86 protein-coding genes and 2 pseudogenes (1 of these 88 cut by a window edge) are annotated in these 105747 nt (G+C 64.9%); 48 read left to right on the plus strand and 40 right to left on the minus strand.

Translation table 11 applies throughout. The annotated features are described in order from the left end of the window. Both XcyCFBP4188_RS02185 and XcyCFBP4188_RS02190 read left to right on the plus strand, forming a co-directional pair. Nucleotides 1-1978 carry the 3' portion of a TonB-dependent receptor gene (locus XcyCFBP4188_RS02185; RefSeq protein WP_104591552.1) on the plus strand. 221 nt of this gene lie to the left of the window's left edge, so the window shows 1978 of its 2199 coding nt (coding positions 222-2199); its start codon lies beyond the left edge, outside the window; it ends in the stop codon at nt 1976-1978. A 98-nt stretch (nt 1979-2076) separates the two neighbouring features. Beyond that, entirely contained in the window at nt 2077-5394 is a 3318-nt protein-coding gene (locus tag XcyCFBP4188_RS02190; protein ID WP_160113171.1) for an amidohydrolase family protein, read from the plus strand. Nucleotides 5395-5596: 202 nt separating this feature from the next. Here the strand turns inward: XcyCFBP4188_RS02190 and XcyCFBP4188_RS02195 are convergent, their stop codons facing one another. Beyond that, a complete protein-coding gene (locus XcyCFBP4188_RS02195) occupies nt 5597-7162 on the minus strand; it encodes a sensor domain-containing diguanylate cyclase (RefSeq protein ID WP_257608170.1) in 1566 nt (521 codons plus the stop codon). 358 nt (nt 7163-7520) lie between these two features. On the opposite strand from XcyCFBP4188_RS02195, the gene paoA reads away from it, so the two are divergent. From paoA to XcyCFBP4188_RS02230, 7 genes are all read left to right on the plus strand, one after another. Beyond that, entirely contained in the window at nt 7521-8180 is a 660-nt protein-coding gene (gene paoA, locus XcyCFBP4188_RS02200) for an aldehyde dehydrogenase iron-sulfur subunit PaoA (protein ID WP_257608171.1), read from the plus strand. Then, the gene (locus XcyCFBP4188_RS02205) at nt 8177-9127 is read left to right on the plus strand and encodes an FAD binding domain-containing protein (RefSeq protein ID WP_006448863.1); all 951 of its coding nucleotides are present in this window, start codon (nt 8177-8179) and stop codon (nt 9125-9127) included. Before paoA ends, XcyCFBP4188_RS02205 begins: the two co-directional genes overlap by 4 nt. A 1-nt stretch (nt 9128) precedes the next feature. Continuing rightward, the gene (gene paoC / locus XcyCFBP4188_RS02210) at nt 9129-11336 is read left to right on the plus strand and encodes an aldehyde oxidoreductase molybdenum-binding subunit PaoC (RefSeq protein WP_006448862.1); all 2208 of its coding nucleotides are present in this window, start codon (nt 9129-9131) and stop codon (nt 11334-11336) included. Continuing rightward, nucleotides 11333-12379 carry an XdhC family protein gene (locus XcyCFBP4188_RS02215; protein ID WP_006448861.1) on the plus strand — a complete coding sequence of 349 codons (1047 nt, stop codon included), beginning with the start codon at nt 11333-11335 and terminating at the stop codon, nt 12377-12379. Before paoC ends, XcyCFBP4188_RS02215 begins: the two co-directional genes overlap by 4 nt. Before the next feature lie 554 nt (nt 12380-12933). Beyond that, complete coding sequence (locus XcyCFBP4188_RS02220; RefSeq protein WP_043907371.1) at nt 12934-13542, plus strand: nucleotidyltransferase family protein; 609 nt, start codon at nt 12934-12936, stop codon at nt 13540-13542. 522 nt (nt 13543-14064) lie between these two features. Further along, the gene (locus XcyCFBP4188_RS02225) at nt 14065-14280 is read left to right on the plus strand and encodes a hypothetical protein (protein WP_006448858.1); all 216 of its coding nucleotides are present in this window, start codon (nt 14065-14067) and stop codon (nt 14278-14280) included. 232 nt (nt 14281-14512) lie between these two features. Continuing rightward, on the plus strand, nt 14513-15763 hold the full coding sequence (locus XcyCFBP4188_RS02230) for a DUF819 family protein (RefSeq protein WP_104591554.1): 1251 nt from the start codon (nt 14513-14515) through the stop codon (nt 15761-15763). A 45-nt stretch (nt 15764-15808) separates the two neighbouring features. Here XcyCFBP4188_RS02230 and XcyCFBP4188_RS02235 read toward each other — a convergent pair whose 3' ends face one another. Together XcyCFBP4188_RS02235 and XcyCFBP4188_RS02240 are read right to left on the minus strand one after the other, a co-directional pair. Further along, nucleotides 15809-17005 carry a Tle-like phospholipase domain-containing protein gene (locus tag XcyCFBP4188_RS02235; protein ID WP_043907349.1) on the minus strand — a complete coding sequence of 399 codons (1197 nt, stop codon included), beginning with the start codon at nt 17003-17005 and terminating at the stop codon, nt 15809-15811. A 36-nt stretch (nt 17006-17041) separates the two neighbouring features. Next, the gene (locus tag XcyCFBP4188_RS02240) at nt 17042-17806 is read right to left on the minus strand and encodes an ankyrin repeat domain-containing protein (RefSeq protein ID WP_043907369.1); all 765 of its coding nucleotides are present in this window, start codon (nt 17804-17806) and stop codon (nt 17042-17044) included. 234 nt (nt 17807-18040) lie between these two features. On the opposite strand from XcyCFBP4188_RS02240, the gene XcyCFBP4188_RS02245 reads away from it, so the two are divergent. Further along, entirely contained in the window at nt 18041-18745 is a 705-nt protein-coding gene (locus tag XcyCFBP4188_RS02245; RefSeq protein WP_046932816.1) for an HAD family hydrolase, read from the plus strand. 838 nt (nt 18746-19583) lie between these two features. Here XcyCFBP4188_RS02245 and XcyCFBP4188_RS02255 read toward each other — a convergent pair. Together XcyCFBP4188_RS02255 and XcyCFBP4188_RS02260 are read right to left on the minus strand one after the other, a co-directional pair. After that, nucleotides 19584-19808: a YbdD/YjiX family protein gene (locus XcyCFBP4188_RS02255; protein WP_005926176.1), complete on the minus strand. Its 225-nt coding sequence runs from the start codon at nt 19806-19808 to the stop codon at nt 19584-19586. Continuing rightward, entirely contained in the window at nt 19808-21880 is a 2073-nt protein-coding gene (locus tag XcyCFBP4188_RS02260) for a carbon starvation CstA family protein (RefSeq protein WP_006453355.1), read from the minus strand. Before XcyCFBP4188_RS02260 ends, XcyCFBP4188_RS02255 begins: the two co-directional genes overlap by 1 nt. A 254-nt stretch (nt 21881-22134) precedes the next feature. Between XcyCFBP4188_RS02260 and XcyCFBP4188_RS02265 the strand changes: the two genes are divergently transcribed. Then, complete coding sequence (locus XcyCFBP4188_RS02265; RefSeq protein ID WP_006453354.1) at nt 22135-22995, plus strand: pirin family protein; 861 nt, start codon at nt 22135-22137, stop codon at nt 22993-22995. Between the two features lie 33 nt (nt 22996-23028). Next, complete coding sequence (locus XcyCFBP4188_RS02270; protein WP_006453353.1) at nt 23029-23460, plus strand: OsmC family protein; 432 nt, start codon at nt 23029-23031, stop codon at nt 23458-23460. Nucleotides 23461-23651: 191 nt separating this feature from the next. On the opposite strand, the gene XcyCFBP4188_RS02275 is transcribed toward XcyCFBP4188_RS02270, so the two are convergent. From XcyCFBP4188_RS02275 to nfi, 3 genes are all read right to left on the minus strand, one after another. Then, the gene (locus XcyCFBP4188_RS02275) at nt 23652-24113 is read right to left on the minus strand and encodes a hypothetical protein (protein WP_006453352.1); all 462 of its coding nucleotides are present in this window, start codon (nt 24111-24113) and stop codon (nt 23652-23654) included. Nucleotides 24114-24369: 256 nt separating this feature from the next. Beyond that, complete coding sequence (locus XcyCFBP4188_RS02280) at nt 24370-25260, minus strand: pirin family protein (protein WP_104591555.1); 891 nt, start codon at nt 25258-25260, stop codon at nt 24370-24372. A 114-nt stretch (nt 25261-25374) separates the two neighbouring features. Further along, nucleotides 25375-26220, minus strand: a complete 846-nt coding sequence (gene nfi / locus XcyCFBP4188_RS02285; protein WP_006453350.1) for a deoxyribonuclease V — start codon at nt 26218-26220, stop codon at nt 25375-25377. Here nfi and gpmA point away from each other — a divergent pair. The 4 genes from gpmA to XcyCFBP4188_RS02305 all read left to right on the plus strand — a co-directional run bounded on the left by gpmA (nt 26191) and on the right by XcyCFBP4188_RS02305 (nt 31453). Next, a complete protein-coding gene (gene gpmA, locus XcyCFBP4188_RS02290; protein ID WP_006453349.1) occupies nt 26191-26940 on the plus strand; it encodes a 2,3-diphosphoglycerate-dependent phosphoglycerate mutase in 750 nt (249 codons plus the stop codon). The genes nfi and gpmA overlap by 30 nt on opposite strands. 152 nt (nt 26941-27092) lie before the next feature. Further along, on the plus strand, nt 27093-27410 hold the full coding sequence (locus XcyCFBP4188_RS02295; RefSeq protein WP_023904570.1) for a hypothetical protein: 318 nt from the start codon (nt 27093-27095) through the stop codon (nt 27408-27410). A gap of 223 nt (nt 27411-27633) precedes the next feature. Continuing rightward, nucleotides 27634-29736: a M13 family metallopeptidase gene (locus XcyCFBP4188_RS02300; RefSeq protein ID WP_104591556.1), complete on the plus strand. Its 2103-nt coding sequence runs from the start codon at nt 27634-27636 to the stop codon at nt 29734-29736. A gap of 154 nt (nt 29737-29890) precedes the next feature. Then, complete coding sequence (locus XcyCFBP4188_RS02305) at nt 29891-31453, plus strand: phospholipase D family protein (RefSeq protein ID WP_104591557.1); 1563 nt, start codon at nt 29891-29893, stop codon at nt 31451-31453. Between the two features lie 24 nt (nt 31454-31477). On the opposite strand, the gene XcyCFBP4188_RS02310 is transcribed toward XcyCFBP4188_RS02305, so the two are convergent. The 7 genes from XcyCFBP4188_RS02310 to XcyCFBP4188_RS02340 form a co-directional block, all read right to left on the minus strand. Next, nucleotides 31478-32617: a protein-glutamate methylesterase/protein-glutamine glutaminase gene (locus XcyCFBP4188_RS02310; RefSeq protein ID WP_043911542.1), complete on the minus strand. Its 1140-nt coding sequence runs from the start codon at nt 32615-32617 to the stop codon at nt 31478-31480. Beyond that, on the minus strand, nt 32614-33420 hold the full coding sequence (locus XcyCFBP4188_RS02315; RefSeq protein WP_006453344.1) for a CheR family methyltransferase: 807 nt from the start codon (nt 33418-33420) through the stop codon (nt 32614-32616). Before XcyCFBP4188_RS02315 ends, XcyCFBP4188_RS02310 begins: the two co-directional genes overlap by 4 nt. A gap of 3 nt (nt 33421-33423) precedes the next feature. Then, complete coding sequence (locus XcyCFBP4188_RS02320; protein ID WP_043911536.1) at nt 33424-34707, minus strand: EAL domain-containing response regulator; 1284 nt, start codon at nt 34705-34707, stop codon at nt 33424-33426. 28 nt (nt 34708-34735) lie between these two features. Next, nucleotides 34736-35254, minus strand: a complete 519-nt coding sequence (locus XcyCFBP4188_RS02325; protein WP_074057901.1) for a chemotaxis protein CheW — start codon at nt 35252-35254, stop codon at nt 34736-34738. A 10-nt stretch (nt 35255-35264) separates the two neighbouring features. Beyond that, the gene (locus XcyCFBP4188_RS02330) at nt 35265-37421 is read right to left on the minus strand and encodes a methyl-accepting chemotaxis protein (RefSeq protein ID WP_046932612.1); all 2157 of its coding nucleotides are present in this window, start codon (nt 37419-37421) and stop codon (nt 35265-35267) included. A gap of 68 nt (nt 37422-37489) precedes the next feature. After that, a complete protein-coding gene (locus XcyCFBP4188_RS02335) occupies nt 37490-39505 on the minus strand; it encodes a chemotaxis protein CheA (RefSeq protein WP_006451386.1) in 2016 nt (671 codons plus the stop codon). 18 nt (nt 39506-39523) lie between these two features. Further along, complete coding sequence (locus tag XcyCFBP4188_RS02340) at nt 39524-39853, minus strand: STAS domain-containing protein (RefSeq protein ID WP_006451387.1); 330 nt, start codon at nt 39851-39853, stop codon at nt 39524-39526. A 39-nt stretch (nt 39854-39892) separates the two neighbouring features. Between XcyCFBP4188_RS02340 and XcyCFBP4188_RS22465 the strand changes: the two genes are divergently transcribed. Then, on the plus strand, nt 39893-40189 hold the full coding sequence (locus XcyCFBP4188_RS22465; protein ID WP_139051593.1) for a hypothetical protein: 297 nt from the start codon (nt 39893-39895) through the stop codon (nt 40187-40189). Between the two features lie 172 nt (nt 40190-40361). Here the strand turns inward: XcyCFBP4188_RS22465 and mfd are convergent, their stop codons facing one another. The 3 genes from mfd to XcyCFBP4188_RS02360 all read right to left on the minus strand — a co-directional run bounded on the left by mfd (nt 40362) and on the right by XcyCFBP4188_RS02360 (nt 46088). Then, nucleotides 40362-43832 (minus strand): transcription-repair coupling factor, encoded by a 3471-nt coding sequence (mfd, locus tag XcyCFBP4188_RS02345; protein ID WP_006451388.1) that lies wholly within the window; start codon nt 43830-43832, stop codon nt 40362-40364. A gap of 612 nt (nt 43833-44444) precedes the next feature. Further along, entirely contained in the window at nt 44445-44987 is a 543-nt protein-coding gene (locus XcyCFBP4188_RS02355) for a GNAT family N-acetyltransferase (RefSeq protein WP_006450344.1), read from the minus strand. 192 nt (nt 44988-45179) lie between these two features. After that, entirely contained in the window at nt 45180-46088 is a 909-nt protein-coding gene (locus XcyCFBP4188_RS02360) for a 23S rRNA (adenine(2030)-N(6))-methyltransferase RlmJ (protein ID WP_104591578.1), read from the minus strand. A gap of 34 nt (nt 46089-46122) precedes the next feature. On the opposite strand from XcyCFBP4188_RS02360, the gene creB reads away from it, so the two are divergent. Continuing rightward, nucleotides 46123-46827, plus strand: coding sequence for a two-component system response regulator CreB (creB, locus tag XcyCFBP4188_RS02365; RefSeq protein WP_006450342.1), 705 nt, complete (start codon nt 46123-46125; stop codon nt 46825-46827). Between the two features lie 48 nt (nt 46828-46875). Next, nucleotides 46876-48324, plus strand: a complete 1449-nt coding sequence (gene creC / locus XcyCFBP4188_RS02370; RefSeq protein WP_074057896.1) for a two-component system sensor histidine kinase CreC — start codon at nt 46876-46878, stop codon at nt 48322-48324. Between the two features lie 231 nt (nt 48325-48555). On the opposite strand, the gene XcyCFBP4188_RS02375 is transcribed toward creC, so the two are convergent. Then, nucleotides 48556-49083: a C1 family peptidase gene (locus XcyCFBP4188_RS02375; protein WP_104591558.1), complete on the minus strand. Its 528-nt coding sequence runs from the start codon at nt 49081-49083 to the stop codon at nt 48556-48558. 235 nt (nt 49084-49318) lie between these two features. Here XcyCFBP4188_RS02375 and creD point away from each other — a divergent pair, with 235 nt between their 5' ends. The 7 genes from creD to XcyCFBP4188_RS02410 all read left to right on the plus strand — a co-directional run bounded on the left by creD (nt 49319) and on the right by XcyCFBP4188_RS02410 (nt 55751). Continuing rightward, a complete protein-coding gene (gene creD, locus XcyCFBP4188_RS02380; protein ID WP_006452527.1) occupies nt 49319-50638 on the plus strand; it encodes a cell envelope integrity protein CreD in 1320 nt (439 codons plus the stop codon). A gap of 7 nt (nt 50639-50645) precedes the next feature. Continuing rightward, complete coding sequence (locus tag XcyCFBP4188_RS02385) at nt 50646-51068, plus strand: hypothetical protein (protein WP_006452528.1); 423 nt, start codon at nt 50646-50648, stop codon at nt 51066-51068. A gap of 43 nt (nt 51069-51111) precedes the next feature. Next, on the plus strand, nt 51112-51714 hold the full coding sequence (locus XcyCFBP4188_RS02390) for a GNAT family N-acetyltransferase (RefSeq protein WP_006452529.1): 603 nt from the start codon (nt 51112-51114) through the stop codon (nt 51712-51714). 58 nt (nt 51715-51772) lie between these two features. Further along, nucleotides 51773-52657, plus strand: a complete 885-nt coding sequence (locus XcyCFBP4188_RS02395; protein ID WP_104591559.1) for a carbon-nitrogen hydrolase family protein — start codon at nt 51773-51775, stop codon at nt 52655-52657. A 21-nt stretch (nt 52658-52678) separates the two neighbouring features. Then, nucleotides 52679-53770: a DUF3616 domain-containing protein gene (locus XcyCFBP4188_RS02400; RefSeq protein WP_006452531.1), complete on the plus strand. Its 1092-nt coding sequence runs from the start codon at nt 52679-52681 to the stop codon at nt 53768-53770. A 67-nt stretch (nt 53771-53837) separates the two neighbouring features. Further along, nucleotides 53838-55241, plus strand: a complete 1404-nt coding sequence (gltX, locus tag XcyCFBP4188_RS02405) for a glutamate--tRNA ligase (protein ID WP_006452532.1) — start codon at nt 53838-53840, stop codon at nt 55239-55241. Nucleotides 55242-55256: 15 nt separating this feature from the next. Continuing rightward, nucleotides 55257-55751 carry a transcriptional repressor gene (locus XcyCFBP4188_RS02410; RefSeq protein ID WP_006452534.1) on the plus strand — a complete coding sequence of 165 codons (495 nt, stop codon included), beginning with the start codon at nt 55257-55259 and terminating at the stop codon, nt 55749-55751. A gap of 713 nt (nt 55752-56464) precedes the next feature. On the opposite strand, the gene XcyCFBP4188_RS02415 is transcribed toward XcyCFBP4188_RS02410, so the two are convergent. Then, nucleotides 56465-57085 carry a TetR/AcrR family transcriptional regulator gene (locus XcyCFBP4188_RS02415; RefSeq protein WP_006450883.1) on the minus strand — a complete coding sequence of 207 codons (621 nt, stop codon included), beginning with the start codon at nt 57083-57085 and terminating at the stop codon, nt 56465-56467. A 132-nt stretch (nt 57086-57217) separates the two neighbouring features. On the opposite strand from XcyCFBP4188_RS02415, the gene XcyCFBP4188_RS02420 reads away from it, so the two are divergent. The 5 genes and pseudogenes from XcyCFBP4188_RS02420 to XcyCFBP4188_RS02440 all read left to right on the plus strand — a co-directional run bounded on the left by XcyCFBP4188_RS02420 (nt 57218) and on the right by XcyCFBP4188_RS02440 (nt 65014). Beyond that, nucleotides 57218-58438 carry an efflux RND transporter periplasmic adaptor subunit gene (locus tag XcyCFBP4188_RS02420; RefSeq protein ID WP_043909100.1) on the plus strand — a complete coding sequence of 407 codons (1221 nt, stop codon included), beginning with the start codon at nt 57218-57220 and terminating at the stop codon, nt 58436-58438. A gap of 16 nt (nt 58439-58454) precedes the next feature. Next, nucleotides 58455-61598, plus strand: a pseudogene (locus XcyCFBP4188_RS02425) (efflux RND transporter permease subunit). 1 nt (nt 61599) lies between these two features. Next, a complete protein-coding gene (locus XcyCFBP4188_RS02430) occupies nt 61600-63105 on the plus strand; it encodes an efflux transporter outer membrane subunit (protein WP_006450886.1) in 1506 nt (501 codons plus the stop codon). Next, on the plus strand, nt 63098-63790 hold the full coding sequence (locus XcyCFBP4188_RS02435; RefSeq protein ID WP_006450887.1) for a TetR/AcrR family transcriptional regulator: 693 nt from the start codon (nt 63098-63100) through the stop codon (nt 63788-63790). The genes XcyCFBP4188_RS02430 and XcyCFBP4188_RS02435 overlap by 8 nt, the downstream gene beginning before the upstream one ends. A gap of 240 nt (nt 63791-64030) precedes the next feature. Then, nucleotides 64031-65014 carry an aldo/keto reductase gene (locus XcyCFBP4188_RS02440; protein WP_043909103.1) on the plus strand — a complete coding sequence of 328 codons (984 nt, stop codon included), beginning with the start codon at nt 64031-64033 and terminating at the stop codon, nt 65012-65014. 516 nt (nt 65015-65530) lie between these two features. Here the strand turns inward: XcyCFBP4188_RS02440 and XcyCFBP4188_RS02445 are convergent. Then, on the minus strand, nt 65531-66430 hold the full coding sequence (locus tag XcyCFBP4188_RS02445) for a LysR family transcriptional regulator (protein WP_006450232.1): 900 nt from the start codon (nt 66428-66430) through the stop codon (nt 65531-65533). A gap of 188 nt (nt 66431-66618) precedes the next feature. Here XcyCFBP4188_RS02445 and XcyCFBP4188_RS02450 point away from each other — a divergent pair, with 188 nt between their 5' ends. The 3 genes from XcyCFBP4188_RS02450 to XcyCFBP4188_RS02460 all read left to right on the plus strand — a co-directional run bounded on the left by XcyCFBP4188_RS02450 (nt 66619) and on the right by XcyCFBP4188_RS02460 (nt 67932). After that, nucleotides 66619-67092 carry a (R)-mandelonitrile lyase gene (locus XcyCFBP4188_RS02450; protein ID WP_167393491.1) on the plus strand — a complete coding sequence of 158 codons (474 nt, stop codon included), beginning with the start codon at nt 66619-66621 and terminating at the stop codon, nt 67090-67092. A gap of 1 nt (nt 67093) precedes the next feature. After that, nucleotides 67094-67468, plus strand: coding sequence for a hypothetical protein (locus XcyCFBP4188_RS02455; RefSeq protein ID WP_006450230.1), 375 nt, complete (start codon nt 67094-67096; stop codon nt 67466-67468). A 260-nt stretch (nt 67469-67728) separates the two neighbouring features. Beyond that, on the plus strand, nt 67729-67932 hold the full coding sequence (locus tag XcyCFBP4188_RS02460; RefSeq protein ID WP_006450229.1) for a hypothetical protein: 204 nt from the start codon (nt 67729-67731) through the stop codon (nt 67930-67932). 118 nt (nt 67933-68050) lie between these two features. Here the strand turns inward: XcyCFBP4188_RS02460 and XcyCFBP4188_RS23315 are convergent. Together XcyCFBP4188_RS23315 and XcyCFBP4188_RS02465 are read right to left on the minus strand one after the other, a co-directional pair. Beyond that, a pseudogene (locus tag XcyCFBP4188_RS23315) lies at nt 68051-68257 on the minus strand (hypothetical protein); the annotation flags it as partial. 335 nt (nt 68258-68592) lie between these two features. Next, on the minus strand, nt 68593-69507 hold the full coding sequence (locus XcyCFBP4188_RS02465; protein ID WP_043889317.1) for a LysR family transcriptional regulator: 915 nt from the start codon (nt 69505-69507) through the stop codon (nt 68593-68595). A gap of 100 nt (nt 69508-69607) precedes the next feature. On the opposite strand from XcyCFBP4188_RS02465, the gene XcyCFBP4188_RS02470 reads away from it, so the two are divergent. Then, nucleotides 69608-70819 carry an MFS transporter gene (locus XcyCFBP4188_RS02470; protein ID WP_043908415.1) on the plus strand — a complete coding sequence of 404 codons (1212 nt, stop codon included), beginning with the start codon at nt 69608-69610 and terminating at the stop codon, nt 70817-70819. Between the two features lie 57 nt (nt 70820-70876). After that, nucleotides 70877-71908 carry an aldo/keto reductase gene (locus XcyCFBP4188_RS02475; protein ID WP_006450162.1) on the plus strand — a complete coding sequence of 344 codons (1032 nt, stop codon included), beginning with the start codon at nt 70877-70879 and terminating at the stop codon, nt 71906-71908. Nucleotides 71909-72086: 178 nt separating this feature from the next. Here the strand turns inward: XcyCFBP4188_RS02475 and XcyCFBP4188_RS02480 are convergent, their stop codons facing one another. The 7 genes from XcyCFBP4188_RS02480 to XcyCFBP4188_RS02510 form a co-directional block, all read right to left on the minus strand. After that, nucleotides 72087-73865 (minus strand): S8 family peptidase, encoded by a 1779-nt coding sequence (locus XcyCFBP4188_RS02480; protein ID WP_104591560.1) that lies wholly within the window; start codon nt 73863-73865, stop codon nt 72087-72089. Nucleotides 73866-74049: 184 nt separating this feature from the next. Then, the gene (locus XcyCFBP4188_RS02485) at nt 74050-74670 is read right to left on the minus strand and encodes a hypothetical protein (RefSeq protein ID WP_006450159.1); all 621 of its coding nucleotides are present in this window, start codon (nt 74668-74670) and stop codon (nt 74050-74052) included. 1 nt (nt 74671) lies between these two features. Beyond that, complete coding sequence (locus XcyCFBP4188_RS02490) at nt 74672-76390, minus strand: S8 family serine peptidase (protein ID WP_043908413.1); 1719 nt, start codon at nt 76388-76390, stop codon at nt 74672-74674. Between the two features lie 841 nt (nt 76391-77231). Continuing rightward, on the minus strand, nt 77232-79607 hold the full coding sequence (locus tag XcyCFBP4188_RS02495; protein WP_043908411.1) for a TonB-dependent receptor: 2376 nt from the start codon (nt 79605-79607) through the stop codon (nt 77232-77234). A 198-nt stretch (nt 79608-79805) separates the two neighbouring features. Beyond that, on the minus strand, nt 79806-81029 hold the full coding sequence (locus tag XcyCFBP4188_RS02500; RefSeq protein WP_104591561.1) for an MFS transporter: 1224 nt from the start codon (nt 81027-81029) through the stop codon (nt 79806-79808). Beyond that, entirely contained in the window at nt 81026-81454 is a 429-nt protein-coding gene (locus XcyCFBP4188_RS02505) for a MarR family winged helix-turn-helix transcriptional regulator (RefSeq protein WP_006450153.1), read from the minus strand. The genes XcyCFBP4188_RS02500 and XcyCFBP4188_RS02505 overlap by 4 nt, the downstream gene beginning before the upstream one ends. 361 nt (nt 81455-81815) lie before the next feature. Next, nucleotides 81816-83882, minus strand: a complete 2067-nt coding sequence (locus XcyCFBP4188_RS02510) for a TonB-dependent receptor (RefSeq protein WP_074057874.1) — start codon at nt 83880-83882, stop codon at nt 81816-81818. A gap of 178 nt (nt 83883-84060) precedes the next feature. On the opposite strand from XcyCFBP4188_RS02510, the gene XcyCFBP4188_RS02515 reads away from it, so the two are divergent. Further along, complete coding sequence (locus XcyCFBP4188_RS02515) at nt 84061-84477, plus strand: MerC domain-containing protein (RefSeq protein WP_006450151.1); 417 nt, start codon at nt 84061-84063, stop codon at nt 84475-84477. 136 nt (nt 84478-84613) lie between these two features. Next, nucleotides 84614-84796 carry a 30S ribosomal protein THX gene (locus XcyCFBP4188_RS02520; RefSeq protein ID WP_006450150.1) on the plus strand — a complete coding sequence of 61 codons (183 nt, stop codon included), beginning with the start codon at nt 84614-84616 and terminating at the stop codon, nt 84794-84796. An 86-nt stretch (nt 84797-84882) separates the two neighbouring features. Here XcyCFBP4188_RS02520 and XcyCFBP4188_RS02525 read toward each other — a convergent pair whose 3' ends face one another. The 4 genes from XcyCFBP4188_RS02525 to XcyCFBP4188_RS02540 all read right to left on the minus strand — a co-directional run bounded on the left by XcyCFBP4188_RS02525 (nt 84883) and on the right by XcyCFBP4188_RS02540 (nt 89747). Beyond that, nucleotides 84883-86220, minus strand: coding sequence for a chloride channel protein (locus XcyCFBP4188_RS02525; protein ID WP_046932952.1), 1338 nt, complete (start codon nt 86218-86220; stop codon nt 84883-84885). A gap of 186 nt (nt 86221-86406) precedes the next feature. Next, on the minus strand, nt 86407-87705 hold the full coding sequence (locus XcyCFBP4188_RS02530) for an alkaline phosphatase family protein (protein WP_104591562.1): 1299 nt from the start codon (nt 87703-87705) through the stop codon (nt 86407-86409). A 36-nt stretch (nt 87706-87741) separates the two neighbouring features. After that, a complete protein-coding gene (locus tag XcyCFBP4188_RS02535) occupies nt 87742-88287 on the minus strand; it encodes a methylated-DNA--[protein]-cysteine S-methyltransferase (RefSeq protein ID WP_104591563.1) in 546 nt (181 codons plus the stop codon). Continuing rightward, nucleotides 88284-89747: a DNA-3-methyladenine glycosylase 2 family protein gene (locus XcyCFBP4188_RS02540; protein WP_074057870.1), complete on the minus strand. Its 1464-nt coding sequence runs from the start codon at nt 89745-89747 to the stop codon at nt 88284-88286. The genes XcyCFBP4188_RS02535 and XcyCFBP4188_RS02540 overlap by 4 nt, the downstream gene beginning before the upstream one ends. A 147-nt stretch (nt 89748-89894) precedes the next feature. On the opposite strand from XcyCFBP4188_RS02540, the gene XcyCFBP4188_RS02545 reads away from it, so the two are divergent. From XcyCFBP4188_RS02545 to ubiM, 5 genes are all read left to right on the plus strand, one after another. Beyond that, entirely contained in the window at nt 89895-91082 is a 1188-nt protein-coding gene (locus XcyCFBP4188_RS02545; protein WP_104591580.1) for a COG3904 family protein, read from the plus strand. Nucleotides 91083-91146: 64 nt separating this feature from the next. Beyond that, nucleotides 91147-91395 (plus strand): hypothetical protein, encoded by a 249-nt coding sequence (locus XcyCFBP4188_RS02550; RefSeq protein WP_023904514.1) that lies wholly within the window; start codon nt 91147-91149, stop codon nt 91393-91395. A gap of 167 nt (nt 91396-91562) precedes the next feature. Next, complete coding sequence (locus XcyCFBP4188_RS02555; RefSeq protein ID WP_104591564.1) at nt 91563-92105, plus strand: DUF4019 domain-containing protein; 543 nt, start codon at nt 91563-91565, stop codon at nt 92103-92105. Between the two features lie 25 nt (nt 92106-92130). Continuing rightward, on the plus strand, nt 92131-92532 hold the full coding sequence (locus tag XcyCFBP4188_RS02560) for an MAPEG family protein (protein ID WP_104591565.1): 402 nt from the start codon (nt 92131-92133) through the stop codon (nt 92530-92532). Nucleotides 92533-92708: 176 nt separating this feature from the next. Next, a complete protein-coding gene (gene ubiM / locus XcyCFBP4188_RS02565) occupies nt 92709-93887 on the plus strand; it encodes a 5-demethoxyubiquinol-8 5-hydroxylase UbiM (RefSeq protein WP_104591566.1) in 1179 nt (392 codons plus the stop codon). A 280-nt stretch (nt 93888-94167) separates the two neighbouring features. Here the strand turns inward: ubiM and XcyCFBP4188_RS02570 are convergent, their stop codons facing one another. The 4 genes from XcyCFBP4188_RS02570 to XcyCFBP4188_RS02585 all read right to left on the minus strand — a co-directional run bounded on the left by XcyCFBP4188_RS02570 (nt 94168) and on the right by XcyCFBP4188_RS02585 (nt 96059). After that, nucleotides 94168-94488, minus strand: a complete 321-nt coding sequence (locus tag XcyCFBP4188_RS02570; protein WP_104591567.1) for a hypothetical protein — start codon at nt 94486-94488, stop codon at nt 94168-94170. After that, nucleotides 94485-94727 carry an RNA-binding S4 domain-containing protein gene (locus tag XcyCFBP4188_RS02575; RefSeq protein WP_006449915.1) on the minus strand — a complete coding sequence of 81 codons (243 nt, stop codon included), beginning with the start codon at nt 94725-94727 and terminating at the stop codon, nt 94485-94487. The genes XcyCFBP4188_RS02570 and XcyCFBP4188_RS02575 overlap by 4 nt, the downstream gene beginning before the upstream one ends. A 155-nt stretch (nt 94728-94882) precedes the next feature. Beyond that, on the minus strand, nt 94883-95530 hold the full coding sequence (locus tag XcyCFBP4188_RS02580) for a hypothetical protein (protein WP_006449916.1): 648 nt from the start codon (nt 95528-95530) through the stop codon (nt 94883-94885). Nucleotides 95531-95558: 28 nt separating this feature from the next. Next, entirely contained in the window at nt 95559-96059 is a 501-nt protein-coding gene (locus XcyCFBP4188_RS02585; RefSeq protein ID WP_006449917.1) for an RNA polymerase sigma factor, read from the minus strand. Between the two features lie 171 nt (nt 96060-96230). On the opposite strand from XcyCFBP4188_RS02585, the gene XcyCFBP4188_RS02590 reads away from it, so the two are divergent. The 4 genes from XcyCFBP4188_RS02590 (at nt 96231) to XcyCFBP4188_RS02605 (ending at nt 102817) form a co-directional block, all read left to right on the plus strand. Then, entirely contained in the window at nt 96231-98168 is a 1938-nt protein-coding gene (locus XcyCFBP4188_RS02590) for a DEAD/DEAH box helicase (protein WP_104591568.1), read from the plus strand. Nucleotides 98169-98442: 274 nt separating this feature from the next. Next, on the plus strand, nt 98443-100851 hold the full coding sequence (locus XcyCFBP4188_RS02595; protein ID WP_043908173.1) for a putative bifunctional diguanylate cyclase/phosphodiesterase: 2409 nt from the start codon (nt 98443-98445) through the stop codon (nt 100849-100851). Between the two features lie 44 nt (nt 100852-100895). Beyond that, entirely contained in the window at nt 100896-101618 is a 723-nt protein-coding gene (locus tag XcyCFBP4188_RS02600) for a pseudouridine synthase (RefSeq protein WP_006449920.1), read from the plus strand. Nucleotides 101619-101746: 128 nt separating this feature from the next. After that, entirely contained in the window at nt 101747-102817 is a 1071-nt protein-coding gene (locus XcyCFBP4188_RS02605; protein ID WP_006449921.1) for a GGDEF domain-containing protein, read from the plus strand. 110 nt (nt 102818-102927) lie between these two features. On the opposite strand, the gene XcyCFBP4188_RS02610 is transcribed toward XcyCFBP4188_RS02605, so the two are convergent. Next, nucleotides 102928-103875: a DMT family transporter gene (locus XcyCFBP4188_RS02610; RefSeq protein ID WP_104591569.1), complete on the minus strand. Its 948-nt coding sequence runs from the start codon at nt 103873-103875 to the stop codon at nt 102928-102930. Nucleotides 103876-103984: 109 nt separating this feature from the next. Beyond that, nucleotides 103985-104818 (minus strand): DUF72 domain-containing protein, encoded by an 834-nt coding sequence (locus XcyCFBP4188_RS02615; protein ID WP_104591570.1) that lies wholly within the window; start codon nt 104816-104818, stop codon nt 103985-103987. A 325-nt stretch (nt 104819-105143) separates the two neighbouring features. On the opposite strand from XcyCFBP4188_RS02615, the gene rraA reads away from it, so the two are divergent. Further along, entirely contained in the window at nt 105144-105644 is a 501-nt protein-coding gene (gene rraA, locus XcyCFBP4188_RS02620) for a ribonuclease E activity regulator RraA (RefSeq protein ID WP_006449924.1), read from the plus strand. The last annotated feature ends 103 nt before the right edge of the window (nt 105645-105747 follow it).

Genomic DNA, 105747 nt, shown 5'->3' on the forward strand with positions numbered 1-105747 from the left:
CGGCCTGTTCGGCAACCTCGACGTAATGGACACGCCGTTCAACAGCATGAACTTCACCGCCGAGTTGATGCGCAACCAGCAGGCGCGCAGCGTGGCCGACGTGGTGCAGAACGACCCGGCGGTGCGGGTGGCGCGTGGGTTCGGCAACTTCCAGGAGTTGTATGTGGTGCGTGGCTTCCCCGTGTTCTCCGACGACATGAGCTACAACGGCCTGTACGGCCTGCTGCCGCGCCAATACGTGGCGGCCGAGTTCCTGGAGCGGGTGGAAGTGTTTCGCGGGGCCAACAGTTTCATCAACGGCGCCGCACCCGGCGGCAGCGGGGTCGGTGGCGCGTTCAACCTGGTGCCCAAGCGTGCGGGCGAGAACGACGTCACCCGGCTGACGCTGGGCACCGAAACCGGCGGCCAGGTGTATGCCGCGGCGGATGCGTCCTACCGCTTCGGCCCGGACCGTGCCTGGGGGCTGCGCGCCAACCTCGCCCGCCGCGATGGCGAGAATGCCACCGACGAGGATCGTGAGCTCGGCATGGGTTCGCTGGGCGTGGATTATCGTGGCGAGCGGCTGCGCCTGTCGGCTGACATCGGCTGGCAGGACCAGCGTACCGACCGTCCGCGTCCGAGCATCACTCCGGTGGGTGGAATTCCGATCGCACCCGATGCCGATACCAACTTCGCCCAGCCTTGGACCTTCGCCCAAGAGCGGGACACCTTCGGCGTGATCCGTGCCGAATACGACCTGACCGACAGCGTCATGGCCTGGGCGGCGATCGGCATGCGCGACAGCGACGAGCACAATGTGCTGGCGAATCCAAACGCCGATGCCGCCGGCAATTTGAACACCGGCCGCTTCGACAACTACCGGGAAGACAAGGTCACCACTGGCGATGTCGGCATCCGCGCGACGTTCGACACCGGCCGCGTCGGTCATCGCCTGAGTGCATCGGCGTCGGCCTTCAAGCTGGACTCGAAGAATGCCTTTGCGTTCGGCGGCTACGGCACGGCGGTCGGTACGCTGTACGACCCGGTGGCGGTGGCGCCGCTGGGTGGCCTGTTCCCCGGTGGCGTGCTGTTCGAGCCGCTGACCACCAGCAAGAACCAGATCCGCAGCGTCGCCATCGCCGACACGCTCACCTTCGCTGACGACCGCATTCTGCTGACACTGGGCGCACGCCACCAGAAGTTGGAGCAATACGGCTACGACTACAACACCGGCGCGCAACTCAGCAGCTACAGCGACAGCGTGGTGACGCCGGTCGGCGCGGTCGTCTTCAAGTTCGGCCGTGCGGTGTCGCTGTATGCCAATTACGCCGAAGCGCTGTTGCCCGGCCAGGAGGTGCCTGCCGTGTCCGGCAGCACGCCGCTGGAAAACGCCGGCGAACTGCTGGCGCCGTTCAAGTCCAAGCAGTTCGAAGTAGGCGCCAAGTACGACGCCGGCAGCTACGGCGCAACCGCGGCGCTGTTCCGCATCAACCAGCCCAATACCATCGTCAGCAACGCACGCCTGACCAGCGACGGCGAACAGCGCAACCAGGGCCTGGAGCTGAGCTTCTACGGCCAGCCGATCGACGGCCTGCGCGCACTGGGCGGCATCATGTTGCTGGATGCCGGCTACAACAAGACCCAGGACGGCGTGAACGAAGGCAACGACGTGCTCGGTGTGCCGGAAAAACAGGCCAATCTGGGCCTGGAATGGGATATCGCTGCGCTGCCGGGCCTGACGGTCGACGGGCGCGCGGTCTATACCGATCGTCAATACGCCGATGCGGTCAACGTGCTGGAAATTCCGTCCTGGACGCGTTTCGACCTGGGCGCGCGCTATGCGTTCCAGGCCGCCGGCAAGGCCTGGAGCGTGCGTGCGCGCGTGGACAACCTGTTCGACCGCAGCTTTTGGTCATCGGTCGGTGGCGCTTCGGGTGCGAATTATCTGGTCCTGGCCGCGCCGCGCACGTTCACCGTTTCGTTCTCGATCGATCTGTGAGCCGTGCTTGAAACCGGCCGGCGCAATGCAACCGCGCAGGCCTCTGGCATGATCCGACGCCGCCTGACGAGGGTGGCGCCTTGATGAAGGAGCGTGGCGTGCGTCAGTGGTTCGGTCTTGGCCTGATGGGCTGTCTGTCGATCGCGGCCGCTGCCGCGCTGGCCCACGATCCCGCCGAGCACCTGCCGCTACCGTGGCTGGCCGATGCTGCAGGTACAGCCGCGGCGCCCAGCGTGCCGCGCCCGCAGCAGGCGCCGGGACAGACGCTGCCGTTGCAGGCCACGCGCCGCATCGCCTTCGAGACCGATGAAGGCACCTGGATGGGGCTGGACGTGTCGCCGCGCGATGGCCGGCTGGTGTTCGACCTGCTCGGCGATCTGTACACGCTGGACGCCGACGGCGGCCGGGCCAAGGCGATCAGCCGCGGCTTGGGCTTCGACAGCCAGCCGACGTTTTCGCCGGACGGGCGGTGGATCGCCTTCGTCAGCGACCGCAGCGGTGCGGAAAATCTGTGGCGCATGCGGCCCGATGGGCGCGATGCGCAGCAGCTCACGTTCGGCGACGACGATACCGTGTTGGTGTCGCCGGCCTGGGCGCCCGACGGCAGCGCCCTGTACGCCAGCCGCTTCCGCTGGTCGGTCAACGATTACGAGCTGTGGCGTTACGGACTGGATTGCAGCGAACGTCTGGTCGCACCGGTCCGCGCGGAGGGCGCCGGCAGCGAGCAGAGCACGCTGGGCGCGGTGGTGTCGCCAGATGGCAGGCAGCTCTATGCTGCGCGGCGCAGCGGTGACAAGGACAGTGCCGAGCTGGAGCTGTGGTCGATCGTGCGACGCGATCTGGCGACCGGCAAGGAAGAGACGATCTTGCCGGTGCCCGGCGTTCCGGGGCGCCGGCCGTTTCCCGGTACCTATTTCAGCCCGCGGCTCTCGCCGGACGGCAAGCAGCTGGCCTATGCCACCCGCCAGCAGGGCCAGACCGGTCTGCGCCTGCGCACGCTCGCCACCGGCGAGGACCGCTGGATTGCCTTCCCGATCGCGCACGACCAGAGCCAGGCGCAGAGCTGGCAGGATCTGGTGCCGCGCTATGCCTTCAGTCGCGACGGGCGTGCGCTGCTGCTGAGCCGCAACGGCCGCTTCGAGCGCATCGCGCTGGATCGTGAGGCCCCGCGCGCGATTCCGTTTATCGCGTCGGTCGACCTGGAGCTGGGGCCACTGACTGGCGCCGACATCCGTCAGGACACCGGCCCGGTACAGGCGCGTCTGATCCAGGATCCTGCAGTGTCGCCGGACGGCACGCGGGTGGCGTTCTCCGCGTTGGGCGCGCTCTATCTGATGGACATGGAAGATGGCGCGCTGCCGAAGCGGCTGCCCACCGGCGATGTGCCGGCCTTCCATCCCAGCTGGGCGCCGGATGGCAAGGCGCTGACCTACGTCACCTGGGAAGGCGGCGAGGGTGGCCAGGTCTGGGCACTGGCGCCCGGCGCCGCCGCGCCGCGCCAGCTCAGCCACGGGCCCGGCGCGTACTACACCCATCCGGTGTTCACGCCTGATGGGCGCGACGTGCTGGTGGTGGCCTCCGACAACGTGGCACGCATGCAGGCCTCGATGGTGTTTGGCAGCGTGCGTGAGGCGCAGCTGCAACGGCTGTCGGCGCAGGGCGGCCAGGCCAGGATCCTCCATCGCGGGACGTTGGGCGGCACGCTGCACTTCGGTGCGGATGCCGATCGCGTCTACGCGATGGGCAGCGGCGGCCTGCTCGGCATCGATCTGCGCAGCGGCCTTGCCGATGCACCCATCGTGGTGAAGGGGCCGGGTTGGTACTTCCAGGACGGCAGCGTCCCGGTGGACGACCTGCGGATCAGTCCCGACGGCCAGTGGTTGCTGGCCCAGGTCGCCCAGCAGCTGCATCTGCTGCCGGTGCCGAAGAAAGGAACAACGGTCGATCTGCTGGCGCCGGGCATGCGCCATCGGCGCATCACCGACGTTGGCGCCGATTACTTTGCCTGGAGTGCGGACGGCCGCACGATGACCTGGTCGATCGGTTCCAGCGTCTACCGCCGTGCGCGCGCCGACATTGCGCTGCATGCTGCCGATGCGCCGGGCTGGGATGCAGACGTGCCAACGCCAGGGCGCAACACGCAAATGGTGCAAGTCAGGGTGGACGTCCCGCGCGATGTGGCCCACGGTACGCTGCTGCTGCGTGGCGCCACCGCGCTGACGCAGCGTGGCGATGAGGCCATTGCCGATGCCGACCTGTTGGTGCGCGATGGACGCATCCCCGCGATCGGCCCGCGCGGCAGCGTGGAAGTGCCGGCCGGCGCGCAACTGCGCGATGTCAGCGGGCGCTTCATCATTCCGGGTCTGATCGATGTGCACGACCACGTCGCCGATTTTCGCCGCGACCTGCTCGACATGCGGCCTTGGGGCCTGCGCGCGCGACTGGCTTACGGGATTACCACCGCCTTCGATCCATCGTCGCTGAGCATCGATATGCTGGCCTATCAGGATATGGTCGATGCCGGCATGGTGGTGGGTGCGCGCGCGCCGACTACCGGCATGGCGATGTTCTCGTTCAACCGCATCGCCTCGCTGGATGAGGCGCGCGCCTTGCTTCGCCGTTATCGCGACCACTACCGCACACGCACCGTCAAACAGTATCTGGTCGGCAATCGCCGCCAGCGTCAGTGGCTGGTGCAGGCGGCGCACGAGCTGGGCATGCGCCCCACCAGCGAGGGCTCGTTGGCGCTGAAACTCGATCTCAATCAGGTCATGGACGGCTATGCCGGGCACGAACACGCACTGCCAACACCGCTGTACCGCGACGTGATCGAGCTGATGGCACGCAGTGGCACAAGCTACGACGCAACGCTGATGATCGCCAACGGTGGCCCTGCGGCGCAGAACAACTACGTCATTCGCGATCGGCCGCTGGGCGATGCCACGTTCCGCGTAACGCGGCCGTACGAGGTGGCCATGCAGCAGGTGCAGTCGCAGCGCTGGATCGATCCGTCGCTGATGCTTTATCCGCGTATCGCCGGCGACGTGGCGCGTATCCAGCGTGCGGGCGGGCTGGTGGCGATGGGCTCGCATGGCGAGATCGCCGGACCCGGTCTGCACTGGGAAATGCAGGCGCATGTGGAGGGTGGCATGACCCCGGTCGAGGTATTGCAGGCGGCCACGCTAGGTGGTGCGCGCAGCATCGGCCGCGGTGCGGAACTGGGCAGCCTGGAGGCGGGCAAGCTGGCCGATCTGGTGATCCTGCAGGCCGACCCGCGCCTGGATATCCGCAACGCGCAAAAGATCGACGCGGTGATGCTGGGCGGCCGTTTGCGCAAGGTGCCGACGCTGGATGAACTCTGGCCTCGAGAAAGCAGAATTCCCGCGCTCTGGCATCACGGCGACGCATTGCACTAGGTTTAGCTTGGCAGGCCAACTATTTCTGGCCGGGGGAATCCCACGATGGCGTTGCCAATCTCTGCGGTGAGAGTCGGCCGGACGCTGCTGTAGAAGTGGCCTTGTTGGTGCCTGCTTCGCGGATCACCGTGTCGAAAAGGGATGAAAAAAACTGTGCACCGATTGCCGTGCTTGTTGGCATCTGACGCGTGCGATTGCTCGCTCATGCCGACGTCCGATCCCGCCCATTCTGTTTGGCGCGATACAGCGCCGAATCGGCGTCGTGCACGAACGCATCCGGGGTGCGCGGCGCTTCGCCCGGTTCGAACGTCGCCGCGCCCACGCTCACGGTGACGTGCGCGCTGGTGGGGCTGGACAGGTGCATCAGGCCGAGCCCGGCGACCGCGCTGCGCACGGCATCGGCCAAGCGCAGCGCGCCGGCAGCGTCGGTATGCGGCAGGATCATGCCGAACTCTTCGCCGCCATAGCGCGCGGCAACGTCGTCGCTGCGCCGCGAACACTCGGCGATCGCACGCGCAATCAAACGCAGGCAGGCATCGCCGTTCACATGACCATAGGTGTCGTTGTAGAGCTTGAAATGGTCCACATCGATCATCAGCACCGACAACGGCGCCTGCAGACGCACCGCGTCCTGCAGCGCGCGCGACAGCCGGTAGTCGAATGCACGCCGGTTTGCGATGCCGGTCAGCGCGTCCACCCAGGCTTCGGAGCTGAGTTTGGCTTCGTTGCGATGCATGCGGCGCAATTGCAGATCCAGCCAGAGGCCGACCGCCAGCAACAGTGCAAACCCCAGCATGGCGATCACGATCCGCTGGCGTGCGGATTGCCGCCAGGTTGCCAATGCATCGTCCACCGACACACCGGTCAGCACGGTCAACGGATACGGGCGTGCGGGAGCGAAGCTGGAAATGCGCTTCACACCGTCGATCGGTGAGCGATAGGTCGCAGTGCCGTGTTTGTGCGCGCGGATGTTGACGTAGATCGCGGTGCCGGCGATCGAGGTGCCGATCACGCCCTGTTTGTCGGGCCGGCGTACCAGCACGATGCCATCGTCGTTGATGATGCCGATCGTGCCATTGGGGCCCACTTCGAAAGTGCTGTAGTAGTTCTGGAAATACTTCAGTTGCAGCGTGACCAACACCACCCCTGCAAACTCGCCACCGGGCGTGTTGAGTCGCCGGCTCAGGGTAATCACCCAGCTGCCATCGGAACGGCTTTGGACGGGCGGGCCGACCAGCGACAAGGCATCGCGATGATCGCGGTGATATTTGAAGTAGGCGCGGTCGGCATTGTTCTGCTTTCTAGGTGCGCTGTTCAACGACGAACTCACCCAACTGCCATCTGCGGCGTAGATGAAAATGCCATGCAGCCGATCCGAGCGGCGTGCCTCGCGCACCAGAAATCCATGCATCGCTGATCGCGCGGCTGCCGAGGCCTGATCGTGTTCTACCCGCGCAACCAGACCCGACAACACCGCATCGGCGATCGCCATGGTGTCGCCGGCATGTTGCGCAAGCGAGTTGGCCAGATTCAAGGACTGCGCTTCGGCGGTGCGCAACGCGGTGGCGCGTTCCTCGTGGATCGACCAGTACTCCGAACCCAGCAGTAGCAGCCATGAGGCGATCAGCACGAAATGCAGCGCAATGCGCTGTGCACGTTGTCGCCGCTGCTTGCTGACTGATGTCACGGTGGCTACCTGTCTGGACACCAAGACCCTGCAATGGGTGTGCCAGCGTACGCGTCGCCCTGGACCGCAGCTGTACGGCATTCAAGAGCACTGCACCAATCTGTGATTGTCACCGCATGTGCTCGGCAGCCATCATTTGATCGACCACGATTGCACTGTCCGGCTTGCTTGCGAGCGACCAGGCGTGTGGTTGGATGACGAGAAACACGCCTCGCGCGCGTATGCGAACACGTCGTGAAATCCCTGGCCGCAATGATGAGCGAGGTTCATAGGCGCATGCACCCCATGTCGCCAATGTGCGCATAGACCGGCACTAAACTCGGTCCATCCCTGTGTTTAACCTCCGTGTTCAAGCCCGCGCCGATGGCACTTACTCACGCGCTTGTGACCGGCCACGCTTCACATTGTTTAAGAACTGAATAAGCCAGCATTGTTGGAGATGCCAGCCATGAGAGACATCAAGATGACCCGTCGCGAGGTACTGATCGCTGGCACGGCGTCGGCAGCCAGCGTTGCCGCAACTCAGTCGATGGCGGCGACTGCCGCCAATGCGATGTCGCAGCGTCAAGCGGTGGAACCGGCCAATGCGTCTAGCCAGGTTGCGTTCGAGGTCAACGGCAAGCCGGTGACATTGACGTTGGATAATCGCACCACGTTGCTGGACGCCTTGCGCGAGCACTTGCACCTGACCGGCACCAAGAAGGGCTGCGATCACGGCCAGTGCGGTGCGTGTACGGTCATCGTCGGTGGGCAGCGCATGAACTCCTGCCTGTCGCTGGCCGTCATGCATCTGGGCGGCAAGATCACCACCATCGAAGGACTGGGCACGCCCGACAAGCTGCATCCGATGCAGGCCGCGTTCGTCAAGCACGATGGCTATCAATGCGGCTACTGCACGCCGGGCCAGATCTGTTCGGCGGTGGCAGTGCTGGATGAAGTCAAGCGCGGCATTCCCAGCCACGTCACTGAAGATCTCACCGGCAAGACCAGGTTCACCACTCCCGAACTGCAGGAACGCATGAGCGGCAATATCTGCCGCTGCGGCGCGTACTCCAACATTGTCGACGCGATCAATGATGTCGCCGGAGACCGCGCATGAAGGCCTTTAGCTACGAGCGCGCCACTTCGCCAGCCGATGCAGCAGCCAAGGCTGCGCGTCAGCCGGGTGCCAAGTTCATCGCAGGCGGTACGAACCTGCTTGATCTGATGAAGCTGCAGATCGAAACCCCCTCGCACCTGATCGATGTCAATGGCCTGAGCCTGGACACGATCGACGCTACGCCGGAGGGTGGCCTGCGGATCGGCGCATTGGTACGCAATACCGATCTGGCCGCAGATGCGCGCGTGCGCCGCGATTACGCGCTGTTGTCGCGTGCCTTGCTGGCAGGCGCTTCGGGGCAGTTGCGCAACCGTGCGACCACTGCCGGCAATCTGCTGCAGCGTACCCGCTGCCCGTATTTTTACGACACCAATCAGCCGTGTAACAAGCGCCTGCCTGGCAGCGGCTGCGCGGCGATCGGCGGTTTCAACCGTCAGCTTGCAGTGATCGGTGTCAGCGAAGACTGCATCGCCACCCATCCAAGCGACATGGCGATTGCGATGCGCGTGCTGGATGCGGTGGTGGAAGCAGTACGCCCCGATGGGCAGACGCGTGCCGTGCCGTTGTCCGAGTTCTATCGCGCGCCCGGCAAGACACCGCATCTGGAAACCGTGCTGGAACGCGGCGAGCTGATCACCGCGGTGAGCTTGCCCAAGCCGATTGGCGGGACGCATGTCTATCGCAAGGTGCGCGACCGCGCGTCGTATGCGTTTGCATTGGTGTCGGTTGCAGCAGTCGTGCAGCGCGACGGCAGCGCACGTGTGGGTGTGGGTGGCGTTGCGCATAAACCGTGGCGCAGCGAAGCCGCCGAAGCGCAGTCGCGCCAAGGTGCGCGTGCCATCGCCTCTGTGCTGCTCGATGGCGCACAGCCGACCGAACACAATGCATTCAAGCTGCCGCTGGTGGAGCGCACCTTGACCGCGATCCTGGCCGACACGAGGGCCTGATATGAAATTCGACACTCCCGCCGGTACCAATCCCATCGATCAACTCAAGGTCGTCGGCAAGCCTGTCGATCGCATCGATGGTCCGCTCAAAACCACCGGCCAGGCGCCGTATGCGTACGAACACCACGACCTGCCTGCTCGCGCGGCCTACGGCCATGTCATCGGTGCAGGCATCTCCAAAGGCACCATCCGCAGTATCGATCTGAGCGCTGCACGCAATGCGCCTGGCGTGCTCGGGATTGTCACTGCGCAGAACGCCGGCAAGCTGCAAAAGGGCTCGCGCAATACCGCAAAACTGCTGAGTGGCCCCGAGATCCAGCACTACCATCAGGCGATCGCCGTGGTGGTCGCTGAGACGTTCGAACAGGCGCGTGCGGCGGGTCAGCTGATCAAGGTCGATTACGGTCGCCATGTTGGCGCCTACGATCTGGAAAAGGTACGTGATAGCGCCAAGGTCACCAAGGAAGACGACGCGCCGAATAGCGCGGTCGGCAATTTCGATGGCGCCTTCGCCGCCGCACCGGTGCAGTTGGACGCCCAATACACTACGCCCGACCATGCGCACGCGATGATGGAGCCGCACGCATCGACCGCGATGTGGGAAGGCGACAGGCTCAGCGTCTGGACCTCCAATCAGATGATCGATTGGGGCGCTGGCGATCTGGCGAAAACGCTTGGGATTCCGCGCGAAAACGTCCGCTTGATGTCGCCGTATATCGGTGGTGGCTTCGGTGGAAAATTGTTCCTGCGCGCCGATGCGGTGCTGGCCTCGTTGGCTGCACGCCAGGTGGGGCGCCCGGTCAAGGTGATGTTGCCGCGGCCGCTGATCTTCAACAACACCACGCATCGCCCGGCCACCCTGCAGCACATCCGTATCGGTGCGCAGCGCGATGGCAAGATCACCGCGATTGCACATGAAAGCTGGTCCGGCGATTTGCCTGAGGGCGGTGCCGAGAACGCCGCTGCGCAGACCCAGTTGCTGTACGCCGGTGCCAATCGCCTGATCGCCACGCGTCTGGCCGTGCTGGATCTGCCGGAAGGCAACGCCATGCGTGCGCCCGGCGAAGCACCGGGCTTGATGGCGCTGGAAGTGGCCATGGACGAAATGGCCGAAAAGCTCGACATGGATCCGGTCAGGTTCCGCATCGTCAACGACACCCAGGTGGATCCGGAAAATCCGCGGCGTCCTTTCTCGCAGCGGCAGTTGGTCAAGTGTCTGGAAGACGGCGCCAAGCGTTTCGAGTGGTCCAAGCGCAAGGCCAAGCCGGCCAGCACCCGTGATGGTCGCTGGTTGGTTGGCATGGGTGTGGCAGCGGCGTTCCGTAATTCACCGGCAATGACCTCCGGCGCGCGCATGCGCCTGGAGCAGGGCGGGCGCGTGGTGGTGGAAACCGACATGACCGATATCGGCACCGGCTCCTACACCATCATTGCGCAGACCGCTGCGGAAATGATGGGCGTACCGCTGGATTGGGTGGATGTGCGACTGGGTGATTCCAGCTTCCCGGCATCGGCCGGCTCCGGCGGTCAGTGGGGCGCCAATAGCTCGACGGCCGGCGTGTATGCAGCGTCGGTGAAGCTGCGCGAAGCCGTTGCCAAGCAACTCGGTCTGGACCCGGCCAAGGCCGAATTCGCCGACAGCCATGTACGCGCAGGCGGCAAGCGGATCGCGCTGGGTGATGCGGCGGCCAACGGTGCGTTGGTGGTGGAAGACAAGATCGAGTTCGGTGATTTGTCCAAGACGCATCAGCTCTCCACGTTCGGCGCGCACTTTGTCGAAGTCGGCGTGGATATCGCCACTGCAGAGGTGCGCATCCGGCGCATGCTCGCGGTGTGCGCCGCCGGACGCATTCTCAACCCCAAATCCGCACGCAGCCAGGTGATCGGCGGCATGACCATGGGCGCAGGTGCCGCCTTGATGGAAGAGCTGGCGGTCGACAAGCGATTGGGCTTTTTCGTCAATCACGACCTGGCCGGTTACGAAGTGCCGGTGCATGCGGACATCCCGCATCAGGAAGTGATTTTTCTCGAAGAAAGCGACCCGATGTCCTCGCCGATGAAGGCCAAGGGCGTGGGCGAGTTGGGCATTTGTGGCGTCGCTGCGGCCATCGCTAATGCGGTCTACAACGCCACCGGCGTGCGCGTGCGCGATTATCCGGTCACGCTCGACAAGCTGCTGCCGCACATGCCCGAGTTGCTGCGCGCGTGAGTGCGTTGGTGGCCCCGGTCGCGCATGCGCCGCCGGCCGAGCCGGCATGGCCGGCATGGCCGAGCTATGCGTTGCACGACGATTTGCTGCCTACGCTCACCGCCTGGCATCGGGCAGGGCAGCGCGTGGCGATCGCCACGCTGATCGATGTGCAAGGCTCGTCGCCGCGTCCGTTGGGCAGCGAGATGGCGATCAGCGCAGACGGCCGGGTGGCCGGTTATGTCTCCGGCGGGTGCGTGGAAGCGGCGGTGGCGCACGAAGCCATCGCGGCACTGTGCGACGGCCAGCCGCGTTGGCTCGATTACGGCGAGGGCAGCGAGGTGCTCGACATCCAGCTCAGCTGCGGCGGACGCATCGGCGTGCTGGTCTGGCCGGTGCCGGATCTGGGCGAGCATCTGGCGCGCTGGCGCAATGCGCGCCAGCATCGCCGCGCGTTCCACGTCGCGCTGGATCGAGAGTCCGGCGCAGTGCGCTACCCGGCGAATACGCAGGATGCGCGTGCCAGCGAATTCCTGCGCACGCATCGGCCGCCATTGCGATTGATATTGGTCGGCGCCGATCCTGCGCTGCTGGTGCTGGTGACCCTGGCCAGCCAGATGGGCATCGAGCTGCGCGTGCTGCGACCGCATGGCCCCAGCGAACCACCGCCTGGCCTGGCCCCGGAACACTACGATCGCCGTGCGTTGAGCGAGGCGTTGCAGGATCTGGTGCTGGATGCAGACAGCGCGTTGTACAGCCTGGCCCACGACAGCGATATCGATCTGCAGGTCGCGCATCGTGGGCTCGCATCCAATGTTGCCTGTATCGGCATTCTGGGTAGCTGGCACAAACGCGAAGCGCGTCTGCAGGCACTGCGTGCGCTCGGCCACGACGATGCAGCGTTGGCGCGTGTACGACTACCCGCCGGCTGGCGGATGGGGCGCTCGTCGCCGCACACTATCGCGCTCGGCATCGTCGCCGAAGCCACTCAGGCAGTGGCCGATCTGCAAGCGGCCGCAGTAAGTGACGCGACGGCTCGCGGTATTGATGCGCGTGTTGCGTAACGCGATATGTCGCTGCGCTTAAATTGGTGCACGAGCGTTCCAGATCCGATGGTTGCTTGAAAGCGGAAGCGCCGAATTTCATCCAATCCACGCGTTGCTTGATTCGAATTATTTCTAATATGCATTTATAGGCATGCATTAGATTCGTCAGCATGTAAGGTCCAGGTTGGTTAAACAGCGCTTGCCTACTGATCCGCCGAATCGCTGCGTGGATGCACGGATACAGCGATTTTCTGGCCCGATAGGCAACGTGGCGCTATGCCCACAGCGCAATTCCGATGAGATGCGTACTCCTGACAAACATGCGCGGTGGACACGCAGCATGTAGTCACCCCGCACGCACATTCGGATCTCTACGCTGAGCGCATTCCCAATACGCACGACGTCGCCATGACCATATTTTCTGATCACTATGACGACGCCTCTCGCGACGCTGACCAATGTCCGTCGCCTGCAAGCACAGTTCCCGCCTGCACTGTGCAGGTCAGCAGTCCACAGCGCCAGTCACGGCCGACACCGCGAAATTCGTCGCCACGCCACACGGCATCGAGCGCATGAGCAGCGATCATGCTGCACTGATACTCGCCGCAGGCGCCGGCCGTCGTCTGGGCCGGGCAAAACAATTGCTGATGCGCGATGGCGAGCCACTGTTGCGTCGCTTCGCGCGTCTCGCGCTGCAGACGTCGCCGCGCCGTTGTGTGGTGGTGCTGGGCGCAGAGGCCGATGCACTGACCGATGTCCTACAAGGTCTGGAGGTGGAAGTGTTGCGGCACGCCGACTGGTCTGCAGGCATGGGCTCCAGCCTAGCCGCACTGCGTCATTACGTGCAGGACGACACAACGCTGCGGCGTAGCCTGATCCTGGGCTGCGACCAACCCGCGCTGGACGCACCGCATCTGCGTGCGCTACTCGAAGAGGCCGGTCATGCAGCCTCGGGGTGCGCCACCAGCGGCTACGCCGGGGTACGCGGCATCCCCGCAGTGGTGACGCATGCCGCGTGGGCAGATGTGCCGTTGCAGGCCGATAGCGGCCTGCGCGGCCTGTTCGCCAGCCTGGACGTGCAGACGCTGGGCTGTGTGAGCGCGCCGGCACTCGCCCTGGACGTGGACACGCCCGCCGACCTGGCAGCCGCACAACAGCGTGGCTGGGTGGACGCGGACTGAGACGCCATGACGGGTCTCGGTCCGCGCGATGCGGCAGCCTGAGCGTCAGAGGCCTGACGTCCTCACGACCACAAGACGATCGCTTCCCGGATCACCAGGACATAACCCACCACCAGCGCGGACTTGACCGGAAACTGGAACTTCCTGAGCAGATGCATGCAACTCCTCCCCCGAGGCACTTCCCAAGCGCGATTGACCTCCCCAACGCCACCGTCCGCGCCATCTGACGGCCGCTCGCGACGTCTGTTCGCCGCTCGGGATCGACTGTAGCGCTGCGCCTGAGCGGTGTCATGTAAGAATTTTCCTACCGCACTGCCAGTGTCCACCCGACGGTATTCCCATAATCGAAAGGACATTCTGGCTATGCCGGACGCGGGGCCCTTGGCCACTCTCCCGCGGCCCCTTGAGTAAGGGCACGTCGGCATGCTGATGGGAGAACGCGTTCCCACGCGCAGCGCGCTGCGATAGCCCGCACGCGTTACGCACCATCGTTGATCGCTGCACGCACCGGCCGGAGGCCTGATGGACGAGTCCCGCTACGTTGTACGCATCCATCCCGAGCAGGGCGGCTGGTGGGTTACCCGGCCGCAGTGGTCGCCGCTGCGTTATCTGCGCGAGCAGGGCGCGTTGGAAAACGCCGAAGTAATGGCCAGGCTGCATTGCCTGACAACTGGCCAGCCCAGCGGCGTGGTGTTGAAGACCGCCGAGGGCGAACGCGTGGTGCGGCGTTACGGCTGAGAGCGTCTGACAAACATCTAGAACTACCTCTGTTCGCTTTATATCTGCGACATCGGCGATTGGCTTTCCCGCACAGCCCACGAATCATCTCTGCGGCAAGCTCGTAGTGACGATGCTGATGTCAACATCGATACCAGGGTGTGCGTAGAGGCCCGGGTCGGCTAGATTCATGCCATCGGCCGCTGTTGGTCGATCCGCGCATTGGCGGCCACTTTCTGGATGTCCGCCCGTAGTGAATGTCGCCGGTTCTGCGCTGATCCAAAACGATATCGTCGTCTTCGGCTTGATCGCTGCCACCTTGGGGGCGGTGTTCTGGACCTCCTCGCGCGAGCGCGGCCCGTGGCGGAGTTTCTATGCCGTGGTGCCGGCCTTGTTGCTGTGCTATCTGCTCCCGGGCATCTACAACACCGTCGGCCTGATCGACGGTGCCAACACCCGTCTGTACAACCCGATCGCCCGCGACGTGCTGCTGCCGGCGGCGCTGATCCTGCTCACGCTGAGTATCGATCTACGCGCGATCCTGGGGCTGGGCCCCAAGCTGGTCGCCATGTACCTGGGCGCTTCGCTGAGCATCATGCTGGGTGCGGTGGTCGCGTTCTGGGTGATGCGCTGGCTGCATCCGGCCACCGTGGCGGGCGATACCTGGGCCGGCATGGCCGCGTTGGCCGGCAGCTGGATCGGCGGCGGCGCCAACATGCTGGCGATGCGCGAAGTCTTCGATGTGGATGCCACCACCTTCGGCCAGTTTGCGGTGGTCGATGTTGGTGTCGGTTATGTGTGGATGGCGGTGCTGATCTTCCTGGCCGGGCGCGCGCGCAACATCGATGCGCATAGCGGTGCCGATACCCGCGCGCTGGATGCCTTGCAGGAGCGTATGGCGCGTTTCCAGGCCGAACACGCGCGCATTCCCACGCTGGCCGATTTGATGGTGATCGTGGCGGTGGCGTTCGGCGGCGTCGGCCTGGCGCATGCGCTGGCCAATCCGCTCGCGGCATGGTGCAAGGCCAACCTGAGCTGGGCCAGCCAGTTCAGTCTGGACACCCCGTTCGTCTGGGTGGTGGTGCTGGCGACCAGTCTGGGCTTGCTGCTGAGCTTCACCCGCGCCCGTACGCTGGAAGGTGCCGGCGCCTCCAAAATCGGTACGCTGCTGCTGTACTTCCTGATCGCCTGCATCGGCATGCAGATGGATCTGCTGGCGCTGCTGGACCGGCCCTGGCTGTTCCTGCTCGGGCTGATCTGGATCGCCGTGCACATCGCGCTGCTGTGGGGTCTGGGCCGTCTTTTGCGGGTGCCGTTCTTCTATTTCGCAATCGGCTCGCAATCCAACATCGGCGGCCCGGCGTCGGCGCCGGTGGTCGCTGCGGCCTTCCATCCGGCACTGGCGCCGGTCGGTGTGTTACTCGGCACGATGGGCTATGCCACCGGCACCTATCTGGCCTATCTGGTCGGAATCACCTTGCGCGCGATGGCGGGCGCGGGCTGATCCGGGCACTGGCGCGTGCCAATGCCCGGAGACGGGCAACGACGACTACTGGATCAGGCGGCGATGCTCTTCCTGCTGCAGGGAAGGCGGCTGCGATTGAAATTGCGCCTGCTGCTGGTTGTGTTGCTGCAGCTGGCCGACATTGCCTTGCGCCGGTTCGTTGGCCGCTGCCGCGGTCTGCACCTGGCTGCGCAGATGGGTCGGGTCGTCCATGCGGCCTTGCACAGCGAACAGGCTGTCGCCTTCGCGGCTGGGGACCAGGTGATCGATCCGTTGCAAGCCGTCGCTGCTTGCGCGCGCGGCCACGCTGGCGGCCGTGTTGAGAAACGCGGTGTCGTCGCGCAGCCCCAGTCGCTCGCGCTGGCTGTCCAGCTGCACCACTGCATCGTTGAACAGCTGGCTGCCGGTGTGCAGGGTCGTGCCCTGCGCCTGTCCCGGCGACTGCATGTCCTGCGCCTTGATCACCGAGTCCATGCCGTGCAGGTCCATGCGGTGCATCAACATCATGCCTGGCACCAGGCGTCGCCCGAACGACAACGGGTCCGGCTCCGGCAGCTCGATCTGATGGCCGGCCGCATTGGGCATCGCCCATTTCAACGGGATGCTGTCTTCCTGCAGATGGGTGAGGATCTCGTTCTTGACGTGATAGCCGCGGATCAATTCGCTGCTGGCGTACTCCTTGGCCGCCGATGCATCCAGACCTTGCCGCTCCAGCGTGCGGTCGCTGACGCCTGCGGCGTTGTAGGTCACGGCGGGGATGTCGTTGACCATCGCCGATGCCGCCGCCAGACCGCCGCCGAGCGAGTGACCGGTGATCACCACCTGGTCGCCAAATGCCTGCCTGGCCTGGCTGCCCAATTGAATTGCGGAGGCGTACTGCGCATCGTCGAAGCCCAGGCCCTGGCCGATGTTGTGCTTCCAGTCCTTGCCTTCGTCGGTGCCGCAAAAGCCGAGCACCACGTTGCCTTGGTCGTTGCGGTAGAACGCGGCATCGAAACCGCTTTTAGCATCGTGCAGCAAACTTGGGTCGATACCTGCCCGTTGCAGCGTGCTGTCGTCCATGCGCGTCCAGCCATTGGGCAGGGGCGTAAAAGTTTCAGCGCTGCCTTCGCGTCGCTGCGAGGCAGTCGCGTAGAGGTCTTGCAGCACTGCCGGAAACTGTTGGTCTTCCGGGCGTGGCTGTTGTCCGCGGATCGACTCTGCGAACGGGGTGGAGGAATCAGTGGAATTTGACGGGCTCATGCGCGGCTCCTTGCGTTCGTCGTGCGAAAAGCCCGCTTAGCGGCTGCTTTCCACGGGAATGTTGTGCGCGCTCAACCATGCGCGTACCTCCGACCTGACCTGCTGGCCGGCGGCATTGAGCAGGCGATCCGGGGTGGTGAAGAAATACGCCTGGAAGGTTTTCTGCTGCGCGTTGCGCAGCGCGGGGTCCACACCGGCGTTGAGCAATTGCAGCACTGCAGGACTTGCCGCGCCGCTCTGTGCGGCCAGATGCAGCACGCTGTTGCCGGTGTGGTCGACACGCTGCACATCGGCGCCTGCCTCGATCAACAGGCCGATCTGCGCATCGCGCTTGCTCTGCACGGCGCGGAACAACGGCGTCCAGCCGGCACGCGCGCTGACCACGTCGATCGGCGCCCTGTGCTGCAGCAGCACCTTCAGATACTCCGGGTCCTGCGCCATCGCGGCCATGTGCACGACCGTTTCCTGGTCCATGCCAGGCAATGAGGGATCTGCGCCGGCGTCGAGCAATGCGGCCAGTGCGCGTGGTTGTTCGTTCCAGATCGCCCACTCCAGCAAGGTGACGTTCTGATCGCCGTGTGCGGCGAGATCGACAGTGGGTGCGAGTGCACTAATTCGGGCGACGTCGCCGTGCGCAATGGCCTTGGCGATATCGGTCAGACTGGGGTCGCGGAAGGCGACGGTGTGGTCCTGCAGCGTAGCTGACATGGTGGTTTGCTCCTTGGCACCGGGCGAGGCGGTGCATGAGACCGCGAGAAACGAGGTCGCAAGAACGAGCAGGGCAGGGAATCGCGGTTGCATCGAAATCTCCTTCTCCTGATCGCATTCCTGATGACGCTGCATGAAGTCCTTCCGCAGCGGGGCCGATCCTACCAGCTGCCCGAACGACGCGCGGTAAGATTGTGTGACATGCGCCGGCGCTGCGGATTTCACTTGTTCAGCCCGCTTGCCGCCGTTCGTTGGTCTATGCATCACGACGGCCATTGCGCACGCGTGCAACCGGCCACAGCCAACGGTCACAACCCGGCCGGCATAATGGCGCTTTGCGAGCAGATGGGTGCAATGGTCTACGACTTACTGATCAGCGATTGCGATGGTGTGCTCGTCGACAGCGAGATACTGGCCGACCAAGTGATGCGTGAGGCACTGGCAACATTTGTGCCGGCCGAGGCATTGGAGCATTTGCTGGGGACCACGTTCGGGCAGACCACGCATGAGGTGTTGCTGCGGGTGCAGGAGCATTTCTCGGTGCAGTTGCCAGAGACGTTGCTGGCACAGATTCAGGCGCGCAGCGAAGCCTTGATCAAGGCGCAGGTGCAGCCGATTGCAGGCGCGCGCGCCGCGCTGGAACAGATCCCGTTGCCGCTGGCGGTAGCCTCCAACAGCCGCCGCCACAATGTGATTGCCTCGGTCGAACGCGTCGGTCTCACCGCACGCGCGGCAGGCAATATCTTCAGTGCCGATATGGTGGAGCGGCCCAAGCCGGCGCCGGATGTCTATCTGCTGGCCGCCCGCACACTGGGCGTGGTGCCGCAGCGCTGCCTGGTGATCGAAGACAGCCCCACCGGCGCAACCGCCGCATTGGCGGCGGGCATGCAGGTACTGGGCTTTACCGGTGCCAGCCATATTCCGCAAGGGCACGGCGACACCCTGCGACGGATCGGCGTGCTTGAGGTGTTCGACGATATGCGCGATTTGCCCGTGTTGTTCGAGCGGCTCGCGCAAAAACGCGCTGGCTGAGAGCTGCCGGCAGGATGTCTTGGACGCAGTGTCGATGGTGGCGGAATCGCAGCCCTCTCGTTGTGCAACTGACTGGGCCAGACCGTGCAATCGGCCTGCAATGACAGGGCTGTTGCGTCGTAGCGGGGCTTGGAGACCGTCAAAGGCTTGGTCCGTCGAGCGCGCGGTGCCCTCACCGCTTGCGGGACACGCCGTAAACCCGTCCCTGGGGGCTCGGTGGCGGCATCCATGCCGCCACACGGTCCCGCAAGCGGCGAGGACACCGCACCAGAAAGTTGGTCGGTAGCTAGGTGAAAGGCGGGCCATCTTGCTAGGGTGTTTGATCCCAGGCTTTGATGGTGCGTGTTGCAGCCATATGAGAGCTGGCGAATCAGAAGCGCCTCATGCATTGCTTTGCCCCCTGCACACCGACCATCTCGACGGGTCCTTGCTCGCCCATCGTCGCGGGACCTTACGCGGCATGGATGCCGCGTAAGAGCCTACATGGACGTACTTGCGGCGTGTCCCGCGACGGTGGGCGGGCAAGGGCCCTGCAGCCAAGCCACAGATCAGCCGCTCTACACCTGAACTTTCCGTGCTGTCCAACTACCCAAGGCAATCCGGATTTTGAGTCGAAGCGGCGTTTAGGTGTAGTCAAAAGATTAGGTCAAAAGCTGAGTCGGTCGGGGGCGCGGCGTCCTCATCAGGACGTTGGTCGGTAGATGGGTCACAAGTTGTGCGTCGCGCACCGCAAGGTTCGAGCGTCGGCTTTTCTGCCAGACATCAACGCAACAGGGCGCGATTCGCATCGCGCCCTGTTGCGTTTCTACTTCTTGATCAACCGATCACCGATCACCGATCAACAGCAACGAAACCCGCTCTTGCCGCCGTACCGCGCGTCCTGGCGCTCGCGGAAGAAGGCCGGGTAGTCCATCACCGGTTTGTCGGGATGTTTTTCCAGCATGTGGCGCACGTAGTTGTCGTAATCGGGAATGCCGCAGCACAGGCGTGCGGTCTGGATCAGGCGTCGCCAGATGCGGCGATGCACCTGGTATTGGCTGGCAAGGACGAGTTGGGTGCCCATTACAGGTCCGCCATCTGATGTGCCTGCAAGGCCACGTACGGGGTTTCGCGGTCGCTACGCCGCGGGTTGCGGCGCGCAATCACGATGGTCTTGACCGCGTAGATCAGGATCGAGCCCACCACGAACAGGAACAGCACCGTCAGCCCCGTGTTGACGTAGGCGTTGGTGACGATCTGCTGCATCTGCGCCACCGTCTTGGCCGGCGCGGTGATGGTGTTGCTGGCGATCGCGTCCTGATACTTGTGCGCCTGCGCCAGGAAACCCTGCGCCGGGTTGCTGTCGAAGATCTTGATCAGCCCTGCATACGTGGTGCAGATCAGCAACCACAGCGCCGGCACGATGGTGACCCAGGCGTAGCGGTCGCGCTTCATCTTGAACAGCACTACCGTGCCCAGCATCAGCGCGATCCCGGCCAGCATCTGGTTGGAGATGCCGAACAACGGCCACAAGGTCTGGATGCCGCCGAACGGATCGATCACGCCGGTGTAAAGCAGATACCCCCACAGCGCCACGCACCCGGCGGTGGCGATGATGTTGGCGGTCCACGACTCGGTCTTCTTCAATGCCGGGATGAAGTTGCCCAGCAGGTCCTGCAGCATGAAGCGGCCCGCGCGCGTACCCGCATCCACCGCAGTGAGGATGAACAGCGCTTCGAACAGGATGGCGAAGTGGTACCAGAACGCCATGGTGTCTTCGCCCGGCAGCAGCTGGTGCAGGATCTGTGCGATACCTACGGCCAGTGTGGGCGCACCACCGGCGCGTGCCAGGATGCTGTGCTCGCCGATGTCCTTTGCGGTGGCTTCCAAAATCTCGGGAGTGATCGCAAAGCCCCACTCGGAGACTTTGGCCGCCACCGCCACGGTGTCGCTGCCGACCAGCGAAGCAGGGCTGTTCATCGCGAAGTAGATGCCCGGCTCGATGATCGATGCGGCCACCAGCGCCATCACCGCCACGAACGATTCCATCAACATGCCGCCATAGCCGATGTAGCGCATGTGGCCTTCGTTGGCGAGCAACTTGGGCGTGGTGCCCGAGGCGATCAACGCGTGAAAGCCGGAGACTGCGCCACATGCAATGGTGATGAACAGGAACGGGAAGATGCCGCCCTTCCACACCGGGCCGTCGCCGGTGGAGGCGAACTGGGTCAATGCCGGCATTTTCAGATCCGGCATCACGACCAGGATGCCGATCGCCAGCGCCAGGATCGTGCCGATCTTGAGGAAGGTGGACAGGTAATCACGCGGGGCCAGCAGCAGCCACACCGGCAATACCGAGGCGACGAAGCCGTAGCCGATCAACATCCAGGTGATCTGCTTGGCGGTGAAGGTGAAGGCCGGGCCCCAGCTCGGGTCGGCGGCAACCTTGCCGCCCAGCCAGATCGCGCCCAGCAACAGGATCAGCCCGACCACCGAAATCTCGCCGATCTTGCCGACCCGGATGTAGCGCATGTACACGCCCATCATCAGCGCGATCGGCATCGTGGCGATCACCGTGAACATACCCCACGGGCTTTCCGCCAATGCCTTGACCACCACCATCGCCAGCACCGCCAGGATGATGATCATGATCAGGAAGGCGCCGAACAAGGCGATGGTGCCGGGCACCTGGCCCATTTCCTCGCGCACCAGATCGCCCAGCGAGCGGCCGTTGCGGCGGCTGGATAGAAACAGCACCACGAAGTCCTGCACCGCGCCGGCAAACACCACGCCGACCACCAGCCACAGCAGCCCGGGCAGGTAGCCCATCTGTGCGGCAAGCACCGGGCCGACCAAAGGCCCGGCGCCGGCAATCGCGGCGAAGTGGTGGCCGAACAGCACATGCTTGTTGGTGGGCACGTAGTCCAGGCCGTCGTTGTTGCTCACCGCCGGCGTGGCGCGGGTGATGTCCAGCTGCATCACCTTGTCGGCGATGAACAGACTGTAGAACCGGTAGGCGATCAGATAGATCGAGACGGCGGCAACCACGATCCACAACGCGTTGATATGTTCGCCGCGCCTCAGCGCCACGGTACCCAGACAGAACGCGGCCAGCAGCGCCAGCGCGCCCCAGGCCAACTTCGAGAACCCTTTCATGCATGCCCCTCAGGAACGATTCACTTAAGGGTCACCCCCTGCCTGCCTGCGGTCAATGGTGCCGTTCCGGGCTGGAGTAAAACTTTAGTTGTAGAGCGTCTTGGCTGCACTGGGTGATCGCGACGTGGCAGCCAGGCGCAACAGCCGGACGCGGCAGCCAGGCAATAGAACGATCGGTTGCGCCGGCCGCGGTTGGGACGCCTGTCGCGCGCATCCATCATGTGAGGCTATTCAATCCGCACAGGGAGAGTTCGATGAGCGCCACCTCCACCACCGCAGCGGTCCAAGTGCTGCGCACGATTCGTGGCATGCCCACCTCCGACGGTGCCGGGGTCAAGCTGACCCGCGTGATCGGCACCCAACAGTTGCCCGACCTGGACCCGTTTCTGATGCTGGACGAGTTCGGCACCGACAAGGCAGAGGACTATCTGGCCGGATTCCCCAGCCACCCGCATCGCGGCTTCGAGACGGTGACCTACATGCTCGACGGCCGCATGCGGCACAAGGACAACCACGGCAACGAGGGCCTGCTGACCCCGGGCAGCGTGCAGTGGATGACCGCCGGGCGCGGGCTGATCCATTCGGAAATGCCCGAGCAGGAGTCCGGGCGCATGCGCGGCTTCCAGCTGTGGGTGAACCTGCCGGCGCGCGACAAGATGACCGAGCCCAAGTATCAGGAATACGCACCGGAGAGCATTCCGATCGCGCATCCGGCGCCCGGTGTGACGGTCAAGGTGATCGCCGGAACCGTCGGCGAGGTGCGCGGGCCGATCGTGCAACCCGCCACCGACCCGCTGTATCTGGATATCGCACTCGCGCCGAACGTCAGCTGGGACTACGTGCTGCCCAGCGGGCACAACGCATTCGCGTATGCCTTCGAAGGCGCGCTGACGGTGGGCGAGGGCGATGCTTCGCGCGCGCTGCCGGCGCAGGAGCTGGCAGTGCTGGGCGGTGGCGAGCGTTTGACGCTGCACGCCGGTGCCGAGGGTGCGCAGCTGATCCTGGTCGCGGGCCGCCCGCTCAACGAGCCGGTGATGCGGCACGGCCCGTTCGTGATGAATACCAAGCAGGAATTGATGCAGGCCTTTGTCGATTTCCAGGAGGGTCGGTTTTGAACCGGCCCGCTCGAGCCACCGTGGGAGAGCGTCATGAGTGACAGACCCGTCAGCGTCAGCACCGGCGCAGTGCCGTACACCGTGAGCATCCACGATGGTCGGCACACCTGGAACGCCGATACCCAGCCGGCCAACGGCGGTGCCGACGCCGGGCCGGATCCCGAGTCGCAGGTGTTGGGCGCGTTGGGTGCCTGCACTGCGATCACGGTGTCGATGGTGGCGGCGCGCAAGCAGTGGCCGCTGACGGCGGTGCACGTGCATCTGCATTACACCCAGCGCGGCGCTGCGGGCACGGTGATCACGCGTGAGATCGTGCTCGACGGTGCGCTGGGTGAGGATCAGCGCACGCGTCTGCTGGAAGTGGCCGAGAAATGCCCGATCCATCGCCTGCTGACCGGGCAGGTGCAAATCGACAGCGCATTGCAAACCGGCACAGTGGCAGACACTGGAACAACCCAAACCTGAGAATGCGCTACGCGGCCCGGCCGGCCGATCAGCGCCGGTTAGCTCGTCGCTGGTCATCGCTCATCGCTGCTTGCGCACCATGCCGCGTGGATTGCAGCCCGGATGGGTTTAGCGCTGTAACGCCAGGCTGGCCGGCTGCAAATCCATGTTCTGCACCAGCGACTGCATCAAGGCCAGCTCTCCGGATGGGTTTAGCGCTGTAACGCCAGGCTGGCCGGCTGCAAATCCATGTTCTGCACCAGCGACTGCATCAAGGCCAGCTCTTCGGTATTGGCGCCGTCGATCCACAGCTGCGCGTAGCGCTTCTTGCCCAGCTCGACCACGGTGACGCGGCGCGATTCCATGCCCGGCAGCTGACGGCCGCCCAGATCGAGCTTGTACCAGTAAAAGTCTTCCTGCTGGATCTGGCCTTTTTCCGCGCGTCGGTCACGTGCCAGCGTCATTGCCGGGTCGCGGGTGGTGAGCATTACGCCCACGACCTGGCGACCGTCGGCCGTCACGGCCTTGCAGACCAGATAATCGGCGCCTGCGAGTTCGTTCCATTGCAGCCCGGAGGCCGGCGGCAGTGGCGGGCAGACCGGCGAGGTTTGTGCGTAAGCGGTGGCGGCGGCCAACAGCAAGCTCAGGCCGACAAGGCAGGATGCGGACTTCATTCAAGTGTTCCCCGGCGATGGATGACTGCGCAGGGGCGATGCCTTCCAGCGTGTCGTCGTAACAGCCCGTGCGCTCCCCGCCCGGCTGTGCCTCGCACGCAGCATGCCCCCGACCTAGAGCGACATCACTACCACAGTTTTGTCTGCAAGCTCAAGCGTGGTCGCAAACATGGCTGGAATTGGCTGTGCGCAGGGGCACTCGGGCTTCGGGATCGATTCGAGACTTGGGCGTATCGCCGCGCCCGCATCGCTGTCTTCAGGGGTAATTGACCGGCTTGGGCGCCGGGGTCTCCGGCAATGGAATGAATTCCTTGTCGTCGCCGGGAATGCTGCCGAAACGACCGGCCTGCCAGTCGTCCTTGGCCTGCTCGATGCGCTCCTTGGAGCTGGACACGAAGTTCCACCACAGGTGACGCGGGCCATCCAACGGCTCGCCGCCGAGCAGCATCGCCTTGAGCGGCGTCTTGGCACGCAGCCGTCCGCGCGCGCCGGGCGAGGGGACAATCAGATGGCGGGCAGGAACATCCGCGCCATCCAGTTGCGCATCGCCTTCGAGAATATAGAGCGCGCGTTCGAGGTGGCCGGTGTCCAGGTCGATTTCGGCATCGGGCTGCAGATCGATCGCCACGTTGAGCGTATCGCTGAAGACCTTGACCGGCGATTCTTCGCCATAGGCACGCCCGGCGATCACGCGCAGCAAGGCGCCATCGCGGCGTTGTTGCGGCAAGCTGGCGGCGGCATGGTGGTAGAACGCCGGTGCGGTTTCTTCGGCCGAGCGCGGCAGCGCGACCCAGGTCTGCATGCCGTGCAATGCATGCTCGCGCGCGCGCTCGGGGCCGGGTGTGCGTTCGGAATGGGCGATGCCGCGGCCGGCGGTCATCCAGTTGACGTCGCCGGCGCGAATCACCTGATCGGAGCCGAGCGTGTCGCGGTGGCCGATCTCGCCGGACCACAGAAACGTCACCGTGGCCAGGCCGATATGCGGATGCGGGCGCACGTCGATGCCGTGATCCGGTTCCAGCACGGCCGGGCCCATCTGGTCGACGAACACGAACGGGCCGATGCTGCGCGCCTGGAGGGTGGGCACGGCGCGGCGAACTTCCAGCCCGCCGATGTCATGGACGCGTGGAGCGATGATCGTGGTCATGGCGGCGGCTCGTGGCGATCGAAGGAGAGCGCAAGCTTCGCACGCGCGCGCGCGCGATGGCGGCCGAGTGGCTGGGCAAGACGGTACGTTCCGCGTTGTTGCCGGCGCCGGCGGTCAGCCCAGCAGGTCGCCTTGCACGTCGGACATGACCTCGCCGCGCCGCGAGGCCAGCCGGTCGGCCAGACGCGTGGGCTCGGGCAGGCGATACGCGCGCAGCGTGCGCAGTGTCCACTCAAGCGCGCCCTGCATGGAGACGCGATGCCCGGGCGAGACGATCAGCGGGTTGCAGCGCGGCTTGCTGCGTAGCGCCCAACCGATCTGCATGCCTGCGAGCAGGATCGGGCTGTGCTCGCCGCGTTCGGGTCCGGGTTCGGTAAAGCTGCCGGCCAGACGCTGCTTGGCCACACCGATGCACGGCAGCCCGGTCACCACGCCGAAATGCGCGGCGATGCCCAACTTGCGTGGATGCGCGATGCCCTGGCCATCGATAAAGACCAGATCCGGCGTGCGCGAGAGCAACGCCAGTGCCTGCAGCAACGCAGGCAGTTCGCGAAAACTGAGCAGGCCGGGCACATACGGCATCGAGGTGGGCAAGCGCGCTACATGCGTTTCCAGCGGCAGCAGGGTGTGCGCATCCAGCAGCACCGCTGCGGCGCGCGTGGTCTGGCCATCGTCTTCGAAGCCGACGTCGAAACCGGCCAGCACCTGCGGTGCCGTACTGACTTGATCCTGTAACACCACGCGCTGTGCCAGTTGCTGTTGCAACTGTCTTGCCTGGAGGATGCTGCCGTCCCAGCCGGCAAAGACGGGAGTGTTCGTCGCTTGCATGGTCACAGCATCGCGCGCCGCACGTAGCGATCTCGTGCACGCCAGCAATGCGCTGGCTGCCGCTACAATCGCAGACTGATCGGCCCCCATCGGAGAACCTGAGTGACCCGCAAACTCGTACTGCTGCGCCATGGCCAGAGCCAATGGAATCTGGACAACCGTTTCACCGGCTGGGTGGATGTGGAACTCACCGAGCAGGGCCGCCAGGAAGCCGCCACCGCCGGCAAGCTGATGAAGGACGAGGGCCTGCAGTTCGATGTGGCCCACACCTCGGTGCTCAAGCGCGCCATCCACACGCTGCAGGGCGCGCTGAAGGAACTCGATCAGGACTGGCTGCCGGTGTCCAAGAGCTGGCGCCTCAACGAGCGCCATTACGGCGGCTTGCAAGGCTTGGACAAGGCCGAAACCGCTGCCAAGCACGGCGAGGAACAGGTCAAGATCTGGCGCCGTTCCTACGACATTCCGCCGCCGGCGATGGACGTCGACGATCCGGGTCATCCATGTCACGACCGCCGTTACGCCACGCTGGATCGCAATGCATTGCCGGGCACCGAGTCGCTGGCGACCACGCTGGTGCGCGTGCTGCCGTACTGGCACGACGCGATCGCCCCGCAGTTGAAGGCCGGGCAGACCGTGCTGGTGACCGCGCACGGCAACTCGCTGCGCGCGCTGTACAAGTACCTCAATGACGTCTCCAACGAGCAGATCCTGGAACTCAACATCCCGACCGGCATTCCGTTGTTGTTCGAGCTGGACGACGAGCTGCAGGTGCAGAACTTCCGCTACCTGGGCGACCCGGAAGCGGCCAAGCGCGCGGCCGAAGCGGTGGCAAACCAGGGCAAGGCGAAGTAAGCGCGGCGTTCGCTGGCTGCGTGCAGTGCGCGTAGCGCGTCGCGGGTTTCGCTTCGCGCGGTCGGATGACGCGTGCGGGTTTGAAGCGTGAGCGGTGCCTGTTCGTGGATCGAACAGGCACCGCATGCGTGTGTTCTTGCAGGGGAGACATGATGTCCGGCAAACGTAAAACGCAGCAGATGAGTGCCACCTACTGCCGCGCGTATCTGGTGACCTTGGGGCTGCTGTTGGCCGGTGGGGGCGGTGCGTTCGGCGTGCTGGCCAATGGCCGTGTGTCCGGTTCGGCGATGGGGGTAGCGCTGCTGATCTGCGTGGTTGGGGTGTTGCTGCTGGCGTTCGGGCTGTTTGGGCCGTCGCGGCAGATGGAATCCTGGGCGGACGCAGCGTCCGGGCATGAGGTCGCGTTGGTGCTGATGGTGTTGGCGTATCCGGTGTACCTGTTGATGGCACCGTTTTACGCACGCAAGTAACTGCATTCGATGGCGCGTCATGCGCCGGAAGGCAGCGTTCGATCAGTTGGCGACAGGACGTCATGAGCGCCCGGTTGGATGGCGCACAGATGATCTTTCCCCAAAGCGCGATCTCTGACGTCAGGGCGTCGTGGTGTCGCTGCAATGACTTGCGTGGTTGTCTTTCGGACGATCGCCTACTTTTCGACTGCGCATGACGCGGTCTTGTGCCTTGGAGAATTCAATGATGTTGAGCAAGTTCGCCCCGCTATCGCTTGCGGTGGCCATCGCGGTGATGCTGTCGGCATGCGGTAAATCCGATGACGCTGCAAAGCCGGCGTTTACTGCGCCACAGGCCGCGCCAACCAGGGTGGATGTCTCCAAGCTCGATGCGCCGATCGTGGCGTTCGGCATCAACGATCTGGATCCGGCCATCAACGCGTGCCAGGACCTCAACGGATTCGTCAACGCCAAGTGGCTCAAGGCCAACCCGGTGCCGCCCGATCGCACCAGCTGGGGCAGTTCCGAAGTGCTGGCCGAGCGCTCCTTGACCATCCAGCACGCGTTGGTGGAGCAGCTGGCGCGCGGCAATCTGTCGGCCGGTTCGGTGGATGCCAAGATCGCCGATCTGTGGCGCACCGGCTCGGACGAAGCGGCGATCGACAAGGCCGGCATCACGCCGCTGCAGCCGCAGTTGAAGGCGATCGACGCGCTGACCGATGCGCCGGCCATCGCGGCGTGGTTGCGCAATAGCTATGCGCAGGGCCAGGGCTTCATGTTCTCGTTCGGCGCCAATGCCGATTACAAGAATTCCGAACAGATGATCGCCTACGCGGGGCAGGGCGGTCTGGGCCTGCCCGAGAAGGGCTATTACACCGATCCGGCGCAGGCCAGGATCCGCGAGCAGTACGTGGCCTATATCGCACGCGTGCTGGAATTGTCCGGCGTTCCGGCAGCGCAGGCCGCCACCCAGGCCAAGGCGGTGATGGCGTTCGAAACGCGCCTGGCCAACGCCTCGCTGTCGCGCATCGAACTGCGCGACCCGGCCAAGCGCTACAACCCGGTCGATGTGACCGGTGCCAATGCGGTGACGCCACACTTCGATTGGCAGGCGTTTTTCACTGAGCTCGAGGTGCCGGCCGCCACGTTCTCGTTGAGCCAGCCGGGCTACTTCGCCGAGCTCGATGCGATGCTGGCCGACACGCCGGTGGATACGTGGAAGGCGTACCTGCGTTTCCACAGCGTGGATGAGGCGGCGCCGTATCTGGCCAAGCCGTTCGAGCAGGCCAACTTCGATTTCTACGCCAAGACGCTGCGTGGTCAAAAAGACATGCTGCCGCGCTGGAAGCGCACCTTGAACGCGGTCAACGAGGCGATGGGCGAGGCGCTGGGCCAGCTCTATGTGCAATCTGCGTTCTCGGCCGAGTCGAAGGAGCAGATGCAGCAGCTGGTGCAGAACCTGTCCGTCGCGCTCAAGGCGCGGCTGGAAAAACTCGACTGGATGAGCGCGGAAACCAAGCAGCGCGCGCTGGAAAAATGGGCCAGCTTCACGCCCAAGATCGGCTACCCGGATCAGTGGCGCGATTGGTCGGGACTGGAAACCCGTGGCGATGGGTTTCTGGCCAATATGCAGGCCGCGCAGGCGTTCAACTATCGCTACATGCTGGACAAGATCGGCAAGCCGGTCGACAAGCGCGAGTGGCATATGACCCCGCAAACGGTGAACGCGTACTACAACGCCACCCGCAACGAGATCGTGTTTCCGGCGGCGATCCTGCAACCGCCGTTCTTCGACCCCAAGGCCGACCCGGCGTTGAACTACGGGGGTATCGGCGCGGTGATCGGGCACGAGATGATGCATGGCTACGACGACTCGGGCAGCCAGTTCGATGCCAAGGGCAACTTCGATACCTGGTGGACCGATGCGGACCGCAAGTTGTTTACCCAACGCACCGATCAGTTGGTGGCGCAGTTCGATGGCTACGAGGCGGTCCCTGGCGTCAACGTCAAAGGCAAACTGACCTTGGGCGAAAACATCGGCGACCTCGGTGGCCTGACCGTGGCCTTCGATGCCTTGCAGATGGCGTTGAAGGAACAGCCGGACGCCAACAAACAGATCGATGGCTATACGCAGGATCAGCGCTTCTTCATGAACTGGGCCACGGTGTGGCGCCGCAACTTCACCGATGGCGAATTGCGCGTGCGCTTGAACACCGACCCGCATGCGCCGGCCAATTTCCGCGCCAATGGTGCGCCGTCGAACATGCCGGCGTTTGCGCAGGCATTCCAGTGCAAGCCTGGCGATGCGATGGTGCGTGGGGACAAGGAGCGCGTCGCGATCTGGTAAGCGTGATTGCATCCAGCGAGCACTGTTGCGGCAGTGCTCGCCGAAAACCCGCTGTTTTTGCGGGGTTTGTCGAGCTCGCTTGTGCGCTTGCGTCTGCACATCGGCATGCAGGAGCAGCGTCTAGACTGCCGCGCTGTGCATCACGGGGGCGGCAGTGACAAAGCGAAAGATGTTCAAGTGGATCGGCATCGGTGCGCTGGTGCTGGTGCTGGGCAGCGCGTTGTCGCTCTACGGTTACGGCCGCTTTGCCGATCGCCAGCGTGGCCCGGCGAGTCATGCGTTGCCAGCCACGGCATTGGCGACGCCGATCGATCAAGTCGTCGCGCCGCTGCAGCAGGCGCATCCCAATCAAACCGGCATGGTGATCCTGCCCGACAATATCGATGCGTTCGCGGTGCGCGCGCTCACCGCGCGCGCGGCCGGGCGCAGCCTGGATCTGCAGTACTACATCTGGCATGCGGACTTCACCGGCAACCTGTTGCACAACGAATTGCTGCACGCCGCCGATCGCGGCGTGCGCGTGCGTCTGCTGCTGGACGACATGAACATCCACGGCAGCGATTCGGTGCTGGCGGCACTCGATAGTCATCCGTTGATCGAGATCCGCTTGTTCAATCCCACCCGCGCGCGCGAAGGCACGTTGATGCGCGGCGTGGAGATGGTGCTGCGCATGTTCAGCATCAACCGACGCATGCACAACAAGGCCTGGATTGCCGATGGCCGCATTGCGGTGGTGGGTGGCCGCAATGTGGGCGACGAGTATTTCGACGCGGCGCGCGACACCAACTTCATGGACATGGACGCGGCGGTGATGGGGCCGACCGTGGGCCAGGCCGAGCAGGTGTTCGATGCGTACTGGAATAGCCCCAACGCCTTGCCGCTGGCTGCGCTGGTGACGGCAGAACCGCAGGCATTGGATGCGTTGCGTGGCAGTCTGGATGCCGGCCTGGAATCGGCACGCGCGCATCCGTATGTGGAGCGGCTGCGTCAATCGCCCAGCGTGCAGGCGTTGACGCACGGCGAGCGCCAGGTGCATTGGCTGGATCGGGCGCGCATCGTCTCCGACCCGCCGGAAAAGGCCGAGGGCGCGGCGCCGCAAGCGGACTGGATGACGCCGACCTTGATCGGCGAGATGGCGCACGCGCAGCGCGAATTGAAAGTGATTTCGCCGTATTTCGTGCCGGGTGAAGAAGGCATGCGCTGGATCGGCGAGTTGCGTCGGCGCAATGTGCGCGTCAGCGTGTTGACCAACTCCCTGGCTGCCAATGATGTCGTGGCGGTGCACAGCGGTTACGCCGATTACCGCGTGCCCTTGCTCACGCAAGGCGTGCGTCTGCACGAGCTCAAGCCGATGGGCAAGCCGGACGGCAGCCTGTTCGGGTCCAGCGGTGCCAGCCTGCATACCAAGGCGTTTGTGGTGGACGACAGCAGCGGTTTCATCGGCTCATTCAACCTCGATCCGCGCTCGATGAACCTCAATACCGAGATGGGTTTGCTGTTCGACGACCGCACTGTGACCGCAGAGTTGGAACGCTTGTACAGCCACAAGGTCAGTGCAGCGCTGAGTTATCGCGTGACCATGGACCAGGGCGAGCTGCGCTGGCACGACGATGCGGCGCAGCCGCCCGAGGTGTGGTCGCAAGAGCCGGCAGCGAGCGTGTGGCGGCGTGGCGCAGCGACGGTGATGGGCTGGTTGCCGTTGGAGTCGCAGTTGTAACGCCAGTGCTCTTCGCGCAGCGCGCTACTGCAGCTGCGTCACGATCTCGCGCGCCATCGCGCCCAGCGGAAGAATGCGGTCGGCGCCGCCGCGCTTGATCGCTTCCTTGGGCATGCCGAACACGATGCTGGTGTGCTCGTCCTGCGCCACGGTGCGTGCGCCGGCCTGACGCATTTCCAGCAGCCCGGCGGCGCCGTCGTCGCCCATGCCGGTCATGATGATGCCCAGTGCATTGCTGCCGGCGGCGCGTGCGGCCGAGCGGAACAGCACATCCACCGAGGGACGATGGCGGTTGACCGGCGGGCCTTCCATGACCTCGACGAAGTACTGCGCGCCACTGCGGCGCAGCAGCAGGTGCTTGCCGCCGGGCGCGATCAACGCGCGGCCCGGCATCACCCGATCGTTGTTGGCGGCCTCTTTCACTGCGATCTGGCACAAACCATTCAGGCGCGCGGCAAAGGCGGCGGTGAATTTCTCCGGCATGTGCTGCACGATCACGATGCCGGGGCACACGCGCGGCAACGCGGTCAGCACTTCTTCCAGCGCCTGGGTGCCGCCGGTGGAGGTGCCGATGGCGACGATGCGCTCGGTGGTCTGCGCCAGAGCGCGCCCGCTTTGCGCCGGCAGGATCACATCGGCGGTGTGTTTGACCTCCGCTTCCAGCGGCACCGCAGTGACACGCGCGGCCAGCCGCTTGACGTTGGCGCGTGCGGCGCTGCGCACGGTATTGACCAGTTCGTCGGCCGAATCGGTGAGGAATTGCTTGAGCCCCAGCCGCGGCTTGGTCACCACCGCCACCGCACCGGCGGCCAGCGCATCCATGGTGACGCGCGCGCCTTTTTCGGTGAGCGTGGAGCAGATCACTACCGGGGTGGGCCGCTCGCTCATGATCTTGCGCAGGAAGGTGATGCCGTCCATGCGCGGCATTTCCACATCCAGCACGATCACGTCCGGCCATTGCTTGCGCATCTTCTCGATCGCCAGCAGCGGGTCGGCCGCAGTGGAGATGACCTCGATGTCGGCCGCGTCGTTGAGCACGCTCACCAGCACCTGGCGCACCACCGCCGAGTCGTCGACGACCATGGCCTTGATGGTCTTGGTATTGGCAGCTGGGCTGGCGGCGGGGCGGTTGAAGGCTGTCGACACGGGCGATCCTTGGCTCAGGCCTTGCGGAAAATCGAGGGTGCCACCTGGACCAGATCGATGTCGAGTTCGCTCAGGCTTTCCGAATGGCCGATGCAGAAATGCCCGCCCGATTTGAGATTGGACAGCACGCGCAGGATCACCTCGCGCTTGGTCTGGCCATTGAAATAGATCATGACGTTGCGCAGGAAGATCGCATCGAAGCTGCCCAGCGCCGGCAACGCAGTATTGAGGTTGGCGTGCACGAACTTCACCCGATCGCGCAGCCGGCGTTCCACCAGCAAGCTGCCGTCGTACTCGCCCTGACCACGCAGGCAATAGCGTTTGAGATACGCCTGCGGAATGCCGTCGATGCGTTGCAAGGCGTAGTGCCCGGTGCGCGCCTTGGCCAGCACGCGGGTGCTGATGTCGCTGCCGACCACCTCGAACGCGCGGCCTTGCAAGGTGTCGTCCAGCACCATCGCCATGCTGTAGGCCTCTTCGCCGCTGGAGCTGGCTGCGCTCCAGCACCGGAACGGCAGGCCGCCACGATGGTCGCCGGCCAGCTTGCGCAGCAGCTCGAAGTGCTTGGGCTCGCGGAAAAAATAGGTTTCGTTGGTGGTCAGCAGGTCGATCGCGGTCTGGATCTCGGCGCGGTCCTGGCGGCTCTCCAGCAACTGCAGATACTGCGTGTAGTTGCTGAACTGATGTTCGCGCAGGCGCTTGCCCAGGCGGCCGCACAACATGGCTTTTTTGCCGGAGGAAATGCTGATGCCGGCCGCTTCGAAGATGAAGCGCTGGAAGCGGCCGAATTCCTGTTCGGTGATGGCGGTGGCGGTGCTCATGGCTCAGGCGACATCCGCATCGCTGGCCAGCGCGCTGTCGCTCAGGCGCGCGATGCGCACGGCGTGTTCGCGCCACCATTCCGACAGCATCGGCCCGGGCATCGGCGAGCCCATCAGATAGCCTTGCGCCAGATCGCAGCCGAGCTCGCGCAGCAGGCGCCAGTCCTCGGGTGTTTCCACGCCTTCGGCCACGGCAGTCAGTTCAAGCCGGTGCGCCAGTTCCAGGGTGGATTCGAGCACGGTGCGCTGGCTGCGGCTGCGATGCGCCGCATGCACGAAGCTGCGGTCCAGTTTGAGTTCGGTGAACGGAATGCTGGCCAGGCGCTGCAGCGAGGAGAAACCGGTGCCGTAATCGTCGATCGACAGACCAAAGCCATGCAGACGCAGTCGTGCCAGCATGCTCAAGGCATTGGCCGGCTCCACGATGGCGCTTTCGGTGAGTTCCAGCACCAGATCGGCAGGGCTCAGGCCGTTGTCGCTCAGCTTGGCGCACAGCTGCTCGAGAAAATCCTGCTCGCTGAGCAGATTGGGCGAAAGGTTCAACGCCAGCGTCAGCTGGAATCCTTCTGCACGCCAGTCCACCAATTGCGCAATCGCCTTGTCGATCACCTGCTGGGTCAACGCATGGATCAAGCCTTCGCGTTCGGCCAGTGGAATGAAGCGGTCCGGCCCGATCATGTCGCCTTGCGGGCGGCGCCAACGTGCGAGCGCTTCCACACCGCGCAGCCGGCCATCCTTGAGATCGAGTTTGGGTTGGTAGGCCACACGGATTTCGCCGCGTCGCATGGCGCGGTCCAGGCGCGACGCGGCGGCGCCACCGCTGGACATCAGGGTCGAGATCACAGCCGGTGCCAGGACCTGCGCGTCTGTGGCCAGCTCAGGCTCGCACTCCAGCACAGTGGCCAGATCCTGCAGATGCATCGGCTTTTCGATGCCGCCGAGCACGCGTACGCCGGCGCTGCGGCTGAGCTGCATCACCGCATCGATCAAGGCGCCACCGCGTTGCGAGACCACGATCACCGGCACGCTGTAGTTGCCGCGCGCCAATGCATCGAGCAGCTGCACGCCGTCCATGCCTGGCATTTCCAGATCGATCAGCAGCAGCGATGGCGCGATGGCGCTGCTCAACCAGGCCAGCGCTGCGTGGCCATCCACTGCACCGTCGACCGCAACGGCGCCGAGTTGGCGGCACAGCGCCATCGCATGTTCGCGCTGGACCACGCTGTCGTCGACGACCAACACCGGGCCGTCCAGCGCGCAGCTGCAGGAGAGAAGGGTGGGGCGCATGGGAGTCCTTGCGTGCATGCGGAGCATGTCAGGCCGCCAGCTCGGCGACAGGAAGCTGGGCGAGGGTGTCGTTGCTCAGCACGGCATCGGCATCGAGCAGGATCACGAAGCGCTCGCCGATCTTGGCCATGGCCTGGATGAAATCGCGGGCGATGCCGGCGCCGAAGCTGGGCGCGCCGGCGATGTCATCGGGCGCGATGTCCAGCACTTCGCTGACCGCATCCACCAGCAAGCCGAGCACCTGCTGCGTACCGCCATGGGCGATCTCCACGATCACGATGCAGCTGCGCTTGGTGATTGCGCTGGCGTTGCGGCCGAAGCGTTGCTGCAGATCCACCACCGGCACCACTGCGCCACGCAGGTTGATCACTCCACGCAGGGCCGGCGGCATCATCGGTACATCGGTCGGCACGCGGTATTCGATGATTTCCTTGATGCCGAGAATGCCCAGGCCGAACATCTCCGTGCCCAGCAGAAAGGTCAGGTATTGCTGCGGTGCCGTCGATGACGGCGCATTGGTGGTGCTGGCTGCGCTGTGCGATTGCATCGTCGGTTCCTCAGAAGCTGGCGAACTGCGATTCGTCGATCGCATCGGCGGTGGCAGCCACTGCGCTGATCTGGCGCACGTTGGTGCGCCGCGGTGGCGCGCTGAGCGCGGTGCTGCTGCTGTGCGGCGCGATCCGGCGCGGGCCCGGCTTGCTGCTGCCTGAAGCCACGGCGCGGCCGCCATTGCCGAGCCGGAAGAAGCCCATCAGCTGCTGCAGCTGTTCGGCCTGCGCGCTCATTTCCTCCGAGGTGGCGGCGAGTTCTTCGGCATTGGCAGCGGCCGATTGCGTGGTCTGGTTCAACTGTCCAACGGCGGTGTTGATCTGGCTGACGCCAGCGGTCTGCTCTTCGGAGGCAGCGGCAATTTCCTGCACCAGGTCGGAAGTGCGGCGGATCGAGGGCACCATCTCGCCGAGCACGCGTCCGGCGCTTTCGGCCAGCTCCACGCTGGAACCGGCCACCTCGCCGATTTCCTGCGCGGCGATCTGGCTGCGCTCGGCCAGCTTGCGCACTTCCGCCGCGACCACCGCAAAGCCCTTGCCGTGTTCGCCGGCACGCGCGGCCTCGATGGCGGCGTTGAGCGCGAGCAGGTTGGTCTGATAAGCGATGTCGTCGATGATGCCGATCTTCTTGGCGATGTCCTTCATTGCCACCACCGTGGCGCGCACGGTGTCGCCGCCATCTGCGGCTTCGCTGGCGGCCTTGGCGGCCATGCTGTCGGTGACGCGTGCGTTCTCGGTGTTCTGTGCGATGGAGGCGGTCATCTGTTCCAGCGAGGCGCTGGTTTCTTCCACGCCGGCCGCTTGCTCGCTGGCGGCCTGTGCAAGCGCCTGCGCAGTGGCACTGACCTGTTCGGAGGCGCTGGCCAGGTTCTCGGCATTGCGGTTGACCTCATCGACGATCTCGGTCAGCCGGCTCATGGTGGTGTTGACGTAGCGCTGCATGTCGGCGAATGCGCCTTCGTAGCGGCCTTCCACGGTGTGGGTGAGATCGCCCTCGGCCATCGCGCCCATCACCTGGATGACTTCGGAGATGCTGCGCAGGTTGCCGCGCGCACGCTCCACGGTGTCGTTGATGAAGGCCTTCTTGCCCGGCAGCTGCGCCAGCGGGGCATCGAAGTTGCCGCGGCCGAATTCGGCCACCACGCCCATCGCCAGTTTCTTCACCGCGATATGCGCGCCCACCATCTGGTTGATGCCGGTGGCCATGCTGCGGAAATCGCCATCGAAGCCGCTGCTGTCGATCACCACATCGATATCGCCGGCTTCGTGTTCGGCCGACATGTGGTTGATCTCGCGGATCAAGCCGGTGAGGCTGCCGCGCACCTGTTCCAGGGTGTCGTTGATGAAGCGCTTCTTGCCCGGCAGCAGCGGCAGCTGCGCGGTGAAGTTGCCGCGGCCGAACTCGGCCACGCAGGCGATGGCCTGCTTCTTGACTGCGATGTGGCTGGCCACCATCGCATTGATGCCTTCGGCCATGCGGCGGAAATCGCCGGTGAAGCGTTGCGTGTCGATGACCACGTCGATGTCGCCGGCATCGTGTTCGCTCGCCATGCGGTTGACCTCGGCGACCATGCCGGTGAGGTTGCCGCGGATCTGGTCGACGATCTCGTTGATGAAGGCCTTCTTGCCCGGCAGGCGCGCCAGCTCGGCGGAGAAGTTGCCGCGCCCGAACTCGGCCACGCAGGCCATGGCCTGTTTCTTCACCGCGATGTGGTTGGCGACCATGCGGTTGATGCCTTCGCCCATCGTGCGGAAGTCGCCATCGAAGCGCGCCACGTCGATGCGGACATCGATCTCGCCGGCGTCGTGTTCCTGCGAGACGCGGTTGATCTCCTCGTTGACATGGCGAATGCTGCTTTGCACCTTGCGCAGTGCACGCAACACCTCGCAGGCCTGCTCATCGCGCACCCGCGGCATGGCCACATCGAAGTTGCCGCGCGCGAATGCGTCCAGCGTGGTGGTGGCGATACTCAGCGAGTCGTTGGCGATGCGGATCGACCAGGCCAGCAATGCGCCGCTGACGAGTGCGGCCACCACGCTGGCGGCGAGCAGGGCGCCGTGCGACAGCGTCAGCGCAAAGCCGGCCACGACCACGATGACGGGCAGAACAAGAGCGAGGGCGGCGGTAAACCACAACTGGGTGGCGATCGGGAGACGGTGTGACATGGCGGCAGCTTCCTGGGGTCAGGGAACAACGAAGAACGCGGTGATGTGGGGAATGACGGTGCGAATGCTCAGGCCGCCAGGGCGTCCTGCTGTGGATGCAATTGCTGGATCAGGCTGGGCACATCCAGAATCAGCGCGACATCGCCGCTGCCCAGGATGCTGGAGCCACTGATGCCTTTGACCTGTGCGAAGACCTTGGACAACGGCTTGATCACGGTTTGCCATTCGCCCAGCAAGGTGTCCACGACCAGGCCGAAGCGCTGCGCGCCCTGGCGGATCACCACGATGCTTTCTCGTGCCGGCGTCTTGCCGCCGAGCGCGAACAATTCGCGCAGACGCACATACGGCAGCACGCTGCCGCGCAGATCGATGTAGTCGCTGGCGTAGTCGGGCGTGAACTCCGCGCATTCCTCCACCACATCCAGCGGCACCACGAACACCGATTTGCCGACACCGACCTGGAAGCCGTTGATGATGGCCAGCGTCAGCGGCAGCCGCACCGAAATGGTGGTGCCCACGCCGGCGGTGCTGTCGATCTCCACAGTGCCGCGCAGCGCGGTGATGTTGCGCTTGACCACGTCCATGCCCACGCCGCGCCCGGACAGGTTGGTGACTTTTTCGGCAGTGGAAAAGCCCGGCTCGAAGATCATCGCGAACACTTCGCGGTCGCTGAGCTGGCGGCCGGCCTCGATCAGGCCGCGTTCCAGCGCCTTGGCCAGGATGCGGTCGCGGTTCAAGCCGCCGCCGTCGTCGGTGATCTGGATGACGATGCTGCCGGAGTCGTGATAGGCGTTGAGGCCCACGGTGCCGCGTGCGGGCTTGCCGTGTGCCACGCGCACGTCGGCCGGTTCGATGCCGTGATCCATCGCGTTGCGCACCAGATGGGTGAGCGGGTCGCCGATTTTTTCCACCACCGACTTGTCCAGTTCGGTGTCTTCGCCGGCCACCACCAGCGCGATGTCCTTGCCGAGTTCGCGCGCCACGTCGTGCACCACGCGCTGGAAGCGGCTGAAGGTGCCGCCGATCTTGACCATGCGCAGTTGCAGCGCGCTTTCGCGCACGTCTTCCACCAGACCGGCCAGGATCGAAGCCGATTCCAGCAGCTGTGCGTCGCCGGTGCGCTGTGCGTTGGCGTTGGTGCCGGCCACCGCAATGATGAGTTCGCCGACCAGATCGATCATGCGGTCGAGTTTGTCGGCGTCCACGCGGATCGAGCGCGCTTCGGCGTTGCGTGAGGCACCTTCCTGGGGGGCGCGTGGCGGCGTTGCAGCAGAGGTTGAATTCGGAACCGCAGCGAGCGTGCTGGCGACCGGTGCAAGCGCTGCAGGCTCGCTGACGAGAAGAGCGGCAACATCGGTCGGTGCCGGCACCGAGGTGATCTCCAGATCGCAATCCTCGCGCACGAACTCGAACACTTCTTCGATTGCGGCGCGGTCGGCATCGCTGCGCAACAGGATCTGGAAACCGAGATAGTTGGCTTCCGGATCGAGCGCTTCGAAGCTCGGCAATTGGCTGTAGTCGGTGCTGATCGATTCGACCGACCCCAGGCCGCGCAAATTGCGAATCAGCTTGAGCGGCGAGTTGCCGAAGCGCAGCGCATCGGCAAACAGCGTCAACGAAATACGCCAGTAACCACTTTGTTTTTCAGGTGTGCCGAGCTGGATGGCGGCCTCAGTGACGCCGCACACGCTGCCTTGCAGATAGGTCTGCAACTGCGCGAGCAACGGCTCGGCCTCGGTCGCCAGTGCGGCCGCATCGGCGTGGCTTGGATCGGCCGCGGTTTCCACCAAGGCGTGGATGTGGTCGCAGCACACCAGCAGCAGCGCGATCAATTCAGAGCTCAGGCTCAGCGCTTCATCGCGCACCAGATCCAGCACGCTTTCCAGCACATGGGTGAAGCCGACCAGCTGCGGCAGATCGAACAACCCGCCCGAGCCCTTGATGGTATGCGCCGCGCGAAAGATCGCGTTGACCGCATCGGGCGAAGACTCGCCACGCTCGGCTTCGAGCAGATGGCGTTCCATGTCTTCGAGCAGATCCCGGCTCTCGGCCAGAAAGGTCTGCATCAGCTGGTTCATGTCCATGCGCGTGTTACCTGTCCGTTAGTGAATGCGTTCGCCGAGGCACGCGACCGCATGCGGGTACAGTGCTTCGAGCAGGCCGAGCAGTTCGATCACATCGACCACCGCACGGCTGGAATCGGTGAGCGAAAACGGCCGCCCATCGGCCTGGATCGCCTGCTTGGTGGCCAGCAGCAACTGCAGGCCGGTGGTGTCGATCTCGCTGACCGCAGCGAGGTCCAGATGCAATCCACCCGGATGCAGCAATGCCGGCTGCAAGAGCGGCTTGAGTTCTGCAGCGCGACGGATCGTCATCTCGCCTTCCAGGGCGAGTGTCAGCGGCGCGGGTAGAGCGGACAGTGGCGTGTTCATTGGTGCCTCAAGCGATGCGATGGCGCACGGATGCGCGCCATGACGCGGAAGAAGGTCGCTCCGGCGTGGGCTTGCGTGGGCAGCTCTGCACACGGGGACATGCCGGTCTATGCAGGTATCGGCGCGCGGCAGGAATATTTAGGCAAAATTCAGCGCGGTGACGGATTTGAGGAATCCATCACTGCCTGGGCATTAATTGCTCAGGTTTGTCGCAAGCAGGCTCGGGAGTCGAATGTCCCGGACAGTCCTGCAGGACAGATAGCCGCATGTCGGTCGAATTCTTTAATGCATGCGGGATGGGTGTTCTGCAGTGTCACTGCAGAAAATGCGCATTAAAAAGGCAACACGTGTCGTGGGCCGACAGCGCTGAGTGCGATGGGTTTTAGTGAAAATGCCGCATCGAGTTCGCATATCCTTGCGCAGCGATTACAACGCGATTGACGCGTCCTTGCGTCGTCTATTGTCGAGATCGGTGCGCCAAGCAAACGCAACCGATGAAGCAGGGTTTTTATCTCGGCGCCAGCATCGTCAACAATCCGCGCGCGGCGTTGAAACGATCCGCACCTTCCGGTAGCGGCAGCTTGATGCGCAGCTTGTCCGGGCCGTCCATGGTGTAGATCTTGGGCTGCTTCTGGATCATCTGGATCACCGCGACCGGGTCGATCGCCGGTTTTGCTTCGAAGACCAGACGGCCGCCGTTTTCGCCCAGATCCAGCTTGCGCACACCCAGCGCATTGGCCTGCAGCTTGAGCTCGGCAATGGCGAACAGATGCTTGACCGGATCCGGCAGCAGGCCGAAGCGGTCGATCATCTCCACCTGCAACTCGCGCAGGGCATCGCTGTTGCGCGCACTGGAGATACGCTTGTACAGCGTCAGCCGGGTGTGCACGTCGGGCAGATAATCTGCGGGGATCAACGAGGCCACATGCAGCTCGACCTCGGCACCGCGCACTTCGTCGCCGGCATCCAGATCGGGCAGGTTGCCCTGGCGAATACTGCGCACCGCGCGTTCCAGCAGCTCGGTGTAGAGGCTGAAGCCGACCTCGGCCATCTGCCCGCTCTGGTCTTCGCCCAGCAGCTCGCCGGCGCCGCGGATTTCCAGATCGTGCGTGGCCAGGGTGAAGCCGGCGCCGAGCTCGTCCATGGAGGCGATCGCTTCCAGACGCTTCTCGGCATCGGCGGTGATCGAGCGACGGTCCGGCACCACCAGATACGCGTAAGCGCGGTGATGCGAACGACCGACGCGACCGCGCAACTGATGCAACTGGGCCAGGCCGAAGCGATCGGCGCGGTTGATGATGATGGTGTTGGCGTTGGGAATGTCGATGCCCGATTCGATGATCGTGGTCGACAGCAACACATTGAAGCGCTGCTTCTGGAAATCCAGCATCACCCGCTCCAGCTCGCGTTCGGGCATCTGCCCATGCGCGATGCCGATGCGCGCCTCCGGTACCAGTTCGGACAAGTCGCGCTGCATGCGCACGATGCTTTCCACATCATTGTGCAGGAAATACAGCTGCCCGCCACGACTGAGCTCGCGCTGGAAGGCCTCGCGCAACAATGCGTTGTCCCAGGCAGTGATGAAGGTCTGCACGGCCAAGCGGTTCGGCGGCGGGGTGGCAATGATCGACAGGTCGCGCAAGCCGGCCATGGCCATATTCAGCGTGCGCGGGATGGGTGTTGCGGTGAGCGTGAGCAGATGCACGTTGGCGCGCATCGCCTTGAGCGCTTCCTTCTGCCGCACGCCGAAGCGCTGCTCTTCGTCGACGACGACCAAGCCCAGATCCTTGAACTTCACGTCTGGCTGCAGCAGGCGGTGCGTGCCGATGATGACGTCGATATCGCCGCTGGCGACCTTCTCCAATTCGGCCTTGATCTCCTTGGTGCTCTTGAAGCGCGAGAGCACTTCCACCTTCATCGGGTAATCGGCGAAGCGGTCGCGGAAATTGCGGTAATGCTGCTCGGCCAGCAACGTGGTCGGCACTAGCACAGCAACCTGCTTGCCGGCGCTGGCCGCAGCGAACGCGGCGCGCACCGCAACCTCGGTCTTGCCGAAGCCCACATCGCCGCAGACCACGCGATCCATCGGCTGGCTGCTGCCCAGATCGCGCAACGTGGCATCGATGGCGGCCAACTGGTCGGGGGTTTCTTCGAACGGGAAACCGGCCGCGAACGGCTCGTACATCGCACGGTCCACCTGCAAGGCCAGACCGGCACGTGCGCGTCGGCGGGCCTGGATTTCCAGCAACTCGGCCGCCACGTCGCGCACTTTTTCGGCCGCCTTGCGCTTGGCCTTGGTCCATTGCTCGCCGCCCAGCGAATGCAACGGTGCGGTCTCGGCCGAGGCGCCGGAATAACGGCTGATCAGATGCAGCTGCGCCACTGGCACATACAGCCGGTCGCCCTTGGCGTATTCGATTTCCAGGAACTCGCCGGGCATGCCGCCGGCATCGAGCACGATCAGCCCGCGATAGCGGCCCACACCGTGGTCTTCATGCACGATCGGCGCGCCTTCGGACAACTCGCCCAGATCGCGGATGATCGCTTCCGGCTCGCGCCCCACACGTCGCGTGCGACGCGGCTGGTTGGCCCGCTCGGGAAACAGCTGGCGCTCGGTCAGCACCGCAATCTGCGGGGTGTCCAGCGCAAAGCCGTCTTCCAACGGCGCCACGGTAATGCCGAAGCGCAGCTTGGGCGCGGCCAGGAAGGCGGGCAGATCGGCGACGACCTCCGGCTTCAATTGCGCGGCGGCCAGCACTTCCATCAAGGCTTCGCGGCGACCGGCCGAATCGGAGGCCACCAACACGCGGCCCGGGTAATGGCTCAGGAACGAGGCCAGCGCCTGACCGGCAGGGGCGTCTTTTGCAGCCACCGGCAGCGGCGGCAACGGTTGGTCGCCAAGCGCGGCGGCTTCGTCGATGCGCGGATGGTCGCTGGCCCAGACTTCGATGCGGGCCAGCTTGTTGAGCCGCTCGCGCAATGCATCCGGCGATTGATACAGCTCGTCCGGCGTCAGCAGCGGGCGCTCCACATCGTGGCGGCGTTGCTCGTAGCGGTCCTGCGCCTGCGCCCAGAACGTATCGGCCGCGTTGGACACGCCGGTGGCGATCAACGGCAGCGTGCGCTTGTCCAGATAATCGAACAAGGTGGCGGTCTTGCTGAAGAACATCGGCAGGTAATACTCGACGCCCGACGGCGCCAGGCCCGACTTCAGATCCTGATACAGCGCGCTGCGCCGGGTATCCACATCGAAGCGTTCGCGCAGGCAGGCCAGCACGCGTTCGATGCTGGCATCGTCCATCGGCACTTCGCGGCCGGGCAGCAATTTGACCGCATCGACCTTGTCCAGCGAGCGCTGCGATTCCGGGTCGAAGGCGCGGATCGAGTCGATATCCTCGTCCAGCAGCTCCACGCGCAACGGCGTGGCTTCGCCCATCGGAAACACGTCCAGCAAGCCACCGCGCACCGCGAAATCGCCTGGGTCCATCACCTGCGGCACATTGCGGTAGCCGGCGCTTTCCAGGCGGCGTTTTTCCGCATCCAGATCCAGCCGCTGCCCGACCTTGAGATCGAAGCTGCCGCCGACGATATAGCTCAGCGGCGCCAACTGCTGCATCAGCGTCTGCACCGGCACGATCACCACACCCTTGGTCAGTGTGGGCAGGCGATGCAGCGCGGCCAGACGCTGGCTGATGATTTCCGGGTGCGGGCTGAACTGGTCGTAGGGCAGGGTTTCCCAATCGGGAAACGGCACCACCGGCAGCGTGGCGTGTTCGCCGAGCAGGGCATGCAGATCCGATTCGATCTGGTGCGCACTCTGGTTATCGCGCGCGATCACCAGCAGCGGGCCGGCATGCGCCTCGGCGGCGCGAGCGATCGACCAGGCCAGCGCAGTCGGCGAAGACGGGGCGCGCCAATAGGCACGAAGCTGGCCAGACTTGGGCAGCGGCGGAGAGGGGAAGGTGGTTGGCGACGGCATCAGCCGGCAATTTTACCAGAGCGCCCGCTGCGACCGGTCCATCCGGTGTGAAAGCGGGCGTCTGGCCCCCTGCGCAGAAGGGCGCTGCAGGGTCTAGCGTTACGTACCGCCTTTCTGGCACCCGGCAAACCTTTGCAAACACCCCGTGGTGCAACATGCAGTCGGAGGCGTAGGTCAAAAGCCCGGTTGGTCGAGCGCGCGGTGCCCTCACCGCTCGCGGGACACGCCGCAAGTACGTCCATGTAGGCTCGGTGGCGGCATCCATGCCGCCACACGGTCCCGCAAGCGGTGAGGGCACCGCACCAGACAGTCAGTCAGTTGTTTATTAAAAGCTTGTAGGTTGCTCGGCTTGTTTTGAGAAGCTGAGCGGACGCGCCGTTATCCAAGCAACGCAGGTCGTGCTTTGCTTGCACCCTGCACACCGCCCATCTCGACTGGTCCTTGCCCGCTCACCCTCGCGGGACCTTACGCGGCATGGATGCCGCGTAAGAGCCTACATGGACGTACTTGCGGCGTGTCCCGCGATGGTGGGCGGGCAAGGGCCCTGCAACCAAGCGACAGATCACCCGCTTTAGGCAGAATCCCGAATCCCCAATCTCGAATCCCGGCAAATCAGGCATCCAGCTCCAGCACCATACGCACCAGCTCCGGCGAATCCGGATGCGGCTGCGGCTTGAAGCCCAGCGACTCGGCCAACTGCAGCATCGGCACGTTGCTTTGCAGCACATCGCCGAACAGGCAGTCTAGATACTTGCGCCGCGCCCACTTGACCAGCTTGCGCATCAGCTGCCGTCCCAGGCCCTGGCCGGCGACGAAGCTGCTGACCAGGATGGTGTACTCGGCCTGGCGGGTGCCTGGCACCAGTGCCGCACGCGCCACTGCGCCAACCAGCGCCTCGCCCGGCGGCAACTGCTCGGCGGCGACCAGCACGATCTCACTCTTGGGGTTGGGATGGGTCAGGCGCTGCACCATCTCCGGCGTGATTTCGGCGGAGGAGCGCACGAAGCGCTCGCGGATTTCCTCCGGTCCCAACAGGCTGAAAGCCCCCTGCAGCGGCGGACCGTCCTCGGGACGGATCGGTCGGAGCAGAAGGGTGCGGCCATTGGGCAGGCTGAAGTTTTCATGCCAGGGAGGCATGCGATTGCGAATGGCCATGACCGGTGTTCCTTGAAGATCGGAAGATTCTGGCACCAGCCCAGCGCACAACCGTGAATGAATCCGGTGCGCCGCTGGGGGCCGTTTGGAGGGTGGCAGTGCTTCCCACATCACTGTACCGAGCGATACCGTGATCCAGTCGTGAGTATGCAGCTGCGTTTGCCCGCGCGTATGGCGCCCGGCCCCGACGACTCAGGCGTCCTGGCGCAGCCATTCCAGCCGGGTCGAGGCACCAGTCTCGCCGAGGTGCTTCTTCAGCACCGGCAGCGCAGGCGCCAGCACCTGGTCGAATTGCCACGGCGCGTTGACGATCAGCAGCCCGCTGCCGGTCAGGCGCAGCGGCGAGTCGTCCGGGCGCACCTGCAGCTCGGCCACCAGCACCGACTTGGCCGGCAGCGTGGCGGCCTTGCGCATGAACGGCTGCAGGCTGCGGCGCAGCTTGATCGGGTACCACACCATGCACATCGCCTGCGGCCAGCGCGCCAGGGTCTCGCGCACGCTGTGGATGACCTGCGGGTACTCGGCCTCCTGCGACTCGTACGGCGGGTCGATCAGCACCAGCCCGCGGCCGATCTTGGTCTCGCCCGCGCGCGGCGGCACGAAGGCACGAATCGCCTCATAGCCATCGCCGGCATGCACGCGCACGCGGCTGTCCTTGGCGAACAGGCGCTTGAGCGCCTCGGCCTCTTCCGGCTGCAACTCGCAGAACGCCATGCGGTCCTGCTCGCGTAGCGCCTGCGCCGCCAGCAACGGCGAGCCGGGGTAGTGATTGATCTGGATGCCGGCGGTCGGGCGCGCCGGTTTCTGGCCGGGCGTGGTCGGGCGGGCGACGGTCTGGTTGTCGGCCTGCACCGCGCGCAGATAGCGTTCGACCACCTCGGGCAGGGTCGACTCGGCCATCAGCCGCATCACCCCGGCATCGGCCTCGTTGGTCTTGCGGCTTTCTTCGCCACCGAGCTGGTAGCGCCCGCGCCCGGCGTGGGTATCGAGCACGAAGAACGGCGTGTCCTTGCGCTTGAGGGTGTCGATCAGCGCCAGCAAGGCGATGTGCTTGAGCACGTCGGCATGGTTGCCGGCATGGAAGGCGTGGCGATAGTTCATCGCGGCAGTGTACGGGCCGCGCCAGCATGCGGCTATGCTGCGCGCCATGTCCGAGTCCCCCGCCCGCGTGCTCGTCGTCGAAGACGAAGCCGCCATTGCCGATACCGTGCTGTACGCGTTGCGCAGCGAAGGCTATGCGCCCGAGCATTGCCTGCTGGGTCGCGATGCGTTGGCGCGGCTGCGCGCCGACCCGGCAGATGTGGTGGTGCTGGACGTGGGCCTGCCGGACATCAACGGCTTCGAAGTGTGCCGCACGCTGCGCAGTTTCAGCGACGTGCCGGTGATCTTCCTGACCGCGCGCAACGACGAGATCGACCGCGTGCTCGGCTTCGAGCTGGGCGCCGACGACTACATGGCCAAGCCATTCTCTCCGCGCGAGCTGGTGGCGCGGGTGCGCGCGCGGCTGCGTCGCCGCGCGGTGGCCGCAGTGGTCGAAGCGGGCTGGCAGCCGCATGGCGCGTTTGCGATCGATCGCGAGGGCAGCCGCATCCGCTACGGCGATGCGCTGCTGCCGCTGACCCGCTACGAATACGCGCTGCTGTCGGCATTGTTGCAGCGCCCCGGCGCGATCCTCAGCCGCGCGCAGCTGATGGACCGCGGCTGGGATGCCAGCGCCGACAGCGCCGACCGCACCGTCGATACGCATATCAAGACGCTGCGCGGCAAGCTGCGCCAGGCCGGCGTGCCGGCCGACCCGATCCGCACCCACCGTGGCCTTGGCTACGCGCTGGAGCTGTAGGCATGGCCGCGTGCAGGCGTCGCGTTGTTCTCCAGGTCGGGGTCTGACATGCGGCTCGGTCTCAAGCTGTTCCTGGGCTTCTTTCTGATCGTCGGGTTGGCCGCGTTTTTCGTGATGCGAGTGTTCGTCAACGAGGTCAAACCGGGCGTGCGCCAGGCGATGGAATCCACGCTGGTGGATGCGGCCAATGTGCTGGCGGAAATGGCCAGCGGCGAATTGGCCGGCGGCACCATCGCCACCGGCAGCTTTGCGCGCAACGTGGTGCAGGCGCAGCAGCGCGATCCCAGGGCCTGGGTGTGGCGGTTCCGCAAGAACGACGTGGCGTACCGCGTCACCGTGACAGATGCACGCGGCGTGGTGGTGTTCGATTCGCTGGGTCGCGACGTGGGCCGCGACAACTCGCGCTGGAACGATGTTTACCGCACCTTGCGCGGCGAATACGGCGCGCGCTCCAGTCCCGAGGTCGATGGCGACCCGACCGCCACGGTGATGCATGTGGCTGCGCCGATCTACGCACCAAATGACCCGGCCAAGTTGATCGGCGTGCTGACGCTGGCGCAGCCCAATCGCAGCATCGACCCGTTTATCGAGGCCAGCCAGCGCAATATTTTGCAGCGCGGGGCCTGGTTGATCGGTATTTCCGCATTGATCGGCATCTTGATGACCTGGTGGCTGATGCGCGGCATCGGCCGGCTCAATCGCTACGCGCAGGCGGTGAGCGCAGGCATTCCGGTGCCGCCGCCCAAACCGCGCGGCGATGAAATCGGCGACCTGGGCCAGGCGCTGGAAAGCATGCGTCGCAAGCTGGAAGGCAAGGCCTACGTGGAGCAGTACGTGCAGTCGCTGACGCACGAGATGAAAAGCCCGCTGGCGGCGATCCGTGGTGCGTCCGAACTGTTGAGCGAGCCATTGCCGGAAGCCGATCGCCAGCATTTTGTTGCCAGCATCCGTGCGCAGGAGCTGCGGCTGACCGAGACCATCGACAAGCTGCTGGCACTGGCCGAGGTGGAGCAGCACGGTTGGTTGCAAAAGCGCGAGCGCATCGCGGTGGTTGGCTTGCTGCAGGCAGCAGTGGATGCGGTGCTGCCACGCGCGGCAGCGGCCGGCGTGCGGGTGGAAATCGATGTCGCATCTGATGCAGCGCGTGAGCACTCCGTGCTCGGCGACGGGTTTCTGCTGCGCCAGGCGCTGATCAATTTGCTGGAAAACGCCATCGCGTTTTCGCCGGAAGGCAGCACCGTGCAATTACGCACGCAGGTGCACGACGGTCACTTGCAGTGGTCGGTCGAAGACCGCGGCAGCGGCGTGCCGGACTACGCACTGGAACGGGTGTTCGAACGTTTCTACTCGCTGGCCCGCCCGCACACCGGGCAACGCAGTTCCGGGCTCGGTTTGCCGTTCGTGCGCGAAGTGGCGCGCCTGCACGGCGGCGAAGTAGCGCTGGGCAATCGCGAGGGCGGCGGCGCGGTGGCCGTGCTGAAACTGCCGCCGGGTTGATCGAGTATGCGCGATACAGGCGTTCGAGGCAGGCTAGCACTGCGGCTGCGATGACGGCGTGCCGCCAAACTGCATGACGGCACTGCCGGTGCGTGGTTTCAGCAGGCTGATGCAACCGACGGGATGGCCGTCAGGCGTGCGCGCGTTGCTGGCACTTGCCATGCAACGCGCACCCGCAGTGATTGCTGGGTACCCGGCTGACGGCCATTGGCGATACAGCGTTGGCAACTCCTAACGCAGGTTGACCACGTTCGCGTCGATGATGTCCTTTGCCACCACCGACCAGGACAGGCGGGCGAAGCCCTTGTTGCCCCAGCCTTTACCCCAGCTGTTTTCGATCAACAGTCCGTCCTGGTCGTACCCGAGCGCAATGACTTCGTGATAGCCCTCGATCGGGCTGCTGATGTCGTAATCCACGTCGTTGGTGGTGTTGAGGTCGTAGAAACCATCGCGGACCGCAAAACCGATCGCGACCGGCGTCGCATTGGCAAGCGATTGTTTGAGCGCGTTGATCAGCGGTCTGCCGCCATTGCCGTTGTCGTCGGCAAACAGGTTGGTGTAGGAGCCGTACACCGGCTTGTGCTTGCCCGCATTGATGCGCTCGTCCTTGCTCGGCAGCGTTTTCCAATCGTAGCCGCCGCGCGTGTAATGACGCTCGGTGTCGATCCCCTGCGAGATCGCAACGCGAAACGCGTCTTCCGCGTACGCGCCGTTGTCCTCGTCGGGCCCGCCCACGTTGATCTGCGAATACACGTACATCGGAGCGAATTTCGTCGTTGCTGGCGCATAGGCTTTTGCGTACCAACCGGTCAGGGTGTGCGCAACCGCCCAACCCACGCACGAGCTTCGTGCACATGCGGGCAGCGGCGCCCATCCAGCGTATGAATGGCCCAGGCATTGGCAGTGCGCCCACTTCACATTCGCTTCAAATTCGCCTCAAACCCTCCACACCGGCGCATCGCACTCTGGCCACCTCCAAGAATGAGGATGGCCGATGAAATCCCTGAAACTGTTGTTGCGGTTCGCCACCATTGGCGGGCTGATCCTGCTGCTGCTGATTCCGTTGCTGTTGATCCGCGGCGCCGTGCAGGACCGCGCCCGCTACCGCGACGAAGCGGTGGAGCGGGTGGCGCAGAGCAAGGCCGGCGAGCAGCAGTTCATCGCGCCGGTGCGGGTGCTGCCGTATACCGAGGACGTGCAGGTCACCGAGCCGGACGAGCAGGGCAACCAGCGCAAGGTGTGGCGCAAGCGCGAAGGCGCGCTGCTGCAGACCCCGCGTAGCCTGAAACTCGGCGGCGAGATGGTGCCCTCGGTGCGCGAAGTGGGGCTGTATCGGGTGCAGGTGTATTCCTGGAAAGCGACCCTGCATGCCGAGTACGCACCGTTTGACTACGTCGCCGCGCCGACCCGCGTGTATGGCCAGCCGCACCTGGCGGTGGGCATTTCCGATGTGCGCGGGCTGGTGGGTACACCGCGCCTGCAGGTGGATGGGCGCACGCTGGCACTGGAAAGCGGTGCAGGCGCATTGGCCGATCGCTCGGCAGGGATCCATGCCCAACTGAGCCCGCTGGCCGACCCGGTTGCCGGCCGCGTGCAGGACGGCAACGTGGTGGATATGCAGTTCGTGCTGGACGGCACGCGCCGGCTGGCCATCGCACCGATCGCCGACAACAACGAGATCGCCTTGCGCTCCAGCTGGCAACACCCGTCCTTCGGCGGCCGCTTCCTGCCGAATGCGCCGAGCATCGGGCCGAAGGGCTTCGATGCCAGCTGGTCGCTGTCGTCGCTGGCCACCGGTGCGCAGACCCAGTTGCAGTCCAGCCAATCGTCGCTGGATACGCTGGAAGTGCGCCTGGTCGACCCGGTGGACGTGTATACCCAGGCCGACCGCGCCAGCAAGTACGGCATCCTGTTCGTGGTGCTGACGTTTGTGGCGTTCGTGTTGTTCGAGTTGATCAAGCGCTTGCCGATTCACCCGCTGCAATACCTGCTGGTCGGTCTGGCGTTGGCAATCTTCTTCCTGTTGCTGCTGAGCCTTTCCGAGCACATCGCGTTCTGGCAGGCGTATCTGGTGTCTGCCGCGGCGTGTATCGGTCTGCAGTTCTTCTATCTGTCCGGGGTATTGCGCAGCTGGGCGCGCGCGGCGGGGTTCTCGGTGATGCTCACCGCATTGTATGGCGTGCTCTACAGCCTGCTGGTCTCCGAAGACAACGCGCTGCTGATGGGATCGTTGCTGCTGTTCGGCATCCTGGCCAGCATCATGTGGGTCACCCGCAAGCTCGATTGGTACGAGCTTGGCAACAGCCTGCGCTGAGGCCGGCATGCTCGCTCACGCACAGGTACACCGGCGGGCGCAGCGTTTGCTGCCCGCCGGGATCGACACGGTGGCGCTGCTTTCCGCAGCGCCACTGCAACGCTGGGAATGTTCGCCATTGTCGGCATTGCCGCTCGGCCGTGAGGGACGCGGCGGGGTGATCGGCCTGCGCCTGCATGCAGCCACCGCACAGGCGCTGCGCACGGGCGGAGCCGGTTTTTTGCAGGCGGCGCAGCAGCACAAAGCGCGGCCTGGCACGGCGCCGACGCGCAGCTACGGGCCATGGCAGCGGTTGAACAACGGCAGCTATTGGGCGCGCAGTACCGATGCACTGCTCGGGGTGCTGCTGGCCGCCGAAGAAGCGGCGGTTTGGCTGCTATGGCAGCAACCCGATGCGGCGGGTCCGGGCAACGGCCGTTGGCTGCGGTGAGCGTTGGTGTGGCAGGCGCGCCAGGCTCGCTTACCATGCAGGCATGACTGGTTCCTCCCTGATCGTCGAAACGGTGCGCGGCACGGACGTGTTGCCGCACCTGGATGCGGTAGCGCAGCTGCGCATCGCGGTGTTCCGGGCATGGCCGTATCTGTACGAGGGCGATGCCGATTACGAACGCGGTTATCTGGCTGCCTATGCGGCCTCGCCAGACAGCGTGTTCGTGCTGGCACGCGATGGCGATGCGGTGATCGGTGCCTCTACCGGCCTGCCGCTGCTCGACGACAGCGAGGCCTTTCACGTGCCGTTTCGCGCGGCCGGCATCGACCCGGCCAGCGTGTTCTATTTCGGCGAATCGGTGTTGCTGCCGGCGTATCGCGGGCAGGGGATCGGTCACGCATTTTTCGACCGACGTGAAGCACATGCACGCACTTTGGGCCGATTCGCGCTCACTGCATTTTGCTCCGTGGAGCGCGCACTCGACGATCCGCGCAAGCCGGCCGACTACCGGCCCAACGATGTGTTCTGGCGCAAGCGCGGCTATGCGCCGCAACCGCAGATGCGCGTGCAGTTGGCATGGGCGGAGTTGCAACACGGCGAGATCGACCACAGCTTGAGCGTGTGGACGCGTGCGGTGTCGTCATGATTGCCAACGAGCGCCTCGCCACGTCGCACCTTCCGATCAATCGCAACAAGGCCACCAGATGAAAATCGCCGTCGCCAAATACCCGATCGGCAAACCCGCCGATTTCGCCGCCTTCGCTGCGCGTCAATCCGCGTTGGTGAGTGAGGCCGCCGCTGCCGGCGCACGTGTGCTGGTACTGCCGGAGTATCTGGCGCTGGAGTTGGGCGCAACCTTCGGCACGCATGTTTCTGCCGGTTTGCCGGAGTCGCTGGCGGCGATCCAGGTGCTGCGTGCGCCGTGGATGGAGCTGTTTTCCGGATTGGCGCGGCAGCATCAGGTACATCTGATTGCCGGCAGTTTTCTGCTGGATCTGGGCCAGGGCCGCTACCGCAATCGCAGCGACTGGTTTACGCCCGAGGGCCGGCACGGCTGGCAGGACAAACTGCAGCTCACCGGCTTCGAAAAGGCCACCGGGTTGATCGATCCCGGCGATGCGCTGAAGGTGTTCGAGCTGGACGGCGTGCGCGCAGCGATTGCGATCTGCTACGACAGCGAGTTCCCGCTGCCGGTGCGTGCGCAATACGAAGCAGGTGCGCGGCTGTTGATCGTGCCCAGCTGCACCGACACCGCCGCCGGGGCGATGCGGGTGCGCATCGGCTGCCTGGCGCGCGCGCTGGAAAATCGCGTGTTCGTTGCGCAATCGGTCACCGCCGGCGAGGCGCCGTGGAGCCCGGCGCTGGACGTCAATACTGGCGAAGCGGCGGTGTTCGCGCCGATGGATGTCGGCTTCCCGGCCGATGGCGTGCTGGCGCAGACACGCGGCGATACGGTGTGGGCCCATGCGGAGCTGGACTTCGACGCCTTCGAAGCCAGCCGCGCACACGCGCAGGTCGCCAACGACCGCGATTGGCACGGGCAGTTGGCCGCCCACGTAGCGCGTGCCAAGCTGGCCGCGTTCGACTGACCCACCACCCACCAGGTTCCCATGGCCAAGAAAACCCTGATTCCGCACAGCGTCCGTCTCGAATTCGCGCCCGGTGCGCTGGTGCACAGCAATCTGTCCGGCGCGGCCTTCACCGACGACTGGCTGTGGGTGGCCGGCGACGAGGCCTGCGCGGTGGATCGGCTGCGCAAGCTCGATCCCGTGCAGCGCGAGACGCTGCGCTTCGGTGAAGGGCAGAGCTTTGCGCTGGCCGAGTTGCTGGATCTGCCGGGCGAGGCGGCCGAGGAAGCGGATCTGGAAGGCATGGCGCTGTCGGATGGATTTCTGTGGGTGATCGGTTCGCATGGCCTCAAGCGCAAAAATGCCAAACGCAGTCGCGACGATGCCGAAAACGCCAAGCGCCTGACCAAGCTCAAACTCGATGCCAACCGTCGCCTGCTGGCCTGTCTGCCGATCGAGCGCGATGCCGGCGGCACCCCGCGACTGGTACGCGAAGCCACCGACGGCCGTCGCGCGCTGCGACTCAAGGGCGATGCCAAGCACAACCAGCTCACCGACCTGCTGGCCGACGACCCGCATTTCGGCCCGTTTCTGAAGATCCCGGGCAAGGACAACGGCTTCGATATCGAAGGCATCGTGGTGGACGGCCAACGGCTGCTGCTGGGGCTGCGTGGGCCGGTGCTGCGCGGCTGGTCGGCAATGCTGGAGATCCGGGTCGAGGCGCATGGTGATCATCTACGCCTGGCGCCGCTGAACGAAGACGGCACGCTGTTGCGCAAGCACTTCCTGCAACTGGGCGGGCTGGGCATCCGCGACCTGCATTACTCCGGCGACGATCTGTACCTGTTGGCCGGGCCGACCATGGTGCTGAACGGCGAAATCCGCCTGTTCAAATGGCCGGACGCGCGCGCGGCGCTGGCCGCCAACCAGGCGCCGGTGCGTTTTCAGCACGACCTGCTGGAATCGGCGGTGCTGCCGCATGGCACCGACAGCGACCGTGCCGAGGCGATCTGCAACCTTCCCAAACACCTGGCCGGCAACACGCCCAGTTGGCTGGTGCTGTACGACGCGCCGGGCCCGGCGCGCAGCGGTGGCGATTGCGTGGTCTACGGCGACCTGCTGCGCAACCGCTGAGCCGCAAGCGGGCAGGTCTGCGCTGCGCAAGGTAAAATCGGCCGACACCCGTTTCGCCGAGCGCTCCATGACCTGCCGCACCCGTTTTGCCCCCAGCCCCACCGGTTACCTGCACATCGGCGGCGCCCGCACCGCCCTGTATTGCTGGCTGGAGGCACGCCACCGCGGCGGGCAGTTCGTGCTGCGCATCGAAGACACCGACCGTGAGCGCAGCACTCAGGAGGCGATCGACGCCATCCTGGAGGCGATGGAATGGCTGGGTCTGGGCTACGACGAAGGCCCGATCTACCAGACCCAGCGCGTGGCCCGCTATCAGGAGGTCGCCGAGCAGCTGCTGGCGCAGGGCAAGGCCTATTACGCCTACGAAACCCGCGCCGAGCTCGACGCCATGCGCGAGGCGGCGATGGCCAAGCAGGAAAAACCACGCTACAACGGTGCCGCGCGCGAGCAGAACCTGCCGTACCGCGACGACCCCAATCGGGTGATCCGCTTCAAGAATCCGCAAGCCGGCACGGTGGTGTTCGACGACCTGATCAAGGGCCGTATCGAGATCGCCAACAGCGAGCTCGACGACATGGTGATCTTCCGCCCGGACGGCTTCCCCACCTACAACTTCGCAGTGGTGGTGGACGACTGGGACATGGGCATCACCGAGGTGATCCGCGGCGACGACCACATCAACAACACCCCGCGCCAGATCAACATCTACGAAGCGCTGGGCGCGCCGGTGCCCAAGTTCGCGCACATGCCGATGATCCTGGACGAGCAGGGCGCCAAGCTGTCCAAGCGCACCGGCGCGGCCGACGTGATGCAGTACAGGGACGCCGGCTATCTGCCGCATGCGTTGATCAATTATCTGGCGCGTCTGGGCTGGTCGCACGGCGACCAGGAGTTGTTCACCCAGCAGGAACTGCTCGACCTGTTCGACGTCAAGGACGTCAATTCCAAGGCTGCGCGCCTGGACATGGCCAAGCTGGGCTGGGTCAATCAGCATTACCTCAAGACCGACGACCCGGCCAGCATCGCCCCGCAGCTGGAATACCAGCTGGCCAAGCTCGGCATTGATGTCGCCGCCGGCCCGGCTGCGGCCGATGTGGTGGTGGCGTTGCGCGAGCGCGTGCAGACCTTGAAGGAAATGGCCGAAAAGGCCGTGGTCTGGTACCAGCCGCTGGAAACCTATGACGAAGCCGCGGTGATCAAGCATCTCAAGCTGGGCGCCGAAGTGCCGCTGGGCAAGGCACGCGAACTGCTGGCCGGCGTCAGCGAATGGAGTGTGGAGAGCGTGTCGGCTGCGCTGCATGACGCGGCCGCCGCGCTGGAACTAGGCATGGGCAAGGTGGCCCAGCCGCTGCGCGTGGCCATCACCGGCACCCAGGTCAGCCCGGACATTTCGCAGACCGTGTACCTGGCCGGACGCGAGGGCGCCTTGAAACGCATCGATGCGGCACTCATCAAGATAGGAGCGGGCTGACCGCCGGAGCCTGTGATGAAAACCAACGAACATGCCTGCACTGCACCGCATCACCACGTCGACGACGCCAACGGCTTCGTGCGCGCGGTGGAGCGTGCGTGCAGCGAGCGCGGCCTGCGGCTGACGCCGATCCGCGCCAATGTGCTGCGGCTGATCGCCGATGCCGGCAAGCCGGTCAAGGCCTACGAGCTGCTGGACTGGGTGCGCGAAGGCAAGGGCGTCGGCGCCGACGCCCCGCCCACGGTGTACCGCGCGCTGGATTTTCTGATGGCCAACGGCTTCGTGCACAAGCTCGAATCGGTCAACGCCTTCGTCGCCTGCCACCACCCCAACAGCGCCCAGCACTCGGTGCCGTTCCTGATCTGCGACCGCTGCCATAGCGCCGTGGAACTGGAAGACCGCGACGTGGTCTCGCAACTGGAAGCCCGCGCCAAGGCACTGGGTTTTCAGCCGCAGGCGCAGACGCTGGAAGTACATGGCTTGTGCGCCAAGTGCGCGGTGGTCGAGTAAGGATCGCCACCCAAACGCAGGGCGGTTCACTTAGAGCGGCTAACAAAACCCTGGCGAGCTAGGGCCGGTCAGTGAGTGCAGTGGTTTTGTCGGCCGTCTCTTGGTGGATGCAGTCAGAAGTCCAGATCAAACGCTGCGTGGGTCGAGGGCGCAGTGCCCTCACCGCTCGCGGGATACGCCGCAAGTACGTCCATGTAGGCTCGGTGGCGGCATCCATGCCGCCACACGGTCCCGCAAGCGGCGAGGACACCGCACCAGAGAGTTGGTCGGTAGCTTGATGAAAGCCTANTTGCGAAGCTGATGGGCCGCAGCGTTGTCCAAATAACACACCATGCTTTGCTTGCAACCATGCGCACCGACCATCTCCACTGGTCCTTGCCCGCCCACCGTCGCGGGACCTTACGCGGCATGGATGCCGCGTAAGAGCCTACATGGACGTACTTGCGGCGTGTCCCGCGACGGTGGGCGGGCAAGGACCCTGCAGCCAGGCAGCAGATCCGCCTGCCTGTGCAGTAGGCTGACGTGAAGTAGTTTTGTTAGCCGCTCTTAGTTGCATGCAGTGCGCAGACGCAGCAATCCGCTGCACACAAATACGCTGTTGTTGTCACACCAACAAAGCCTCGAACATCACGCGCGTGCACGAATGTGCAGCCGCAGAAGCGAGAGCGTTAGCGACTCATCGCTTACCCAACGTATCAAACCACCGCCGTGCATCACGCCGAAGCGGTGTTCTTGCATCCATAGCCCGCCAGAAACAGCTCCACTGCGCGCTGCGTCGCATCGCGGAGATACTCCGGTGAGGGATCCTTGAGTGCGCCGAACAGGCAGGGCATCAGGGTTTGCGCTTCCAGCAGCGCGCCCAGTTGCTTGGCGGCCAGGGTCGCGTCGCCGCGCCGCATCAGGCCCAGGTCCATCTGCTGCTGCAGATACTCGGCCATGCGCTGCATGCCTTCTTCGGGGCCGGCATTGAAAAACAGCGCGCCGACGTCCGAGCGTCCTGATACCCCGATGATGGTCTGCCAGATCGTGATCGAGCTGGGTGCGCAGAGGAAGCCAAGGAGATCTTCGCCGAAGCGCTGCAGCGTCTGGGAGACAGGGCCGCTGCTGCGCGTCAGCGCATCCAGCATCGGGTCGATGTAGCTGTCGGACGTGTCCTGGGCGAAGGCGATAAAGAGCTCTTCCTTGGACGGGAAGTAGCCGTACAACGTGCGCTTGGAGCCGCCCACGCGGGCGGCGATCTGCGACATCGAGGCGCCTTCAAAGCCCAGCTCGAGGAAGACCTCGCTGGCCGCCTGCACGATGGCGTCGCGTTTTTCTTCGGTTCTGACCCGCATCCACTCACTCCACTTTTGAACTTTAAGTATACCGACTGGGCAGGAATGCTTGACGGCTACGGATGAGCTTATTAGGATACCAAACCGTACCGTTTATATTTAATCCTCATGCGTCCCGTCGGAGACCTTCTCGTGCGTCCTCATGCTTCGTTTCGCCTGCCTGTGCTTGCCGCTGCCGTTGCCGCCACCGTTTTGCTGAGTGCCTGCGGCAGCCCGCCGGGAGGTCCGCCGCCGGCTGAGGGCATGCCCGAGATGGGCGTGCTGACCGTCAAACCGCAGCCGGTGACGCTCACCACCGAACTGCCCGGACGCACCGTTCCCTACCTGATCGCCGAAGTTCGCCCGCAAGTGGGCGGCATCGTGCAGACACGCCAGTTCACCGAGGGCGGCGACGTCAAGGCCGGGCAGACGCTGTACCAGATCGACCCGGCGACCTATCGCGCCAGTTACGCCAGCGCCCAGGCCACCCTGGCCAAGGCGCAGGCCAATCTGCGCACCGCCAGACTCAAGGCCCAGCGCTATACCGAGCTGGTGCAGATCAAGGCGGTCAGCCAGCAGGAGGGCGACGACACCGACGCTGCGCTGGGCCAGGCCGAGGCCGATGAGGCGGCCGGCAAGGCCAGCGTGGAGACCGCGCGCATCAACCTGGCGTTCGCGCGCATGGATGCACCGATCTCCGGTCGCATCGGCCGCTCCAGCGTGACCCCCGGTGCGTTGGTGACCGCCAACCAGGCCACCGCGCTGACCACCATCCAGCAGCTGGACCCGATCTATATCGACGTCACCCAGCCCAGCGCGGCGTTATTGCGGCTCAGGCAGGCGATGGCGCGCGGCGATCTGGAAAAGGCCGGCGACGACGCGGCCAAGGTGTCGCTGCTGCTGGAAGACGGCAGCACCTATCCGCTGCAGGGCCAGCTGGCGTTCTCCGATGTCACCGTCGACCAGAACACCGGCTCGATCACCTTGCGCGCGGTGTTCCCGAACCCGAATGCGGAGTTGTTGCCGGGCATGTATGTGCGCGCGGTGCTGCAGGAGGGCATCAAGGAGCAGGGCGTGCTGGTGCCGCAGCAGGCGGTCTCGCGCAATGGCGCCGGCAAGCCGACCGCGTTCGTGGTCGGTGCCGATCACAAGCTGCAATTACGCGTGCTGGAAACCGACCGCGAAGTCGGCGACCAGTGGCTGGTGCGCAGTGGCCTGAAGACCGGCGAGCAGGTGGTGGTCGAAGGCGTCTCGCGCGCCCGCGACGGCATCGAGGTCAAGACCGCGCCTTGGCAGCCCAAGGGCAGGCCCGCTACTGCCGGTAATGCAGCCGGCACCCCTTCCGCCCCGACCGCACCGCGTGCGGCCAACTGAGGCGGGATTACACGTCATGGCACGCTTCTTTATCGATCGTCCGATCTTCGCCTGGGTGTTGGCCATCATCGTGATGCTGGCCGGCATCCTGTCCATCGCCACCTTGCCGATTGCGCAGTACCCCAGCATCGCACCGCCCGCCGTCGCCATCACCGCCAACTACCCGGGCGCTTCGGCGCAGACCCTGGAAGACACCGTCACCCAGGTCATCGAGCAGAAGATGAAGGGGCTGGACCACCTCAGCTACATGGCCTCCACCAGCGAATCCAGCGGTGCGGTGACCATCACGCTGACCTTCGACAACGGCACCGATCCGGACACCGCGCAGGTGCAGGTGCAGAACAAGTTGTCGCTGGCCACCCCGTTGTTGCCGCAGGAAGTGCAGCAGCAGGGCGTGACGGTGACCAAGTCGGCCACCAACTTCCTCAACGTGCTGGCCTTCACTTCCGAAGACGGCAGCATGAGCGATTCGGACCTGTCCGATTACGTGGCGGCCAACGTGCAGGAAACCATCAGCCGCGTCGAAGGCGTGGGCGACACCACCTTGTTCGGCTCGCAGTACGCCATGCGGGTGTGAATGGACCCCAACAAGTTGAATAATTTCAGCCTGACCCCGGTGGATGTCCGCACCGCGATCCAGGCGCAGAACGCGCAGGTCTCGGCGGGCCAGCTGGGTGCGTTGCCGGCGGTGGCCAATCAGCAACTCAATGCCACCATCACTGCGCAAACCCGGCTCAAGACGGCCGAGCAGTTCGAAAACATCCTGCTGCGCACGCAGTCCGATGGCGCGCAGGTGCGGTTGCGCGATGTGGCGCGCATCGAACTGGGTAGCGAGAGTTACAACACGGTGGGCCGCTACAACGGCAAGCCGGCGGCCGGTCTGGCGATCAAGCTGGCCACCGGTGCGAACGCACTGGATACCGTGCGCGCCATCGACAAAAGCCTGGAAGAGCAGGAGAAGTTCTTCCCGCCCGGCATGAAGGTGCAAAAGCCGTACGACACCACCCCGTTCGTGCGGATCTCCATCGAGCAGGTGGTGCACACGCTGATCGAAGCGGTGGTGCTGGTGTTTCTGGTGATGTATCTGTTTCTGCAGAACTTCCGCGCGACCTTGATCCCCACCATTGCGGTGCCGGTGGTGTTGCTGGGCACGTTCGGGGTGCTGGCGGTGTTCGGTTTCACCCTCAATACGCTGACCATGTTCGCGATGGTGCTGGCGATCGGTTTGCTGGTGGACGATGCGATCGTGGTGGTGGAAAACGTCGAGCGTGTGATGGGCGAAGAACACCTGTCGCCCAAGGAAGCCACGCGTAAATCGATGGACCAGATCTCTGGTGCGCTGGTGGGCGTGGCGTTGGTGCTGGCGGCGGTGTTCGTGCCGATGGCGTTCTTCGGTGGCTCCACCGGTGTGATCTATCGGCAGTTCTCGATCACGATTGTGTCTGCCATGACCTTGTCGGTGCTGGTGGCGATGATCCTGACTCCGGCCTTGTGCGCGACCTTGCTCAAGCCGGTGGAAAAAGGCCATGGCCTGGCCACCACCGGTTTCTTCGGCTGGTTCAACCGCGTGTTCGATCGCGGCAACAACCGCTACCAGGGCGTGGTGCGGCACATGCTGGGCAAGGGCTGGGGGTACATGCTTGCCTATGCCGCGTTGCTGGCGTTGGTGGTATTCGGCTTCATGAAATTGCCGGTGGGGTTTTTGCCGGACGAAGACCAGGGCACGCTGTTCGTGCTGGTGCAGTTGCCGCCCGGTGCCACCGATGCGCGCACCGGTGAGGTGCTCAAGCAGGTGGAGCATCACTTTCTGGTGGACCAGAAGGATTCGGTCGCTGGCGTGTTTGCCGTGTCCGGGTTCAGTTTTGCCGGTAGCGGCCAGAATACCGGCCTGGCGTTCGTCAAGCTGCGGCCGTGGGACGAGCGCACCGGCAAGGGGCAGAGCGTCACCGATGTTGCGGCCAAGGCCGGTGCCTTCTTCGCCGGCATCCGCGATGCCAGGGTGTTCGCGTTCGCACCGCCGGCGGTGTCCGAGTTGGGCAATGCCACCGGTTTCGACCTGATGCTGCAGGACCGCGCCAACCTCGGTCATGAAGCCTTGATGCAGGCGCGCAATCAATTGTTGGGCGAGCTGTCGCAGGACAAGCGCCTGGTGGCGGTACGCCCGAACGGGCAGGAAGACACGCCCGAGTTCAAGCTGGAGATCGATTCGCACAAGGCGCAGGCCATGGGCGTGTCGATCGCCGACATCAACAACACCTTCTCCAGCGCGTGGGGCAGTACCTACGTCAACGACTTCATCGACAAGGGGCGGGTCAAGAAGGTGATGCTGCAGGCCGATGCGGTGTACCGCATGAATCCGCAGGACATCGACCGCTGGTTCGTGCGCAACAGCGCCGGCATCATGGTGCCGTTCAACGCCTTCGCCACCGCCAGCTGGCAATCGGGCTCGCCGCGGTTGGAGCGTTACAACAGCGTGCCGTCGGTGGAAATCCTGGGCATGGCGCTGCCCGGCGCGGCATCCAGTGGTGAGGCGATGCAGATTGTGGAAGCGGCGGCGGCCAAATTACCGCCGGGCATCGGCTTCGAGTGGACCGGGTTGTCGCGGCAGGAAAAATCCTCGACCGGCCAGACCGGCCTGTTGTACGGGTTGTCGATCCTGATCGTGTTCCTGTGTCTGGCCGCGTTGTACGAAAGCTGGGCGATTCCGTTCTCGGTGATTCTGGTAGTGCCGCTGGGTGTGTTCGGCACGCTGCTGGGCGCGATGCTGACCTGGAAAATGAACGATGTGTACTTCCAGGTGGGCCTGCTCACCACGATTGGTCTTGCATCGAAAAACGCGATCCTGATCGTGGAGTTCGCCAAGGAGCTGCATGAAAGCGGCAAGAGTCTGATCGACTCGGCATTGGAAGCGGCACGCATGCGCTTGCGGCCAATCTTGATGACATCGCTGGCCTTCATCCTGGGCGTGGTGCCGTTGGTGCTCGGCAGTGGTGCCGGTGCAGGCGCACAGCATGCGTTGGGTACCGCAGTGATCGGCGGCATGTTGTCCGGCACGATTTTGGCGATCTTGTTCGTGCCGTTGTTCTTCGTGTTGGTGATGGGCTTGTTCAAGGGCCGACCACAGCCCACTTCACCCGCCCCGCAACCGACAGGACACTGAGATGACCCCGATTCGCATGACATTGACCGCGATCGCGGTGGCCAGCGTGCTGTCCGGTTGCACGCTGATGCCGCGCTATGCCCGGCCCGACGCGCCGGTGCCGGATCGCTTTGCCGGCACCGATATCACGGTTGCTTCGAACGCCACCGAAGTCGTCGCCAATACCGGCACCGACGAGGCGACGGACATTGCCAACATCGGCTGGCGGCAGGTGTTCACCGACCCCGCGCTACAGCAGGTGATCGCGTTGGCGTTGGAGAACAATCGCGATCTGCGCGTGGCCGCGCTCAACATCGAAGTAGCACGTGCGCAGTACCGGGTGGAGCGCGCTGCGCTACTGCCTTCGGTGCAGGGCACCGGCACTTCCAACAACGCGCGCACACCGTCGGAGCTGGCCATTCCGGGCCAGCCGCAGGTGTTTCGCACCTACAGCGCCAACATCGGCATCAGTGCCTACGAGCTGGATCTGTTCGGGCGTGTGCGCAGCCTGAAGGAACAGGCACTGCAGCAGTTTCTGTCCACCGCCGAGGCCCGCCGCAGCACGCACATCAGCCTGGTGGCCGAAGTGGCCACTGCCTATCTGACGCTGGCGGCGGATCAGCAGTTGCTGCAGCTGGCGCAGTCCACCTTGAGCAGCCAGAGCGATAGTTATCGCCTGCAGCAACGCAGTTTCGAGTTGGGCGTTGCCTCGCAGCTCACCTTGCGCCAGGCGCAGACCACGGTGGAAACCGCACGGGTGGATGTGGAGCGCTACACCGCGCAGGTGGCGCAGGATCGCAATGCCCTGGTGTTGCTGGTGGGCACGCAGGTGCCGGTGGACCTGTTGCCGCGTGCCTTGCCCGATGGCGCCAGCGTGGACGGCAATGTGCTGGCCGGCGTGCCGGCCGGATTGCCGTCGCAGTTGCTGCAACGCCGCCCGGACATTCTGGAAGCCGAGCGCAACTTGCGTGCGGCCAATGCCAATATCGGTGCGGCGCGCGCAGCGTTCTTTCCCAGCATCAGCCTGACCGCATCGCAGGGCTCGTCCACCAGCAGTCTGTCCAACCTGTTCGATTCCGGCACCCGCGCCTGGAGTTTCGTGCCTACGCTGACGTTGCCGATCTTCAACGCCGGGCGTAACCGCGCCAATCTGGACATGGCCAAGGCCAATCGCGCTATCGAAGTGGCGCAATACGAAAAGGCGATCCAGAGCGCGTTCCGCGAAGTGTCCGATGCGCTGGCGCAGCGCGAGACCCTGGGCCGGCAATTGCAGGCGCAACAGGCGCTGGTGGATGCCACCGCCGACAGCTACCGGCTGTCGCAGGCGCGCTTCGAACGCGGCGTGGACAGCTATCTGCAGGCGCTGGATGCGCAGCGTTCGCTGTACAGCGCGCAGCAGACGCTGATCGCCACGCAGCTGTCGCGCTTCACCAATCTGGCGACGTTCTACAAGGCGATGGGCGGCGGCTGGCTGCAATCGGCCGAGCCCAATGTGGCCACCACCGCGACAGGTCAGCCCAATGGCTGAGGCGGACGTTGATGCCGCGCCTGCCCGCCCGCCCAGGCGCGCGCCACACGACAAACGTGGCGCGATTCTGGCGGCGGCGCGGCAGCTGTTTCCGCAGCTAGGCTTCGACAAGACCAGCATGGACACCATCGCCGAGCGTGCGATGGTGTCCAAGGCCACGGTGTATGCGTATTTCGCGTCCAAGGAGGTGCTGTTCCGCACTACGCTGGAAGCGCTGGCGCATGCATCGCCCAACCGATGGGACGCGTTATTGGAGATGCAGGCGCCGTTGGAGCAGTGCCTGGCGGCGGTCGCCAAGGCGCTGCTGAGGATCTCCACCAGCGGCGCGCTGGACAATGCGGCGTATGGCCTGGTGCGACCGCCGTTGTTGCCCAGCCAGATGCGCGAAGAGATGTGGACGCTGTCCTTCGAGCGCTACGACAACATGATGCGCGCGCTGCTGGCGCGCGAAGTGGAGCGGGGCAGCTTGGTCATCGACAATCTGCCCGATGCCTCGGTGCATTTCTTCGGCTTGATGACCGGCTTGCCTGCAAATGCGGCGATGCGTGGCGATGGCGTGGATGCGGATTTTGTGCAGCAGGAGCGCTATGTGAGCGGTGCGGTCGCGCTGTTCTTGCGTGCGTATCGGCCGGATGTTGCGCGCACGGTGGGCACAACCAAGCGCGAAGTGCCGAGCGGGTTCTAGGTGCGCTGGAACCGCGCTTGCGGGTTGTTTGCCCGTGTCTGTCGCGTTTGTATGCGCCCATCACTCGCTTCATGACACGCATGCCGACCACTGCGTTGATGAAGCGCGCTCATAACCGTTAGCGCCAGCCGCTGTGCAATGTGCGCGTGGCGCAGGATTATGGTGTGGCATCGGTGCTGCAGCGGTGTTGCCGTCTGCGGCCGACTCATCCAATGCGGCCGTGTGCCGCGGGAGTAAACGATGCAAACACGACAGTTGGGAAATAGCGGGCTACAGGTGTCCGCATTGGGCCTGGGTTGCATGGGCCTGAGCTACGGCTACGGGCCGGCGACCGCGCGCAAGGACGCCATTGCGCTGCTGCATGCGGCGGTGGAGCAGGGCGTGACCTTCTTCGACACTGCCGAAGCCTACGGGCCCTTCGTCAACGAGGAACTGTTGGGCGATGCATTGGCCGCGCATCGCGACAAGGTGGTGATTGCGACCAAGTTCGGTTTCAAGAACGGACATGCCGATGCCGGTCTCGACAGCCGCCCCGAACGTATCCGCGCAGTGGCCGAGGCCAGCCTTGCACGGTTGAAGACCGATCGCATCGACCTGTTCTATCAACATCGCGTGGACCCGGCGGTGCCGATCGAAGAGGTCGCCGGGACCGTCAAGGAGTTGATCGCCGAAGGCAAGGTCAAACACTTCGGCCTCTCCGAAGCCGGTGCAGACACCATTCGTCGCGCGCACGCGGTGCAACCGGTGACCGCGTTGCAAAGCGAATACTCGCTGTGGTGGCGCGAGCCGGAGACCAGCGTGCTGCCGACGCTGGAAGAACTCGGCATCGGGTTTGTGCCGTTCAGCCCACTTGGCAAGGGATTTTTGACTGGCGCCATCAACGCCGAGACGCAATTTTCCGACGACGATTTCCGCAATCAGGTACCGCGCTTTGCAGCCGAAGCGCGGCAGGCCAATCAGGCGCTGGTCGAGCGCATCCAGGCCATCGCTGCAGACAAAGATGCAACGCCGGCACAGGTCGCATTGGCGTGGTTGCTGTCGCGCAAGCCGTGGATCGTGCCGATTCCCGGCACCACCAAGCTGCATCGACTCGAAGAAAATCTGGGCGGCGCTGCAGTGTCCTTGAATAGCGACGATCTTGCGCGGATCCAGCAGGCGCTGGATGCCGTGGCGATTGTCGGGGAGCGGTACAGCCCCGAGCGGCAGAAACTGGTTGGTAAATAGTTGAGCGGCTGATCTGCTTCTTGGCTGCAGGGTCCTTGCCCGCCCACCATCGCGGGACACGCCGCAAGTACGTCCGTGTAGGCTCTTACGCGGCATCCATGCCGCGTAAGGTCCCGCGACGGTGGGCGGGCAAGGACCAATCGAGTTGGTCGGTGCATGGCTTTCAACAAAGCAGCCAGGAAACTCTCTGGTGCGGTGTCCTCGCCGCTTGCGGGACCGTGTGGCGGCATGGATGCCGCCACCGAGCCTCCAGGGATGGGTTTACGGCGTGTCCCGCGAGCGGCGAGGGCACCGCGCGCTCGACTAACCAGGCTGTTGAGTATTCGGCTACATCCAAACGACGCGACGACGCGAAGTCTCGGTTGTCTTGGAGTGATTGAGCAGTGCGGATAAATCAGGTGTAGAGCGGCTGATCTGCGGCGTGGCTGCAGAGTCATGCCTGCGCACCATCGTAGGACACGCTGTAAGTACGTCATTGTCTCCAGGGCGGCACCCATGGCGCCCCATACGCCCGCATCAACGCACCAGATCGTGCCGCAGCGCATCGATCACCACCTTGAGTGCGCTGGAGGATTGGCGGCGGCTGGGGTAATAGGCGTAATAGCCGTCGAACGGGTCGCACCAGTCGTCCAGCACGCGGCGCAGCCGGCCGGCGGCGATATGTTCCAGCACCATGGTTTCCGGCAGAAACGCCAGTCCACCGCCAGCCAATGCGGCGCGCAGGATCGCGCTGCTGCCGTTGAAGGTCCATTGCCCGTCCACCCGCACCTTGACTTCGCGGCCGTCCTTTTCGAAATCCCAGGGCAGCAGGCCACCGTGCGTGGGCAGGCGCAAACCGATGCAGTTGTGCTGCGCCAGGTCGGCCGGTACCGCCGGGATGGTGTGATGCACGAAGTAGCTCGGCACCGCGACCACCGCCATGCGCTGCATCGGGCTGATCGGCACCGCGATCATGTCCTTGGCCACCTGGTCGCCGAGCCGGATGCCGATGTCGTAGCGCTCGGCGACGATATCGGCCAGGCCGTAATCGACGGTGACCTCGATCTTGAGGTCCGGATAATCGGGCAACACCTTCGATAGCGCCGGCCAGATGTAGGCATCGGCGGCATGGCCGGCGGTGGTGATGCGGATGGTGCCGGCCGGTTTGTCGCGAAATTCGGTGAGCGCCGAGAGTTCGTCGTCGATTTCTTCCAGGCGCGGTGCCACGGTCTCGAATAGACGCGCACCGGCTTCGGTCATCGACACGCTGCGTGTGGTGCGGGTCAATAGACGAATGCCAAGCCGCGTTTCCAAGGCGCGCACGGTATGGCTCAATGCCGACTGCGAGACGCCCAGTTGCGCGGCGGCACGGGTGAAGCTGCCTTCGCGTGCCACGGTGACGAAGACCTGCAGATCGTTGAGATTTTCACGCGCCATCGATGCGAATGCCGGCGTCAGGCATGCCATTCATGCGGCTGCATCATGCGTGATGGTACGTGATGGCTCCAAATCCGAGTGCATTGCCCGCATTGATGCGCTGTGTTTCTAGGTGCATGCGCAATCGGGTGAGTAGTCGGTGTACGCATGCGCGCTACAGTTCAAGCACTGGATCAAGGAGTACTGCAATGAATCTGTTCGCAACTGCGATGTCGCTGTCGATGATGGCCGCTGCCGTGCCCGGCGGCGAAGAGCAACAAGCAATCAGGGTGAGCAAGGCCGGTGGCGTGGCCTCTGCAGTCGGCCCGGCCGAGTATTTCACCGGCAAGGTGCGTATCGATGCGCCATTCCAGACCGACGCGCCGGCGCGGGTGGGCGGTGCCACGGTGACCTTCGAGCCGGGCGCGCGTACTGCCTGGCACACCCATCCGTTGGGCCAGACGCTGATCGTCACCGCCGGTGCCGGGCGTGTGCAGGAGTGGGGCAAGCCGGCGCAGGAGATCCGCCCCGGCGACATCGTGTGGATTCCGCCGGGCGTCAAGCACTGGCACGGCGCCAACGCGACGGTGGCGATGTCGCATATCGCCATCGCCGAGGCACAGGACGGCTCGCCGGTGACCTGGCTGGAACAGGTCAGCGACGCGCAGTACGCGGCACAATGAGGTGACGGTCGGCGATGCCACGGCCTGGCGGCAATCGCCGTTGGGCAGCTACCGCATCGAGGTCACTGCATGGGAAGCGCGGATGTCGCTGTGGGTGGAAACCCCGCAGATCGTCGATGTGCGCGCTGGCACGGTGCTGCTGAGGTTCGACAATCCGTGCTGGTCGTTGGAGACGGCGCACTGGCACAGCGGTGTTGCAGTCGAGCTCACGCTACGGAAGTATCCGGGTGATCACCGACCGGCGCAGGTGGTGGCGATGCTCAATTGTCGCGATCGCAGTGCAACGGTAGCGTCCAGCACGGTGTGCACCTTCGCGGAGCTGGAACACACGCTCGATTGCTTCCTCTCTACCGGTGAACCGGCGCCACCTCGGTGATGGCCATCTGACCCACAAGTGCATCGGCCTTCAGGTGGTACAGCAGTTCGCACACTGCAAGCGGCGCAAGCATATCGCTCTGGCGTGGTCGATCGAGCAGACCTCGCGAGCCGCAACGCGGCATCCTTTCAGTTGGCGTGCCCCACACATGCTGTCCGAGCCCGAGTGTGCGCGCCGCTGAAGGGCAGGGCCGCCGGCGCTGATAGAGCGCTCACGCACTCGCCGTATCATGAGCACCTGTTTCCGTGATCGTGTCGCCCATGCCCGCACAACGTTCGACCATCCCCGCGCCAACGAGTCCAGCCGACTGGAAGGCGATCGAAGCTGCAGCCAGCGCTGAGCTGGCCCGGCGCACCGAGCAGGCGCATCAGCAGATCCTGGGATTGTTGACCACCCATGGGCATCTGCTCAGCGACGCGCAGCGGCGCGGTTTGCACAAGCGCCTGTTGCGTGCCGGGCGCTAAGAGCGGCCAGTCAGGCCTCTGGAGCGCTGCATCGATGGCCGCACACTGCTTTCCACACTCGCCTTCGTTGACGAGTGAAGTACACAGATTTTGAGTCGTGGCGCCGTTTTAGCTGCGATCAAAAGCTTGGTTGGTCGAGTGCGCGGTGTCCTCGCCGCTCGCGGGACACGCCGCAAGTACGTCCCTGTAGGCTCGGTGGCGGCATCCATGCCGCCACACGGTCCCGCAATCGGCGAGGACACCGCACCAGACAGTTTGCTGCCGCTTGAAAAACATGCACACCGACCATCTCGACTGGTCCTTGCCCGCCCACCGTCGCGGGACCTTACGCGGCATGGATGCCGCGTAAGAGCCTACATGGACGTACTTGCGGCGTGTCCCGCGAGGGTGGGCGGGCAAGGGCCCTGCAGCCAGGCCACAGATCATCATGCGGCATTGATGCCGTACAAGAATGTACTTGCGGCGTGTCCCGCGATGGTGGGCGGGCAAGGGCCCTGCAGCAAACCCGCAAATCATCCGCTCTACAACCAACCAATCCACACCGTTCGATCACCTCCCAAGGCGAGCGCAAGGCTGCGATTGTTGGAATGCATCCGGCCCTGCCAGAACACATCGATCCGCACGCAGCCAGCATTGGCCAGGCGGCCACGGCGCTCGCGTTCAACCACCTGTCTCCCACGGCGGCACCTCACCCAGGCGCTCCAGCAGAAACTCCACGAACGCGCGCACGCGCGGCGGTTGCAGCTGGCGTGCCGGCATCACCGCGCTGATCTGCGAGGTGGGCGGTGGGTAATCCGGCATCACTGCGACCAGGCTGCCGGCGCGCAGCTCATCGGCGATATGCCAGTAAGAATGCAGCGCGATGCCCTGGCCGGCGAGCACCGCATCGCGGATCAGCTCGCCGAAGTTGCTCTCGAAGCGGCTCTGCATGCGCACCCGCACCAGACCGCCTTCGGGCGTCTGCAGCGTCCAGACGTCCTGGCGGCCGTCGCGGCCCATCAACAGCACGCCGGCATGCCCGGCGAGATCGTCCGGTGTGCGCGGGGTACCGTGGCGGCGCAGATAGTCGGGCGAGGCGGCCAGGGTGCGGCGGTTGTCGGCGATGCGCCGCGCCACCAGCCCGGAGTCGTCCAGCGTACCGATGCGGATCGCCAGATCGAAGCCTTGCTTGACCAGATCCACCAGATCGTCGCTCAGGTGCGCACTGATGCGCACCCGTGGATGGCGGGCCTGGAACTCCGGCAGCAACGGCGAGACGTATTGCCGCCCGAACGAGGCCGACAGCGTCACCCGCAAGGTGCCGCCGACATCGTGCGCACTTTCGCGCAGATCGTCGGCCAGCGCATCCAGATCTTCCACCAGCACACGGCCGCGTTCGGCAAGTTGCTGGCCTTCTGCGGTGGGGTGCAGGCGGCGCGTGGTCCGGTGTAGCAGGCGCACGCCCAGATCGCGTTCGAGCCGTTTGAGGCGTTGGCTGGCCACGGCCACGGACAGATCCAGGCTTCGCGCGCCGGCGGTGATCGAGCCGGCGTCGAGCACGCGCAGGAACAGGGCGATGTCGCCGAGACGGTCCATACGATTCTCAATGCTGCGTTGATAGTGAATCAGGATACTAGGGGTTTTTACGAAAGACGCAGCGGCGCAGGCTGTGCGCAGTTCTCCTCGGCCCACCCTCATGTCCGCTTCCGTGCGTTCTTCCCGTTTTCCTCCGGCGTTGCTCGCGCTGACCATCGGTGCGTTCGGCATCGGCACCACCGAGTTCGTGATCATGGGCTTGCTGCAGCAGGTGGCCACTGATCTGAATGTGTCGCTGACCGCCGCCGGCCTGTTGATCAGCGGCTACGCGCTGGGCGTGTTCGTCGGCGCGCCGGTGCTGACCCTGGCCAGTGCGCGGCTGCCGCGCAAGGCGGTGCTGGTCGGGCTGATGGCGATTTTCACCCTGGGCAACGTGGCCTGCGCGCTGGCGCCCGATTACGCCAGTCTGATGGCCGCGCGCGTGCTGACCTCGCTCGCCCACGGCACCTTCTTCGGCGTGGGCGCGGTGGTGGCGACCTCGCTGGTGCCGGCCGACCGACGCGCCTCGGCGATTTCGCTGATGTTTGCCGGTCTCACCGTCGCCACCTTGCTGGGCGTGCCGGCCGGCGCGTGGCTGGGCCTGCAGTTGGGCTGGCGCGCGACGTTTTGGGCAGTGACGGTGATCGGCGTGTTGGCCACGGCTGCGGTGGCGCTATGGGTGCCGGCGGCTGCTGGCGCTGCCGTGCCGGTTCCGTGGCGGCAGGAAGTGGCGGTGCTGGCACGCGGTCAGGTGCTGCTGGCATTGGCGATGACGGTGATCGGCTATGCCGGTGTGTTTGCGGTGTTTACCTATATCCAGCCACTGCTGGTGGATGTCACCGGCTTTGCGCAGGCGGCGGTGTCGCCGGTGTTGTTGGTGTTCGGCATGGGCATGATCGTCGGCAATCTGCTGGGCGGTCGCCTGGCCGATCGGCGCCCCACCGCGACCCTGCTGGGCAGCTTGGCTGCCTTGGTGGTGGTACTCGGTGCGATGGGCTTTTTCCTGCATAGCAAGATCGCCATGGTGATGTTCGTCGGCCTGTTGGGCGTGGCCGCGTTCGCCACCGTGGCGCCGCTGCAGTTGCGCGTGCTGGAGCATGCACGCGGCGCCGGCCAGAACCTGGCCTCCAGCCTCAATATCGCCGCGTTCAATCTGGGCAATGCACTGGGTGCTTGGCTGGGCGGGCTGGTCATCGCTACGCGCGCTGGATTGGTGGCGACGCCGTGGGTTGCCGCATTGCTCACCGCCGTGGGCCTGGGCATCGCGTTGTGGAGCGTGCATCTGCAGCGTCGCGGGGCGAACGCGCCAGCCGCATGCGTGCAGGCGGGTTGATTCGCTCCTTCGATCGACCGGCACTGCGCGCGTTTCTTCGATTTCCAGGAGCATGTAATGGACACACGTTTTCTCGGTCGTTCCGGTTTCAAGGTGCCGGTGCTTGGCCTGGGTGCCGGCACGTTCGGCGGCAAGGGGCCGCTGTTTTCCGCATGGGGCGACACCGATGTGGCGCAGGCACGGCGCATGATCGATCTGTGTCTGGAGGCAGGCCTGAACCTGTTCGACACCGCCGATGTGTATTCCGATGGTGCTTCTGAGGACATCCTCGGTCAGGCACTGCAGGGCCGCCGCGATCGGGTGATCATCTCCACCAAGACCGGCTTGCGGTTGGGCGATGGGCCCAACGATGCAGGCGCTTCGCGCTTCCGGTTGTTGCGTGCAGTGGATGCTTCATTGCGACGCCTGCGCACCGACTATATCGACCTGCTGCAGCTGCATGCCTTCGATGCGATGACGCCGATGGAAGAGACCCTGTCCACGCTCGATGCGCTGGTGCGCGCCGGCAAGGTGCGTTATCTGGGCGCGTCCAACTATGCCGGCTGGCAGCTGATGAAGTCGTTGGCGGTGGCCGATGCGCAGGGCTGGAACCGCTTCGTCGCCAATCAGACCTATTATTCGCTGGCCGGTCGCGATTACGAATGGGAGCTGATGCCGCTGGGCATCGATCAAGGCGTGGGCGCGGTGGTGTGGAGCCCGCTGGGCTGGGGCCGGCTGACCGGCAAACTGCGCCGCGGCCAACCGCTACCGGAACACAGCCGCTTGCATGCCACTGCCGCCGCTGGCCCGGCGATCAGCGACGAATGCCTGTTCGATATCGTCGATGTGCTCGACGCCATTGCCGAAGAAACCGGCCGCAGCGTGCCGCAACTTGCCATCAACTGGCTGCTGCAACGGCCGACCGTGAGCACGGTGCTGATCGGTGCGCGCGACGAGGCGCAGCTGCGCCAGAACCTGGGCGCGGTCGGTTGGTCGCTGACACCGGAGCAGCGTGCGCGCCTGGATGCGGTGAGTGCGGTGGAGCCGCCGTATCCGTACTACCCCTATTGGCGCGGGCACTTTGCCGAACGCAGCCCGCTACCGGTTTAGACAAGGCTGACTGCTCAAGGCGGGCTGCCACTGCCATACCGCAGCGCACCTGCCTCAACGAGCAGACGTCACCACGGCGGTATCCTGCTTGGAATCACCTTCGGCAGCAGGATGATGCCCACCACACCGTTGGTGCCTTGCAGGCAGGCACGCAACCAACGCCAAGAACCGTCTCGTATCAGTGTCCCAAGATGCGAAGCTTGAAATTCTCGAGCACGGCCGTGCTCTGCGGCGCGCTCATGTCGGTGACCTCCAGGGTCCATACGCCTTGAGACTTCTCATCCAGAAACGCATTGCTGGAGGTCAGGTCGATATAGAAACCGGTTTTTGCATACGTCTCGGCATCCAGCGCAGAAAACGGTGTCAGCACGTAGCTGCGTGTGCCACCGGGAGACTCCAGCACCACGCGCAGGTTGGTGGGAGCGCGATGCGACGTGGCAAGCGACAGTTGCACGCCTTCCACCTTCATTGCCTGGGTGATACGAATGTGCTGCCTGGCTGGTTGCGCTGGGCCGCCGATCTGGCTGGCTGCAGCGGTGCATGCCACCCACTGCGTCTCGCGTAAAGGCGGCAGGGGCTTGAAGTAGGTCGCCTCGTAGACGGCTGCCGCGCCATCGGCCAGGCCGAAACCATACCAGTTGCTGAAGCGATGCCCGGCCGCATTGGTGATCCAGCCCGGATCGATCACGCTGCCCTGATACACCGCGCGGGGCTGCGACGGATCGATCTGGCGCGCGGTGGTGGCCAGAATGTACTTCACGTCACGCGCGCTCAAGTTTGGGTTGACCCCCAGCATGAGTGCGGCAACCCCTGCCACGGTGGGTGCGGCGGCCGAGGTGCCGTTGAACGTAGCGGTGTAATTACACGAGGGGTCGATCTTTGAGGCGCTGGTATCCAGCGCGTTTTCGGCCGGGCCGCCATGATCCAAGTTCGATCCCGCAGCGCATCCGCTCAGATCGGTCGTGACAATGGCGGGGTCGTAAACAAAGGGTGCCATAGCGGCTCCCAACTCTTCGGCTGCGTTGGGATAGAACGCGCGCTGGTATCCGATCAACCCGCCAAGTCCGGAAACCCATAACGCCGATCCAGGCGAAGAATACGCGGCGCGTTTGCCCGCCGCGTCCACGCTTGCGACTGCGATCGTGCCGAACAGATTATTGAAGGTGTCTTGATTGGCCAGGCCGCAGCCGACACCGTTCGCGCGCGCAGCGTCGCCGCAAGCATCGACAACATTTCCTTCCTGGTCCCGACCGCGCAAGTTGAGAAAACTGTTGCCAGCCGATTTGACGTAGATCGCACCGCGCCCACTTCGGGTTGACTGCATCAATGCATCCCACGATTGCTGGTCCTGCAGCGGGAAGTCCTGATAAAACGGGCCGATGTTGCCCCAGGAAAAGTTGAACACGTCCATGACACTGGACTGTGGACCATCTCCCCAGGCGTAGCGAATGCCCGCCTCTGTCACCGAGGACGCTTCGCCGAATGCAAACCCCGCAAGGGAGGCTTCGGGTGCAATGCCCCGACCACCGTGCCCGTTCCAACCGACTGCAGCGACGATGCCGGCTACTTGCGTTCCGTGATCGTAGCCGGGGCCCGAGGGCGTGGGATCGTTCGAACCATTCATGAAATTGTACGAGCCGTTCGGAATGACATTCGCCGCCAGGTCTTCGTGCCTGATCTCCAAACCGCTATCTACCACGCCGATGCGCACGTGTTTGCCGCGGATATTTAGCGCGTGGAGGATGTCCACATCCATATCCACGCCTGCAACCGGACGGCTGTCTCCGATGACTGCCTGCCCCTGGTTCGAGACGTGCCACTGATACCGCAGCAGTGGATCGTCTGCCGCGCTGCTGGATGCATTGCCAGGCATGGCTGCCTGTGCAGCAAAAGAGGCAAGACCGATCAGCGTCGTGCCGATCGATAGAGCTGGATGTTGCTTGCGAAATAGGTACATTGCGATGATCTCCAATCGGAAGTGGGATGCAGTCGAGACGTCGCGTGCATCCGTTCTGATTACTCATTGCTGCCGACGGCCGCTGACAACGTGCGTTGGGCCTGTCCGGCAGGCCAGATCGAACTGCGGAACACGTGCAGGAAGCAGCGCTGGCCGCAGGCATCTGCCGGCGACCAGCGTGTGGTCACATCGGTTGCATGATTGATTGCGCCACAACGAGCGAGAGCTGCGCACCGCCGCTGTTGGTTTGCAGGCGAGCCAGCGCCTGTTGCGCCTTTTCGACCGAGGAATAGGCAATCACCGCGCTGTCATCCACTGCCGACGTGTACACGATGCTGCCGCCCGAGTTGCGCGCCAGCAATACTGCGTTAGTCGGTGTGGTGCCGATGAGTTTCAGCTGCGGCCGCACCAGCACCACGCGTCCGTTGCGTTCGTTCACTGCTGCGGCCATGGTCCGCTCTGCACTGGAGATTGACGGGGAAGCGCTGCGCGCAGCGCCGGCGGGTGTGTCCAGAACCACCGCGTAAGGGCCGATCCGCGCGGCAACCTTTCCCGTGGGCCGTGCCGCGATGGGAGTGGCACGGGTCTTGGCGGCGGGTGCTGCGGCGCTATCCGCAAGCTCGGCCGGAAGCGGGTCGGAGACCACCGTTCCCGGCAGCATGCGGTAGGTGTCCGGACCGGACTTGAAGCGCTCGCCAGTCGCTGCGGCGCGCAGTGCCTGAGCGTCCATGTACTGCGCGGCCTGCGTGATGCCGCACGCGCCGAAGGAAGCAAGGATTACCGAAAGAACAAACGTGGTTTTCATGTCAGTGCCCCAGGATGCGAAGTTTGAAGTTCTGTAACGCCGCCGTGGTTGTCGGCTCGCTCATGTCGGTGACTTCCAGTGTCCACACGCCCTGCGCTCCCTCATCCAGGAACGCATTGCTGGAAGTGAGGTCGATGTAGAAGCCGGTCGCCGCGTACGCGGCGGCATCCAGGACCGAAAACGGCGTCACCACGTAGCTCCGCGTGCCGCTGGGCGACTCCAGCACCACGCGCAGATTGGTCGGCGTGCGATGCGACGTGACCAATGACAGCTGCACGCCTTCCACCTGCATCGCCTGGGTGATGCGGATGCGTTGCTTGGCTGGTCGCGCAGGTCCGCCGATCTGGCTTGCAGCAGCGGTGGATGCAACCCACTGCGTATCGCGTACCGGAGGCAGGGGCTTGAAGTAGGTCGCCTCGTAGACGGCTGCGGCGCCGTCGGCCAGGCCAAAGCCATACCAGTTGCTGAAACGATGCCCGGCTGCATTGGTGATCCAACCCGGGTCGATCACACTGCCCTGGTAGACCGCAGCAGGCTGCCAGGGATCGATCTGGCGCGCGGTCTTGGCCAGGATGTACTTGACATCGCGTGCGGTCAGGCTGGGGTTGGCACTGAGAATAAGCGCTGCGACACCGGAGACGGTAGGCGCAGCGGCAGATGTGCCGTTCATCAACGCGCTGTAATTGCAGGATGCGTCGATCCTGGAGGTGCTGCCAGTAAGCGCGTTTTCGACCGTAGCGCCGTCCACATTGTCGCCAGCGCTGCAGCCGCTGAGATCGGTGGTGACGATGGCCGGATCGTAAGCGAAGGGCGCGGTATCAGGGGCAAAGACCTGGGCCGCATTGGGATAGAACCTGCTCTGGTATCCAAACTCTCCGCCCAGACCGGATATCCACAACGCGGAACCAGATGACGAGTAGGAGGCCCGCTTGCCCGTGGCGTCCACGCTGGCGACCACGATGGTGGCGGGAAGATTGCTGAGTGGATCAACATTGGCGAGCAGGCAGCCGACATTCAAGGTGCGCGACAGTTCGCTGCAAGCATTGACGACGTTGCCTTCTGCATCGCGGATGCGAAAACGCCTGAAGTTGTTGCCGGCTGACTTGATATAGATGCCACCCAGCCCGCCGCGTGTCGAGCGCATCAACGCTTCCCAGGCCTGACGCTCTTCCAACGGAAAGTCGGGGTAGCTGGCCTGGGCCGAACCCCAGCTGTTGTTGAAGATATCGATGGTGCGTGCTTCGGGACCATCGCCCCAGGAATAGCGGACTTCTGCGTCGCTGCCGGCCGAGTCGCTCCCCAGAAAATCGAAGCCGGCAAGCAAGGCTTCGGGCGCAACGCCGCGACCGCCACGGCCATTCCATCCAACCGCAGCGATGATGCCCGCGACCGAGGTGCCGTGACCGAAATTCGGGTCGTTTGGTGTGGGATCGTGCGATCCGTTGCCGAAATTGTGCGAACCATCCGGGATGATGTTGTCGCGCAGATCTTCGTGGCCGATCTCCAGGCCGTTATCTACTACGCCAACGCGCACGCCACGACCGCGAATGCCCAGCGCATGCAGGAGATCAACATCCATATCGACGCCGGACACGGGGCGGCGGTCGCCAATGACCGCCTGCCCCTCATTGGAGATGTGCCACTGATAACGCAGCAATGGGTCGCCTTTGGCGTCTCCGGCACGTGCAAGGCCTGCCGGCTGTGCGGCGGTCCCCAGCATGGGGAGAGTTCCGATCAATAGCGCGAGGTAGCGCCTTCGAAATAATTTCATTCCAATTGACTCCAGTCGAGGGGTGGCACAATTGAAGTGGCACAGACACCCGTCCGGCCGCTCAGGAATCGGTCAGCTGAGGCTCCGTCGCGCAGATGGTGGCCGTCAGGCCCGAGGCGGTGGAGCCCGTGTCGGTGTCATGCGGTTGCGGGGCTTGCCGCGTGAGGAACATCAGCCGCGCCTATGCGGCGCCGGGGCGGAGGAAATCCGGCGGCGTTTGCTGGAAGAGGGTGAATCCAAGAAGACAGCAACAGGCATCATGTCCATGTGTCCTGAAAAGGAAGAGCAGTGAAGAGCGCATCCGTGTACTGAAGGATGGATGCGACAGGTCGTCGATCGGCTCCCCTGTGCGCATCTGCGCAGCCGATGCTGGCGGTGCGCATGCACAGGCAGCACCTTGATTAAAAGTGGGTAAACCCTCGCGCGCAAGGCGAGCGAACAATGCATCGCGCGTGACCGATCGCGCACTTTATGTCAGTCATGTCGGATCGCGAATCAAATGCGAAGTTTTCGGGGGCGAAATCGCGTTTATTGTCGCTGTTTAATACGATATCGATATGCAAGAACAATCGTGGTGCGCGGATTTTCTTCGCATTTCGAGCGTTTTGCGCCGGGCGTGACAGCCGCAGCGATCAGGGATGGCCGCAAAGACGATATGGCTGATAAGCGGGCAAGCCGCAGGCAAGCGCAGTGCCTGCGTTTCCGCTTCGCACTTTAAGGGCCCGTAGTGCGCCCACCCGCAGACCGCGCCACAGCCTGGATTGCTGCTCGGGATGGCGCCATCCGTTGATTACCAGCGATACGCCACCGACATCTGGTACTGCCGCCCGGCAATCGGCCGGCCCATGAACACGCCACCGGTTGCCGCGCCCTGCACGCGCACATTGCCTTCGGTCAGGCCCAGCGTGTCGGTGATGTTGCTGCCGCTGGCAGTCACTTCCCAATGCTCGCCCACATGCAGGTTGGCGCCGATATCCAGCATGTCGTAGGACGGCAGGCGCTGGCTGTTGGCCAGATCCGCAAAGCGCTCGCCCACGTAGGAATAGGTGGCAAACAGCTTGAGATCGCCGAACGGCAGCATCCAGTAATAGCTGGGCGTGATGCGGAACTGGCGCTTGGGCTGGCGCATCACCTGGTTGCCGGTGAAGTTCTGATAATCCCGGTACTTGGCATCCAGCCAGACGCCGGTACCGGCCAGCTCGAAACCGCCGAACGGGCGGATCGCCGCTTCCACTTCCATGCCGTAGGCGCGCGAATCGCCGACTGCAGTGAAGTTGGTGCCATCGGCCAGGAACGCCTGAAACGGCGAGTTCTCGAAGGTGTTGTAGAACGCGGTCAGGTACAGGTCGTAGTTGCTGGCGCCGGACTTGAGACCGAGTTCGTACTGATCCACTTCCTGCACGCGATTCTGTCCATCGCGCAGATTGTCGAAGCCGGGAAACTTCACCCCGGAGTTGACGCGCGCGAACAGGCTGTTGTGCTGATCGAGCGTGAAGTTGAGGCCCGCAGTCCACGAGAACGCTTCATCGTCCTGATCGATGCGGCGGGTGCTGGCCAGTGCCAGCGAGGTGGCGTTGTCGTACAACGTGGCCGGGTTGCCATCCAGATCGACGCTGGCGGTATCGTGCACGTCGCCGGTCACGCTCTGGCGTTCGTAACGGGCACCCAGGTCCAGGCGCAAGCGCTCGTTGAGTTCCCATTCGTCGGCAACGAAGGCGGCGATGTTCTCGCCGTCGTAGTTCGCGCGCAGGTTGAAGAATGCGGTGCTGGTGAAGCCCTGGCGCGTGGCCTGTTGCCCATTGTCCAAGGCCAGATCGATACGCCGCGCGTTGTTCTGTGCAGTGAGCAACATGGTGTTGCCCAGGTACCAGGTGTCGGCCGAGGAGTACTTGGCGTAGTACGCGCCCACGGTGAGCGTATTGCCGGCAAACAGTTCGCGGCTCAGGCGCAAGTCGTTGGTGACCGAATTCAGGCGCTTGTCCACCGACCACCAGCCGGCTTCGAGCACCTGCTGATTCGGGTCGACCGCGCCGCCGCCGTTGGTGAAACTGCCGCTGCCGGTGATGCCATAGCTGGCGATGAAGTCGCTCAGGCGCTGCGGTGCGTCGCCGGTGAACAGCGCATAGGTCGGCGCGCTGCCGCTCATCACGTTGAAGCGATCGGCGATGGTCCAGGCGCCGGTTTCCCAGTTCAATTCGCCGCCGAACACATCGATATTGACGCCACGTCCGTCGGCCAGATCGCGTCGGATGGTCTGTCCATTCGGCCCGACCAGCAGATCGACATTGCGGAAGTCGCGGCCGAGCAGGGTGCCGGTCTGCGCATTCAAGCCGGGGAAGCTGGACAGGTCGTTGCCGTTGTTGCGCGATAGCAGTGGAATGGCGGTATAGAAGGCGTTGTTGTCGTCGGTATGCCGCGCGTACAACGACACTTCGCCGCTGTCCCAGCGCTTGCTCAAGGTGGCGCTGAACTGGCCGCCCTTGTCGGCGGAGAACTGCGGGTCGCGCACGCCATCGGTCTCTCGGAAAAAACCGCCCACGCTGTAATACCAACCATTGCCCATCGGCCCGCTGTTGAATACATCGATGCGGCGCAGGTCGTTATTGCCGCCGGTCAGGCGCACGCTGCCTTCGGGTTCGTCCTGGCCTTTTTTCTGGATGAAATTGACTGTCAGCCCCGGCTGCCCATTGGAGAAAATCGGGCTGGAACCACCACGCAACACTTCCATGCGCTCGACCGTGTCGTCGACGCGGAACAAGGTGGAGTTTTCCAGAAACGACAAGCTCGGTGGCGGAAACAACGGCGAGCCATCCAGTTGCATCGTCACGAACGGTGCGTCGCCTTCGGAGGGCATGCCGCGCACGAAGATGTTGGCACCGGTGCCACCGCCGCTGGGCTCGGCCCACACGCCCGGCACGATCTTCAACAGGTCCGCGGTGCTCTGCGGCACCGCCTGCTGAATCTGTTCTGCGCTGGCGGTGGTGATCGAAAAGCTGGCATCGCGCTTGGCCAGGCCCTTGAAGCGCGCCGTGCCGCTGACGATCACTGCATCCAATGTGGTGGCGTCGGTGCGCGGTTCTGCTGTCGATGTTTGCGCATGCACAGCGGGCGCAAGCAGGGCGCCAATGGCCAGGGACAAGGCATAGCGGGGCATCGATGACGACATGAAAGCTCTCCTTAGAAGCGTCGCAACTGGCAGCGATGCGTGCAGTCGCGCACGCCCTGCCAACAAAGTGACCGGCAGCACATCACAGCGCCGGTAGCGCAACGCGGTAACGCACGTCGCGTTGTTGTTCTAACGGAGTTGTGCAGAAAAGCTGTTGTGCGCCGCGTCAACGCATGCACGCGCGCGCTTGCGCATGCGTCACGCCGCTGCGCGTACCGGCGCCGCTTCTCGAATCGGCAGATTGATCAGTGCGGCGACCACTGCCAGCACCATGTCGGCGTACCACATCCAGCTGTAATCGCCGAAGCGCTCCAGCGCTAGGCCACCCAGCCACGCGCCGAAGAAACCGCCTACCTGATGCGACAACAAGGTCAGCCCGAACAACGTTCCCAGATAGCGCGGGCCGAACAGCTTGCCGATCAATCCTGCCGTCGGTGGCACCGTGCCCAGCCAGGTAAAGCCCAGTGCCGCGGCAAACAGGTAGAAGGTCAGTGGCGTCGGCGGCGCAATCAGGTACAGGCCGATCAACACCGCACGGCTGGCGTACAAGGCGCACAGCAACCACTTCATGCGGATGCGTTCGCCCAGTTTGCCGGCGACCAGGCTGCCGGCCACGTTGAACAAGCCGATCAGCGCGATCGACACCGCCGACACGCTGGCAGGCAGGCCGCACAGTGCGATTTCGCCGGGCAGGTGCGTGACCAGGAATGCGATGTGTACCCCGCAGGTAAAAAAGCCCAGATGCAGGCACCAGTAACTGCGATCGCGTACTGCCAGGCGCAACTGCGCACGCAAACCGATGTCGTCGTTTGCGACCGTACTGCGCGTGCCTGACGGCGATGATCGGCGTCGCAGCGGCCAGGCCAGCGGCAAGGTCAGCAACGAGATCACTGCCAGCCCGGTCATCGCCTTGGCCCAACCGGCTGCGCCGATCATCAACTGCACCAGCGGCGCAAACACGAACTGCCCGAGCGAGCCACCGGCATTGATCAGCCCGGCCGCGAACGAACGCCGTTCCGGCGCAATACGACCGGCGGTGGCACCGATCAGCACCGAAAAACTGCCTGCGCCCGCACCTGCGGCCGCCAGGATGCCGAGCGAGACGATCAGCCCCCATTCGCTGGCCATCCGCGGGCTCAGCCCCAAGCCCAGCGACAACAACACGCCGCCGAACAGCAGCACCGGCAACGGGCCGCGCTCGTCGGCAATCGCACCGAACACCGGTTGCACCGCGCCCCAGACCAATTGCCCCACCGCCAGCGCGAAGCTGATCGACGCGATGCCGATCCCGGTCTGCCGATGGATCGGCTCCACGAACAAGCCGGTGGTCTGGCGCGCGCCCATCGTCAGCATCAGCATCGCCGAGGCGGTGAGCAGCAATCCCCAATGCGCGCTGGCACGCGCGCTCGCAGACGTGCTCATACAGCCGCACCCACGTCCAATGCCGCATCCAGCAGCGCCAACGTGGCATGCAACTGATCAGTGGACGCGCTACCAAACAGGGTTTCCAACTGCCTCTGTGCGGCTTGCCAATGCGGAAATGCGCGCACCAGCAACCCACGGCCGCTGCGGCTCAGGACCAGCCATTTCTGCCGGGCATCCTCGCCGCGTTGGGTCTTGATCCATCCGGCCGCCAGTAGCGGTTTGAGGTTGCGGGTGAGGGTGGTGCGGTCCATGCCCAGCGTGTGTGCCAGCGCGCCCAGCGATTGCGCCGCATCCAGCCTGCGCAGGATCGAGTACTCGTTGAGGCTCAGACCCACCGGCGCCAACGCGCGGTCGTACAGCTGGGAGGTGCGCCGCGCAGCACGGCGCAGATGAAAGCAGGTACAGCCGCTGAGCTTGGACATGGGATGCCTCCACAGTGGCAGGCAGAATGCGTGTATATGCACCTATTGGCAAGTTTTAGTTGGAAGTTTCAAGATGCTGTCGCTATCCATGCGAACGCTGGCCGCTGTCGATGGCTTGCGGTCTCCAACGGTGTCGCTTGGCTGTGGGTGAGAGGTCCAGTACTGCGTCCGACGCCGACCCGCCGACCCGCCGGGCAGCTGAGCCCGCAGCGGGCCGGCCTCGGCCGCTGAGCAGGTCGCAGCGGCACGATGCACTTTTTGGTACGCGATGCAGCGCTGGCGCAGCGATCGGATCGGCAACCCCAAAAAAAGAGGCCGCCCGAAGGCGGCCTCGCTTATGACGGCGGGAGAGAGGGTACCGTCAGAAGAACATCCGCACGCCAAACGAAGCACTGCGGCCAGGCAGCATCACATCGTCCTTGAGGAAGGAGGTGTGCACGCGTGCGTCCTGATTGGTCAGGTTGTTGCCATCCAGAAACACTTCCCACGCATTGCTGCCGCGGTCCACGTGGTAGGCCAGATGCGCATCGACGAACGTATAGCCGTCGGTCGCGGTTTCGTTCACGGCGATCTTGTCCTGCTTCATGGTGCGGGTGGCACCGAGCGAGGCACGCCATTGGTCGGCATTCCAGCGCATCTGCGCGCCGACACGGCCCGGGGCGATACGCGGCAGGTTGCCGCCATCGTTCAAGCGCGCACGCACGGTGTCGCCGAACACGCGCAGGTCCCAGGCGCCGGTGTCGTTGTTAGCCAGATGGAAGGTGGCCTCGCCTTCGAAACCGTGGAAGATGGCGTCGGCCTGGGTCCACTGGCGGATCGGCAGAAAGTCGTTGTCTTCGGCGTTGAACCACTGGTTGCCGGTGTCGACGATGTAGACGAAGTCGTTGTAGCGGTTGTAGTACGCGGCGACCTTGGCATCCACCCACTCGTTCTGGAAGTTCAGGCCCAGCTCGGCCTGGTTGGCCTTTTCGGTCTTCAGATTCGCATCGCCGATCTCGAAGGCCAGCGTGGCGATATGCGGGCCGTTGGCGAACAGCTCTTCTTCGGCCGGCGCGCGTTCGGCGTGGTCGAGGTTGGCGGTTAAACGCCATTGTTCGTTGAAGCGGAAACCGCCGCTGAGCGAGAAACTGGTCGGGGTGAAGTCGCGGTCCACGCCGATGTCGGTCTGGTACTTGACCTTGTCCACGCGTGCGCCGAGTTCGGCAGTAACGCGATCCCAGCTATTGCGCGCAACGCCGAACACGCCGAGCGAGCGCGTATCGGTCTTGGGCACGAAGGATTCTTCGCCCACGGCCTGGAAGGTGGTATCGCTGCCCTGCAGGCCGAACGCGGTCTGCCAGCCGCCGCTGAAGGTGAAGGAGGCTTCCACGCGGCCTTCGTTTGCCCGCTTGGTGAACACGGTGCCGACTTCTTCGCCTTCGAACTCGGTGTGCGCGTAATCGGTGTGGCCGAAGCTGTAGCGCAACGCGCTGCCTTCGCCCCACGGATCGGTCAGCCCGCCCTTGAGGTCGTAGCGGTCCTGCTGCAGCTTCAACGACACGCCGCGCTCGCCGATCGACAGATCGCCCGGCTCGCCGGGATTGCCGTAGTTGTCGCGGAAGCGCGAGGCCGACAGGCCGACAAAGCCCCAATCGCCCGACAGCGAGGCGCCGATCGAGCCCACCTTTGAGTCGATCCAGGAGTTGGCCTGGCGCCCTTGCGGGGTGTCGTAATCGTTCTGGTTGCGGTACACGCCATCGGCATGGATCGACAGCCCGCTGCCATTGCCGGCATCGACGCGGAACATGTCGGTGTTGCCGTCCTTGTCGCCGCCGTCGAAGCGCACTTCGGCGCGGCCGCTGAAGCCGTCCACCGGGGTTTCGGCAATGCGTCCGTCGACCACGTTGACCACGCCGCCGATGGCGCCGGAGCCGTACAGCAGGGTGGACGGACCTTTCAACACTTCGATCTGGTTGGCCAGGAATGGCTCGATCGCCGGCGAGTGATCCTGGCTGACCGTTGATACGTCCTGGGTGGACAGGCCATCGCGCAGCACCGCCACGCGCGGGCCGTCCAGGCCGCGGATGATCGGCCGGCCGACGCCGGGGCCGAAGTTGGAACTCTGCACGCCGGGCAGGCTGGACACGGTTTCGCCCAGGCTCTCGCTACGCACTTCGTCCAGACGCTCGCCGGCCAGCACTTCGACCGGGCGGCTCAATTCGCCGGCCGCATCGCGCAGCGGGCTGGCGGTGACAACCACCTTGTCCAGGTCCTTGATATGGCGGCCGCTGGAATGGGTGGCGTCGTGGCGCGTGTCCGAACTGGGCGGGGTCTGCGGGTCGGCCGGGGCTGGCGCGTCCTCGGCCATGGCCAGGGCAGGGGTCAGCAGGCTGGTCAGGGCCAGCGTGAGCGTGGAGCGGCGAAACGAGGAAGCGAGGCGAGGATGCATGGCGGGCCGGACTCTGTGATTGTTACTTTATATCAATGATAAGGCGCAGCTTGGCTGCTGGGCCGACGGCGAGATCTGCGGCTGCACAGTGCAGTGGCGCGGATCCGGGAGCGAGTAAGCTCTGGAACAAGCAAGATGTTATATTATTCCACGTCGCCGCGAACACCTGCTGGAAGTCATGCCTCTACCGTCCCTTCGCCATGTGCTCGACCGCTTCGGTGCGACCGGTTCGCTGCTGTGTGCCGTGCATTGCGCCGTGCTGCCGTTGGTGCTGGCGCTGGCGCCGTCGTTAGGCCTGTCGTTCTGGCTGGGCGATGGTGTCGAGCTGGCCATCGTCGTCTTCGTGAGCCTGCTCGGCCTTTTCAGCCTGGTATTGGGCTATCGCCGGCACAAGGCGCTGCATGCGCTGGCGCTGCTGCTGCCGGGGTTGCTGCTGCTGTGGGCCGGCCTGCTGTACGACCCGCTGCACCACGCGGCGATCCCGCATGCGGTGGTGATGACGCTGGGCGGCGCGCTGGTCGGTATCGCCCATCTGGTCAATCTGCGTCTGAACCACGGCCATGCCCACGTTCACGACGCCAGCTGCGCACACTAACCCAGGCTGCGCGGGCCGGGGCCGTCGTGGTAGGCTTGCCGGCCTTGCGCGAGGGCGCCGCCGGCGTAAACCTCGCCAGACCCGTGTTCAGCGCGGGGATTTTGTATTCAGTATTCACATTCAGGAGTCGACGAACATGGGTAAGGGTGACCGCAAGACCGCCAAGGGCAAGCGCTACAATTCCAGCTACGGCAATTCGCGTTCGCACGCGGTGAGCAAGGTTGTCGTGGGTGCAGCTTCCCCGGTTGCCAAGAAGGGCGTGGTCAAGGCCCCGGCCAAGAAGGCTGTAGCCAAGAAGACCGTCGCCAAGGCCGGCTGATTCCTAGCCCGCTTCGCGACACCAGAACGCGGCGCTTGCGCCGCGTTTTTTTATGTCCGAGGTCAGCGCAAACGCGCGCATTGTTGCTAGCGCGTCGTTTCCGCAGCCGGCGATTGGCTGGCCGCCGCCGGCGCCAGCAACTGTTCGGCCAGTCCGCGATAGATCGGCGTCTTGCACACCAGCCCGGACACCGCACGCGAAATCAGCACGGTGGCCAGGATCGGCAGCAGCATCTGGCTGGTGTCGGTGAGTTCCAGCGAGATCACTGCCGAGGTCAGCGGCGCCTGGGTCACGCCGGTCAGATAGGCGCACATGCCCAGCAGCACGAAGGTGCGCGGGTCCACGCCCGGCATCAGCACCGACAGGTTGTGGCCGATGCCGGCGCCCACCGCCAGCGCCGGCGAGAACAAGCCGCCCGGGATGCCCGCCAGGTACGAGACCAGATTGGCGACCAGCTTCATCAGCCCGAATTCGTGGCCGACCACCGCATGCCCCTGCACCAGACTGCGCGCCTGCTCGTAGCCGGTGCCGAACGCGCCTTGCCCGAACACCAGCGCCAGGCCGACCAAGGCCACCCCGCACAGCGCGGCCAGCAGCACCGGATGGCGCTGGCGCAGCGTTGCCAGCCAGCGCGGCTTGCCACTGACGCTGGCCAGCACCAGGCGCGCGAACACCCCGCCGAGCAGGCCGGCCACGCCGCCGCACAGCGCGATCGCCAACCACGCCTGACCCAGCGGCAACGCCACCGCCACCTTGCCGAAATAGGTGTAGTTGCCCAACAGGCCCAGCGACACCACGCCACCGACGATCACCGCCGTGAGCAGGGTGCCGGAGAAGCGGTGCTCGAAACGCCCGCTCAGTTCTTCGATCGCAAACACAACGCCGGCCAGCGGCGTGTTGAACGCCGCCGCGATACCGGCCGCGCCGCCGGCAAGCAGAAAATGCGAGAGCTCGCGCGGATCGTGAAACCCGAACCAGCGCCCGAACACATGCATCAGGCTGGCGCCGACATGCACGGTGGGGCCTTCGCGGCCCACCGAGGCGCCACCGAACAACGACAAGGTGGTCAAGGCGAGCTTGCCGATCGACACGCGCAGCGACAGATTGGTTTCGCGAAACGCCGGATCGTTATGTTCCAGTGCAGCGATGACCTGCGGGATGCCGCTACCACGCGTGGGGCGCATTGCGCCGGAGGTGAGCCAGGCCAGCAAGGCGAAGATGCCCGGCGTCAGCAGCAGCGCCCACCAGATCGAATGCGCGATGATGCGCTGAAACAACTGGAAGGCCGCATCGCTGGCCTTGGCGAACACGATCGCCACCAGCGCCACCGCAATGGCGCCACCCCACAGTGCAGCGCGGCGACGCCAGCCTTCGCTGGATAACAGCGGCCGCAGCCGACGTGGCGAGGGATCAGAAGCAGACATGCCGCTATTGTCGCATCGACGCGTTGCGGCCGGGCCGTCTTGAAGTGACCGATAACACAGTTGCGCTCACCGTCAGGCGTGTGCGGTTCGCGCTTGGTGCGGCATGCAACCGCGCATGCCGGTTTTGAGCGCGCCGTCTGCGCTCTGCTTGAAGTGCATCGGCTACATGTCGTCGGTGGTTCTCGCTCAGCGTGCGTCGGCCGGCGGCAGGCGCAAGGCCGGCAACAAGGTGGCGGGATTGCCATCGTTGGGCGCGGCGGGAATTCCCAACAGCCGCGTCATCAGGGAGTACACATCGACATTATCGAAACCCGGCAAAGTCTTGCCCTGCGCGAGATCCGGGCCTTGCGCCAGGAACACCGCGCGCATCGACGGCAGCGCCGGATCGAAGCCGTGCGAGCCGCGCATCTGACCGGGCACGCGCTTGGCCAGCTTGTCCGGAAACAGTGCGTCCCAGCCCTCGTGCATCTGGCACAAGATCGGCGGAATGCGCGGGTGCGTACCGTAGTGCCAACGTACGGGCAGCGCTGCCTTGCGCCAGCAGTCGTACTGCGCATGCGCACCGAGCAGGGTGGCTTCGGCGCGCGCCTGCTGCCCGGGCACGGGATCGAAGCTGATCACTTGGCCCTCGGTGATTGCAGTGGCGATGGTGGGCAGCGCCAGGTCTTCCACGCTGAGCGTATGCCCGGGCGGCACCTCGGCCATGCCGTGGTCGGAGACCACGATGATGTTGGTGCGGCTGCGCGTGCCGTCGCGCTGCATGCCGGCCAGCAGGCGGCCGATGGCGCCATCCACCGCGCGCACGCTGTCGGCGTACTCGCGCGACTCCGGGCCATGGTCATGGCCGGCTTCGTCCACGTGTTCGAAATACAGCGTGACCAGGCGATTGGTGGCAGCGCCTGATTCGTCCAGCCAGCCCAGCACCTCGTCCACGCGCGCGTCCAGACCGGTGCCTTCTTCGTAGTGGCGCCAGCGCGTGGGGCGCACACCTGCGATCGCCGCCTCGCTGCCGGGCCACGACCAGGTCGCTGCATGCAGGCCGTTGTTTTCGGCACCCACCCAGATCGGTTCACCGCCCCACCAGCGCGCATCGCCCACGGCCTCGGGCTTGCTCAGCCAGAAGCTACCGAGCACCGGGTCACGCATGCTGTTGTGCACGATGCCGTGGTGGTCCGGGCGCAGGCCGGTGACCAGCGTGTAGTGATTGGGAAAGGTCAGCGATGGATACGACGGCGTCATCCAGCGCGCACGCACGCCGTCGTGCGCGAGCTGCGACAGGTTGGGCGTGATGCCGCGATCGAGCATGTCGGCGCGCAGGCCGTCGATGGAAATCAGCAGCAAGGTGTGCGGCGTGTCGCTGGATGGCGCTTCTACCGATGCCGACTCGCTGGAGACGGCCGGTGGCGCGCTGCGCGGCAGAGTGCTGGTACAGGCCGTGAGCAGCGCAAACGCGGTGGCGGCGAACACAAAACGTCGATCGATCATCGCGCCAGTTTACGGCGTGGCAATGACTTCGCGAAGTCAGCGCACCTTGGTTGCAGCGAGTTCGGCGAACAGATCGTCGGCAGGTGCGCTCTGGCGCGGCGACCAACCTTCCAGCTGCAACAACGCCTGCTTGGTCGGCAGGCCGCCGCCGAAGCCGGTCAACGCACCGTTGGCGCCGATCACGCGATGGCAGGGCAGCACGATCGGCAGCGGATTGCGGCCATTGGCGGCGCCGACTGCGCGGCTGGCGGCCGGCCGTCCCACCGCATGCGCCAGCTGCGCATAGCTCCAGGTCTGCCCGAACGGAATCTGCGCCAGCGTGTGCCAGACCTGCAGCTGAAATGGCGTGCCGGCTGGTGCCAATGGCAGATCGAAACTGCGTCGCCCGCCGTACAGATAGTCGAGCAATTGCTCGCGTGCCTCGCGCACCAATGGTGCATCGGGATCGTGCAACCAACGCGCGCGGCCGAGCGCGTCGTAGCGATTCTGCGCGAACAGGATGTGGTGCACGCCGGCGTGATCGGCGGCCACGCTGAGTGCGCCGATCGGCGAGGGGAAGGTGTCGTAATACAACGTGCTCATGAACGGGTGTCCTTGCGATCGACGGCGAGATGCCACAGGTGCAATACGGCGTAGGCGCGCCACGGCCGCCATGCCCGCGAGCGCGCTTCGGTGGCGCGTTCGCTCAGGCGCTCCGGCGTGCCGAGCACCTGTTGCAGGATCAGGTCGCCGGCCGGAAACGCATCCGGATGCGATAGCGCACGCATGGCGATGTACTGCGCGGTCCATGGCCCGATGCCGGGCAACGCCGTGCAGGCGGCGACGAACTCGGGCAGGCGCTGGCCGGCGCCGAAATGTAGCCGGCCTTGCGCGCATGCCGATGCCAGCGCACGTAGCGTGGCGGCACGTGCACGTGGCAGGCCGAGGTATTCCAGCGGCGCCTCGGCCAGCTGTTCCGGCGTGGGAAAGATGCGATCCAGGCCCGGCGGCATGTCGACATGATGGCCGCCATGGCGCTCGACCAGCCGCGCCGCCAGCGTCGCCGCACCGGCCACGCTGATCTGCTGGCCCAGTACCGCGCGCACCGCCACTTCAAAGCCATCCCAGCCGCCTGGCACACGCAGGCCGGGGCGGCGCGCGATCGCCTCGGCCAGCAGCGGCTCGGACGCCAGCGTGGCGTGCACCGCCTGCAGATCCGCATCCAGATCGAACAACCGGCGCACGCGTCGCACGATCTGCGGAATCTGGCGCGGGTCGGTCGCACCGATGCGCAACAACAACTCCGCACGCTGCGGCGCCGCGCTGACGTCGATCAGCGTCGCGTTGCCGGGTGTGCCGATCACGCGTCGGTAGCCGCTGGCGTCGACCTGCTCGATGCCGGGAATCGCTCGCCGCTGCAAAAACGCCAGCATCGCCGGTAGATCCAGCGGCGGCCGATAGCCGAGTCGCAAGGTCAGCTCGCCACCCGGCACCTCGGCACGCTGCTTGCGCAACGCCGATGGCGGCATGCCGCAGCCATCCAGAAACGCCGTGTTGAAGCGGCGCAGGCTGTTGAAGCCGGCCGCCAGTGCGACCTCGGTGACCGGCAATGCGGTTTCGGTCAGCAGTTGCTTGGCCAGCAGCAGCCGGCGCGTGCCATGCACCTGGATCGGCGTGGCGCCGAGCTGCTGCACGAACTGCCGCTGCAACTGGCGCGCACTCAAGCCCACCGCATCGGCCAGCGTCTGCACCGGCTGCTCCTGCAGGGCGCCTTCGACAATCATCGCCAACGCACGCTGCACGCTTTCTTCGCCCAGATGCTGCTGCGCTTGCGGCGACAGTTCCGGCCGGCAGCGCAGGCATGGCCGGTAGCCGGCCGCACTGGCCGCTGCCGCAGTCGCGTAGTAACTGATATTGCCCGGCTTGGGCGGCGGCGCCGGACATACTGGCCGGCAGTAGATACCGGTGCTGCGCACGGCGGTGAAGAACAACCCATCGAAGCGTGCATCGCGCGCCAAGCGGGCGCGGTCGCATTGAATTCGGTCGGGCGTGGCGGTCTGCATGGCGCCAGTCTATGCGCTCGCTCCGACCACGGCTGGCCGTTTTCGGACAGCACTGCGCAGGGTATGCGTGTTCATGGCAGGGTCAAACGGTTGGCCCATTCAGCCATAGACTGAGGGTGATCTCGGTCGCGGTCTGTGTCCTACCTCATGCTGAAACTGCTCTGCCTCTCTCTTTGCTGCTTGCTGGCGCTGTCTGGTTGCGATCGCACCGGCACGTCGGCCGATGCCGCGGGTGCGCAGCAGAACGGCGCGGGGCAGGCCGGCGATGGCGACCATATGGTCTCGGTGGATACGCCCGAGCCGGTGGCGCCGCCGCCGCGCCCGCGCGCGCAAACGGGCGAAGCGGGGTGGCCGCAGGCGGAACTGGAAGCCGGCCAGGCCTGGATCAGCTGCGCCACCGATTACAGCAGCGAAGCCGGCGATGGCACGCTGCTGCCGGCGCTGGATCGCGCCAGTGTGGAAGCGGCGCTGGCGCCGTGTCGCGACACCGGGCTGCTGCGGGTGCGTTACGCCGGCAAGATCAACGCCGGCTTCGCTGCGCTGGTGTGGCGGCTGGCAGCAGTGGCCGAGCAACTGCAGCTACCGCATCGCATCCTGGATCTGGATTCCAGCGGCGGGCAGGTGGAAGCGGCGATCCGCGCCGGCGATACGATCGGCGAATCCAACTGGACCATCTGGGTGCGCGAAGGCTCGATCTGCCACAGTGCCTGCGTGTTCGTGCTGGCTGCCGGCGACAACCGCCTGGTGGCCGGCAAGATCGGCATCCATCGCATGATGCGGATCAGTTCCAAGGCCACCTCCCGCGCGGAACTCAATCGCGAACTGCGCGAGGTCTACGGCAACGTCAAGGATTATCTGGAGCGCAACGGCGTGGCGGTGGCAGTGGCCGATCTGATGATGACCGTGCCCAACCGCAGCCTGCGCCTGCTGACGATGGACGAGCTGCGCGAGTACGGGCTGGATGGCACCAACGCGGTGCAGGACGATCTGGAGCGCATCCGCCAGATGCGCAAGTGCGGCGACGCCTTCGTGCGGCGCAAGGATGCGTTTCTGGTCGCCTTCGATCAGAAGTGCAAGGGCGAGGGCGCCGATCTGGAAGTGGTCAACGCCTGCGGCCTGGCCTTGAAGCAGCGCTTCGGTTTCCCGGATGCGGCCTGCCCGGAAGAAAGCCCGCTAGCCGAAACCGATGCCGCCGCCTTGCCTGCGACTTCCGATCCGGCGGAGGCGGCGGAGGCGGCTGCGGGCGACACCCAACTCGCCACGCCGGCACCGGCACCGTCCGCTGCCGAATCGGCCTCCGAGCCTGCGCCGGCCCCCGCTCACAGCGAAGGCTGAGCTTCACGCGCACCGCACCGTCCGCTGCCTATCGTCGCAGCAGACAACGGCGCCGGGGGGCAACATGATCGGGAAAACGAAAGGGGTGATGCTGGCGTACCTGCCATCGGCCCTGCTGGTGCTGGGCGGGTTCGGAATTGCCGAGCTCCTGCAGATGATCGCCGCAGCCAAACAAGTGCAATGGCCGGCCACGCTGGCGGTCTGGCTGAGTCTGGTCGCGTTGATTGCAGCCACTGCGCGTGCGCTGTGGATCAGCTGGCGGCTATGGCGGCCGCGCAGCGTTGCAACGGTCCCGCCGAGCGGAGACGCCTGACGCTGCCGGTCATGCAGTGAAACTTGTTGACGGCACGCCTGATGTCGATGCGCCATGGCGCTGCTCGCTCAACGTCATAGACGCAACACGCACTAGACTGCCGTTCCGGGCGCGCCCAGCGTGCGACGGTTCTCTCTCCATCGATACGCACAAAGGTCATCTACCCAATGTTCCGTCCCCGTTTGCTTGCCGTGCTGGTGTTGGCTCCGTCGCTTGCCTTCGCACAACACCCTCAGACCGGCGCGCGCCCGGCCGCCGCACCGGTTGCTGGCGGAACAACGGCCGCCGGAACAACCGCAGGCACGCCTGCAGCCACTACCGCGCAGCAGGCGCAACTGGTCAAGCAGAACACCGAGATGACCCAGGCCGCATTGCGTGTGGCGCAGATGGTCGATACCAACCAGGTCGCACCGCTATGGGATGGCGCCTCCACGGTGGCCAAGACGGCGGTCAAGCGCGATGTGTTCGTCAGCCAGATCGGCGCCGAGCGCGGGCGCCTGGGCGCGGTGGTCGGACGCGGGCAGGGCTCGGTGACACGGGTCAAGTACGGCCCCGGCGCGCAGGTGCCGGAAGGCTTGTACATCAATGTCAGCTTCCCGACCCGGTTTGCCAAGGCCCAGCAGCCGGTGCGCGAGCTGGTGTCGTTCCGGCTGGACGAGGACAAGACCTGGCGGCTTGCCGGCTACAGCCTGCGCGCGTCGATCAAGTGATGCAGCGGCCAACCGGGGACTCTGAGTGGAACTGACGATCGAACTAAAGATGCTGGGCTGGGCGATGGTGCTCGGCCTGGTGCAATTGCTGGCCGCCTCGGCCAGCATGACCGCCCAGCGCGGCAGCAAGTGGAACGCCAGCGCGCGCGATGGCGAGACCAAGCCGTTGACCGGTGTTGCGGCGCGGCTGGACCGCGCCTTCCGCAACTATCAGGAAACCTTTCCGATCTTCGCTGCTGCCGTGCTGGCAGTGAGTGTTGCCGGACGCACCAACGCAGAGACCGCGCTCGCTGTGCAGCTGTATCTGTGGGCGCGCGTGGCCTATGTGCCGGTGTATGCAGCAGGCATCCCTTATCTGCGTAGTGCGATCTGGGTGGTGTCGTTCTGGGGCATCGTCAAGTTGGTGCGGGCGTTGCTGGGCTGGTGACGCGCCGTGTTCTGCGTTCGCGCAGACGGCTGACGCGTGGCTGACAGAACGTTGCGAGCAGTCGCCTCGCCGCGAGATAGGCCTGGCTGACTGTTCGTGTGCTGCTTGATTCTGATCAAGGCCAGCCGACACCACTGCCGTTAAACTTAAGCGCATCGGTGGTGGCGGAGCACAGCATGCAATCGGTGGATATCGCGGTCATTGGCGCGGGGCCGGTCGGCCTGAGTTTTGCGCGGTCGTTGGCCGGCAGTGGTCTGTCGGTGGTGTTAGTCGATCAGCAAACCCGCGCGCAACTCGCCGATCCTGCCTTCGACGGACGCGAGATCGCGTTAACCCACGCCTCGCGTGCGCTGCTGGAACAACTGGGGATCTGGCAGCAGTTTCCCGGCGACGCGATTTCGCCGCTGCGCGATGCACGCGTCATGGATGGGCATTCGCAGTTCGCATTGACCTTTGCGGCCTCCGCACGCAGCGCTGGCGATCTGGGTTGGCTGGTGCCGAATCATCTGATCCGTCGCGCCGCCTGGCAGGCCGTGCAGGCACAACCTGCGCTGCAGATCCGTTGCGATTGCACGCTGCAGGCCGTGCAGCAATGTGGCGACCGCGTGGTGCTGCAGTTATCCGATGGGGAAACGCTATCGGCGCGCCTGTTGGTGGCGGCCGACAGTCGATTTTCCAGCACCCGGCGCCTGCTTGGTATCGGCGCGCAGCTGCGCGATTTCGGCAAGAGCATGCTGGTGTGCCGCATGCGGCATGCGCTGCCGCATCGGCAGGCGGCATGGGAGTGGTTCGGCTATGGCAAGACGCTTGCGCTACTGCCGCTGCAGGGCAATCGCGCCGGCGCAGTGCTGACGCTGCCGCCGCGCCAGACAGAGGCCTTGCTGGCGATGAACGCGGCGGACTTCAGCGCGGCGGTGACCGAGGCATTCGAACATCGGCTTGGCCCGATGCAGCAGGACGGCAGCCGGCATGCGTATCCGTTGGTGGCGGCGTATGCGCAGCGTTTCGTGGCTGAGCGTGCCGCACTGATCGGCGATGCGGCAGTGGGCATGCACCCGGTCACCGCGCACGGTTTCAATTTCGGATTGCAGGGCCAGGCACGCTTGGCCGAGCGGGTGCGTGCTGCCGCAATTGCCGGGCGCGATATCGGCGCTGCGTCGCTGTTGCACGGCTACGAACGCGCGCATCGGCTGGCAACGCGGCCGCTGTACGAAGCGACCAATGCACTGGCCGCGCTGTATACCGACGATCGTGCGCCGGCACGCGTGCTGCGGCATGGCGCCTTGCGTGCAGCGCATGCGGTGGCACCGTTCAAACAGGCGATTGCGGCGCATCTGACGCAGCGGAGCGTTTGATGCGTTGAAGTGATCGCGGTGGAAGCAGAGCCTGCCGCGCCACGTTGGTGCATCGCTGGGCGAGGTTGTTTTGCGATGGCTCTCAATGCGTGATCGGACAGTGGTGTCAGGCGATCATCAGGCTGTCGCTATGTAGGCGTCACGCATTACGCAAGGGGGGGCACCGCGCTGCGAGATTGCGTTGCAAGGGTTCGCAATTCGTGAGCGGACACCATGATCGGCCGATCATTCGGGGTTGCCCGTGATGCACTCATGCTCACTGTCGCCAAACAGACTGCAATCAGGCAGCTGCGCCCACCCGCGCAAGAATCGCATCGATCGCCGTCCGCGCATCGCCACTGCGCAAGGCTTCTTCCAGCAGGGGAATCACCCAGGCGCAGCCGGCTTTGGTCACATCTGCGCGCCAGCCGCCAGGCCAGCCTTCCAGCTCGTGCAAGGCCAGCATGCTGCAACCGCCACGCTCGGCGTGGCCACCACGAATCGACTGCTCGAACCAGAACGGCGTCGCCGAATCGGCATCGATCGAAAAAATATAGACATCGTGGTCCGGATCTTCTGCCGAGGGCGCGATATTGCGCCAGCTGACCTGCACCACCTTCATTCTGCCGACTCCGCATCCGGGTCCAACGCCAGCACGCGGATTTCCACATCGTCCAATTGCACCAGCTGGCCGGGGCGGATCTTGGCGGTCTTGCGCAGTTCCTGCACGCCATCGACGCTGACCGCACCACTGGCAACGATCGCCTTGCCCTGGCCACCGCTGTCGGCAATGCCGGCCAGCTTGAGCAGCTGGTTGAGCTCGATGTACTCGCCGTCCAGGTCGAATTCCAGGAATTGCATGGTGCGCTCGCTAACAGGAAGACCGCGATTATCCGCCTGTCGCAGGCGACAACACCACTGCGCCAAGGTGAAAGGCTGCAGCTGGATCGATACGTCACCACGCAAGCGCTTTGGCAGCATCCAATGCGCTGCGGTTCGCGTGTGGCGCCGGTGGGTTATTCGCCTCGAAAGCGGGCGATCTCGTCCAGCATGCTTTCGGCGCGGATGACGCCTGGGCCGACATGCGCGTTGTCGATACGTTCCAGCCACGGATGCTGGGTGCGTTGCAGTCGCCGGTAGCCGAGCCAGGTGCCGATGGCGCCGAGCACCCCCACCAGCACATTGATCAGCAGCCAGCTGTGCGGCAGCGTCATGCCGGTGAGCGTGCGCCAGAGGCCATCGGCCACTGCGACCCACAGCACCCAGAACGCGATGCCCAGCCACGGCGCCACCCGCGTGCGCCAGCGTCGCAGTTGCGCGAGCGCCTGCTGTGTCTGCAGCAGCGGTCCGGCGAAATCCAGCTGCGACACCAATTGCAGTTGGCGTAGTGCGGAGATTGCCAGCGCCACACTCCACGCCTGCAGCAGCACGCCGCCGATGATCGCCGCAGCCTGGTCCGCGTGGGCAAGCCAACTGCGGGCGATCACGATGTTCAGCGCGACGGCGCACAGCAACTGCGCGGTCTGGCTCGCCCATAGCGGGCACAGACTGGCGCGCGCTGCGTGGCCGCGCACCTCGCCGATCAGTTGGCCGGTAAGTGCGGTTTGCTGATCCAGGCGTCGGTGCACTGCGTGCCAGGCGCGTTGCATGTCGTCGAGTTCCATGTGCTGCTCCTCTTGTGGGTCGGGTGGGTCAGAGTTCGGCGCGGATGCGCGCTTTCAGACGGCTGAGTTTCGTGGCGACGTTGGTCTCGCTGATGCCGAGCACCTCGCCGATCTCGCGGTAGCTGTGGTCGTCCAGGTACAGCAGCACCAGTGCGCGCTCCAGCCGCGGCAGTTGCGCGATGAAGCGGTAGAGCGCGGCGATCTGCTGCTCGTGCGCCGGGTCGCGCGCCAGTGGGTCGGCGATGCTGTCGGCCACCGCCTCCAGCGGCACCGGCTCGTGCGCAATCCGGCTGCGGCCGCGCAAATCGCTGATCGCCACATTCAATGCGATGCGGTACATCCAGGTGGAAAAACGCCTGTTTGGGTCATAGCCAGGAAACGCGCGCCATAACTGCACGGTGATGTCTTGCGCCAACTCGGCGCGGTCGTCCGGGTTCCAGCAATAGCTGGCCGCGACCTTCACGACGATGCCGCGGTGATGCTGCAGCAAGGCGTTGAAGCGGGTGTGCAGGTCTGTTTCCAGGGACATGGCTCCGGCCGCGCAAGTGGATAAGAAGGTTCGAAGAGATGATTCGCCAGACAGGGCAAATCCTCACAACCTGAACGGACTGTTATGAAAATTTCGACAGCAGGGGGCCTGAAGGCGCACACTATGCTGCTTTGCGCTTGCCGGATCCGTGCGGCGCCTCCGGAGTTACCAATGACCCAAGAATCTTCCGCGCCGCTGCTGTTTGCAGACCTCGGCCTCTCGGACGCTGTGATGAAAGCCGTTGCCAACGTTGGCTACGAGTCGCCGTCGCCGATCCAGGCTGCCACCATTCCCGCGCTGCTTGCCGGCCGCGACGTCCTCGGCCAGGCGCAGACCGGTACCGGCAAGACCGCCGCGTTCGCGCTGCCGGTGCTGTCCAACGCCGATCTGAACCAGCTCAAGCCGCAAGCGCTGGTGCTGGCCCCGACCCGCGAGCTGGCCATCCAGGTCGCCGAGGCCTTCCAGAAATATGCCGAAGCCATTCCCGGCTTCCGCGTGCTGCCGGTCTACGGTGGCCAGCCCTACGCCCAGCAGCTGAGCGCGCTCAAGCGCGGCGTGCATGTGGTGGTGGGCACTCCCGGCCGCGTGATCGATCACCTGGATCGCGGCACCCTGGATCTGTCCCAGCTCAAGACGCTGGTGCTGGACGAAGCCGACGAAATGCTGCGCATGGGCTTCATCGACGACGTCGAAGCGGTGCTGAAGAAGCTGCCGGAAAAGCGCCAGGTGGCGCTGTTCTCCGCGACCATGCCGCCGGCGATCCGCCGGATCGCGCAGACCTATCTGAAGGACCCGGCCGAAGTCACCATCGCGGCCAAGACCACCACCTCGGCCAACATCCGCCAGCGCTATTGGTGGGTGAGCGGCTTGCACAAGCTGGATGCGCTGACCCGCATTCTCGAGGTCGAGCCGTTCGACGGCATGATCATCTTCGCGCGCACCAAGGCTGGTACCGAAGAACTGGCGCAGAAGCTGCAGGCGCGCGGTCTGGCCGCTGCCGCCATCAACGGCGACATGCAGCAGGCGGCGCGTGAGAAGACCATTGCCCAGCTCAAGGACGGCAAGCTGGACATCCTGGTCGCCACTGACGTGGCCGCACGCGGCCTGGACGTGGAGCGCGTCAGCCACGTGCTGAACTACGACATCCCGTACGACACCGAAAGCTATGTGCACCGCATCGGCCGTACCGGCCGTGCCGGCCGCACCGGCGATGCGATCCTGTTCGTCACCCCGCGTGAGAAGGGCATGCTGCGTTCGATCGAGCGCGCGACCCGTCAGCCGATCGAAGAAATGCAGCTGCCCAGCGTGGATGCGGTCAACGACACCCGCGTTGCGCGCTTCATGACCCGCATCACCGAGACCTTGGCCGGCGGCCAGATCGAGATGTATCGCGATCTGCTGCAGCGCTACGAGAGCGAGAACAACGTGCCGGCGATCGATATCGCTGCGGCGATGGCCAAGTTGCTGCAAGGCGATTCGCCGTTCCTGCTGACCCCACCGGTGCGTGGCGCACGCGAGGAATTCGCACCGCAGCGCAACGAGCGTGCCGATCGCGGTGATCGTGGCGAGCGTCCGCGCTTCGAGCCGAAGTTCGAGCGTGGCCCGCGTGCCGATGGCGAGCGCGCTGCGCGTCCGCCGCGTGCCGAGCGCCCTGCGTTTGCCGGTGACGGTGACGGTGACGGCGCCGAGCGTCCGCGTCGCGACCCGGTCGCTCCGCGTGGCGAACCGGAGGTCGGCATGGAGAGCTACCGCATCGAAGTGGGCCACACCCACGGCGTGAAGCCGGCCAACATCGTCGGCGCGATCGCCAACGAAGCGGGTCTGGAAAGCCGCTACATCGGCCGTATCGACATTCAGGACGATTATTCGATTCTGGATCTGCCGGCCGACATGCCGCGCGAGTTGCTGACGCATCTGAAGAAGGTCTGGGTGTCCGGTCAGCAGCTCAACATGCGCAAGCTGGAAGAGGGCGAGGCTGCTGCGTCGCCCTCCAAGCCGCGCTTCCCGCGTAGCGGCAAGCCGGCCGGTCGCCCGAATGGGCCGAACCGTCCAATGGACCGTGCCGGTGCGCCGCATCGCAAGGGTCCGCCCAAGCCGCGCGGCGAGTAAGCGCAGCTGACAAACCCGCTGCGTGTGGCCATTTGGCCCGCGCAGTTGGTGTCTGGAGCCGATATGTTTATTGACGCATACCGATTCCCGCGTCTTGGTCTTCAATAGGCGTCCATCGCCAACCATGCTTTGTTAGTCATGCTAAGTCCGTGAGGCAGTTGTGCTCACCGACTGGGTATTGCCATACAGACTCGGTCGTTGCGGCCGCTACTGCCTTCAGGCGCCCACTGGGCGCCTGAATCGCATTGGGCAGCGGCGGGGGACGAGGATGGCGATGGCGCAGGCGGCACGCGGCAAAAGCGGTGGTCGGACCATGCACGTGATGCGCGGCTGGCTGACACTTCCCTTGGCATTGCTGATCGGTGTGGCTGTCGGCATGGCGATGCTCTCGGCGCTGATGATCGAGGTCCAGTCCGGCGCCACCGCCTGGATCGTCGGCCAAAGCCATTGGTCCAACGCCCAGCAGGAGGCGGTGTACTGGTTGGAGCGCTATCTGGTGAGCGGCGATCCGGTCGACCTGCAGGCCGCCTGTCGCGCACTGGAGGTACCGCTGGGCGATCGTGCGGCGCGTCAGGCGGTCGAACAGCCGGTGATCGACTGGGACGCGGTGTACGCCGGTCTCGCTGCAGGGCGTAATGCCCGACAGGACATGCCGCAAATGGTACGGCTGTACCGCTACGGCCAGGTGTTTCCGTATCTGAGCGAGGCGATCGCGCTGTGGAAACACACCGACGCCGATATCCTGCAGCTGAGCGTACTGGCCGACAGGGCGGCCTCTGCGCAAGCCACCAGCCGGCCCGATCCGCGCGCGCTGCAGAACCTGCGCGAAGACCTGCATCTGCTGGATGCGCGCATGCGCCGCGATGCCGAACAATTTCAGGCCTTGCTGATCCGCTGCGCGCGACTGCTGCACGATGTGATGGTGTTCTGCAGCGTGGCGACCTTGCTGCTGGTGCTGACCACCTGCGTGCTGGCGATGCGCCGCATCCGCGATTATCTGCTCTCGCACGAGGGCCGCTTTCGCACTGCGTTTCAGCAGGCGGCGCTGGGCATGGTCAAGTTCGACCTGCGCGGTCGCGTGCTCGACGCAAACACCTCGATGGCCAACATCCTGCGCTACCGGCCGGAGGAACTGCAGGCCTGCACGCTGGCCGAGGTGATGCACCCGGACGATATCGCGCTGGACAGCCGCGGCATGATCGACTGGCCCAGATTGATGCAGTCCGGCGAACTGCGCTTTCTGCGCGCCGACGGCGGGGTGATGTGGGGGCGCTGGAGCGCCTCGCTGGTGGAGCCGGGCCCGGAAGAACCGACGCTGGTGCTGGCGGTGATCGAAGATGTCTCGCATGCGCACGAGCTGGCCGACGAAGTGTCTTTCCACGCGCGCCACGATGCCTTGACCGGCTTGATCAATCGCCACGAGATCGAACGCCGGCTGCTGCGCCTGATCGAACCACCGCAATCGCCGCAGCTATGCCACGCGCTGTGTTTTGTGGACCTGGATCATTTCAAGCTGGTCAACGACACCTTCGGGCATGCGGTCGGCGACAAGTTCCTGTGCCATTTCGCCGATGTGATCACCATGCAGCTTCGCCCGGGCGATTGGCTGGGGCGGCTGGGCGGCGACGAGTTCGCGATCCTGCTGGCCAATACCGATCTGCTGCAGGCGCAGGCCCTGCTTACCCATATGCACGGTGTGCTCGGGCAGCCGTGGAGCCATCAGGGTGGCAAGCCGCTGACGCCCAGTTGCAGCTTTGGCGTGGTGGAAATCCGCCAGGGCGCCAGTGATCTCAACGCCTTGATGACCGCCGCCGATCTGGCCTGTTATGCGGCCAAGGAAGAAGGGCGTAACCGCATTCGCTGTTTTGACGAAAACGATCTGGCGCTGGCGCGGCGCCGCCACGACGGTGGCTGGATCAGCGCGGTGCAGCAGTCCATCGCCGAACAGCGTTTGCTGCTGTATGCGCAGAAAATCCAGGTGCTGAGCGACCCGGGACGCCTGCAGTACGAAGTGCTGGTGCGCATGCGTGCGCGTGACGGCCGCGTGCTGAGCCCGGGCGAATTCCTGCCGGCGGTGGAGCGCTATGGCCTGGGTCGCATGGTCGATGTGCATGTGCTGGAAACCTTGTGCGCGCAATTGGCGGCCAACCCGCTGCATGTGGCGAGACTGGATCTGTGCCATGTGAATCTGTCGGCGCAATCGATCGCCCAGCCGGATTTTCTCGACTTCGTGTGCGCCTTGTTCGAGCGCTACCCCACGCTGGTGCCCAAGCTGTGCATGGAGATCACAGAGACTGCGGTCATCGGCAATCTGGAGCAGGCGCAGCGTTTCGTGCAGAGCGTGCGGGCGCGTGGCTGCCATGTGGCGCTGGACGATTTCGGCAGCGGCCTGGCCTCGTTCGGCTATCTCAAACAGTTCACCGTGGACGTACTGAAGATCGATTGCGGCTTCGTGCGCAATTACGCGCACGACGCGGTCGATCGTGCTGCGGTGCATTCGATCGCGCAGGTTGGCCTGGCGCTGGGGATCGAAGTGGTGGCCGAAGGGGTGGAGTCGGAGGCCGATATCGCCGGCCTGCGCGAGGCGGGCGTGGGCCAGGTGCAGGGTTTCAGCCTGCATCGCCCATGCCCGCTGGAAGACCTGTTGCATGTATCGATGCCGCTGCTGGTGGTAACCGGCTAGGTGCGATGGCGCACGATTGCCGATAAATCGCCGATAATTGCGGGATGACAACCCGACTCAACAAATATATCGCCGAAACCGGCTTCTGCTCCCGCCGCGAGGCCGATCGGCTGATCGGCGAACGCCGCGTCACCGTCAATGGCGTGCCTGCCGGCACCGGTGCAGTGGTGGGCGAGGAAGATACCGTGCTGGTGGACGGCCAGCCGCTGCGCACCCGCGCTGCCAGCAAGCCCGGTGGCCGCAAGCATGTCTACATCGCGCTCAACAAGCCGGTGGGCATCACCTGCACCACCGAAAGCTCGGTCAAGGGCAATATCGTCGAATTCGTCGGCCACGAGCAGCGCATCTTCCCGGTCGGCCGGCTCGACAAGGAGTCCGAGGGGCTGATCCTGATGACCAGTAACGGCAACATCGTCAACGAGATCCTGCGTGCGGAAAATCGCCACCAGAAGGAATATCTGGTGGCGGTCAACAAGCCGGTCACCGACGAATTCCTGCGTGGCATGGCACGCGGCGTGCGCATCCACAACGAGACCACATTGCCGTGCCGCACCGCGCGGATCGCCAAGTTCGGCTTCCGCATCGTGCTGGAGCAGGGCTTGAATCGGCAGATCCGCTTGATGGCCTCCGAATTCGGCTACCGCGTGACCCAGCTGCGTCGGGTGCGCATCGACAACATCAAACTGGCCGCGCTCAAGCCGGGGCAGTGGCGCAATCTCAGCGATGCGGAACTGCGCGGCTTGCTGCCGCAGCGCACCGACTGGTGACACTACCGCTTGCCAGCGGCTGAACGGAAGCGACACGGCATGTCGGGTGGTCCGGCGCACCCCGATAGTCGGACTTGACACGCTCGGTCATACTTTCGCCGTGAATAGCCAGCTGGGGGAGCGGGCAAGTGATCAAACCGGAATTGCCGGACAACGAAGCCGAGCGGCTTGCAGCGCTACGCCAGTACGAGGTGCTGGATTCGCCGCCTGAGCGCGCGTTCGACGATCTCACCATGATCGCGTCCACGCTGTGCGAGACGCAGATGGCGGCCGTGGTGTTGGTGGACGAAGACCGCCAGTGGTTCAAGTCTGCGCATGGCGCGCCACGCGGCGAAGCACCGCGCGACATCTCGTTCTGTGCGCACGCGATCCTGCGCCCGGATGAAGTGTTGATGGTGGACGACACCTTGCTCGACCCGCGCTTCCACGACAACCCGATGGTGACCGGCACTTCTGCGGTGCGCTTCTACGCCGGTGCACCCTTGGTGACCAGCGAAGGGATGGCGCTGGGCTCGCTGTGCGTGTTCGACCAGAGCCCGACGCATCTGCGCGATGAGCAGCGTAACGCCTTGCAGGCGTTGTCGCGCCAGGCCTCGTATCTGCTGGAGTTGCGCCTGGCCGGCAAGCGCCTGCGTCAGCAGTTGCATGAGCGCGAATGGTACGAGCAGCAGATGGCCGGTTATTACGCGCAGATGGATGCGTTGAACGCGGATCTGGTCGAACAGACCCGTACCGATCCATTGACTGGCTTGCCCAACCGGCGTGCATTTGCGGCTGCCTTGGCGGCGGCGACCGAGCAGACGCGTGCGGCAGGCCAGCCGTTGTCGGTGGCGTTGCTGGACGTGGACCACTTCAAGACCGTCAACGACGTGCACGGCCACGACCAGGGCGATGTGGTGCTGCGTGAGCTCTCGGCGTTGTTGCGCGCGCATGTCGCCGGTGCCGGCACCATCGCCCGTTACGGCGGCGAGGAATTCGTGTTGCTGCTGCCCAATGTGGATCTGCTGCAGGCGCGCGTGCAATGCGAATACCTGCGCCAGAGCGTGGCGGTGATGACGATCGCGCTGCCGGTGACGGTAAGCATCGGCGTGGCAACGCTGCATCCGCAGGAAAACGTGGAAGCGGTGATCAAGCGCGCCGACCAGGCCTTGTATGCGGCCAAGCGCGGCGGGCGCGATCAGGTGGTGGCGTTGGGGTAGGGCGGTGCTGCTGCGCGCGCCGATGCTTCATCGATAATGCCTGTCGCGGCCTGGGCCGCTCCTACGATGGCGTTCGATGGGATTTGGCGATGCTCCATTGCGCTGCGCAGTCACTCGACGATGTTCTTCGCTTCGGCGGTGCCGAGCAGTTCCGGGTGCACGATCTTGCGCCGGCGTTCCAGCATGGGATGCAGGAACACCGCGCCGAGAATGATCGCCACGCCTAGATAGAACTGCAGGGTCAGCTCGCGCTGTTCGCCCAGCAGCGCGATTGCCAGCACGATGGCGTAGACCGGTTCCAGGTTGGTCACCAGCTGCACCGAGTAGGCGCTGAGATGGCGCAAGGCCACCAGTGCCAGTGCAAACGGCAGCAAGGTGCAGGCCAGCGACAGCACGAGCAGCAGCACGCCATCGTGCAGGCTGGGAATAATCAGCAGATTGCCATGCAACGACGGCAACAGCAGCGGCATTGCCGGTGCCAGCAAGGTCAAGGTCAACGTGCCGGCGCCGAGCTCCAAGGCAGTGACGGTGAGCGGGTCGGCATGCGTCACCATGCGCTTGTTGAGCGAGCCGAATAACCCGACAAATACCGCCGAAATCGCGCCAACTACGACACCGGCACGCATGCCATCCGGTACGCCGCCGACCACTAGCGCTACGCCCGGTAACACCGCCAGCCCGAACAGCAATTCGCGCGGGCGGAATGGCCGTTGCGTCACCCACGGCTCGATCACTGCAGTAAACACCGGCGCCAGGGCGATACAGGTTGCCGCCACGGATGCATTGGCCAGCTTGATCGCGCCGTAGAAGGTCAACCAATGCAACGCCACCAGTGCGCCGATGCCGCAATAGCCCAGGATCACCCGCGCGGACAGGCCGCGCAGCCCGCGCCACACCCGCGGCAACAGCGCCAACGCCACCACCACGATCAACATCCGCCACCACACCAACGGCAACGCCGGCAGCGTGATCAGCTTGCCCAGGATCGCGGTGATGCCCCAGAGCAGGACGCAGAAATGGATTTGCAGTTGCGCCTTGCGCAGATCGGTCGTGGGCATGCGCCATTGTCGCCTAATTCGTCATGCCGCCAAACACGCGCCGCTTGCGCGCCAACCACGTCGAGCGGCCATGCACGCGGGTTGCCGACGGCGGCACGCGCCGGCGGGACTAGCGCGAACCCAGCGTCTGCAGCAATGCCATCGCAGCAGCGGGATTACGCTCTTTCGCGGCACTGATGAAGAACACGAACACCTCGCGCGGTGTGGCTTTGGCTTGAGACTCGGCATCAATGTGCGGTAGATCCGCCGGATCCTCGCCACGCCGCCAGGCCTGGATACGCTCGGCCCAGCGCGCCAACGCCGGCGCCGGATAACCTGTAGTGAGACGCGCCTGGCTGCGCATCAGGCGCGCATAGACAAAATCGGTGGACAGATCGGCAAAGGATGGGTGCTCCTCCGAATCGGTGAACACCGTGGCCACGCCATGCTGGCGCACCAATGCCAGTAGCGAGGCGTCCGCCGCGTCGTGGTCGCGGATTTCCAGCACGTGCCGCAGCACGCGCTTGCCGGCGCGTTTGGGTAGCAGCGACAGAAAACCATCCAGGTCATCGGCCTGCAGGCGATGCCCCTGCTCGAACTGCCACACCAACGGGCCGAGCGTGGCGCCAAGCTCGGCAATGCCACCGATGAAGTCTTCCACCTGCGCCTTGGTGCCCGCCAGCTTGCGCGATTGGGTGATACGGCGCGGGGCCTTGGCGGAGAACACGAATCCCGGCGGCACTTCGTCGCGCCACTTCGCGTACGTCGCCGGCTTTTGCGCGCCGTAGTAAGTGCCATTGATTTCGATTGCAGTGACGTGGCAGCTGGCGTATTCCAGCTCGCGCCGTTGTACCAACCCTTGTGGATAGAACATGCCGGCACGCCACGGCGCATACACCCAACCGCCAATGCCGACATGGATGCCATCGAGCGCGGGCGGGGGTGCGTCAAGTAGGTCGGTCATGGCGGGCTCCACAGTGGCGTAATGACAGCCACGTGTGCCCAGCTGCGGGCAGATCGAGGCATGCCTGGCTGGATGATAGCGTCGCTGGGCGTGCAGGGATGAAGGCCACTGCGGCCAGGGACTGCTGGGCGCGCATGTGGCATGCACGGGTGATCAAGTTGGTCGGGTGACGTCACGCATCGTTGTGGCCATTCAAAAAAACGGCGCCGCGCACTTGCAAGGCGTAAGCGCTGCAGACACACCCTTCTGCCTTCCAGCCGACCATCGGCTTACACGGACGCTGTCATGCCGCTACCATCGGATATCGCCGCTTGAGATCGCACCGATGACCTGGACCACGCCCGATCTGTGTGACCGCTTCCCCGAGGTGCATGTCGCCGAGCCGCTGTTCCGCCACTTCGGCGGGCGTGCGGCGTTTTCCGGGCCAATTGCGACGGTGCGCTGTTTCGAAGACAACTCGCGCGTGCGCGAGCTGGCCGCCACGCCCGGCGATGGGCGGGTGCTGGTGGTGGACGGGCAGGGCTCGTTGAAGCACGCGTTGCTGGGCGACCAGATCGCCGCGCAGGCAGTGGCCAATGGCTGGGCCGGCGTGTTGATCCACGGCTGCGTGCGCGATGTGGAGATTCTCGCCACGCTGCCGCTGGGCGTGCTGGCGTTGGGCGCCTGCCCGCGCCGCACCGAGCGGCGCGATCTGGGCGAGGTGGAGGTGCCGGTGAATTTCGCCGGGGTGGCGTTCGTACCTGGTCATTGGCTGTACGCCGATGCCAACGGCGTGTTGGTGGCAGCGCTGCCGCTGTCGTTGGACAGTGCCGGCGGACCGATTTGATCGAGAAAATAAGGACGTGCTAGGGCCTGTTAACACTAATGGCCCGAGCGATTAAACTATTGAGCATGGAGATCACGCCAGCACAATTTTCTCTGATCGAACA

Origin of the sequence: Xanthomonas hortorum pv. cynarae, assembly GCF_002939985.1 — a bacterium.
Lineage (GTDB): Bacteria > Pseudomonadota > Gammaproteobacteria > Xanthomonadales > Xanthomonadaceae > Xanthomonas > Xanthomonas hortorum_D.

What these genes read in the sequence shown, in the direction of transcription:
- XcyCFBP4188_RS02195 (WP_257608170.1), bottom strand. Translation starts at nt 7,162, where the DNA reads ATGCCGTACAGCTGCGGTCCAGGGCGACGCGTACGCTGGCACACCCAT.
- paoA (WP_257608171.1), top strand. Translation starts at nt 7,521, where the DNA reads ATGCCAGCCATGAGAGACATCAAGATGACCCGTCGCGAGGTACTGATC.
- XcyCFBP4188_RS02205 (WP_006448863.1), top strand. Translation starts at nt 8,177, where the DNA reads ATGAAGGCCTTTAGCTACGAGCGCGCCACTTCGCCAGCCGATGCAGCA.
- paoC (WP_006448862.1), top strand. Translation starts at nt 9,129, where the DNA reads ATGAAATTCGACACTCCCGCCGGTACCAATCCCATCGATCAACTCAAG.
- XcyCFBP4188_RS02220 (WP_043907371.1), top strand. Translation starts at nt 12,934, where the DNA reads ATGAGCAGCGATCATGCTGCACTGATACTCGCCGCAGGCGCCGGCCGT.
- XcyCFBP4188_RS02225 (WP_006448858.1), top strand. Translation starts at nt 14,065, where the DNA reads ATGGACGAGTCCCGCTACGTTGTACGCATCCATCCCGAGCAGGGCGGC.
- XcyCFBP4188_RS02235 (WP_043907349.1), bottom strand. Translation starts at nt 17,005, where the DNA reads ATGAGCCCGTCAAATTCCACTGATTCCTCCACCCCGTTCGCAGAGTCG.
- XcyCFBP4188_RS02240 (WP_043907369.1), bottom strand. Translation starts at nt 17,806, where the DNA reads ATGCAACCGCGATTCCCTGCCCTGCTCGTTCTTGCGACCTCGTTTCTC.
- XcyCFBP4188_RS02245 (WP_046932816.1), top strand. Translation starts at nt 18,041, where the DNA reads ATGGCGCTTTGCGAGCAGATGGGTGCAATGGTCTACGACTTACTGATC.
- XcyCFBP4188_RS02255 (WP_005926176.1), bottom strand. Translation starts at nt 19,808, where the DNA reads ATGGGCACCCAACTCGTCCTTGCCAGCCAATACCAGGTGCATCGCCGC.
- XcyCFBP4188_RS02260 (WP_006453355.1), bottom strand. Translation starts at nt 21,880, where the DNA reads ATGAAAGGGTTCTCGAAGTTGGCCTGGGGCGCGCTGGCGCTGCTGGCC.
- XcyCFBP4188_RS02265 (WP_006453354.1), top strand. Translation starts at nt 22,135, where the DNA reads ATGAGCGCCACCTCCACCACCGCAGCGGTCCAAGTGCTGCGCACGATT.
- XcyCFBP4188_RS02270 (WP_006453353.1), top strand. Translation starts at nt 23,029, where the DNA reads ATGAGTGACAGACCCGTCAGCGTCAGCACCGGCGCAGTGCCGTACACC.
- XcyCFBP4188_RS02275 (WP_006453352.1), bottom strand. Translation starts at nt 24,113, where the DNA reads ATGAAGTCCGCATCCTGCCTTGTCGGCCTGAGCTTGCTGTTGGCCGCC.
- XcyCFBP4188_RS02280 (WP_104591555.1), bottom strand. Translation starts at nt 25,260, where the DNA reads ATGACCACGATCATCGCTCCACGCGTCCATGACATCGGCGGGCTGGAA.
- nfi (WP_006453350.1), bottom strand. Translation starts at nt 26,220, where the DNA reads ATGGCGCAGCAGTACGAGTTTGCGGGTCACTCAGGTTCTCCGATGGGG.
- XcyCFBP4188_RS02295 (WP_023904570.1), top strand. Translation starts at nt 27,093, where the DNA reads ATGTCCGGCAAACGTAAAACGCAGCAGATGAGTGCCACCTACTGCCGC.
- XcyCFBP4188_RS02300 (WP_104591556.1), top strand. Translation starts at nt 27,634, where the DNA reads ATGATGTTGAGCAAGTTCGCCCCGCTATCGCTTGCGGTGGCCATCGCG.
- XcyCFBP4188_RS02315 (WP_006453344.1), bottom strand. Translation starts at nt 33,420, where the DNA reads ATGAGCACCGCCACCGCCATCACCGAACAGGAATTCGGCCGCTTCCAG.
- XcyCFBP4188_RS02320 (WP_043911536.1), bottom strand. Translation starts at nt 34,707, where the DNA reads ATGCGCCCCACCCTTCTCTCCTGCAGCTGCGCGCTGGACGGCCCGGTG.
- XcyCFBP4188_RS02325 (WP_074057901.1), bottom strand. Translation starts at nt 35,254, where the DNA reads ATGCAATCGCACAGCGCAGCCAGCACCACCAATGCGCCGTCATCGACG.
- XcyCFBP4188_RS02330 (WP_046932612.1), bottom strand. Translation starts at nt 37,421, where the DNA reads ATGTCACACCGTCTCCCGATCGCCACCCAGTTGTGGTTTACCGCCGCC.
- XcyCFBP4188_RS02335 (WP_006451386.1), bottom strand. Translation starts at nt 39,505, where the DNA reads ATGGACATGAACCAGCTGATGCAGACCTTTCTGGCCGAGAGCCGGGAT.
- XcyCFBP4188_RS02340 (WP_006451387.1), bottom strand. Translation starts at nt 39,853, where the DNA reads ATGAACACGCCACTGTCCGCTCTACCCGCGCCGCTGACACTCGCCCTG.
- XcyCFBP4188_RS22465 (WP_139051593.1), top strand. Translation starts at nt 39,893, where the DNA reads ATGACGCGGAAGAAGGTCGCTCCGGCGTGGGCTTGCGTGGGCAGCTCT.
- mfd (WP_006451388.1), bottom strand. Translation starts at nt 43,832, where the DNA reads ATGCCGTCGCCAACCACCTTCCCCTCTCCGCCGCTGCCCAAGTCTGGC.
- XcyCFBP4188_RS02355 (WP_006450344.1), bottom strand. Translation starts at nt 44,987, where the DNA reads ATGGCCATTCGCAATCGCATGCCTCCCTGGCATGAAAACTTCAGCCTG.
- XcyCFBP4188_RS02360 (WP_104591578.1), bottom strand. Translation starts at nt 46,088, where the DNA reads ATGAACTATCGCCACGCCTTCCATGCCGGCAACCATGCCGACGTGCTC.
- creB (WP_006450342.1), top strand. Translation starts at nt 46,123, where the DNA reads ATGCTGCGCGCCATGTCCGAGTCCCCCGCCCGCGTGCTCGTCGTCGAA.
- creC (WP_074057896.1), top strand. Translation starts at nt 46,876, where the DNA reads ATGCGGCTCGGTCTCAAGCTGTTCCTGGGCTTCTTTCTGATCGTCGGG.
- XcyCFBP4188_RS02375 (WP_104591558.1), bottom strand. Translation starts at nt 49,083, where the DNA reads ATGTACGTGTATTCGCAGATCAACGTGGGCGGGCCCGACGAGGACAAC.
- creD (WP_006452527.1), top strand. Translation starts at nt 49,319, where the DNA reads ATGAAATCCCTGAAACTGTTGTTGCGGTTCGCCACCATTGGCGGGCTG.
- XcyCFBP4188_RS02385 (WP_006452528.1), top strand. Translation starts at nt 50,646, where the DNA reads ATGCTCGCTCACGCACAGGTACACCGGCGGGCGCAGCGTTTGCTGCCC.
- XcyCFBP4188_RS02390 (WP_006452529.1), top strand. Translation starts at nt 51,112, where the DNA reads ATGACTGGTTCCTCCCTGATCGTCGAAACGGTGCGCGGCACGGACGTG.
- XcyCFBP4188_RS02395 (WP_104591559.1), top strand. Translation starts at nt 51,773, where the DNA reads ATGAAAATCGCCGTCGCCAAATACCCGATCGGCAAACCCGCCGATTTC.
- XcyCFBP4188_RS02400 (WP_006452531.1), top strand. Translation starts at nt 52,679, where the DNA reads ATGGCCAAGAAAACCCTGATTCCGCACAGCGTCCGTCTCGAATTCGCG.
- gltX (WP_006452532.1), top strand. Translation starts at nt 53,838, where the DNA reads ATGACCTGCCGCACCCGTTTTGCCCCCAGCCCCACCGGTTACCTGCAC.
- XcyCFBP4188_RS02410 (WP_006452534.1), top strand. Translation starts at nt 55,257, where the DNA reads ATGAAAACCAACGAACATGCCTGCACTGCACCGCATCACCACGTCGAC.
- XcyCFBP4188_RS02415 (WP_006450883.1), bottom strand. Translation starts at nt 57,085, where the DNA reads ATGCGGGTCAGAACCGAAGAAAAACGCGACGCCATCGTGCAGGCGGCC.
- XcyCFBP4188_RS02430 (WP_006450886.1), top strand. Translation starts at nt 61,600, where the DNA reads ATGACCCCGATTCGCATGACATTGACCGCGATCGCGGTGGCCAGCGTG.
- XcyCFBP4188_RS02435 (WP_006450887.1), top strand. Translation starts at nt 63,098, where the DNA reads ATGGCTGAGGCGGACGTTGATGCCGCGCCTGCCCGCCCGCCCAGGCGC.
- XcyCFBP4188_RS02440 (WP_043909103.1), top strand. Translation starts at nt 64,031, where the DNA reads ATGCAAACACGACAGTTGGGAAATAGCGGGCTACAGGTGTCCGCATTG.
- XcyCFBP4188_RS02445 (WP_006450232.1), bottom strand. Translation starts at nt 66,430, where the DNA reads ATGGCGCGTGAAAATCTCAACGATCTGCAGGTCTTCGTCACCGTGGCA.
- XcyCFBP4188_RS02450 (WP_167393491.1), top strand. Translation starts at nt 66,619, where the DNA reads ATGAATCTGTTCGCAACTGCGATGTCGCTGTCGATGATGGCCGCTGCC.
- XcyCFBP4188_RS02460 (WP_006450229.1), top strand. Translation starts at nt 67,729, where the DNA reads ATGCCCGCACAACGTTCGACCATCCCCGCGCCAACGAGTCCAGCCGAC.
- XcyCFBP4188_RS02465 (WP_043889317.1), bottom strand. Translation starts at nt 69,507, where the DNA reads ATGGACCGTCTCGGCGACATCGCCCTGTTCCTGCGCGTGCTCGACGCC.
- XcyCFBP4188_RS02470 (WP_043908415.1), top strand. Translation starts at nt 69,608, where the DNA reads ATGTCCGCTTCCGTGCGTTCTTCCCGTTTTCCTCCGGCGTTGCTCGCG.
- XcyCFBP4188_RS02475 (WP_006450162.1), top strand. Translation starts at nt 70,877, where the DNA reads ATGGACACACGTTTTCTCGGTCGTTCCGGTTTCAAGGTGCCGGTGCTT.
- XcyCFBP4188_RS02480 (WP_104591560.1), bottom strand. Translation starts at nt 73,865, where the DNA reads ATGTACCTATTTCGCAAGCAACATCCAGCTCTATCGATCGGCACGACG.
- XcyCFBP4188_RS02485 (WP_006450159.1), bottom strand. Translation starts at nt 74,670, where the DNA reads ATGAAAACCACGTTTGTTCTTTCGGTAATCCTTGCTTCCTTCGGCGCG.
- XcyCFBP4188_RS02490 (WP_043908413.1), bottom strand. Translation starts at nt 76,390, where the DNA reads ATGCTGGGGACCGCCGCACAGCCGGCAGGCCTTGCACGTGCCGGAGAC.
- XcyCFBP4188_RS02495 (WP_043908411.1), bottom strand. Translation starts at nt 79,607, where the DNA reads ATGTCGTCATCGATGCCCCGCTATGCCTTGTCCCTGGCCATTGGCGCC.
- XcyCFBP4188_RS02500 (WP_104591561.1), bottom strand. Translation starts at nt 81,029, where the DNA reads ATGAGCACGTCTGCGAGCGCGCGTGCCAGCGCGCATTGGGGATTGCTG.
- XcyCFBP4188_RS02505 (WP_006450153.1), bottom strand. Translation starts at nt 81,454, where the DNA reads ATGTCCAAGCTCAGCGGCTGTACCTGCTTTCATCTGCGCCGTGCTGCG.
- XcyCFBP4188_RS02510 (WP_074057874.1), bottom strand. Translation starts at nt 83,882, where the DNA reads ATGCATCCTCGCCTCGCTTCCTCGTTTCGCCGCTCCACGCTCACGCTG.
- XcyCFBP4188_RS02515 (WP_006450151.1), top strand. Translation starts at nt 84,061, where the DNA reads ATGCCTCTACCGTCCCTTCGCCATGTGCTCGACCGCTTCGGTGCGACC.
- XcyCFBP4188_RS02520 (WP_006450150.1), top strand. Translation starts at nt 84,614, where the DNA reads ATGGGTAAGGGTGACCGCAAGACCGCCAAGGGCAAGCGCTACAATTCC.
- XcyCFBP4188_RS02525 (WP_046932952.1), bottom strand. Translation starts at nt 86,220, where the DNA reads ATGTCTGCTTCTGATCCCTCGCCACGTCGGCTGCGGCCGCTGTTATCC.
- XcyCFBP4188_RS02530 (WP_104591562.1), bottom strand. Translation starts at nt 87,705, where the DNA reads ATGATCGATCGACGTTTTGTGTTCGCCGCCACCGCGTTTGCGCTGCTC.
- XcyCFBP4188_RS02535 (WP_104591563.1), bottom strand. Translation starts at nt 88,287, where the DNA reads ATGAGCACGTTGTATTACGACACCTTCCCCTCGCCGATCGGCGCACTC.
- XcyCFBP4188_RS02540 (WP_074057870.1), bottom strand. Translation starts at nt 89,747, where the DNA reads ATGCAGACCGCCACGCCCGACCGAATTCAATGCGACCGCGCCCGCTTG.
- XcyCFBP4188_RS02545 (WP_104591580.1), top strand. Translation starts at nt 89,895, where the DNA reads ATGCTGAAACTGCTCTGCCTCTCTCTTTGCTGCTTGCTGGCGCTGTCT.
- XcyCFBP4188_RS02550 (WP_023904514.1), top strand. Translation starts at nt 91,147, where the DNA reads ATGATCGGGAAAACGAAAGGGGTGATGCTGGCGTACCTGCCATCGGCC.
- XcyCFBP4188_RS02555 (WP_104591564.1), top strand. Translation starts at nt 91,563, where the DNA reads ATGTTCCGTCCCCGTTTGCTTGCCGTGCTGGTGTTGGCTCCGTCGCTT.
- ubiM (WP_104591566.1), top strand. Translation starts at nt 92,709, where the DNA reads ATGCAATCGGTGGATATCGCGGTCATTGGCGCGGGGCCGGTCGGCCTG.
- XcyCFBP4188_RS02570 (WP_104591567.1), bottom strand. Translation starts at nt 94,488, where the DNA reads ATGAAGGTGGTGCAGGTCAGCTGGCGCAATATCGCGCCCTCGGCAGAA.
- XcyCFBP4188_RS02575 (WP_006449915.1), bottom strand. Translation starts at nt 94,727, where the DNA reads ATGCAATTCCTGGAATTCGACCTGGACGGCGAGTACATCGAGCTCAAC.
- XcyCFBP4188_RS02580 (WP_006449916.1), bottom strand. Translation starts at nt 95,530, where the DNA reads ATGGAACTCGACGACATGCAACGCGCCTGGCACGCAGTGCACCGACGC.
- XcyCFBP4188_RS02585 (WP_006449917.1), bottom strand. Translation starts at nt 96,059, where the DNA reads ATGTCCCTGGAAACAGACCTGCACACCCGCTTCAACGCCTTGCTGCAG.
- XcyCFBP4188_RS02590 (WP_104591568.1), top strand. Translation starts at nt 96,231, where the DNA reads ATGACCCAAGAATCTTCCGCGCCGCTGCTGTTTGCAGACCTCGGCCTC.
- XcyCFBP4188_RS02595 (WP_043908173.1), top strand. Translation starts at nt 98,443, where the DNA reads ATGGCGCAGGCGGCACGCGGCAAAAGCGGTGGTCGGACCATGCACGTG.
- XcyCFBP4188_RS02600 (WP_006449920.1), top strand. Translation starts at nt 100,896, where the DNA reads ATGACAACCCGACTCAACAAATATATCGCCGAAACCGGCTTCTGCTCC.
- XcyCFBP4188_RS02610 (WP_104591569.1), bottom strand. Translation starts at nt 103,875, where the DNA reads ATGCCCACGACCGATCTGCGCAAGGCGCAACTGCAAATCCATTTCTGC.
- XcyCFBP4188_RS02615 (WP_104591570.1), bottom strand. Translation starts at nt 104,818, where the DNA reads ATGACCGACCTACTTGACGCACCCCCGCCCGCGCTCGATGGCATCCAT.
- rraA (WP_006449924.1), top strand. Translation starts at nt 105,144, where the DNA reads ATGACCTGGACCACGCCCGATCTGTGTGACCGCTTCCCCGAGGTGCAT.